Raw genomic sequence first — 81,113 nt, forward strand, 5'->3', positions numbered from 1 at the left:
TCGGCCAGCAGCACCCGCACGCTCATGCCGGGAGCCTCGCAGCCACCCGGAACCCGCCCTCCGGACGCCGGCCCGCGCTGAACTGGCCGGACAGCGACGTCACCCGCTCGCGCATGCCGAGCAGACGGCGCACCAGCAGAACCGGCAGGGCGAGCACGACGCAGAGACCGAGCACCTGGAAGCCCCCGAGGTCGGGGAGCCGGAACAGGCCTCCGTAGTGCGCCCAATTGGGCAGCATCGTCAAGGCGAGAACCAGCGCGTACGAGCCGGCGGTGGCCAGCACCACGGCCTGTGACATCAGCCAGGTCACGTGCTTCGATGTCGAGAGACGCTGGAGAAGCTGTTCCATGCAGAGATCGTATTCAGCGGCGTCAGCTCTGTGCGTCGCCCCGGGGATGTACGCCGGATACGCCCCCGGGCCGATGGCCTGGGAAGAGGTGACATCCGCCGGCCGACGCGGTGGGCCGTGGTCCGTTCCTAGGTTCACGGTCATGACGAATGCACCGATGGTCGATCTTCGCGACACGACAAAGAAGTACGACGACGGCCCGCCCGCACTGGCCGGCGTCACCTTGTCCGTGGCGGCTGGTGAGTGCGTGGCGATCCTCGGCCATTCCGGCAGTGGCAAGTCCACGCTGCTGAACCTGATCGCGGGTCTGGACAAGCCTTCCAGCGGCACCGTGACCGTCGACGGCACCCGCGTCGACCAGCTCGGCGAGGCCGGTTCGGCGAAGTACCGCCGGGCCTCCATCGGCATGATTTTCCAGTTCTTCAACCTGCTGGACGACCTGACCGTGTTGGACAACGTCCTGGTTCCGGCGCAGCTGGCCGGGATGGGCAAGGGCGAAGCGAAGCGGCGGGCCGTCGAGCTGCTCGGCTCGCTGGGCATCGACCGGCATGTCAAGGCCTATCCGCAGCGGCTGTCCGGCGGGGAACGGCAGCGGGTGGCGGTGGCCAGGGCCCTGATGAACAAGCCGGCGCTGCTGCTGGCCGATGAGCCGACCGGCGCTCTGGACTCGAGCTCGGCCGAGGACGTGCGCGAGCTGCTGCTGGACCTGAACAGCGAGGGCCAGACCATCCTGCTGGTCACCCACGACGTGAAGCTGGCCGCGAGCACCGCGCGCCGCACGATCGAGTTGGTGGACGGCGCGGTCGAGCGGGACGTCGTCAACGACGGCAGCGGTGCCGGCCTGGCCGCCCGCACACCGCTGACCCGTCCGGCGGGAGAGGTCCGATGACACTGCGCAAGCCGCCGATGCCCTGGCGCGTCTTCGAGGTCGGTTTCCGGGCCGTGGCCCGCCCGCTGCCGGCGGTGAGCCGGTGAGCGCCCTGGGCAAGGTCGTACGTTCCGGCGTGGGCCGCCGTCGGGTCCAGTCCCTCGTCATGGCCCTGACGACGTTCGCCGCGGTGACGTCCTCAGTACTCTCCCTCGGTCTGCTGACTGTCGTGCAGGCCCCGTTCGAGCACGCTTTCAGTGCTCGGAACGGGGCGCACCTGGTGGTCCAGTTCGATGGTTCGAGGGTCACGGCCGCGCAGGCCGCCGCCACCGCTCACGCCGCCGGCGTCACCGAGGCGGCCGGGCCCTTCCCGGTTGCCGCCGCCCTGGACACGACGATCGGCACGGACTGCTCCAAGAAGGATTGGGCCGGTCACGACAACGGTCCGATCACCGTCACCACCCGGCCCGACCTGGGCAGCACCTCCGGGATGGACCAGCTGGCGCTGACCCGGGGGCGTTGGCCGACGAGCCCGGGCGAGATCGCCCTGCCGTGGCAGCACTATGCCGCCGACTGCTTCGGCGATTCGGTGGTGTTCTCCTCCCTGCCGGGCAAGCCGTCGTTCAAGGTCGTCGGTTTGGGCGGCTCGGTGACCAACAGCGCGACCGCCTTCGCCACCGCCGACGGTTTCGCGCGGCTCACCGCCGCCGGTGCCGATTCCGACGAGCAGATGCTCTACCGGTTCGCCAAGGCCGGGACCGACGCCGACATCGCCACCGACAAGCAGGCGGTGGCCGCCGCTGCGCCGGCCGGCTCGGTCGAGGCCGGACAGTCGTATCTGACCGCGGAGCAGCAGGCGACCGGCAACGCCAAGGCCTACGTGCCGTTCCTGATCGCCTTCGGGATCCTCGGGCTGTTCATGTCGGTGCTGATCATCTCGATCGTGGTCAGCGGGGCTGTGGCCTCGGGAATCCGGCGCATCGGGATTCTGAAGTCGTTGGGCTTCACCCCTTCTCAGGTGGCCCGCGGCTACACCGCGCAGGCCATGATCCCGGCGACATCCGGCCTGGTGCTCGGCACGGTTTTCGGCAACCTCCTGGCCGTGCCGATCCTGGACGGGGCCACCAAGCAGCTCGGCGCGGCCAGTGCCACGATTCCGTTGTGGGTCAGCGCCGTGGTGCCGCTGGGCACCCTGCTGATCGTCGGCGTCACGGCTTTGATCCCGGCACTGCGGGCCGGCCGGATGCCGACGGTGCAGGCTCTGGTGGTCGGCCGCGCCCCCAAGGCCGGGGGCGGTCAGGCGGCGCAGCGTCTGGCCTCGCGGCTGCCGCTGCCCCGGGCCGTGTCGTTGGGGCTGGCCCAGCCGTTCGCCCGGCCGGCCCGGGCCGTACTGGTCGGTGCTGCGGTGCTGTTCGGCGTGGTGAGCGTCACGTTCGCGGTGGGGCTGGAGACCGGGTTCAACGAGTACCTGGACGTCAGCACCTCAGGCTTCAACGTCGCGTCGGAGTTCGTGGAACCCACAGCCGACGTGGGCGTGCCCTGGGGTCTCTACGGCCCCAACGACCCGCGCAACCCGCACCTGGACGCCGCCAAGGTGGCCGCCGCGCTCGCCGAGATCCCGGGCACGAAGACCGCGTTCGGCTGGGGCGACAGCGGTGCGACCATGGTCGGCGCCCCGCCCGGCGGCGAACCGGCGAAGGTGTTCACGGTCACCGGCGACTTCTCCTGGACGCACATGGAGCTGCTGTCCGGCCGCTGGTACTCGGCGCCCGGCGAGGCCGTGGTCGGCGACAAGCTGGCCGCGACGGCGGGGATCCACGTCGGTGACGACGTCACCGTGGTGCAGCAGAGCAAGCAACTGTCGCTGAAGATCGTCGGCATCAACTTCGACACCAACCAGGGCGACTACACCGTCATGACGGATGCGGCCACCTTCACCGCCGCCGGTCTGACCCCGCACATCGACCTGTTCAACGTCGAGCTGGCCTCGAACGTCAGCGGACAGGACTGGTCCACCTCGGCCGCCGCCGCGCTGACCCCGCTGAACGCCTCGGTCCAGCCGAACACCGGTGGGGGCAAGAACATCGTGGTGATCACCATGGGCACCCTGGTGGCCACGCTCACGCTGATGATGATCGCGGTCGCCGCGCTCGGGGTGCTGAGCATGGTGATGCAGGACACCCGGGAGCGGGTCCATGATCTGGGAATCCTCAAGGCCCTCGGTATGACACCCAAACAGACCATCGCGATGGTCCTGACCTCGGTGACACTCACCGGCCTGATCGCCGGGCTGATCGGGGTCCCGCTCGGGGTCGCGGTGGAGAAGGCGACGCTGACCCCGATGGGGAACGCGATCGGCCGGCACCTGCCGCCGAGCGTGTCCCACGTCTACACCGCCGGGCTGCTCATCCCCCTGCTGGCCGGCGGGATCGTGATCGCCCTGCTCGGGGCACTGCTGCCGGCCAGCTGGGCGGCCCGGTCGCGGACCGCCACCGCGCTGCGGACCGAGTAGGACCGAGCAGAGCCGCTGGTCGCCGCGGCAAGAGCGGTGCTGGGCACTGCACGGCGCGGCAAGAACGCCAATGCCGAGGATCTTCGAGGAGAACCTCTTGCGTTCGCCGGTGGCCTCGTCGATGCGACGGTCGTTCACCCGCGGCGCGGTGACCTCGACCGGCCCGGCCGCGGTGACCACGGTCCGGGGCCGATGGTGGCCGTTGCGGACCACCGGTCGGCGGCCGCCCCGTCGGTCTCGGCGGACAACTCGGCTGTGCACCGGTTGACTCCCGCCTCCAGTGCGGCGGGGCCGCGCCGGCCGGACAACCCTGGCCTCGTCCCTGAAAGCCGCGGCTGCCATCTTGGCCGACCGAGGGGTGGCGGTGTGGGCGAGGTGCCGTCGGGTCGCTGCTACTCGCACCACAGAGAGGCGGCATGCGCTCCTGGAGTTCAGGGGCGCCGATGGGGCCGCCCCGCGGGAAGCCGCCCGGCTTCCCGCGGGCGTCAGGCGCGGACGTCGGCGTGCCAGCGCCAGGTCGTGCGTTGGGGGTGACCGGGGAGCGGGGCCCGGCCGGTGGCCCAGAGGAGGGTGGGCCAGGGGGCGGCGTCCAGCGCGGGGACGTCGGGGAAGAGGCGGGTGAGGGTGCGGTGGCAGATGTCGGCCGGGGGGTTCCAGGGGAGGTCCAGGCCCTGGGTGACGTCGTGCAGGTGGACCAGGAGCTCCACCAGGCTCATCGCCACGAAGCCGGTCGGGTCGGCGAGGCCCCAGGGGTGGTAGGCGCGGGCGTCGGGTGAGGCGGTGCGGGCGACGGCGACCATCAGCCCGCCGCTCGCCTCCAGCACCTCGACGAGCCCGGCCGCGCCGGCCCCGCGCTCGGCGCGGACGAAGTTGTTGGGCGCCCCCGGGGCCTCGCGCGTCGAGACGAACGGGACGTAGCGGTCCTGCGGCGGCCGGGCGGGGCCGAGCTGGGCGGCGTAGGCGAGGAGGTCGTCCGCGAGGTGTTCGACGGTCTCCCAGCAGGACCAGCCGAGCGTGCCGGCGGGGCGGGACCAGTCGGTGTCCGCCGGGGCGCCGCGCAGGGTCTCGGCGGCGAGGCGGAGGGCGGTGGCGAGGTCGTCCGGGGTGGGGGTCTCGGTCATGATCGCGATGCTAACGGCCCCGGCCCGCCGCCCGCCTTCGATACCCCTGGAGGTACGCCTGTCGGGATCCGCCACGATATCCCCAGGGGTACATCCGTGAGGAGGGTGCGTGTGTTTCGTCGACATCCTTGAGAGCGAGGCGCCGGGCAGCCACGGCCGCCGCCCCGCCGGTGCGTCCCGATCGACTGCGCCGCCGGGAGCCACGTGCGCGACGACCACGCCACCGGCGGCCCCGGACTCGCCCTGCTCACCGGCGCGCACGACCTCGTGCCCGCCGACGCGGCCGTCTCCTACCGGCGCGTCCTGGTGTACGACGGCGACGAGGTCGACCTCGACCCCGACCACGGTCTGGCCCTGCGCGCCGGGGCCCCGCCCGGCCACACGCCGCACCACACCTCGTACGTCCTCACCCGGCACAGCCGCCCCCTCGCCGCCTTCGCGGGCGGCCCGCTCCTGGACGCGGTGGGGGTGGCCGGCCTGCCGGGTCGGAACACCTAGTGCAGGACGTCGAGGACGTTGTCGGCGTCGTTGACGAAGTAGACCGCGTCGCGGTCCAGATCCAGGGCGAGGCCGAAGAGGGCACCCGCGCCGGGCGGGGTGCCCTCGGCGTTGATCTGCTTGGTCGCCACCTGCCGTCCGGTCCGGGTGGTCTCGACGATGTTGCCGTCCCCTCCGTTGACCGTGAGGATGTCGCCCCTGGGCGTGATGGCCATGCCCAGCGGGGCGTTGAGGTTGCCGTCCGAGGTGACGACCCGTCCGGTGCCGGCGCTGCCCTTGCGGGTGAGCGCGTCGGGGATGGCGGTGATCCGGCTGAGTACGGTGTCCGCGACGTAGAGCGTGCCGTCGTGCAGGCCGACCCCGGTCGGGCCCACCACGAGGGCGGCCGGGTCCGTCCGCTCGGCGAAGCCGGAGCCGATCACGGTGGTGGCCGTGCGGGCCGGCGGCTGGTCGCCCTCGGCGCACAGGGTGATCCGCAGGACCGTGCCCTCGTCGACCTCCGCGCCGCCGCCGGCGACGGTGCCGTTGAGCACGTTGGTGACGAACAGTTCGCTCCGCTTGCCGAAACTGACGGCGGTCATGTCCCAGGGGCCGTTGATGCCGTCCCCGGCGATCGTCTCGCGGACCGTCCCGTGTTTGTCGAGCACCAGCAGGCACCCGGCCTGGGCGGTGGCGGACGTGCCGTCCGAGGTGGGGAGGCTGCCGACCACCACCCAGCCGCCGGGCAGGACGGTCAGCGCCGTGGTGAGGCCGACCCCGCCGGGGCACGGACCCGGCAGGTTGTTCGGGTCGATCGTGGCGAACGTGGTCAGGGTGCCGTCCGGGGCGACCTGGACCAGCGTGGTGCCGGTGCCCTGCTCGCCGGCCGGCGGGTTCGCCGAGTTGTTGAAGTTGCTGATCAGGACGTTGCCCCGGCGCAGGTCGCCGACGCTCTCCCGGATCGTGAACGTGCCGTACGGGTTCACGTCGCCGTTGGCGGGCACGGTGGACCCGACGAGGGACACGGTGTTCAGCCGGTCGAGGAACGGCTGCGGCTTGGTGGCCCCGGCCCCGGCCCCGGCCCCGGCCGGGGCCGCGGCGGCGGCGGTCAGGCCGAGGGTCAGCGCGGCGGTCACCAGCGCGCTCGAACAAGCCCGAAGTCTCATGTGCAGTGCCTCCTGGAGGGCGGGCCCGGGACGGTTCGTCCCGACCCGCGGAAGTGCTCGGATCGCCCCCAGGACGTCACGCTAGGCACGCACCCCACGACCCGCCCGCCGGTGTCCGCCGAATGCCGGGCGCCCGGGTGACGCCTCCGTCAGGCGCGGGCCTCCCGGTGGAGGCGGGTGCGGAACACCCGGTAACGGCTTGTGGGCCCACACCACGCGTGCCGATGCGCGGGTCGGCGTCGCCCCGTTCATGCGTTCCCCCGGTGCGTCATCGAGCCAGCGGGTCGTCGAGCAGCGCGTCGTCGAGCATGCCGTCGAGTGCGCGGACGCCGTACCGGCCGTGCCCGCTGTCGGTGGTGGCGGGTAGCCTCACTGGTTCCGACCGAGGCCGGTTCCGGCCGGCACTCGTTCCGGCCGAGAGGAGCCCCGTGACGATCGCACCGCAGCACCCCGACCGGCCTGCCGGCTGGATCTCCACCGGCCTGAGCTGGTACGAGGGCCGGCCACGGCTCGGTGCCGTGTGCGGTCCACGGGTGCACGAGCGCGTCGTCGGGGCCGGGACGGAGGTCGGCTGGTTGCTCGGTGGCCCGCGCCGGTGCACCGGGGCCTGGCTGGCCGGTGCCACCGAGCGCACGCCGTGTCCGCACCACGCGGAGATCGATCCGGCCGGCGGCGCCGTCCAGTGCCCGGCGTGCCAGAGCGTCGACCGCGGCCTCGCCCTCGCCCGTGACCAGATCCTCGACGACGGCCGCACGTACCTGCTCTACCTGGCCTGGTTCGGCGACGGCCTGCTCAAGGTGGGCCTGACCGCCGAGCAGCGCGGCGACAGCCGGCTCCTCGAACAGGGCGCGCTCGCCTACGCGTTCACCGCGCGCGGCGGCCTCCCGGCGATCCGTCGCGCCGAACTCACCGTCGCCGCCTCGGGCCTGGCGCGCGAGCGCTTCAAGAGCCGCGCCAAGACGGACCGCTGGTGGTCGCACGGCGACGTGCCGCACCGCCGGGCCGTCCTCTCCGACGCCCGAGCGCGGGCGCACGGGCTCCTGCGCGGCCACGCCCTGGAACTGCTCGCCGACCGCCCGGTGACCGACCACGTCGAGCGGTTCGGCCTGGCCGGCGGCGCCCCGGAGAGCTACCGGCACGTCGACGGGCTCGCGCACGGCGCCGTCCTCGCGGGCACGTTGCGGGCACCGGTCGGGCGGCACCTCTTCCTCGACCAGGCCGACGGCACCGGTCCCCTGCTGCTCGACACCCGGCTGCTCACCGGCTGGACGCTCACCGCCGTAACGGACCGCGCGACGGCCGGCGTCGCGCTCGCGGAGCGCGTCCGCCCGCCGGAGCCGGACACCCAGGAAGCGCTGTTCTGAGCCAGCCCACCAGCATGGTTGCTTAAAGAAACCGCGAGGTCTAGCCTCACCCTCAGTGGTTTCAACCTGCTATCAGCATGGAGTGAGCACCCCGCGATGATCGCCGCCCACGAGACCTTCGACGGCACCTTCCCGTACCGGCCGCACTTCAGCACCGCCCCGGGCTTCCGGATGCACCACGTCGACGAGGGCGACGGCCCGGTCCTGCTCTGCCTGCACGGCGAACCCACCTGGGGCTACCTCTTCCGCGACCTGGTCCGCCGCTTCGCCCCCACCCACCGGATGGTCGTCCCCGACCACATGGGCTTCGGCAAGAGCGAGACGCCGGCCGACCGGACCTACCGCCTGCAGGACCACGTCGACAACCTGGTGGCCCTCGTCGACGACCTCGGCCTGCGCGAAATCACCCTCGTGCTGCACGACTTCGGCGGGCCGGTCGGCATGGGCCTGGCCGCCCGGCGCCCGGGGCTCGTCACCGGGGTGGTCAGCCTCAACGGGCCGACGCCGTTCGGCCAGCCCCGGCTGCCGGACGCGCTGATGGCCAACGCGGCCGAGTCCCCGTGGTTCCGCTGGATCGCCCGCGCGCACGCCGACGGCAGCCTGGACGCCGTCCTCGGCGAACTCGGTCACACGATCCTCGGCACCCTGAAGCTCAACGGCTTCGAGAACAACGCGCTGATCACCGACACCTGGCTGCGCGCGTACGCCTCCCCGTTCCCCACCCGCGCGGAGGCGGCCGGCGCGCTCGGCTGGGCGAAGGGCTTCGCGACCGGGGCCCACGTGTTCGAGGTGCCGAGCGACGAGGCCCGCGCCGCGCTCGCGGCCGTGCCCGCGCTCGCCGTCTGGGGCGGCGCGGACCGGACGCTGGGGGCGCGGCACTTCCTGCCGCTGTTCGCGGAGGCGTTCCCGCGCGGGCGGATCGTCGAGCTGCCGGGCGTGGGCCACTACAGCCCCGAGGACGCCCCGGACGCCATCGCGGAGCTGCTCCGGGAGTTCCTCTCGACGGCCTGAAGCCCGGTGGCGTTCAGCCCAGCCGCCCGCGCACCCCGCCCGGCCCCGAGCGGGACCGGCGCGAGAGCGGTGGCCGCGACGGGCGGACGTCGGGGCGTGCGGGCGGCTCGGTGTCCGCCGCACGCCGGGCCGCCGCGGCACGGGCGGCGGCCAGTGCCATCCGCGCGAGCAGCGGGTCCTCGCGGACCCCGGCCGCCCGCTTGGCCGTCTGGCAGCGCGAGCACCAGATCGGGGATGCGGGCCCGTCTGGGTACGCCAGGCTCTCGGGCGGCAGGTAGTGCCCACCGCACTCGACGCATTCGAAGACCAACCTCATCCGACGATCACCGTCCCGGATCCGTGGCACCGACCGCATGGCGACCAGAAGGAGTGGATCCTCGGCACCATGCTTCCTTCCTCGTCCAGTTCGACCGTGGCCTCGGTCTTCTGGGTCCCCCCGGACCCGCCGCAACCGGAACAGGACTGAACCTCGGGCATATGCCGTCCTTCCGTAGCGGAGGACCACGGTAGCGCGAAAATCCGCGCAGGAGCACCGGTCCTGACGATCCACCACTCCATCGGGGAGCGCGCGGACGCCCCGCGCGCCCCACTGGAGTCCGTGGACGCCGCAAGCCCCTCGCGCACGCACGAGGGGCTTGCGGCCGGAAGGGGAATTCAGCCACCGGAAGGGGGTTCAGCCACCGGGCGGGGAGTTCAGCCGCGCGCAGCCTTCAGGAACTCGCGGTTCATCGCGGCGATGCTGGGGAGCGGGATGCCCTTGGGACAGGCGGTCGCGCACTCGCCCGTGTTGGTGCACCCGCCGAAGCCCTCGGCGTCCATGGCGGCGACCATGTTCCGCACGCGGGAGGCGCGCTCCGGCGCGCCCTGGGGAAGCACGTTGAGATGGACGACCTTGGCCGACGTGAAGAGCATCGCCGAGCCGTTCGGACAGGCGGCCACGCAGGCGCCGCAGCCGATGCACTCGGCGTGCTCGAAGGCGGTGTCGGCGGCCTCCTTGGGGACGGGCGTGGCGTGGGCGTCGGGGGCGCTGCCGGTGGGGGCGGTGACGTAGCCGCCGGAGCCGATGATCCGGTCGAAGGCCGAGCGGTCCACCACGAGGTCCTTGACCACCGGGAAGGCGGAGGCCCGCCAGGGTTCGACGTCGATGGTGTCGCCGTCGGTGAAGTGCCGCATGTGCAGCTGGCAGGTGGTGGTCCGTTCCGGGCCGTGGGCCTGCCCGTTGATGACCATGCCGCAGGCGCCGCAGATGCCCTCGCGGCAGTCGTGGTCGAAGGCGACGGGCTGGTCGCCGCGGGTGATGAGCTCCTCGTTGAGGGTGTCGAGCATCTCCAGGAAGGACATGTCCGGGCTGATCCCGCTGACCTCGTAGGTCGTCATCGCGCCGGGGGTGTCCGGGCCCGCCTGGCGCCAGATGCGCAGGGTGAGGTTCATGCGTAGCTCCGCTGGGTGGGGTGGACGTACTCGAAGTCGAGCGCCTCGCGGTGGAGGACGGGCGCGGTGCCGGTGCCGGTGAACTCCCAGGCGGCGGCGTAGGTGAAGTCCTCGTCGCGGCGGGCGGCCTCGCCGTCCGGGGTCTGGCTCTCGGTGCGGAAGTGGCCGCCGCAGGACTCGGCCCGGTGCAGGGCGTCCAGGCACATGAGTTCGGCGAGCTCGAAGTAGTCGACGAGCCGGTTGGCCTTCTCCAGCGACTGGTTGAGCTCCTGGCCGGTGCCGGGCACCTTGATGCGGCGCCAGAACTCGTCGCGCAGCCGCGGGATCCGCTCCAGGGCCCGGCGCAGCCCGGCCTCGTCGCGGGCCATGCCGCACTCGTCCCACAGGAGTTCGCCGAGTTCGCGGTGGAAGGAGTCGGGGGTGCGGTCGCCGTCGACGGCGAGGATGAGGTTGAGCCGGTCCCCGACCTCGGCCTCCGCCTCGGTGACGGCCGGGTGGTCGGCGGGGACGGCGGGCAGCTTCTCCCGTGCCAGGTAGTCGTTGAGGGTGGGCGGCAGGACGAAGTAGCCGTCGGCGAGTCCCTGCATGAGGGCGCTGGCGCCGAGGCGGTTGGCGCCGTGGTCGGAGAAGTTGGCCTCGCCGATCGCGAACAGGCCCGGCACGGTGGTCTGGAGGTCGTAGTCGACCCAGAGCCCGCCCATCGTGTAGTGGATCGCGGGGTAGATCCGCATCGGCACCCGGTACGGGTCCTCCGCGGTGATCCGCTCGTACATGTCGAAGAGGTTGCCGTACTTCGCCTCGACGGCGTCCCGGCCCATGCGGCGGATGGCGTCGGCGAAGTCGAGGTAGACGCCCTGGCCGCCGGGGCCGACGCCGCGGCCCTCGTCGCAGACGTTCTTGGCGGCCCGGGAGGCGATGTCGCGCGGCACGAGGTTGCCGAAGGAGGGGTAGATGCGCTCCAGGTAGTAGTCGCGTTCGTCCTCGGGTATCTCGGCCGGCGGCCGCTGGTCGCCGCGCGCCTTGGGCACCCAGATCCGGCCGTCGTTGCGCAGCGACTCGCTCATCAGGGTCAGCTTGGACTGGTGGTCGCCCGAGCGCGGGATGCAGGTGGGGTGGATCTGGGTGAAGCACGGGTTGGCGAAGAGGGCGCCGCGCCGGTGCGCCCGCCAGATCGCGGTGGCGTTGGAGTTCTTGGCGTTGGTGGAGAGGTAGAAGACGTTGCCGTAGCCGCCGCTGGCGAGCACGACGGCGTCGGCGGTGTGGCTGCGGATCTCGCCCGTGACGAGGTCGCGGGCGACGATGCCGCGGGCGCGTCCGTCGACGACGATGAGGTCGAGCATCTCGGTGCGCGCGTGCATCTCCACGTTGCCGGCCGCGATCTGCCGGGAGAGCGCCTGGTAGGCGCCGAGCAGGAGTTGCTGGCCGGTCTGGCCGCGGGCGTAGAAGGTGCGGGAGACCTGGACGCCGCCGAAGGAGCGGGTGTCGAGCAGGCCGCCGTACTCGCGGGCGAACGGGACGCCCTGGGCGACGCACTGGTCGATGATCTCCACCGAGACCTGGGCGAGCCGGTGCACGTTGGACTCGCGGGCGCGGAAGTCGCCGCCCTTGACGGTGTCGTAGAACAGCCGGCGGACGGAGTCGCCGTCGTTGCGGTAGTTCTTGGCCGCGTTGATGCCGCCCTGGGCGGCGATCGAGTGAGCGCGCCGTGGTGAGTCCTGGAAGCAGAACTGGACGACGCGGTAGCCCTGTTCGGCGAGGGTGGCGCCGGCCGCGCCGCCGGCCAGGCCGGTGCCGACGACGATCACGGTGTGCTTGCGCCGGTTGGCCGGGTTGACCAGCTTGGCGTCGAACCGCCGCTGGTCCCAGCGCCGTTCGATCGGCCCGGCGGGCGCCTTGGTGTCGGCGATCGGCTCGCCGACGGTGTAGGACGCGTAGCTCATTTCACGACTCCGGTCATCACGGCCACGGGGACGGACAGGAAGCCCGCGGTGAGGATCAGCGCGAGGCCGTTGGCGGCCAGCTTCAGCGCCCGGTCCCGGCGGGCGTTGTTGGCGCCGAGGGTCTGCGCGGCGCTCCAGAAGCCGTGCCGGACGTGCAGGCCGACGGCGAGCATCGCGACGATGTAGATCACGTCGCTGTACCAGCGGCCGAAGGTGCCGACGATGTTCTGGTACGGGTGCCCGTGCTCGGCGACGGGGTTCACGGTGAGCGTCGTCAGGTCGAGGACGTGCCACACGATGAACAGCGCCAGGATCACCCCGCCCCAGCGCATCGTGCGGGTCGCGTAGCTCGCGCGGCGGCGCTGGTGCACGTACTTGCTCGGCCGGGCGGCGAGGTCGCGCCGGCTCAGCTGGTAGGCGGCGACACCGTGCAGCACGACGGCGGCCAGCAGGCCGAAGCGGGCGATCCAGAGGAACCACTCGTAGCGCAGGAACGGTTCGCCGATGGTGCGCAGCCAGTGCGCGTACCCGTTGAGGTCGTCGGGGCCGAAGAACACCTTGAGGTTCCCCAGCATGTGCGCGACCAGGTAGAGCAGCATGGCCAGTCCGCTGACGGCCATGACCGCCTTCTTGCCGACGGTCGACCGCCAGAGGGTCGCCAGGGTGGACGGGTGCCGGGCCGTCCGAGTCGCGGTTGTCATGGCAGCAACGGTAGGGAGGGCCGCAAGGGTGCGTCCAAGACATGATGCGGCTCATGACGATAGGCAGCCGCTATCAAGGACGTCTATCCTGGCCGTGTGCAGCTCCAGCAACTCCGCTATTTCCTGGCCGTCGCCGAGACCCGCCACTTCACCCGAGCGGCCGAGGCGGCACACGTGGCACAGCCGTCCCTCTCACAGCAGATCCGGTCACTGGAGCGGGAGTTGGGTGCCGAGCTGTTCCACCGCACGCGCGGGCGGATCGCCCTCACCGACGCGGGGGACGCGCTGCTGCCGCTGGCCCGGCGCATCCTCGCGGACACCGAGAGCGCACGGCTCGCCGTGCAGGAGACGGTCCAGCTGCGCCGCGGCCGGGTGCGGCTGGGGGCGCCGCCGAGCCTGTGCACGAGCCTGGTGCCGGACGTCCTGCGGGTGTTCCGGGACCGCTACCCGGGGGTGGCGCTGGCGGTGCGCGAGGGCGGCTCGCGCGATCTCGTCGGCTGGCTGGCGGCGGGGGAGCTGGACCTCGCGCTGGTGATCACCCCGGCGAGCGGGGAGGTGGCGCCGGCCCTGGACGTCACCGAACTGCTGCACGAGGAGCTGGTGCTGGTGTCCGCCCTCACGAAGCGGGCCCGGCGCACGGTGCGGGTGACGGAGCTGCGCGGGCGGCCGCTGGTGATGTTCCGCGAGGGTTACGACGTGCGCGAGGCTACCCTGGCGGCCTGCCGGGCGGCGGGGTTCGAGCCGGAGTTCGCGGTGGAGGGCGGGGAGATGGACGCGGTGCTCGGCTTCGTCCGGGCCGGGCTCGGGCCCGCGGTGGTGCCCGGCATGGTGGCGGCCCGATCGGGGCTCGGGGTGACCCCGTTCGCGGGGCCGGGCCTGGGGCGCACGATCGCCGTCGCGCACGGCCACGAGGTGCCGCTCACGCGCGCCGCCGCCGCGCTGCGCGAGACCCTGCTGGCGCACCTGCGCGACGCCGCCCGGGACGGCGAACTTCCGCCGGGCACAAGGCTGTTGCTGTGAGAAGGGCCCGGGGCGCGCGCCCCGGGCCCTTCTCACAGCGCGCCGATCAGGCCGGCAGCACGGCCTCGATCGCGGCGACGACCTCCTGCGACTCCGGGTCGACGGCCGGGCGGATCCGGGCGGCGACCGTGCCGTCCGGGGTGATCAGGAACTTCTCGAAGTTCCACTTGATGTCGCCGGCCTCGCCCTCGGCGTCCGCCGTCCTGACCAGCTCGGCGTACAGCGGGTGCCGGTCGTCACCGTTCACGTCGATCTTCTCGAACAGCGGGAAGGTGATGCCGTACGTCGTCGAGCAGAACGTCCGGATCTCCTCGGCGCTGCCCGGCTCCTGCCCGGCGAACTGGTTGCACGGGAAGCCCAGCACGCTGAACCCGCGCGCGGAGTAGCGCTCCTGGAGCCGCTCCAGGCCCGCGTACTGCGGCGTCAGGCCGCACTTGGACGCCACGTTGACGATCAGCAGCGCCTTGCCCTTGTAGTCGGCGAGCGAGGCGGCCTCGCCGGACAGCGTGCGCAGCGGAATGTCGTACAGGCTCACAGTGGTCCCTTTCGGCAGGTCGGTGGGTCGGACTCCCGGGTTACGGTAGCGCTCCCGGAAGGCTCAACCGCGACGGCGCCGCCGGTGTTCCGCGAGCGTGGGGGCGCACTGAGCGGCGCGTCCGCCCCCACGCTGCGGGTCCCTGCGCCGCCTCAGACCGCCAGCGGCTTGATGGCGGTCGGCGCGTGCTCGGGCAGGGTCGCGAGCTCCTCGAACTCGTTGACCTTGTCGATGTCGTTGCCGCTCATCGAGATGTTGGTGACCCGCTCCAGGATCGCCTCGACGACGACCGGGACGCGGAACTCGGCGGCCAGCTTCTTGGCCTCCTCGAAGGCCGGCAGCAGGCCCTCCGGCTCGGTGACCCGGATCGCCTTGCAGCCCAGGCCCTCGGCGACCTTGACGTGGTCGACGCCGTAGGCGCCCAGCTCCGGCGCGTTGATGTTCTCGAACTCCAGCTTGACCTGGAAGTCGATGTCGAAGTTCCGCTGCGCCTGGCGGATCAGGCCCAGGTAGGAGTTGTTCACCAGGACGTGGACGTAGGGGATGCGGTGCTGCGCGCCGACCGCCAGCTCCTCGATCATGAACTGGAAGTCGTAGTCGCCGGAGAGCGCGACGATCTGGCCCTCGGGGTCGGCGGTCGCGACGCCGAGCGCGGCGGGGATGGTCCAGCCGAGCGGGCCGGCCTGGCCGCAGTTGATCCAGTGGCGCGGCTTGTAGACGTGCAGCATCTGCGCGCCGGCGATCTGGGACAGGCCGATGGTGGTGACGTAGCGGGTCTCCGGGCCGAAGGCCTTGTTCATCTCCTCGTAGACGCGCTGCGGCTTGAGCGGCACGTTGTCGAAGTGGGTGCGGCGCTGCAGCTGCGCCTTGCGGGCCTGCGTGGCGGCGGCCCACTCGCCGCGGTCCTTCAGCCGTCCCGCGGCCTTGAGCTCCCCGGCCACCTCGACGAACAGCTCCAGCGCGGCCTTGGCGTCGGAGGCGATGCCGAGGTCGGGGGCGAAGATCTTGCCGATCTGGGTGGGCTCGACGTCGACGTGGACGAACTTGCGGCCCGCGGTGTAGACGTCCAGGCCGCCGGTGTGGCGGTTGGCCCAGCGGTTGCCGATGCCGAGGACGAAGTCGGAGGCCAGGAAGTTCTCGTTGCCGTAGCGGTGCGAGGTCTGCAGGCCGACCATGCCGGCGTTGAGCTCGTGGTCGTCCGGGACGATGCCCCAGCCCATCAGGGTCGGGACCACCGGGACGCCGGTCAGCTCGGCGAACTCCAGCAGCAGTGCGGAGGCGTCGGCGTTGATGACGCCGCCGCCGGCGACGATCAGCGGGCGCTCGGACTCCTGGAGCAGCGCGATGGCCTTCTCGATCTGGATCCGGTTGGCGGTCGGCTTGTAGACCGGCAGCGGCTGGTAGGCCTCCGGGTCGAAGTCGATCTCGGTGAGCTGGACGTCGATCGGCAGGTCGATCAGGACCGGGCCCGGACGGCCGGAGCGCATCAGGTGGAAGGCCTGCTGGAAGACGCCGGGGACCTGGGCGGCCTCCAGGACCGTGGTCGCGGCCTTGGTGACCGGCTTGGCGATCGAGGCGATGTCGACGGCCTGGAAGTCCTCCTTGTGCAGGCGGGCGACCGGGGCCTGGCCGGTGATGCACAGGATCGGGATCGAGTCCGCGATCGCCGAGTAGAGACCGGTGATCATGTCGGTGCCGGCCGGGCCCGAGGTGCCGATGCACACGCCGATGTTGCCGGCCTTGGCGCGGGTGTAGCCCTCGGCCATGTGGGAGGCGCCCTCGACGTGACGGGCGAGCGTGTGCCTGATCCCGCCGGAGGCCTTGAGGGCGGCGTAGAACGGGTTGATGGCTGCGCCCGGCACGCCGAACGCGACCTCAACGCCTTCGAGCTTGAGGATCTCCACGGCCGCGCGGGCGGCTGTCATACGAGGCATCGGGTTTCTCCTGCGTCGGCCCGCAGTGGCTCGGAGGGCTCATCTCCAGAATTCCACCATACGGAAGAACGGTTTCTGTATGTGGAAGAAAAGGTAGGGCGGGGCCTGTCGGGGCGTCAAGGGGAGATTCAACAGATTGTGGACGTTCACCCGGGGTGGTGCCTGTGGGATCCGTGGTGAGCGGGCCTCGTTCGTACACGCGGACGGCTGTCGTGCGGCTGTGTGCGGGGAATCGCGCGTTCCGGCCCGGAAAGCGGACCCGGTGTGCGGCCCGGGTGAAGGGACGGTGTGCGAGGTTGGCCCGCCCCGCACCCCTGGGTACCGTCGGAGCCACGCCGGGCCACCCACTGTCGCCCCCGTCGTGCGGCCCTTCTTCCCGCCCGCACCCGCAAGCACCGCGCGCATCCGCAAGCGCCGGCCGTACCGCAGGCCCTGCCCTTCGTACCGTGCCCCTCGCGCCCGCATGTCCCGTCGCACGCTTCCTCGCACGCTTCCTCGTACGCCTCCCCGCCTGCCTCCCCGCCTGCCTCCCCGCACGCGGCCGCGCATGTCGACCCGCTCGCTTCCCGCATGCCTCCGCGCATGCCGACCCGCACGCTTCCCCGCCCGCCCCGGAGCAGCGTGCCCGCCGTCGGCGGGCACGCGGAAGGAACGTACCCATGCGTCGAAACCCCGTCCGTCACCCGGCGGTGACCGGGTGAGCCGTCCGCCCCACCGCCGCAAGAGCCCGCCGGGCCGCCCCCGCCGCACCGCGCCCCCGGGCCGGCCCCGGGGGTCGCTCGCGGGGCTCCTGCGCACCGTCCCCTGGCGCCACGACCTGCCCGCCTCGATCGTCGTCTTCCTCGTCGCCCTGCCGCTGTGCGTCGGGGTGGCCGTCGCCTCCGGCGTCCCGGCCGAGCTCGGCCTGGTGACCGGCATCGTCGGCGGGCTGGTGGTCGGGCTGCTGCCCGGCAGCAGCCTCCAGGTCAGCGGGCCGGCCGCCGGGCTCACCGTCCTCGTCTACGACGCCGTCCACCGCTTCGGCCCGCACGCGCTCGGCCTGCTCGTCCTCGGGGCCGGACTGCTCCAGCTGGCCATGGGCGCCCTGCGGCTCGGCCGCTGGTTCCGCGCCATGTCCGCGTCCGTCGTGCACGGCATGCTCGCCGGCATCGGGCTCACCCTGCTCTCCGGCCAGCTGTACGCGCTCGCCGACCGCCGGGCCCCGGCCAGTGGGCCGGAGAAGATCGCCGGGCTGCCCGCCCTGCTGCGCGACGCCCTCACCGGTGCCGCGAACCCGAGCGCCGTCGCGCTCGGCGCGGCCACCCTGCTGGTGCTCGTCCTCTGGAAGCACCTGCCGGAGCGCGTCGCCCGCGGCGTGCCCGCCCCGCTGGCCGCCGTCGGGCTCGCCGCCGCCGTGACCGCGGCCGCCGACCTGCCGGTGGCCAGGGTCCGCGTCTCCGGGCTGCTCGGCGTCGTGCACCTGCCCGACCGCGTCACCCTCGGCGAACTGGCCGGCGGCGCGGGCCTCGGCACCGTCGTCGCCTTCACCCTCATCGCCTCCGCCGAGACGCTGTTCAGCGCCGCCGCCGTCGACCGGATGCACCACGGCCCGCGCACCGACTACGACCGCGAACTCACCGCGCAGGGCATCGGCAACGCGGTGTGCGGACTGCTCGGCGCGCTTCCGATGACCGCCGTCATCGTGCGCAGCGCCACCAACGTCCAGGCCGGCGCCCGCAGCAAGGCCTCGCGCACCCTGCACGGCGTCTGGCTGCTGCTGTTCACCGCACTGCTCCCCGGCGTGCTCGGGCTCGTCCCGCTCACCGCGCTGGCCGCCGTCCTCGTGCACGCGGGCGCGAAGCTCGTCCCGGTGCGACGGATCGCGGCGCTGTGCCGGGGGCACCGGGGCGAGGCGGCGGTGCTCGCGGTGACGGCGGGCTCGATCATCGTCACCGACCTGTTCGAGGGGGTGCTGATCGGCGTCGGGCTGGCGGTGGTGAAGTCCGCGTGGCAGACCTCGCACCTGCAGATCCGGGTGGAGGAGGAGCGGCTGCCCTCCGGCGAGGCGCTGCAGCGGGTGCGACTGAGCGGCAACGCGACGTTCCTGCGGCTGCCACGGCTGCTCGACGCGCTGGAGCGGCTGCCGGCCGACCGCCCGGTGGAGCTGGACTGGTCCGGCCTGCGGCACCTGGACCACGCCTGCACGGTGGCGCTCGCGTCCTGGGCCGCGCAGCACCGGGCGCGGAGCTCGGCGCCGCTGGCCGTCGAACCGCCGCTGCCGATGGTGGTGTGACGGCCGCCGCCTGACGCCTGGTTAGCCTGGTCGCGGTCCCGGGGTGCCCGGGGCCGCGACCAGTGCCGTTCGAGAGGAGTGCAGCCGTGATCGCTGCGTTTTCGGTGACCCCGCTGGGCATCGGCGAGGACGTCGGGGAGGCGGTCGCCGCCGCCGTCCGCGTGGTGCGGGCGAGTGGGTTGCCCAACCGCACCGACGCGATGTTCACCAGCGTCGAGGGGGAGTGGGACGAGGTGATGCCGGTGATCAGGGCGGCGATCGAGGCGGTGAAGGCGTACAGCGGCCGGGTGAGCACGGTCATCAAGATCGACGACCGGGCCGGCGTCACCGACGGCCTCACCGCCAAGGTCGCGTCCGTCGAACGGCACCTCGCGGAGAAGGGCCGGGACTAGCTCAGCCGGGCGGGCTCCGCCGCCGGCTCCGTGGCGGGGTCGGCGGCCCGGGCCCGGCCCGGCAGCAGCCGGTCCAGGGCGTACGGGCCGGAGCCGATGGCGGCGATGGCGAGGAACGCCCAGCAGAACATGACGGACGGCTCCCCGCCGTTCTGCAGCGGGAGCAGCGCGTGCTGCTGGTGGACGGTGAAGTAGGCGTAGGCCATCGAGCCGGAGCAGAGCAGCGCGGCCCAGCGGGTGCCGAGGCCGACCGCGACCAGGAGGCCGCCGGCCAGCTGGATCAGGGCGGCCCACCAGCCTGGCCACTGGCCGAACGGGACGGTGCCGCCGCCCTTGGCGCCGCCGAGGACGCCGAACAGGGAGGAGGCGCCGTGGCAGGCGAAGAGCAGGCCGACGACGACCCGGAAGGCCGCCAGGGCGAGCGGGCGGGCGGTGTCGGCCACTGCGCGCGGAGTGGTGGGGAGGTGCACGGACATGGGGCAACGCCTCCTGGTGTGGGGGAGGAGGGGTGGTCGGCAAGGGTAGCTGTGGTCTAGTCCAGTTGACAACGGTCCGTCAGATTCCCCTCGGCTCTGGCGAATTCCGTCAAGTCGGCCGGCTCGCGGGTCGGCCGTCGATCGACAGGAGAAGACTCGGGCGGGCCCCTTGCAAAGTTCTATATTGACCGAGCGGTCCAGAAAGGCTTAGCGTTCCACCATGGCGCGAACGAAGGAATTCGACCCGGACGCGGCGCTGCAGGCGGCCCTGGAGCTGTTCTGGCGGCGCGGCTACGAGGCCACGTCCATGGCCGACCTGGTCGAGGGGCTCGGGATCGGCCGCGCGAGCCTGTACGCCACGTTCGGCAGCAAGCACCAGCTGTACCTGCGCGCACTGGAACGCTACGGCGAGCAGACCGATCCGGTGCTGCTCGCCGAGCTCTCCCAGCCGGGGCCGGTGCTGCCGGCCGTCCGCGCGGTGGTCCGCCGGTACGCGGCGGAATCCACCGGGAGCGGGCGGGAGCGCGGCTGTTTCGTCGTCAACACGGCGGTCGAGCTGGTCCCGCACGACTCGTCGGCCGCGCGCCGGGTGGAGGCGAGCCTCGGTCACCTGGAGGCGCTGCTGACCGCCGCGCTCGTGCGCGCCGCGGCGCAGGGGGAGCTGCCCGAGGGGCGCGACCCCCGGGCGTTGGCGCGGACGCTCATGGTGCTGATGCAGGGCATGCGCGTGATGGGCAAGGTCGCGGACGGGCCGGCGCGCGTGCGGGACGCCGCCGAGCAGGCGCTGGTGCTGCTGGGTTGACGTCGCGGGGCGGTCACCCGGTCCGACGACCGCGCGCCTCTTTTGCGTCCGCATTCTGAACCGAACGGTCTATATAGGGGGAGTGGCGATGAGGGGGTGTCCATGCCAGGGTCTCGGGCGCCGGCGGCGGCAACGGCGGCGGAGCGGTCCGGATTCGCGCTGCTCGGCGCCGTCCAGGTCGCGCTCATCTTCACGCTCACGCTCCTCACCGTCCCGCTGCCCCTGGTCGCGCGGCAGTTCGGGCTCGGCCCGTCCGGCGTGCTGTTGCTGAGCGCGGCCTACGGGCTCTCGTTCAGCTCCCTGCTCCTGCTCGGCGGCCGGCTCGCCGACCGGTACGGCGGGCGCCGCGCGCTACGGGCGGGGCTCGCGCTCTTCGGTGCGGCCTCCGCCGCCTGCGCCGTCGCACCCGGCTCCGCCGCTCTGCTGGCGGGCCGGTTCGGTCAGGGCGCCGGCGCGGCGCTGGTCGCCCCGGCGGCGGTCGCGGTGGTCCGGGCGCTGCACCCCGGGGCCGCCGACTACCGCCGGGCGATGGCGACGTGGGGTGGGCTCTCGGTGCTCGGGGCGACCGCGGGGAGTCTCGTGTCGGGCGTGGTCACGGCCTGGGCGTCCTGGCGCTGGCCGTTCGCCGTGCCCGTGCTGGTGGCTGTCCTGGCCCTGGTGCGCTCCGGCGCGCTCCCGTCCGCCGAGCCCGGTCGTGGGCCCAGGCCGGGCCTGGACCTGCGCGGCGCCCTCCTCGCCACTTCCGGTGTCTGCGCCGCCAGTTACGGTCTGGTCGCATCCACCGACCACGGCTGGGGCACTCCCGTCGTGCTCGCCCCGCTGGCCGCCGGGCTCGTCCTGCTCCTCGCCTTCGCCGCCGCCGAACGTCGCGCCGCCGACCCGCTGGTGCCGCCCGGTTTCCTGGCCGACCGCCGCCGCACCACCGCGCTCGCCGCCGTCACGGTGACCGCCACCGGCACCGCGCTGACCTTCCTGCTGCTCGCCCTCTACCTCCAACAGGTCCGCAACTGGGACGTGCTGGCCACCTCGGCCGCCTTCCTCCCGTACGCGGCGGTGCTGGTGCTCGCCGGCCGCCTCGCCGCGCCGCTGACGGCCCGGCACGGCGCCGTCACCGTCACCGCCGGTGGCCTGGCCGTGGCCGCGACGGGCCTCGCCCTGCTGGCCGGCCTCGCCCCCGACAGCGGGTACGCCGTCGGGTTGCTGCCCGGCCTGCTCCTCCTGCCCGCCGGGGCCGGCCCGGCCTTCGCCGGCGCGGCCGTCCTCGCCACCGGCGGGGTGCCGCCCGAGCGGACCGGCCTCGCCGCCGGCCTGTTCAACACGGCGATGGAACTCGGCCCCACCGCCGGCGTCGCCGCCCTGATGGCGCTCGCCGCCACCCGGCCGACCGTCGTCGGCGGCTACGCGGCGGCCTTCGCGGCCGGCGCCGCCGCCCTGGCGCTCACCGGCGCCGCGGTCGCGACGCTTCCACGGGCCACCCGTACCACCCGTACCACCCGTACGTCGGAACACACCATCCGCAGCAAGGAGTTCACGTCATGAGCAAGCGCTTCGCCGACCGCGCCGTCCTCGTCACCGGTGGCGGCACCGGCATCGGGCGCGCGGTCGCGCTCGCCTTCGCCCGGGAGGGGGCCCGGGTCGCCGTCGCGGGCCGCACCGGGGGCCCGCTCGCCGAGACCGTCGAGCTGATCGAGCGCGAGGGCGGCAAGGCCGTCGCGCTCACCGGCGACGTGACGGACGGCGCGGACGCGGCCCGGCTGGTCCGCGAGACCGTCGAACACCTCGGCGCACTGGACGTCGCCGTCAACAACGCCGGCGTGTTCGGCGGCGCCGGCCCGGTCGCCGACATCGACGAGGCGGAGTGGGACCGTGTCATCGGCATCAACCTGACCGGCACCTTCCTCGCGATGAAGCACCAGATCGCCCACCTGCGCGCCAACGGCGGCGGCGCGATCGTCAACATCTCCTCCAACATCGGCGTGCACCAGCGTGTCGCGGGCCTCGGCGCCTACGCCGCCAGCAAGGCCGCCGTCACCGCGATCACCCGCGCCGCCGCCCGCGACCACATCGCGGACGGCGTGCGGATCAACCTCGTGAGCCCCGGCCCGGTGGAGACGACGATGTCCACCCGGCCCGGGGAGAGCGCCGCCGACAAGGCCGAGCGGATGAGGGACGCCGTCCCGCTGGGCCGGACGGGTTCGGTCGAGGAGGCCGCCGCCGCGGTCCTCTATCTCGCCTCGGCCGAGGCCGGGTACACCGTCGGCGCCGACCTCGTCCTCGACGGCGGCGTGACGGCGTGACCCCGCGCGCGCACCGGCTCGACGGCGCGGCGCAGCTCAGCCCTTGAGCCAGTCCGCGGACACCGCCTCGTACAGGGCCCGCAGCGCCTCGGTGCTGCGGGCCCTGGCCGTCATGGAGAAGTCCTCGATCACGCCGACCAACACGCCCGGCCCCTCGAACCACCGGCATCCGTGCCCGAGCGCGGGCAGTTCCCGGAAGGCGTCCGGCAGGTCGTCCTCCGGCTCGGCGAAGTCCGTCAGCTCGTGGTCCTCCAGCAGCTTCTCCGTCATCGCCATCGCGACGGCCGCGACCGAGAACCGGGGCTCCCACGGCTCCCACCGCTCCTCGGACTTGTCGGCGAGGTCCGGCCGGGCCACCGTCGCCGGGTCGTCCCCGGCGAGCCCGGCCAGCGGGATGCCCCAGTGCGCGCAGCCCTGGTTCTCGGCCTGGTAGACCAGGGCGCCGTCGAGGACGTACAGCTCGTCCGGCGTCAGCAGCGTGTTGTGGCTGCTCGTCAGGTCCGCCCGCCGCCCGAACAGCCGGTACGCCTCGCGCAGCGCGGCCGGCAGCCGCAGGCCGAGGCGCCGCTCGGCCGCGTCGAGCTCCGCGTCCGTGAACCCGTCGCCGGGCCCCAGCGGCTCGCCCCAGTACGCGGCGAAGCCGCTGACGAACGCCCAGGCGCCCTCCCGCCCCCGCAAGGTTTCGGCCATTCCGGCCCGCACGTCGAAGATCTCGTCGTTCACGTGGGAACCGTACGCCCCAGCACCGACAGCCCGAACGCTGCTCCGCGCACGACCGTCCGGATTTGACGCGAACGCGTAATCCGGTGGTCACCGGTTGATCACCACAGGGTTCCCGGCGCGTCGCACGGGCAGGACACGGTTTCGGCCGGAACCGACATCACGAAAGGCGGACGCGCTCACCCATGCCGACCGCACCGCACCCCGCGCCCCACCCACGGCGCAGCCACCGCTGGGGCGAACACGGCCTCGCCTGGGCCTTCCTGCTGCCCTCGCTGGCCGTCTTCCTCCTGTTCATCGGCTACCCGCTGGGGCGGACCCTCTACCTGAGCGCCCACGCCAACGACCTGTTCGGCGCGCCCTCCCGCTACGTCGGGTTTCAGCACTACACCGACCTGCTGAGCTCCGCCGACTTCGGCCGCACGCTGGTCACCACCGCCCTGTTCACGCTGCTCACGGTCGTGCCCGGGGTCCTCGGCGCGCTCGTGCTGGTGCTGCTCCTGGAGAACCGGATCCGTGGCGTGCGGCTGCTGCGCTCCGCGTTCGCGCTGCCGTTCGCCTTCTCGGTGGCCAGCGCGTCCGTGGTCTTCGCGGTGTTCTTCAATCCCGCGAGCGGGGTGATCAACGGTCTGCTCTCGCACGTCGGCCTCGGTCCGGTGGGCTGGCTCACCGACGACCGGTACGCGCTGGTGTCCGTGGCCGCCACGACCGTGTGGATGAACCTCGGCTACAACGTCCTGGTGCTCTCGGCCGGCGTGGGCTCGATCCCCGGCGAGATCACGGAGGCGGCGCGGCTGGACGGCGCCACCGGCCTGCGGCTGGCCCGTTCGATCACCGTGCCGATGCTCGGCCCGCACCTCTTCTTCCTGACCGTGGTCTCCACCGTCCACTCGCTGCAGAGCTTCGGCCAGATCCACATCCTCACCAAGGGCGGTCCGGACGGCGCCACGCGCACCCTCGTCTATTCCGTGTACGAGAAGGCGTTCGCGTACGGCTCCAGCGACTTCGGCACCGCGAGCGCGCAGGCCGTCGTGCTGCTCCTGGTCGTCCTCGCCTGCACGGCCGTCCAGTTCGGCGTCCTGGAACGGAAGGTGCACTACGCATGAGCGAGCGGAAAGAGCGGATCATCACGAGGAGCGCATGGGCGAACGCCCCTGCCGAGCGGAGCGAGGCGGACGCATGAGCGCGATCGTCACGGAGGCGGCCGAGCCCCGTCGCCGCACGGGCGGCGTCCTGGCCGGCCGGTCCCCGCGCGAGCTGCTCGCCCGCGCCGCCGTCTACCTGGTGCTCGCCGTCGCCGTGGGCACCGTGGCCTTCCCGGTGTACTACGCGATAGCCGGCGCCTTCATGGGCCCGTCCGAACTCTCCTCGTACCCGCCGGCGCTGGTGCCCCACTCGGTCACCGGGCGGAACTTCTCCGGCGCCGTCGAGACCGTCCCGCTGGCCCGCCAGTACGCCAACTCGGCGATCACGGCGACGGCCATCACCCTGGCCCAGCTGTTCACCTCGATCCTGGCCGCCTACGCCTTCGTCTTCCTGCCGATCCGGGCGCGGGCCGTGGTGTTCGGGGTGTTCCTGGCGACGCTGATGGTCCCCTGGGAGGCCATCATCATCCCCAACTACCTGACGCTGTCGGACTGGGGCCTCGGCAACACCTACTTCGGGCTGGTGCTGCCCTTCCTCGCCTCCGGCTTCGGCACGTTCATGCTGCGGCAGTCCTTCCGCCAGCTGCCCGCCGAGCTGCGCGACGCGGCCCGGATCGACGGCGCGGGTCACTGGCGCTTCCTGTGGAAGATCGTCGTCCCGCTCAACAAGCCGGCCCTGGCGGCGCTGTCGATCTACGTGTTCCTGTCCGCCTGGAACCAGTACTTCTGGCCGCTCATCATCACCCGCACGGCGAACATGCAGACCCTGCAGATCGGTCTGACCTCGCTGCGCGACTCCGAGATGTCCGACCCCGGCCTGATCCTCGCCGGCGTCGCGCTCTCGCTGCTGCCGACCCTCGCCCTGGTGGTCTTCGGGCAGCGCTTCATCGTCCGCGGCCTGACCGCGGGCGCCGTGCGCTGAGCGGCCCGTCCCGCCGAGCAGTCCGTCCCTCCCGCACCCCACAGAGAGAGAATCCCCGTGAAGAAGAGTGCACGCGCGCTCGCGGCCCTGCTGGTGGCCGGCCTGTCCCTGACCGCCTGCAGCTCCAGCGGCTCCACGTCGGGCTCCGGCGGTGGCTCCGGCGACGCGGCGGCGCCCGGCGCCCAGGCCCTCGACCAGGCCCCCGGCGTCACCACCGTCGAGTTCTGGCACTCGATGACCGGCAAGAACGCCGACGTGCTGAACGGCCTGGTGAGCCAGTTCAACGCGGCCCACCAGGGCAAGATCGAGGTCAGGGCGGAGTTCCAGGGCAAGTACGACGACCTGGTCGCCAAGTACAAGGCCGCGGTGCAGCAGAAGGGCACCCCCGCGGTCGTGCAGGTCTACGACATCGGCACCCGCTTCATGATCGACTCCAGGCAGACGGTCCCCGCCCAGGCCTTCGCGGACAAGGACGGCTACTCGCTCGCCGACCTCGACCCGAACATCCGCAACTACTACTCGGCCGGCGGCAAGCTCCGGAGCATGCCGTTCAACTCCTCGATGCCGCTGCTCTACCTGAACACCGACGCCTTCAAGGAAGCCGGCCTCGACCCGGCCAAGCCGCCGACGAACCTCGCCGAACTCGGCGACCTCGCGCAGAAGCTGACCAAGAAGGACGCGAGCGGCCAGACCGTCCGCTACGGCTTCGGCGCCGCCATCTACGGCTGGTTCGTCGAGCAGCTGCTGGCCGAGTCCGGCACGATGTACTGCGACCAGGACAACGGGCGCAGCAACAAGGCCGGCAAGGTCGTCTTCGACTCCGCCCAGGGCGCGCAGATCGTCCAGTGGTGGGCCGACCTGGTCAAGAACGGCTACGCGGCCAACACCGGGCGCAACACCGACGACGCCCAGGCCGCGTTCAAGGCCGGCACCGTCGCGATGCACCTGGAGTCGACCGGCGTCCTGAGCGGCTACACCCAGGCGGCCAAGTTCACCGTCGGCACCGCCGCCTTCCCGAAGGTCGCCGCGGGCGACCAGGGCGGCCCGGTCATCGGCGGCGCCTCGCTGTGGATCAGCGGCCCCGGTCACTCGGACGCCGAGAAGCGCGCCTCCTGGGAGTTCGAGAAGTTCCTGACCTCGCCGGAGCAGCAGGCCGCCTGGCACAGCGGTACCGGCTACTTCCCGGTGAACACCAAGTCCCTGGACGACCCCAAGGACAAGGAGTGGGTGGCCAAGTACCCGCAGTTCCAGACCGCCATCGACCAGCTGAAGGCCACCAAGCCGACGCCGGCCACGGCCGGCTGCCTGCTCGGCGTGATGCCGCAGGCGCGCAAGGGCGTGGAGACGGCCATCGAGCAGACGATCAAGGGCCCGAAGACGGCGCAGCAGGCGCTCGCCGACGCGGCCAAGGAGTTGCAGCCCGCGATCGACAGCTACAACAGCTCGGTCGGCTGACGCCTTCCGTCGGGGCGACGACGACGCCCGCCCGGTGCACCTGCGCCCGGGCGGGCGTCCGCGTTCACGCCGACAGCGCCTCGCCGTCCTGCGGCAGCGCGCAGGCGGCGGCGATCTCGTCGAGCGAGAGGTCGAGCGCGTAGGCGAGCGCGGCGATCGTGAAGAACGACGGCGTCGGCGCCCGGCCGGTCTCGATCTTGCGCAGCGTCTCCGCCGAGATCCCCGCCGACGCGGCCACCTCGACCATGCTGCGCGTGCCGCGCGCCTCGCGCAGCAACGCCCCGAAGCGCTCGCCGCGCTCGCGCTCCCACGGGGTCAGCGGAGTCCTCACCATGCTGTCGATCCTAGGCCCTCCCGGGCGGAACGGTGTCCCTTTCCGACTCTCGACCGTGATACAAATACCGGTATAAGAATTGGACCCGGAAGGACGCCCCATGGTCGAGATCAAGTCCGATGCCGCCCTCGCCGCGATGCGCGAGGCCGGCCGCGTCGTCGCCAACGCCCTCGCCGCCGTCCGAGCCGAGGCGGCGCTCGGGGTGAGCCTGCTGGAGCTGGACGAGGTCGCGCGGGGCGTGCTGCGGGCGGCCGGTGCCACCTCGCCGTTCCTCGGGTACCGGCCCTCCTTCGCGCCCGTCCCCTTCCCGGCCGTCATCTGCGCCTCCGTGAACGACGCCGTCGTCCACGGGATCCCCGACGGCTACCGGCTGCGCGACGGCGACCTCGTGAGCATCGACTGCGGAGCCCTCCTCGACGACTGGGCGGGCGACGCGGCCGTCAGCTTCACCGTCGGCACCGCCCGCCCCGAGGACACCGCGCTGATCGACACCACCCGCCGCGCCCTGGAGGCGGGGATCGCCGCCGCCGTCGTCGGCAACCGCACCGGCGACATCGGGCACGCCGTCGGCACCGTCGCCCGCCGCGGCCGCTACGGCCTGCTGGACGGCTACGGCGGCCACGGCATCGGGCGGCGCATGCACGAGGACCCGCACGTGCCCAACGAGGGCCGCCCCGGCCGGGGCTACCCGCTGCGGCCGGGCCTGGTGCTGGCCATCGAGCCCATGCTCATCGTCGGCGGCCGGGACGACTACGCCACCGACCCGGACGGCTGGACGCTCCGCACCACCGACGGCGCCCGCGCCGCCCACGTCGAGCACACCGTCGCCATCACCGAGGACGGCCCCCGGATCCTCACCCTCCCGTAGGGCGAGATGTCCGCCCGCTGAACGTCCGCCGTCGAACCGCCGGACGCCGTCGAACCCGCCCCCGGCGCCCGGTAGTCTCGGCGGCGTGACCAAAGGCGTGATGTTCGACTTCTCCGGGACGCTCTTCCGCGTCGTCTCAACCGCCCGCTGGCTCGACGCCCACACGGCCACCACCGGCCTGGCCCTGACCGACCGGGACCGGGCCGAACTGGTCGCCCGCCTGGAGGAGTTCGGCGCCCTGCCGGGCGGCGTGGCGCCGAGGCGGATCCCGGCGGACGTCCAGGGTTCCTGGGACGTCCGGGACTTGAGCGCCGAGCTGCACCGGGCCGCGTACACCGCGCTGGCCCGGGCCGCCGAGCCGCCCGCCGGGCTCGACGTCGACGCCCTGTACGACACGCACATGGCCCCGGCCAGCTGGCAGCCCTACCCGGACGCCGAACCGACGCTGCGCGAGCTGCGCCGCCGCGGCGTCCCGGTGGCCGTGGTCAGCAACATCGGCTGGGACCTGCGCCCGGTCTTCCGCGCCCATGGCCTGGACGAGCTGGTCGACGTCTACGTCCTGTCCGTCGAGGTCGGCGCGCAGAAGCCGGACCCGGTCATCTTCGAAGCGGCCTGCGCGCGGCTCGGCCTCGCGCCGGCCGACGTCCTGATGGTCGGCGACGACCGCACCTGCGACGGCGGCGCGACGGCCCTCGGCTGCGCGTTCCACCTCGTCGACCACCTGCCGGTCGACCGCCGCCCGGCCGCCCTCACCCCGCTCCTCGACCTCCTGCCGTGAGGACCGCCCGTGCCGTGAGGACCTCCTGCCCCGAGTCGTCCTGACTGCCTCCTGCTCCGAGGCGTGACGCACGCCATGAGGCAGCCCCGCCGACCCCCGGAGTAGCGTGCCGACCATGACCGATCACGACTTCACGACGCGGGTGACGGTCCGCGGGTACGAGACCGACACCCAGGGCCACCTCAACCAGTCCGTCTACCTCCAGTACGCCGAACACGCCCGCTGGGAGTACCTCCTGGCCGCCGGCATCCGTCAGGCCGAGCTGGTCGCCAAGGGCGTCGGCCCGGTGGTGCTGGAGACGACCGTCAAGTACCTGCGCGAGCTGCGAGCCGGCGACACCGTCGACGTGAGCTGCGCGTTCGTCTGGCGCGACGGCAAGACCTTCCAGGTGGTGCAGCGCATCACCCGCACCGACGGCGTGCTCGCTGCCGAGGTCACCGGCGTCGGAGGCATCCTCAACCTGGCGGAGCGCCGACTGGTCGCCGACCCCCGGGAGGCGCTGCGCGCCGCCGCCTCCGACCCGGCGCTGCTGGGCCTCTAGAGTATCCGCGCGTGCCGGTGCCGACCGCCGCGCGCCACCGCCCCGGGTGGTCGGCCGCGGCGATCAGCGCGGCCAGCGCGGTGGTCACCGGCACGGAGGCCACGAGCCCGATGCTGCCGACGAGGGTCCGCGCGATCTCCTCGGAGACCAGTTCGCTCGTCGCCACGTCGATCACGTTGCGGTGCGCGATCGAGAACAGCAGGAGCAGCGGCAGCGCCGCGCCCGCGTAGGCGAGCACCAGGGTGTTGACGGTGGACGCGATGTGGTCGCGGCCGATCCGCATGCCCGTCCGGTAGAGCTTGCGCACGCCCATGCCGGGGTCGGCCGCGTGCAGCTCCCAGATCGCCGAGGTCTGGGTGACCGTCACGTCGAAGAGCACCCCGAGCGAACCGATGACGAACCCGGCCAGCAGCAGGCCGCGGATCTGGATGCCCGGGTACAGGTCGTGGACCAGCCCGGTCTCCTCGGACGTGTTGCCGGTCAGGTGCGCCCAGGAGGCGAACACCAGGCTCAGCACGCCGATCAGGACGAGCGAGACGAGCGTGCCGAGCACCGCGACCGACGTCCGGGCGGAGAGCCCGTGGCACAGGTAGAGCGCGATCAGCATGATCGCGCTCGCCCCGACGACGGCCACCAGCAGCGGGTCCGAGCCGCGCAGGACGGCCGGCAGGATGAACAGCGACAGCACCGCGAAGCTGATCGCGAGCGCGACCAGCGCGGCCAGCCCGCGCCACCGCCCGACGGCGACCACGGCCACCGCGAAGACGCCCGCGAGCACCCCCATCGGCAGGTTCCGGTCGACGTCGACCACGCTGTAATGGAGGTCCGGCGGCGCGTCCGGCGCGTACGTGAGGACGACCTCCTCGCCCACGTCGTACTGCCGCGGCTCGCCCGGGTGCACGACGACGGTGAAGGTGCGGCCCCTGTCCGGCCCGGTGGTCACCTCGACGGTGTCCTGCCGGCAGGTGCCCTGGTCGGCCGGGTTGACGGCGCTGCACGGCAGTTCCCGCAGCGTGGTGACCCGGCCGTGCCGGACCTGCTGGTCGAACCCGACCCCGGTGCGCGGGTGCGACGGCGTGCCGCCGGGCCACAGCACCACGAGACCGGTCAGGACGGCCAGCGCGAACGGGACGAGTACGGCGGCGATGATCCGGCGCAGGCGGGCGGAGACGGGCGCCGCCGGCCCGTGGGCGTGCCCGTGCCCGTGCGCGGCGGGTCCGGCTCCGCCGTGCCCGTGCGCCTCGCCGTGCCCGTCCTCGTGCTCGTGCGTCCCCTCGTCCACCTCACGCCTCCTCAGCGGTCACGCGGCTGCCAAGGTCCGCCGCTGCCCCCGAAATCATCGGCGCCGGACCGGCCGGACCACCGCAGTGACCAACCCGTGGGCGTGCCGCAGCGGCCGGGCGGGGGGATTACCCTACCGGTGACCGGCCTGTTGGCCGGATGGGGTCAAGTGGCTTTCCGGCGAAGAATCCTGACCATGCCGAACACGAAGACGAACCTCGATCGGGCCGCCACCGCCGTCGCCGCGGCCGCACTCTCCCTGACCGCCCTCACCGCCCTGCCCGCCGCGGCCGCGGACCGTCCGAGCCCGGGCCCGGCCTGGACGTCCTGCCAGGGCGGCGTCGACCCCCGCCAGCAGTGCGCCACCGTCACCGTCCCGCTGGACTACGCCGATCCGCACGGCGAGCAGATCACGATCGCCGTCTCCCGGATCCGCGCGGCGAAGCCGGACGAACGCCACGGCGTGCTGCTCACCATCCCCGGCGGGCCCGGCGGCTCCGGACTGAACCTCCCGACGAGCGCGGCCCGGAAGCTGCCGCAGTCCGTCCTCGACCGCTTCGACCTGGTCGGCTTCGACCCGCGCGGCGTCGGCCGCTCGACGCCCGTCAGCTGCGGCCTGGACACGTCCGACCTCGCGATGGTCAAGCTCAGGCCCTGGCCCGCCGCCGACGGTTCGATCGACGCGAACCTCGCCACCGCCCGCCGCGTCGCCGAGACCTGCGCCCGCAACGGCGGCCCGGTGCTGCGCAGCATCTCCACCCGCAACGAGGCCCGCGACATCGACCGCATCCGCCAGGCCCTCGGCGAGCGCCGGCTCTCGGCGTGGGGCACGTCGTACGGCACGTACGCGGGCGCCGTCTACGCCACGATGTTCCCCGGGCGCACCGACCGGGTCGTCCTCGACAGCAACGACGACCCGGACCCGTCCCGCGTCGAGCGCGGCTGGCTCGCCAACTTCGGCCCCGGCGCGGAGGACCGCTTCCCCGACTTCGCCAAGTGGGCCGCGGCGCCAGCCAATCCGGACCGCGTCGCGGACACCCCCGAGGAGGTCCGCCCGCTCTTCCTCGACCTCGCCGCCCGCCTGGACCGCGCGCCACTGCCCTGGCCCGGCGCCGACCCGGCCGAGCTGAACGGCAACGTGCTGCGCGAGACGATGCTGCAGAGCCTCTACGCGGACGCCAGGTTCCCCGACCTCGCCCGCCTGATGCTGGCCGGTCTCGGCCGCCGCCCGCTGCCGGCCCCGGTCACACCGCCCGAGCAGGCCGTCCAGAACACCGTCGCCGTCTCGGTCGGCACCCTGTGCAACGACGTCGAGTGGCCCACCGACCCGGCCGCGTACGCCCGGGACACCGCCGCCGAGCGCGCCGCCCGCCCGCTCACGGCCGGCATGCCCGTCAACGTCATGCCGTGCGCGTTCTGGCCGTTCGAGCCCGCCGAGCCGCCGACCCGCGTCACCTCCCGCGGCCCTGCGAACGTGCTCCTGGCCCAGAACCTCCGCGACCCCGCCACCCCCTACCGGGGCGCCCTGAAGCTCCGCGAGGCGTTCGGCCCGCGGGCCCGCATGGTGTCGATCGACTCGGGCGGCCACGACGCGTACGTCGCCAACGGCAACGCCTGCGGCGACGGGGCCGTCACCGCGTTCCTGCTCACCGGCCGGCTCCCCGCGGAGGACGTGAGCTGCCCGGCCGGGTGACGCGCACATGATCCACACGTGCCAAACCGGGCGGGGGCCGACAAACCGTGAGCGATCGCCCCGGCCTCCGCCCGGACGTGTGACCGATCGTCTCGAATGAGTCGAACCTGTCGCGGTTTTGTGACAAAGCTTGGCCAACACCCGCTCCTCAGCGGCTTTTCGTGGCCGTAGTGTTCCAGCTATGTCACGGAAGAGCCGCATACCTGCCCCGGACCCTGGCGACACCTGGGTGCCCCGACCCCGGCGCCGGGAGACCCCGCTCGGGCTGGTCGGGCACACGGCCAAGTTCCTCGGCAGCAGTGTGCTCGGTGGCGTCCTGCTCGCGGGGATCGTGCTCCCCGGGGCCGGCGCGATCGGGCTGGGTGCGAAGAACGGTGCGGAAAGCTTCGAGAGCATCCCCGACGACTTCAAGACGCCTCCGCTGACGCAGGCGACCCAGATCTTCGACGCCAAGGGCGGCCTGATCGCCAAGGTCTACGAGCGGGACCGCACGGTCATCCCGGCCGAGCAGATGTCGCCGCTGATCAGACAGGCCCAGGTGGACATCGAGGACGCCCGCTTCTACGAGCACGGCGCGGTCGACCTCAAGGGCGTCCTGCGGGCCATCACCAAGAACGCGGAGAGCGGCGCCACCGTCCAGGGCGCGTCCACGCTCACCCAGCAGTACGTGAAGAACGTCAACGTCGAGAAGGCCGGCGACGACCCGGTCGCGGTCGCCGAGGCGCAGCGCAAGACGCTCGGCCGGAAGATCCAGGAACTCAAGTACGCCATCAAGCTGGAGGAGGACCTGACCAAGGACCAGATCCTCACCAACTACCTGAACATCACCTTCTACGGGCACCAGGCGTACGGCATCGAGGCGGCCTCCCAGCGCTACTTCGCCAAGGACGCCAAGGACCTGACCCTCCCCGAGGCGGCCATGCTCGCCGGGCTGGTGCAGAACCCGTCCCAGTACGACCCGAAGCTCCACCCGGTGGCCGCGCAGAAGCGCCGGGACACCGTCATCGACAAGATGGTGGAGAACAAGCACATCAGCGCCGAGCAGGCCCGGGAGGCCAAGGCCGCGCCGCTCGGCCTCAACTACCGCGACCCGCAGAACGGCTGCATCACCGCCAGGGCGGGCATGGGCTTCTTCTGCGACTACGTGCGCCACGTCGTCAAGCAGGACCCGGTGTTCGGCAAGAGCGCCGCCGACCGCAAGAAGCTGTGGGACCAGGGCGGCCTGAACATCTACACCACCATGGACCCGGAGAAGCAGGCTGCCGCCCAGAAGGCCGTCTCGGACCTGGTGTACGTGACCGACCCGGTCTCGGCGGCGATGACGATGGTCGAGCCCGGCACCGGCGACATCCTCGCGATGGCCCAGACCCGCCCGTACGGCCTCGCGAAGGAGAAGAACGAGACCGTCGTCAACTACAACGTCGACGCGGTGATGGGCGGCGGGATCGGCTTCCAGCCCGGCTCCAACTTCAAGCCCATCGTGGCCGCCGCCGCCCTGGAGGCGGGGCTGCCGCCCACCCAGTCCTACTCCGCGCCGAACCGGATGGACTGGCCGACGATGTCGACCTGCAACGGCACGTGGAAGAACCTGGCCAAGGGCAAGAAGGAAGGCACCATCCCGAACGAGAGCGCGAGCGAGGTCGGCCCCTACGAGCTCAAGGAGGCCATGGCCAAGTCGGTCAACACCTACTTCGTGCAGATGGAGCAGGAGATCGGCCTCTGCGCCGTCAAGCAGATGGCCAACAAGCTGGGCGTGACGGCCAAGGCGAGCGGCGAGGCGCTCCAGGAGGTGCCCGCGATGGGCCTCGGCACGCAGGAGGTCAGCCCGCTGACCATGGCCAACGTGTACGCGACCTTCGCCGCCCGCGGGAAGTACTGCGCGCCTGCCGCGATCACCCGGATCTCGACGGTCGACGGCAAGGACGTCCCCGTGCCCCCCGCCAAGTGCGACCAGGTGATGTCCCAGAACACCGCGGACGTCGTCAACACCGTGCTCCTCGGCGTGACCGAGAAGGGCACCGGCAAGGACCTCGGCCTCGACGACGGGCGCCAGATCGCCGGCAAGACCGGCACCACCGACGAGAAGAAGTCGGCCTGGTTCACCGGCTACACCGGCAACCTGGCCGGCTCGGTGTGGCTGGGCAGCCCGGGCACCAAGGTGCCCATGAAGAACATCCGGATCGGCGGCCACTACCAGGAGGAGGTCTTCGGCGCGACGGGTCCCGGGCCGATCTGGCGGCAGGCGATGAGCGACGCGGTGAAGTCCATGCCGGAGGACGACTTCACGACCGTCTACATCCCGGACCCGCCGCCCAAGCGCGACCCGGCCAACCCGAGCGGCAGCCCGTCCGCCTCCGGCAGCCCCGGCGGCACGACCCAGGGCCCCGGACGCCCGCACGGCACGCCCACACCCGACCACTCCGACGACGGCTGAGCGGGCCGGACGGCAGACGGAGGGCCCCGCGGGAACGTTCCTGCGGGGCCCTCCGTCCGTTCTCCTACCGTGCCTCCACCGGCTCGCCGGTGTCCGGGTCGAGGGTGAACACCCGCTGATGGGCGTCCGTCACGATGGTGATCCGGTCCCGCCCCGTCCAACTCGCCTGCACCAGCCGACCGTCGTCCGGCGTGCCGCCGATGTCGGCGAGCGTCCAGCGGCGGGCGTCCCAGCCGCTGCCGGACTCCAGCAGCACCTGCCAGTGCTCGCCCGGGTCCGGCCCCGTCCCGTACGAGCGGTGCACCACGACGAGCGCCTGCTCGGCCCCCGCCGGGGCGCTCTCGCGGCTGCGCGTCTCCGCCGCCGACACCTTGTGCACGGCGAGCGCGCCGAGCAGGAACACCACCCCGGCGGTGACCGTGACCGCCCGGGTGGCCGACCGCACGGCACTGTGCCGGTCGGCCAGCCACGCGGCGCCGATCATCGCGGCCAGCGCCGCACCGAGCAGCGCCTCGGGCCGGTTCAGCAGGTCGGCGACCTGCATCCGGCCGCCTGAGCGGCTCTCCCACTGCCCCACGGTGTAGAGCAGGACGGCCGCCAGCCCGGCGCCCGCGAGCGCCCGCACCAGCGTGCGCCGCATCCGCGGCGTGACTCCTGCGCGCATCCCCCGTCGTCCCCCCCCGGTCGTCGGTGCGAGAGCTCCCCGGCGGGGGAGCCTCGGTGTCGGTGTCGTTTCCTTCAGCCGCCCGTCGTCGTCAGAGCTCGGCGAGCAGCTCCCGGCCCGCCGGCCAGTCTCCCAGGCCGGACGCCGAGTTGAGGTGCCCGTGGGCCCCGGCCTCGACGAACCGGGCACCCCAGGCCCCGGCGAACTCCCGCGCCCGATCGGTCGTCACCCACGGGTCGTCGGTGCTGGCGACCACCACCGCCGGGAACGGGAACGGCGCCAGCGCGACTGGGCGGAAGCCCGCCAGCACCGGGACGTCGGCGTTGTCGATGTCGGCGGGCGCGACCAGCAGCGCACCCCGCACGGCGGCCGTCCGCTCCGCGGAGGCACCGGCCACCCAGCGGGCCGCCGTGATGCAGCCGAGGCTGTGCGCGACGAGCACCACGGGCCCCTGCGCCGCGGCCTCCGCGACCGCGGCGTCCACCCGGGCCACCCAGTCCCCGGCCTCCGGCCGGTCCCAGTCGGCCTGCTGGACCCGCCGGAACGCCTCCGGCTCGGCCTCCTCCCACCGGGTCTGCCAGTGCTCGGGCCCCGAGTTCTCGTAGCCCGCCAGGACGAGGTAGGTGGTGCGGTCCGACATGTGACTCCTTGGAACGTGGTTCGTGCGGTGAGGAGTCTAGGACGGCCAGGGCCCGGCGCGCACGGCCCTTTCAGGGCGCGCGAGGACCATCACGCGCCGCAGTTCACCCGGTGCGCCCTGTTGCGAATGGCGCGGCGGGTGCGGGAGGTTGTACCGGGCCCGCGGCCCGTGTCGTGTCTGACGATCGATCACGTGGAGGGATGTCGGCGATGACATCGAAGATCCTGCTCGTCACCGGGGACGCCGCCGAGTCGCTGGAGGTGTTCTACCCCTACCAGCGGCTGCGTGAGGAGGGCTACCAGGTCGACATCGCGGCGCCGACGAAGAAGCGCCTCCAGTTCGTCGTGCACGACTTCGTCGACGGCTTCGACACCTACACGGAGAAGCCCGGCTACACCTGGCCGGCTGACGTCGCCTTCGCCGACGTCGACCCGGCCGACTACGTGGCCCTCGTGATCCCCGGCGGCCGCGCCCCCGAGTACCTGCGCAACGACCCCGAGGTGCAGCGCATCGTCCGCCACTTCTTCGCGGGCGACAAGCCGGTCGCGCAGATCTGCCACGGGCCCCTGATCAGCGCCGCCACCGGCGACCTCGCCGGCCGCCGCAGCTCCGCCTACCCCGCGCTCGCCCCGGACGTGAGGGCCGCCGGCGCCGAGTTCGTCGACGCCGAGGCCGTCGTGGACGGCGTGGTCGTCTCCGCCCGCGCCTGGCCCGACCACCCCGCCTGGCTCCGGGCCTTCATCGAGGTCCTCCGGACGAAGGCCCCCGCTTCCTGACCCGCGGCCCCCGCCGCGCCCCCGACCCACCTCGGGGGCGCGGCTCCGGCATCCCCGGCTCCACCACGATGATGCTCGGATCGGCCGAGGGCGGGCGCCAGTTCGCCATCTCGCCGACGCCGTACGAGCGGACGGGCCAGGCGGGCGCCACCGCGTCGCTGATCGCGCTGATCGCCACCGGAACGTGTGGCGGCTGACGTGCGGCGGCTAAGGTCCCTCCTCGAAAACCCTTACGAGGAGGACGAGACATGGCAGAGCCGCTGATCGCCGCCGTCGGGGGCAGGGTGCCCGCCGTCGATCCCGGGGCGTTCGTCGCGCCCAACGCCGTCGTGGTCGGGGACGTGACCGTCGCCGCCGGGGCGAGCGTCTGGTACGGCGCGGTGCTGCGCGGCGATGCCGAGGCCATCGCGGTCGGCGCGGGCAGCAACATCCAGGACAACTGCACCCTGCACGCCGACCCGGGCTTCCCGCTGGCGGTCGGTGAGCGGATCTCCGTCGGGCACAACGCGGTGCTGCACGGCTGCACCGTCGAGGACGACGTCCTGGTCGGGATGAACGCCACCGTCCTCAACGGCGCCCGGATCGGCGCCGGTTCGCTGGTCGCGGCCGGTGCCGTGGTGCCGCAGGGCATGCAGGTGCCGCCGGGTTCGCTGGTCGCGGGGGTGCCCGCGAAGGTCCGGCGCGAGCTGACCGAGGACGAGCGGGCCGGGATCAAGGCCAACGGCGCCGGCTACCAGCTCCTGGCCGACGCCCACCGGGACATCGAGCCCGTCGGCTAGACGGCCGCGGCCTCCCGGGCCTCGCCGGCCGGCACCGGCACCGCGGGCGAACCGTCCGCGGGCCGGCGCCGGTCGGCGGCCCACGCGAGCAGCGCGACCACCGCGCCCGACGCCGCGAGCCCCGCGCCGACGAGGGTCGGCGAGGTCCAGCCGAGGCCGGCGTCCAGCGCGAGGCCGCCGAAGTACGCGCCCTGGGCGTTGGCCAGGTTGAACGCGCCCTGCACGGTCGCCGAGGCCAGCGTCGGCGCACTGCGCGCCTTCTGCATGACGAGGGTCTGCACGGCCGGCACGATCGCGAAGCCGAACAGTCCGATCAGCACGACCGTCACGGCCGCCGACCACTGCGCGTGCGCGGTCACGGCGAAGAGGGCGAGCGCGGCGGCCAGCAGCAGGAACGCCGCGCAGACGGTCGGCCGCAGCGCCCGGTCGGCGGCGAAGCCGCCCAGCACGTTGCCGATCGTCATCCCGACGCCGAACAGCGCGAGCACCAGCGTCACGGACCCGGTGGCGTAGCCGGAGACCTCGGTGAGCAGCGGCGCGATGTAGCTGTAGCACGCGAAGAACCCGCCGCAGCCGATGACGACGGTGGCCAGCGCCAGCCACAGCTGCGCGCTGCGGAAGGCGCGCAGCTCGTGCCGGAGTCCGGACTGGGCCGGGGAGGGCAGGTGCGGTACGAGGCGGGCGATGGCGAGCGTGCCTGCGGCGGCGATGAGGACCACCACGAGCATCGTCGCCCGCCAGCCGAGGTGCTGCCCGAGCAGGGTCGCGGCGGGCACGCCGACGATGTTGGCGACGGTCAGGCCGGAGAACATGACGGCGACCGCGCGGGCCTTCCTGTCCGGGGCGACCAGTTCGGCGGCGGCCACCGCCCCGGCTCCGAAGAAGGCGCCGTGCGGCAGCCCGGTGACGAGCCGGGCGGCGGCGAGCGTCCAGAAGTCGGGGGCGAGCGCGCACAGCAGGTTGCCGGTGGCGAAGACCCCGGCGAGAGCGACCAGCACCGCCTTGCGCGGGCGTCCGGCGGCGAGCGCGGTGAGCAGCGGCGCGCCGATCACGACGCCGAGGGCGTACGCGGAGATCAGCCAGCCGGCCCGGGGGATCGAGACGTGCAGGCTGTCCGCCACCTGGGGGAGGAGCCCCATGGCGGCGAACTCGGTGGTGCCGATGGCGAACGCGGTGACGGCCAGGGCGACCAGCGCGAGAGGCAAGGGGGTGGCTCCGGGGGGAGAGAAGTGCGGACGGAACGGGAGGTATTCGTTCGCCCGGCATCCTAATCCGCCCGCGTGACGGTCCCGTAAGCCGATCATGACGGGCCGGTGACGTGGGGTCGGTGACGCGGGGCGGTGACGGGGCGGTCCGGCGGCCGGTGGGCACGGCGGCCACGCCGGGTGACGTCGAGGGCGGGCTCGTCGGAACGGCTCGCCAGCGCGCCGCCCGCGCGGGAGACTGGGGGCATGTGCCGCAACATCAAGACGCTGCGACCCCCGGTGACGCCCGACGCCGACGAGGACGACTTCCGTGCTGCCGCGCTGCAGTACGTCCGGAAGGTGTCCGGGTTCCGCGCCCCGGCCGCGCACAACCGCGAGGCCTTCGACCGTGCGGTCGAGGCGGTCACCGAGGCGACCGCCCGGCTGCTCGCCGAACTGGAGGTCCGCGGCGGGCCCGCCCGGGCCACGGCCGAGGCCACCGCGTAGACCGCCGCGTAGACCGCCGCCCACCGGGCCGGGAGGCGGCCCCGGGACGCGGGCAGGGCGTACAGGTACCAGGAGGAGGTCGGTGATGAACCCGCCCACACGTTACGTACTCACCTTCCCCGGCACCCCCGGCACCCAGGCACCGCAGGACGTGGTCGTGGTCGCGCGCACGAGCGCGACGGGGCCGGGCGGCCATCCGGTGTACGAGGACGCGAGCGGCATCGTCCGGGCCGAGATCAGCGACGCCGGCGAGGTCCGCATGCTCGCCAGCGGCGGCCACCAGTCCCCGCACCTCCCGGTGCACGCGCAGCCGCTGCCATAAGGGCCTGAGAGCGCCACGAACCGACTAGCCTCCGCCCGGACCGGGTAGCCGATGTGCATGGCAATCTTCCGCAAACCCGGGCGTTCGGACCGCTCCGAGCCCGATGCCGCCGTTCCCGAGCAGCTCGCGGACGCGCTGGCCGACTTGGTCGAGGAGGCCGAGCGGCCCGTCGGAGAGTGGCAGGTCGCCGAGTACCGGGCCGAGGGCGGCCGTGGCCGGGCCCTGGTGCGCGGCGTCGCCCGGCGGCTCGGCACGGGGGGCCGCGCCGCCGCCAGGGGCGCCGCGATCGGCGGCCGGGTGCTCACCGAGCAGCTCGTGCGGGCCGCGCCGCGCATCCCGGTCCGCAGCCTGGCCACGCTCCGGGCCCAGCACCCCGGTGCCACCGACCCCGAGCAGCTCGCCGACCTGCTGGTGCTCGGCGCGACCAGGGCGTCGGGCGCGCTCGGAGCGAGTGTCGGCGCGGCTGCGATGCTGCCGGTGCCGCCCGCGATGCCGGTGGAGATCGCGGCCGAGACGTTCGCCGTGGCGGCCGTGGAGGTCAAGCTGATCGCCGAACTGCACGAGGTCTACGGCGTCCCGGCGACCGGGAGCGTGACCCAGCGGGCCACCGCCTACCTCTCCGCGTGGGCCAACCGCCGCGGCGTCGACGCCACCCTGCTGGCCCGCCCGGCGGGCTTCGCCGCGCTGGCACTCGGCGCGGAGGTGCGCCCGCAGGTCCGGCGCCGGCTGACCCGCAGCTCGCTGCGCCGGCTGCCCTCGGTGACGCCGCTGCTGGCCGGTGCGGGCATCGGTGCCACCGTGAACCGGCGCGACACCCGACGGCTGGCCGGCGAGGTCCGCGAGGACCTGCGCCGGCGCCGTCCGGTGGATGTCTCCTACTGGGACACCGCCGCGGGGTAGCCGACTGCCCGGCTACCCCGCGACGGGCGGCGCCGCGGCGCCGCGGCCGGCCTTGACGCCGTTGACCATCGCCTGGTGGATCGCCCGCGCGGTCGCCTCGTCCGCCGCCGGGACGGGGCTGCCGGACACCGTGTACCAGTCCAGCGCGCCGGTGTACTGGACGGTCAACCGGGCCTCGCCGTCCACCCACGTGGTGTGCACGGTGAGGTCGCCGGAGATCGGCCCGACCTCGGCGGTGGTGACCCCGCCGGGCCCGCTGATGATCGACTGCGTGGTCCAGGTCGCCCACGAGGCGCGCGGGTCCGCGGGCGGCTGGACCTGCCCGCCGCCCTGAGTGTGCTCGGTCATGCGCCTATCCTCCCCCGCCGGTCGGCCGCTCGTCCGGGAGCGACACCAGCGGTAGCCGGAGGCCGCCCGGGACGTCCGGGCGGCCTCGCTCGTCCGGTGGTCAGCTGCTGCTCGTGCCGTTCTCGTCCAGCATGGGGTCGCCTTCCGCCCGGGACTCGTCCTGCGCGTGAAGGTTCTGCATCGAGGTGACGCCCTCCTCGGGGTCCGCGGCGCGGACGTTCTCGTCGGTCTCGGTGCTCACCTGGGCCCGGTCGCTCATGTCGGTCATCTGCGGGCTCCGTCTCCTCGGCCGGTCCGGGCACGCCTTGCGGGGGCGCGGCAGGCCGGGTCTGTCGTTCGCCCTTCCAGCCTGCCCCCGCCCCGGCCCGGGGGCCAGCCGGGTCGGCGGCGCAACCGCCGTCCGTCACCAGGTGACGGGCAGCGCCTTCAGCCCGTAGATCACGTTGTCGGACCGGAACCGCAGCTCGCTCTCGGGCACCGCGAGCCGCAGGCCGGGCAGTCGGCGGAACAGGGTGGCGAGCGCGATCTGCAGTTCGGCCCGGGCCAGCGGCTGGCCGAGGCACTGGTGCACGCCGAAGCCGAAGGCCAGGTGGCGCCGGGCGTCGCGGTCGAGGTCGACCTCGTCGGGGGAGGTGCGGTCGGGGCCGCCGAACATGCCCTCGTCCCGGTTGGCGGTGGACAGCATCGCGAAGACGCCGTCCCCGGCCCGGATGAGTGTGCCGTCCAGCTCGATGTCCTCGACCGCCACGCGCGGCAGGCCGGTGTGGACGATCGTGGTGTGGCGCAGCAGCTCCTCGACCGCGCCGGGCACGGCGGCCGGGTCGGCGAGCTTCGCGATCTGCTCGGGCTGCCGGAGCAGCAGCACGGTGGACAGCCCGATCATGTTGGCGGTGGTCTCGTGGCCGGCGATCAGGAGCAGCACGCCGGTGGAGGCGATCTCGCGCAGGGTGAGGTCGTCCCGGGCCGCGAGTCGGCTGAGGATGTCCTCGGCGGGGTGCTCCTTCTTGTGGGCCGCGAGTCCGCCGAGGTAGTCGAGGATCTCGTCGTTGGCCCGGGCGACCTCCTCCTTGGGGGCGAAGGTGTTGAGCAGCGTCGCGCTGAGGGCCTGGAACATCTCCCGGTCCTCGTAGGGGACCCCGAGCAGGAGGCAGATCACCAGCGACGGCACGGGCAGGGCGAACGCGCTGACCAGGTCGGCCCCGGTCGCGCCGTCGGTCATCCGGTCGAGGGCGTCGTCGACGATCTGCTGGATCTCGGGCCGCATCGCCTCGACCCGCTTGACCAGGAAGTCCCCGGTGACCATGCGGCGCAGCCGGGCGTGTTCGGGGTCGTCGAGCCGGATGAACGCCGGATTCTCGGCGATGAGTTCGCGCCGGTCGGGGGTGAACAGCGGGAAGGCGGGGTGGCGGGCGTCGGCGCTGAAGCGCTGGTCGGACAGGACGGTGCGCACCTCGGCGTAGCCGGTCACGAGCCAGATGGGGGTGCCGTCGGGCAGGGCGGCGCGGCTGACGGAGCCGGTGCGGGCGGCGTCGGTGTAGGCGGGCGGCGGGCTGAACGGGCAGCGCATGTCGTGCGGGGCGGGCAGGACCGGGGTGGTGGGCGCGGGCGTGGTCGTCAAGGTGGTACTCCTCGGCGTCGCGGTGAGGATCTCCTGGGTGGGGTCGGGTGGGGCGCAGGCGCTGGGCTAACTGCCGGTCGCGGCGGGTCCGTCGGCCGGTGCGGTGTCCTCGGTGACGGTGATCGCGCCGCACGGGCAGAGTTCGGCGGCGAGTCTGAGGTCGGGGTACTCGCTCGGCTGGAAGGTCGTCCGGCGCAGTCTCACCAGACCGTCGTGGTCGTCCTGGTCGAAGATCTCCGGGGCGTTCGAGACACACAGGCCGGAGCTGCAGCAGCGGTCCCGGTCGAGGCTCACCTTCATGGGCGTTCCCTCCTGCACTCGTTGCTCGTTGTCATTGCCAACCTAACCCGGTGGTGCGGCGCGCACGGAGGGTGTCGTGGCGGGTTTGCGCAGATTGGCCGATTCGGTCCGGGACGGAACGACCTTTGGCAGCACGAGGTTTGATTTGACGTCAGTTTGTCAAGGACGGTTCGGCGCGATCCCGCTCACAGCCCTTCGGCGGCCGCGATCTCCCGGACGGCGGCGACCGTGTCGGCCTCGGCCGGGTCCTTGTCAGGCCGGTAGCGCACCACTCTGGCGAAGCGCAGGGCCAGCCCGGCGGGGTAGCGGGGGCTGCGCTGGACGCCGTCGAAGGCGATCTCCACGACGAGTTCCGGCCGGACCCGCACCGTCCAGTCGTCCCGGCCGGTCTCCCGGGCGAGGAGTGCGGTGGTCTGCCAGGCCAGCGTCTCGTCGGTCAGGCCCTTGAACGTCTTGCCGAGCATCACCCACGGGCCGAGCCCGGGCTCGCCCGCGGCCCGGGCGCCCAGGTGCAGGTTGCTGAGCCGGCCGCGGCGCCGGCCGCTGCCCCACTCGGCGGCCAGCACCACGAGGTCCAGGGTGTGCCGGGGCTTCACCTTGATCCAGCCCGCGCCGCGCCGGCCGGCCGCGTACCCGGCCGCGGGGTCCTTGACCAGCACGCCCTCGTGGCCGAGGGCCAGCGTGTCGCGGAAGAACGCCAGCGCCTCGGCGCGGTCCCCGGTCTCCGTGCGTGCCACCCGCAGGCCGGGTGGCACCGCTTCGGCCAGCGCCGCCCAGCGCTCGCCGCCGGGGCGGTCGACGAGGTCCTCGCCGTCGTGGTGCAGGAGGTCGAAGAAGTAGGCGCTGAGCGGCACTTCGGCCCGCAGCCGGTCCGGGGCCCGGCGGGTGGCGGTCCGCGCCGCGGTCTCCTGGAACGGGCGCGGGCGGCCGTCCGGTCCGAGTGCGATCGCCTCGCCGTCCAGCACGGCCGAGCGCAGCGGCAGCGCGAGCGCCGCCTCGGCCACCTCGGGCACGCGCGCGGTGATGTCGTCCAGGCTGCGGGTGAACACGGCGACGTCCCCGCCGTCCCGGTGCACCTGGACCCGGATGCCGTCCAGCTTCCACTCCAGCGCCGCCCGACCGGTGCGCTCCAGCGCCGAGGCCACGTCGGGCGCGGACGCGGCCAGCATCGGCCGCACGGCCCGGCCCACCTCCAGCCGGAACGCGGCCAGCGCGGGCACCCCGCCGGTCAGCGCCGCAGCGGCCACCGCCCGGGCCGAGCCGCGGAACATCAGCGCCCGCCGCACCGCCGCCACCGGCACCCCGGCCGCCTGCGCGACGGCGTCCCCGACCACCGCGTCCAGCGCGCCCTGGCGCAACTCGCCCACCAGCACCGCCCGCAGGAACCCCTGCTCGACCTCGGTCGCCCGGCCGAACAGCTCCGCCAGCAGCCGCCGCCGCTCGCCCTGCGCCCCGGCTCCGTGCACTCCGGCGATCCGCTCCAGCTCCCGCTCGACCTCCCGCACCCCGAGCTCGCCGGCCCCGTCGGCGGGCGGCGGGAGGTCGCGCAGGCCCGCGTACCCGACGCCGGTGCGCAGGCGCTGCGACTCGCCCGACAGCAGCGCCACGGCCGCAGGTGCCTCCTCCGGCCCCAACTCCCGCAGGCACGCGGCGAGCAGCGCGGTCTTCGCCTTGCGGCCGGACTCGGCGGCGACGGCGCGGGAGGTGAGGGCGAGCTCGCGCAGGGCCATGGCACCACCTCCGGCGGACGGCTTCGGACACCTCCAGAATCCCCGCCCGGCCTCCGCCCCGCCCGCCGGGAGACGCGGTACGGGGGCGCCGTCCGGACGGTGCCCGGTTCCCGCGGCGGGGTCCGTGACCGGTCCGCCGGACATCCGTTCGGAATTTTTCGTTATCGGCGGTGCGCCGGAGGGTCTCCCAGGTGTCGGCACCCGACCGCCGACCCGGACAGAAAGCGTGGCCAGGTGAACAGCGAAGACAGGACGACCATCCTCCCGGCGACCGGATCGGCCGACGGCGCGGGCGGCCGTTCCGGGGGGCGTGCCGCGCGCCGGGCAGCCGAGCGGCACGCCGACCAGCACGGAGGGCGCGGCAGGCGGGGCCGCAGGCGCGGCGCGTTCGTCCCGGTGTCGACGGTCGTCGTCGCCGTGGCCGGGACGGGCCTGCTCGCGGCGCTGGCCGGCGCCGGGTACGCGGCGTACGCGGGCAAGCAGTCGGACCGAGACCCGGGGCAGGCGGTGGCCCTGGACGCGCTGATGGCCGCCGAGGCCGGCACCCACGAAGGCATCCAGGTGCCCGGTGCCGGCGGGGGTCCGGCCCTCGTGCCCGGCGCGCCGCAGTCGCCCGTCAACCTGTCCGCGACCGACCCGGGCACCCCGTCGCCCACCGCTTCCACCACCGCTTCCGCCACCGCCACCGCGACCGCCACGGCTTCCGCTTCCGCGACACCCACGCCGACCGCCACCGCCAAGCCGACCCCGACCGCCAAGCCCACCACCGCTCAGCGCTCCGCCACGGGGAGCGCCCCCGCGGCGACGTCCGCGCCCCCCCCGGTCGGCGGCGGCGCGTCCCCCTCGTACGCCCAGCAGGTCGTCGACCTCGTCAACGCCGAGCGGGCCAAGGCCGGCTGCGACCCGGTCGCGGCCGAGCCCCGCCTGGCCACCGCCGCCCAGTCGCACAGCGACGACATGGCCGACCGCAACTACTTCGACCACGCCAGCCCCGAGGGCTACCACGCCGACCACCGCATCGAGGCGACCGGTTACCGCTGGAGCACCTGGGGCGAGAACATCGCCCGCGGCCAGAAGGACCCGGCCGCCGTCATGGACGCCTGGATGAACAGCCCCGGCCACCGCGCCAACATCCTCAACTGCGCCTTCAAGCAGCTCGGCGTGGGCGTCCGGACCGGCTCCGGCGGCCCGTGGTGGACCCAGGTGTTCGCCGCCCCGGCGTGACCCCGCTGCGGGCCCGTCACCGGCCCGTTTTCCGATTCCGCGCAAATTGTTGTTATCTGATCACTCCCCAGAGGTCTCCGAGGAGGCATCGGCGGGCGGAAGACGGCAAGACGGAGTGCGGACGATGAACGCTGACGTGCAGAACGCTGACGTGCGCAACACTGACGTGCGCGGCACCGGGACGACCCTGGTGCGCGCCGCCCAGGCGGGCGACCGGCAGGCCCAGGAGGCGCTGGTCGCCGCCTGGCTGCCGCTCGTCTACAACGTGGCCGGGCGCGCGCTCGGCGGGCACGCCGACGTCGACGACGTCGCGCAGGAGACGATGATCCGCGCCCTGGACGGCCTGGAGGGGCTGCGCGACCCGTCGTCGTTCCGCTCCTGGCTGGTCGCGATCACGATGAACCAGATCCGCCGCCGCCACACCGCCGGCCAGCAGCAGCCGACCGTCGGTGGCCTCGACGAGACCTGGGAGGTCGCCGACCCCCGCGCCGACTTCACCGACCTCACGATCCTGCGGCTCGGCCTCTCCGGCCAGCGCCGCGAGGTCGCCGAGGCCACCCGCTGGCTCGACCCGGACGACCGCGAACTGCTCTCCCTGTGGTGGCTGGAGGCGAGCGGCGAGCTGACCCGCGCCGAACTCGCCGAGTCGCTCGACCTCAGCCCGCAGCACACCGCCGTCCGGGTGCAGCGGATGAAGAAGCAGCTGGAGTCCGGCCGCGTGGTCGTCCGAGCGCTCGGCGCCTACCCGCGTTGTCCGGAGCTCGCCGAGGTCACCGCCGGCTTCGACGGGACGCCGAACTCGGTGTGGCGCAAGCGCATAGCCCGGCACATCCGCGGCTGCGCCACCTGCGACCGGCTGGGCCGCGACCTCTTCCCGGCGGAGGGGCTGCTCGCGGGGCTGGCGCTGGTGCCGATCCCGATGGGTTCGCCGGTGCTGCTGCACTTCAAGGTCACCGCGGCCGCGATCGCCTCCGCGGCGGGTGCGGGAGCCACCGGCGCGGGCGGTGCCGGCGGCGCGGCCGGCACCGCGGGCGCCGCCGGGGCGGGCTCGCACGGCGGTTGGGCCGCGTTCGCCGCGAAGAAGGCCGTCCTGGTGAGCGGTGCGGCTGCCGCCGTGGCGGTCACGACGCTCGCCCTGGTCTGGCCGGCCCCCGTCGAGAAGCCGCTGGAGGCGGCGCCCGAGCCGACCACGCCGGCCGCCGCGCCCGACACCCCGACGGGGACGCCGCTCGCCCTGCCGGTACCGGCCCCGGCGGCCGTGACCGACACCCCCACGCCGACCCCGACCCCGAGTCCGACCGACACTCCCACGGCCACGCCGACGCCGACCCCGTCGCCCACCGCGTCCAGGCCGACCGCCCCGCCCAGCCTGGAGCGCCAGCTCGTCGACCTCGTGAACGCCGAACGGGCGAAGGCCGGTTGCGCCCCACTGCGGATCGACCCCCGGCTGCACGGCGCCGCCCAGAAGCACGCCGACGACATGGTCGCGCGCAACTTCTTCGACCACGTCAACCCCGACGGCGTCCACCCCGACGCCCGGATCACCGCGGCCGGTTACCGCTGGTCCCAGTGGGGCGAGAACCTCGACCGCGGCACGACCAACCCCTCCGCCGTGGTCTCGCACTGGATGGACGGCGGGATCCACCAGTCCAACCTGCTGGACTGCGGCTTCAAGGACGTCGGCGTCGGCGTCGCGACCGGGCCGACCGGTACCTACTGGGCGCAGGACCTCGGCGCCCCGCTCTCCTGAACCGGGCCGCCGCCCCGGCTACGCGGGAGTGACCGGGACGAGCCCGTCCGCCTGCCCGGTCACGTAGCCGGTGGCGTGCCCGACCACGCCGCCCGCGTCGCCGACCTGGCCCGGCGCCAGGTCGGCCGTCGAGCCGAGCGGTCCGGGCAGCCCCTCCTGCCCGCCCACGGCGCTGGCGTGTGCGCTCGGCGCGGTCAGGGAGGCGACGACACCCACGGCGAGCGAGGCCACGGCAAGCATGCTGCGCTTCTTCATGCCCGTGCTAACGAGCCCGCACCGCACGGGTCACGGGGCAGGGGCGCGGTCCGGGCGCGCGGGTCGGGGGCCCGGCGCGCGGGCTGCGGGCCCGGCGTGCGGGCGTTCCGGTGGCGGGGGGCTTAGGAGCGGGGTGGGATGGGGAGGGGTTCCGGAACGAATCCGGCAAATCGATCTTCCCGCCCCTCCCTTCCGGCCGGGTTCGCCGACCGTCACAGGCCCCCGCCACCCCCGCGACACGAAGGGCACCCGATGCACGCAGCCGAGCTCACCTCCGCCGTCCTCGCCGAGCTGCGCCGCCCCCGGCGCTACCCGGCCGTCTCCGTCCTGCTGCCGACCCACCGCAGCGAGCCCGACAACACCCAGGACCCGGTGCGCCTGCGCAACCTCGTCGCCGAGGCGAAGGCCAGGCTGCAGGCCGACGAGGCGGTGAGCCGGGCGGACCGGCTGGACGTCGTCGAGCAGCTGGACCGCGCGCTCGCGGAGGTCGACCTCGTGCACGCCGAGGACGGCCTGGTGATCTTCGCGGCGCCCGGCGAGCACCAGGTGTGGTCGCTCCCGCGCTCGGTGCCGGCCCGGGTCGTCGTCTCGGACACCTTCCTGACCCGCAACCTGGTCGCCGCGTACGTCTCGGCCGCGCCCTACTGGGTGCTCACCGTCTCCGCCGACCGGGCCGCCCTGTTCAGCGGCTCCGGGTCGAAACTGGTGGCGCACGACGGCGGTTTCCCGGTCGACCAGGTCGGACCGGACTGGGACGTCGAGCGCACGGAGCGGATCGGCAACGTGCCGAGCACCTTCACCGACGAGGAGACCCGCCGGTTCCTGCGCTCGGCCGACACCGCCCTGGCCGCCGTCCTGGAGGCCGACGCCCGCCCGCTCTACGTCCTCGGCGAGGCGGCGGCGATCTCCCTGCTCGACGACGTCGGCACGGCGGCCAAGCGCGCCGCCGCCCAGGTCGCGCGCGGCGGCCTCGGCCACGCCTCCCCGGCCGTGGTGGCCGAGGCGGTCCGGGCGACGGTGGCCGACCAGGGCCGCAAGGCCGTCGCCGAGATCCAGGAGCGCCTCAGCCAGGCCCAGGGCGTCAAGGGCCTGGCCGCCGGCATCGACGAGGTCTGGCAGAACGTCGCGCAGGGCCGGGCCGCCGTGCTCGCGGTGGAGGAGGACTACTGGCAGCCCGTCCGGGTGACGGACAACCACCTGGTGCCCACCGAGGACGGCGGGCCGGACGTGCGCGTGGACATGGTCGACGAGATCGTCGAGCGCGCCCTCGACACCGGCGCCCGCGTGCAGTTCGTCCCGTCCGGCGAGCTCGCCTCGCGCGACCACATCGCGGCCGTCCTGCGGTACTGACGCCCGCTACGCCCCGGGGGCCAGACCGAAGCGGGTGGCCACCCGGCCGGCGAGGTCGGCGGGCGGCGCGGCGCCGTCGACGGTCAGGACGTCGAGCCGGTGGCCGACGGCCTGGACGCGGACCTCCGCGTCCCAGAGCGCGTCGCGTGCAAGCCGCTTGGCGAGTACCGCCGAGGGATCGCGGCCGCCCCACGTGGCCCGCGCGCGCTGCGGATCCGCGTAGCGCGCGCGGAGCACGTCCCGCCGGAACTCCGCGGTCGGCAGGAGGAAGACCGCCTGGCCGGGCCGGCTCAACAGCGGTGCGAGGTCGGCGGGAAGGATCCCGATCCTTCCCCGGCCGATCGCCGAATCTGGAAGGGAGGGGGACGGACAGCTCACCGCGCCGGCGACGCCGCGTCGCCCATGACGACCACCGGGTTCAGCGCCGGGTCGAGTGCGCGGAGCAGCTCCCGCATGGCGTCGACGCGCAGGCAGCCCGCGAGCGGTTCGCCCTCGAAGCCCGTGCCCGCGACGGTGAATCCCCCGTCGTGGTCGTACGGCAGGCGGGATCCCGGATCGGGCAGCCTGCCGCCGGCGGCGGTGAGGGTGAACACGCCTACGGGGGAGCGCAGATCGCCCAGGTGGTGGTCGGCGCTCCAGCCGCGGTTGCCGTTGCGGGCGGGCCAGGTCGGTCCGGCGAGCCAGCCGGAGCCGTCGTCGCGGTAGAGCGTGGCGCGCCCGGTCGAGAGGTCGGCGCCGTCGCCGGTGACGACCAGGGCCTGCCTGGTTCCGGTTGGGACATCGGCGAGCAACTGCGCTCCCACTCCAGGCAGTTGGCCGGGAAGTTCGGGTGGCGCGGGGCGGCCCGCGGCGACCGGAGCCGCAGCCGGCGTGGCGGCCGGAGAGGTGACCGGCGCAGGCGGCGAGATGGTGACGGACGCGGCGGACGGGGTGGCGCGGCCGGGCGCGCGGCTCGCCAGGAGCAGCGCGCCCGGCCCGACGAGGGCACGATGGGGTAGGGACATCGTGGTTCGGCTTTCGGACGTGCGGGGATGGGAGGAGGGGCGGCCTGGTTCAGCCGGTCGGGCCCTCGGGAGTGGGGCTCTGCCGCTCGAACGAGCGGATCGACTCCAGCACCTGTTGCACCTGCTGGGTGACGACCGTCGTCGGCTCCCGCAGGCACGCGTCCAGCTCGATCACCGACAGGGACGTGGTGCTCGTGACGGTCCGGTGGCCGATCAGCTCCGCATCGCCGCCGACGGCGGCGCACTCCTTCGTGAGCGTGGTGACCTCGGCCGGGGTGGACGTCTCCACGTACTCGGCCACCCGCGTCGGATCCTTCACGAGCCGGAACGTCAGGACGGCGCCGCCGCTGCGCAGGCGCCCGACCGGCAGGCAGAACGTCTCCTTGTCGGCGCAGGCGGTCGGGTCGGCGATCGGCTGGTTGGCCAGTGTGCCGATGCTCACCTCGGGGTTGGCCCAGTCGTTCTCCTGCGTGAGCCAGCCCTTGGGCACGTTGACGACCATCTCGGACACCGTCCTGAACGAGATGGCCACCCCCAGCGGCCCCACGGCGTCCGGGCCTTCGGGCGCGGAGGAGGGCGAGGGCGCGGCCGTGCTCGGTGCGGGCGCCGGAGCCGCTGCGACCCCCAGCGGGCCCGCGTGGGGGGACGAAGGCGCGATCGCCGGGGCGGCGGCCAGTACGGCGGCGAGCAGGCCGCCGGTGAGCCCTGCGCCCAGCCCGGCGGCCCGCCGGCGGCGGCGCGTGCGGGCGGCGCGGGCGAGGATCCGCTGGATGCGGTCCTCGGGCGCCGGGAGGTGCGGGGCGGCTTGCTGGAGGAGGATCCGCAGCTCCTGCTCCTCCCCGGTGTCGGCGCCGCCGGGTCCGTCCGGCCGGTCCGGTTCGAGGAAGTCAGTTCCCGTCACGGCGTCCCCCGTCCAGCATCAGTTCCCTGACCGGCAGTTTGCCGCGCAGCGCGGCGAGCGCCCGGTGCGTCTGGCTCTTGACGGTGCCGGTCGTGCACCGCAGCACCTCGGCCGTCTCCTCGACGCTCAGGTCCTCGAAGAAGCGCAGCACCACCACGGCCCGTTGTCGCGGCGGCAATGCCCGGACGGCCGTGGCCACCACCTGGCTCAGTACGACGTCCTCGAAGGGGTCGGCCCGCTGCACCGGTGGCTCGGGCAGTTCCCCGTGCGGGAGCTCGCCGGTCCAGCGGCGGCGCCACCAGGAGACGTGCGAGTTCACCAGGACCTTCCGCACGTACGCCTCGGGGCGCTCGATCGAGATCCAGTCCCACTTGGGCCAGACCTTGGCGAGCGCGGTCTGCAGCAGGTCCTCGGCCTGGTGCGGGTCGCCGGTCAGGAGCCAGGCCGTGCGCAGCAGCTTCGGGCCGCAGGCGGCGACGAACTCCTCGAAGTCCGGTGTCGCGTCCCTCATCCCGCTGCCCCCGCCATGGTGTTCCCGTCGTTCCCGTCTGCCGTGGCGGCCTGGTCGGCCGCGTGCGTGGTGTGGTCCTCACGGCAGGTGGAACGCGGTGGCCCGCGGTTCGGGTTGTCTCCGTTCCGGGGGTATTTTCCCAGGCCCCGGCGGACGGCCGCGGCCCGGTCCGGGCGGAACGCTGGACGGCCCGCGAGCCGGCCGGGACTGAGCCGGGCGGCGGGCGGGCCGTGGCACCACGATGCGCGGCCAGCCACGTGCGGCACAGGGGCGCGCACAGGGCGCCCGGACGCACGGGCCGGGCGCGATCGGGGCGTACGGGATCGACCCCGCCGTCAGAGCGTCCCGGAGCCGTGCTCCACCGGCCCGGCCGCCCCGTGGGCCGCCACCGGTTGCGCGCCGACCCTCCAGTCGGGGTGGCCCGGCATGGGCGGGGTGCGGTGGCCGTAGAGCCAGTCGGTGAGGAAGTCGCCGAGGTCCTGCCCGGAGACCTCGGAGGCGGTGCGGATGTAGTCGGCGGTGGTCGCGTTGCCGTACCGGTGTCGGGCGAGGAAGGTGCGCTCGATCGCGTCGAACGTCTCCTCGCCGACGCGCTCGCGCAGCGCGAAGAGCACGAGTGCGCCACCGGTGTAGCGCTGGCTGTCGAACAGGTCGGCCGCGGTGGGCGAGGCGACCGGCCCGGCGTCCCGGCGCCACTGGTCGCCGAGGCCGTACAGGTAGCGCATGCGGTCGACGAGGGTGGTGTAGCCCCACGCGTCCGGCCAGCCGCGCTCGTAGCGGTACAGCAGGCCGTAGTAGTCGGCGTGGCCCTCGTTGAGCCAGAGGTCCGCCCAGGTGGCGGGCGAGACGCTGTCGCCGAACCAGGAGTGCACCAGCTCGTGCATCATGTGCGAGCCGATCGCCGCTTCGGGCTGGCGCAGGAAGTTCGGCTTGTACAGCGTCAGGGTCTGGGTCTCCAGGCCGGTGAAGCCGAACGCGTCCGGGGCGTCGGTGTCGGCCGGCAGGATCCCGTACGCCTCGAAGGGGAAGGGCCCCAGGTGCCGTTCGGCCCAGGCGAACTGGTCGGCGGTGAGCGCGAGGGCCGGTTCGAGGTCGGCGGCGCGCGCGGTGGGCACGACGTCGCGCAGCGGCAGGCCGTGCGGGCCGGTGCGCTCGCGGACGGTGTAGTCGCCGACCGAGACCTGCACGAGCTCGGTGGCCATCGGCTCGCGGGAGACGTAGCGCCGGGTGGTGCGGCCGTCGCCGAGCGGCGTGGTCCGGGTGAGCTCGCCGCTCGCGACGCCGAGCAGGCCGTCCGGGGCGGTGACGTCGATCGTGAAGCGGGCCTTGTCGCTGGGGTGGTCGTTGGACGGGAAGACGGTGTGCGCGCTGGCGGGCTGCCCGGCGACGGCGAAGCCGTTCGCGGTCGGCACCCAGCCGGTGTGGGGGAGCCCGGCGTGCGGGTCCGCCGTGTACGTGACCCGCACCCGCGCGGTGGCGCCGCGGTGCACGGCCCGGACCGGGGTGACGGTGAGCTTCTCGTCGTGCGTGCGGAACGCGGCGGGCCGGCCGTCCACGCGGACGTCGTGCACGTCGAGGCCGAGCGCGTCGAGGTCCAGGCTCGCCAGGTCGCGGGAGGGCCGGGCGGTGATCACCGCGGTGGCGTCGACGGTGCGGGTGTCCGGCCGGTAGGCGAAGGAGAGGTGGTAGGCGAGCGCGTCGTAGCCGCGGTTGCCGAGCGACGGGAAGACCGGGTCGCCGAGCCCGTCCGCCGCGGTGGCCGCGGGCCCGCCGGTGGTCAGCAGCGCCGCGCTGAGCGCGAGCACCAGGGCGAGTCCGGCACGGCCGCGGGCTCGGGTCCGACGCAGGGGGATCAGGGCGACCACCGCTCTCCGGGGTGACGGCACGGGAGATGTTCCGGGCACGGATCGTAGTGGACGGACCCGGCCTCCGGGGCGGGATCGCCGCGACACGGGCGCGTCCCCCGGACGGAGCACTGCGGTAGCGGCGCGGTCGCCCTCCGTCATACGGTCGAAGAGTTCCGCCCCCTGACGGGCGGGGCCACGGCCGTCGGAGAACCTGGCCAGGTCCGGCGGCCGTACTTTCATGCCCGGGTGCAGCCCGTAGGCTGGCGGTCCGCCCTTCCGCGCCGGACCGCCAGGAGCCGCTGTGACCACGTCCCCGAACTTCCTGGTGATCGGCGAGAGCGTCGCCGACGTCGTACGCGCCGACGGCGCACCGGACCGGGTGCACCCCGGCGGGAGCCCGGCGAACGTCGCGTACGGCCTGGCGCGTCTCGGGAGGTCGGTGACGCTCCTCACCCAGCTCGCGGACGACGCCCACGGGCGGCTGATCCGGGCGCACCTGGAGGGGGCCGGGGTGGCGGTGCTCGCGGAGGCGGTGGCACGGACGCCTTCGGCCGTCGTCGAGCTGGACGGTGACGGGCGCGCGCAGTACGCACTCGACATCGGCTGGACGCTCGGCACTCCCCAACTCCCGGACGCACCGGGGTACCTGCACATCGGCTCGATCGCGGCCGTGACCGAGCCGGGCGCGGCGGCCGTGCTGGGGATCGTCGAGCGCTTGCGCGGCCGGGCGAGCGTCAGCTACGACCCGAACGTGCGGCCCGCGCTGATGGGCGAGCGGGCCGGGGCCGTCCGCCGGGTCGAGCGCTGCGTGGCGCTCAGCCACGTGGTCAAGGCCAGCGACGAGGACCTGGCCTGGCTCTACCCGGGCGAGGATCCGGAGTCCGTCGCCCGGCACTGGCTCGGGCTCGGTCCGGCCGTCGTCGCCGTGACGCTGGGCGCGGCCGGCGCCGTCGCGCTCACCGCGGACGGCGCCCGGGAGGAGGCCGCCGCCCGGCCGGTGAGGGTCGCGGACACCGTCGGCGCCGGGGACTCCTTCATGGCCGCCTTCCTGCACGCCCGCGCGGCCGGCACCCCGCTGGCGGCCTGCCTGGGGCGCGCGGTGACGGCCGCGGCCGTCACCGTCTCGCGCCCCGGCGCGAACCCGCCCTCGTCCGCCGAGCTGGCCGAGGCGCTGGCCCGGTAGGCCGCAAGTGCCTTACCGCGCGGTCTCGGTGAGGTCCTTGCCGTACCAGACCTCGGCGTACGGGCCCGTGCTGTAGGCGGGGATCTCGCGGTAGCCGTGGCGGGTGTAGAGGGCACGGGCCTCGACCAGGTCGAGGCGGGTGTCGAGGACGACGCGCTCGGCGCCGAGGGCGCGGGCGGCGGAGTCGACGGCCGCGAGCAGGCGGGCGCCGCCGCCGGTGCCGCGCAGGCCGGGGCGGACGTAGACGCGGGTGAGCTCGACGGTGGTGGCGTCGAGGCGGCGCAGCCCGGCGCAGGACTGGGCGCGGCCGTCGTAGCGGCCGATCAGGAACAGGCCGGTGGGCTCGGCGAGGTCGTCGCTGGGGGTGTCGGCCAGGCCGGCCTCCAGGACCTCGGTGTCGAAGTCCTCGCCGTGGTGCAGCCGGCCGTAGCGGTTGGCGACGTCGTAGTAGTACTCGCGCAGGAGGGCCAGTGCCTCGGCGGTGGTCACGTCGGCGGGGGCGACGGTCCAGGCCGGGCCGGGTGCGGTGGTGCCGGTGGTCATACCGCGCATGGTCGCCGTGCCGGCGGCCCGGCGGCAACGGGTTTTCGCGGTGCGTGCGGGGCCGTCCGGCCGTCCTGCGCAGGGCAAAGCTTGGGCAAGGTCCCGGGCGGGTCGCTCTGCCGTGCGGGTGATGGGGGGATTGACGGGGGTGCACTCCGGGGGAGCAGTGGCGTTATGAACGCACCATCAGATCGTCACATTAATGGGGGTTTGAGGGGGAGTCACCCGGCTCGGAGGGGTCTGCGGACCGGTCTGCTGGCCACCGTCTGCCTCTCCGCCGTCGTCACCGGCTGCGCCGGGCCGTCCGGACCCGCCGGGCCGAAGGCCGCACCCGCCGACGCCGCGAGCGCCGCACCGGCCGCCCGGGCGGAGGCTGCGGCCACCGGGGAGCCCGCCGTCGACGGGGCCCGCCCGCCCGCCGCGCCGCCCATGCTGCCGGGCCTCGCCCGCAAGGAGGAGGAGAGCAGCAGCGAGGCCGTCGCCCGCCAGGAGACCGCCGTCCGCACGGCGCTCGAGACCGCCCAGCGCTGGGGCCTGGCCGAGCCGCCGTTGAAGGCGCCGCCGCCCCCGGCCGCCAAACCCCGGCTGCGCGCGATGCAGGGCGTGAAGATCAAGGACGGCCTCCCGCCGGTGGTCTTCCGTGTCCCCACCGACGACAAGGTCGTGTTCCTGACCGTCGACGACGGCGCCGAGAAGGACCCGCAGTTCAACAAGATGGCCGCCGAGCTCGGGATCCCGCTCAGCGCCTTCGTCTCCGACTACCTCGCCCGCGACAACTACGGCTACTTCCGCGACCTCCACTCCCAGGGCGTGGAGATCAACAACCACACCATCAACCACCGCAACCTGAAGATCCACGACTACGAGACCCAGCGCTACGAGATCTGCACCCAGCAGGACCAGCTGGAGCAGCAGATCGGCGTCCGCCCCCGGCTGTTCCGCCCGCCGTACGGCGAGTACAACGACGACACGCTGCGCGCGGCCGGGTCCTGCGGGGTCCAGGCGGTGCCGCTGTGGAACGAGGAGGCCTTTCCGGACCACATGGAGTGGCGCTACGACGACCAGAGGCTCCACCCGGGCGACATCATCCTCACCCACTTCCGGGGCACCGAGGACTGGAAGGCCACGATGCCGGACCTGCTCCGCAGGGTCCTGAACGAGGTCACGGCACAGGGCTACGCCCTCGGGCGCCTGGACGACTACCTGTAGCCGTGCGCTCGGAAGCGGGCAGCCGGTTCAGCCGAGCGAGAGGGCGTCGAGGTACACCCAGGCGCCCTCGTGCCGGACGAACCGGCTGTTCTCACTGAGCACCCCCTCCTCGTGGCCCTCCGTCCAGTACGCGCGGAACGCGACGGTGCCCTCGGAGTGGAACGCGCCGCCATCGGTGGTGGCGCCGACCTCCAGCCGGGTCCAGCGCAGCGCCGGATCGAAGTCCACCGAGTCCGGCCGGGTGTCCGGGTGCCAGCTGCGCAGCAGGTACGCCTCGTCCTGCACGACGAAGGCGCTGAAGCGGGAGCGCATCAGCGCCTCGGCCGTACGGGCCTCCGCCACGCCGCGGTGCATCCGGCCGCAGCAGTCGCCGTAGGAGGCGGACAGGCCGCACGGGCAGGGGGAGGAGGGCAGCAGCCGGGGCGCGGGGGCGGCGGCTCGGGGAGCGGGGCGGCGTCGGGACATGCGGTCCATTGTCCCCCGTCCGTGCCGCTCCCCGCGCGCCGCCCCCGCGCCCCGCGGGCGGCCGTTACGCGTTGCGCTTGAACGAGTAGTTGAACTCGCCGGTGCCGAAGTGGCGGTAGAGCCGCAGCCAGAACGGCATCATCATCTCGGTCGCGCGGGCACCGGTGATGTCCCCGAGATCGATGATCCACTCCGCCGGCCAGCCGAACTCGCCGAGCAGCGCGACCGCCTCGGCCTTGGCCGCGTCGTCGTTCCCGGCGACGAACAGGTTGTGCTCGCCCGGCAGCACGGCCGGGTCGACCATCACGGCGACGTTCATCGTGTTGAGCGCCTTGACCACCCGGGCCGTCGGGAACTCCCGCTGGATCCGCTCGCCGACGCTGTCCGTGTTCACCGGGTCGAGGGTGAGCTCGCCCTCGGGGGAGAACACCAGCGGGTTCGACACGTCGATCAGCAGCTTGCCCGCCAGCCGCTCGGCCCCCGCCGCCCGCAGGGCCGCCAGCGCGACCGTGCCGCCGGTGGCGTTGATCACCACCTCGCCGAAGTCCGCCGCGTCGGCGAAGGTGCCGCAGTGGCCGTGCGGGCCCGCCGCAGCGGCCCAGGCCGACCCCTTCTCGTTGTCCTTGGTCCGCGAACCCAGCGTGACCTCGTGACCGAGGGACACCAGCTTGCTCGCCAGCGTCTGCCCGACCGTGCCCGTGCCGATGATTCCGATGCGCACAGCTACTCCGCATCTCCCGTGAAACGCGCCCTCGTGGAGCGTTGCCGGCGACGACGATAGTTGACCCGGGCTCAGTCCAGAAGGACCGTCAGGACGTGCGGGTCACGGTCGCAGCGTGTCACCGAGCGCGGTGAGCAGCCGGGCTGTCGCGACCTCGTCGCGCCGGTAGCAGGTCCACGTGCCGATGCGCGTGGCGCGGACGGGGCCCGGCCCGCCGGAGGTCGGCCGGGTAGGCGGGACGGTGGACCGGGCGGGGCCGGCCTTCGTCTGGATGCGGCTGACGCACACGCCGACCTCGCGCGGGCCGGCCCCCGTTCGACCGGTTCGGCGCCGCCCGCGAGCTGGGGTGGCGTCACCCCCCGGGCCGCTCCTCGGGCACCCCGGTGGCGGTCCGCTGCGGTCCGGAGGCGGTGCCCAGGCCCTGGTCGGCGAGGGCCGGCGCGAGGCGACTGAGGTTGAGCAGCAGGTCGACGATGTCGTGGGCGCTTTCGGCGATCTTGCGCGTGTGCTCGGCGGCGTCGCCGGCCGTGGTGCCCAGAACCCGGGCACTGACGGCGTCGATCAGTTCGTGGGTGTTGTCCGACACCCGGCGCACCAGCCGCCCGAACTCCTCCTGGTCGACGCGGTGCCCGTCGACGAGCCGCTCGCCCGCCGCCTCGGCGTGCGCCGGAGCGGCCGCCGAGTCGCGCTCCGGGACGGCGGCGGCCTCCGAGACCGCCCGCTCGCGCTGCTCGCCCGCCCCGCTGAACCGACCGGCATCGGGCATGGCCGACCTCCTGGCTCGTCCCCCGGCCAGCCGGGGTGCACCGTCGCAATGCTTGCCGATGGTACACGCCCGTACGCGGAGCGTGTCCGGCGTTCGCGGGCCCCATTCGGCGCCCGGGGCTCGGCGAGTCGCCCCGTGCCCCCTGCTCGTCACTGATAGTAGTTGCGTGGTTTCGCTGCGAAGGAGCTGGCGACGGCACGAAGGAGCGGTCAATGGGTGGCAGACAGCGTTCGCCGAGGGCACGGACCCCGCGGCAGAAGGTGGACACCCGCGTGGAGATCGCCCGGCTGGAGGGCTTCCTGGCCTGGGAGGCGGAGGTCGCCGCGGCCGAACGGGACGCCCGGGCCTTCGCCGGCCAGTTCGCCTGGCTGCCGGCCGCCGAGCGCGAGAGCCTGGAGCGGGCCTACGCCGCCGACCGGCTGCGCTACGCCGAGGAAGTCGTGGACCGCGCCGTCGACCGCTGCCGCCGCCTCGCCGCCCGCTACCGCAGCGAGTGCCGGCGGATCTGCGCCCGCTGGGCCGCCCTCTGCCTGTCCGTGACGCTGGCGGCCGCGCTGTTCGCCGCCGTGCCCGCGATCCTTCGGGGCTGACGCCGCGACAGGGCGCCGCAACGCCGAGGGCCCGCCGCGCAGACACTGCGGCGGGCCCTCGGCGCGTGCCCGGGGACTCAGTGGTGGCCGTGGCCGCTGCTGATCTCCTGGTGCTCCTCGACGGTCGGCTTGGCGATCTGGCTGCCCTCGCCGTAGAAGCCGCGCGACAGCTTCGCCCGCGCGCGGGTGAACAGCCCGGCCCTGCGGGCCACGCCGTTCTCGTCCACCTCGGGCTCCAGCTCGACCGGCTCCGGCTGGTCGTGCGCGGTGAGGGTGTACATCCGGCCCTGCGGCAGCGGCGCGTGCACCTCGATGAACTCGCCGTGCTGGAGCCGCTGGATGACGCCGGTCTCGCGGCCGTGCAGCACCTTCTCCTTGTCGCGGCGCTGGAGGCCCATGCACCACCGCTTGGTGATCACGAAGACGGCCACCGGCAGCGCGAAGAAGCAGATCCGCACCAGGTACGTGATCGCGTTGATCGACAGGTGGAAGTGCGTCGCGAGCAGGTCGTTGCCGCCACCGGCCAGCAGGATCAGGTAGAGGCTGATCCACGCCGCACCGAAGGCCGTGCGCACCGGCGCGTTGCGCGGCCGGTCGGCGATGTGGTGCTCGCCGCGGTCCCCGGTGACCCAGGCCTCCACGAAGGGGTAGAACCAGATGGACGCGAGCACGAGGGGGAAGACCATCAGCGGGATGAACACCCCGAGGTTCAGGGTGTGGCCGCCCCAGACGCTGATCTCCCAGCCCGGCATGACGCGGATCAGGCCCTCGGAGAAGCCCATGTACCAGTCCGGCTGGGCGTCCGTGGACACCTGGTCGGGCCGGTACGGGCCGTACGCCCAGATCGGGTTGACCGTCGCGATCGCCGACATGAACGCGACCACGCCGAACACGAGGAAGAAGAAGCCGCCGGCCTTGGCGGTGTAGACCGGCAGCAGCGGCATGCCGACCACGTTGTTGTTGGTCCGGCCGGGCCCGGCGAACTGGGTGTGCTTGTGGTAGAAGACGAGGATCAGGTGCGCCGCGAGCAGGCCGACCATGATCCCCGGGATCAGCAGGATGTGCACGGTGAACAGGCGCGGGACGATGAGCACGCCGGGGAACTGTCCGCCGAAGGTGAAGAACTGGATGTACGTGCCGATGATCGGCACGGCCAGGATCGCGCCCTCCATGAAGCGGATGCCGGTGCCCGAGAGCAGGTCGTCCGGCAGCGAGTAGCCCATGAAGCCGTCGAACATGCCGAGGAAGAGAAGCAGGGCGCCGAAGAGCCAGTTGATCTCGCGCGGCTTGCGGAACGCCCCGGTGAAGAAGACGCGCATCATGTGCGTCAGCATCGCGGCGATGAACACGATCGCCGACCAGTGGTGGATCTGGCGGATCAGCAGTCCGCCCCGGATGTCGAAGCTGATGTTGAGCGTGGAGCGGTAGGCCTCCGACATCTCGATGCCCCTGAGCGGGACGTACGAGCCCTCGTAGATGACCTCGCCCATGCTCGGGTTGAAGAAGAGGGTCAGCCAGACGCCGGTCAGGATGATGATGACGAAGGTGTAGAGCGCGATCTCGCCCAGCATGAAGGACCAGTGGTCCGGGAAGATCTTGCGCAGGTTGGACTTGGCCAGGGCGTAGATGCCGAGGCGGCCGTCGGCCCAGTCGGCGAGGGCCTCGGCCTTGTTCGCGGGCTGGGCTCGCGTGCTGGTGCTCACCGGTCCCGGCTGCGACTGCTGGTCGGTTCTCACGACGGGCTCCCCGGCGTCCTCGGCGTGCCGTGCTGGAGGCCCGTCGGCGAGAACGCCGGCCGGCGGAGTGATGTGATCATGGGACCTCTCGATACGGGACCGCCGGGGAGATCCGGCCCGCGGTGCGGGTGACCGCTGGTCCCGTTGCTCAGGGTGATGGATCGCTTACTCTGTCATGCTGTCGGCAGGGGGCCGACTGTGCACGTCCATCGGCCCGTCCGGCCGCTCGTGTCGGGCCGGACGGGGGTCCCGGGGCCTCCGATCGGCCGTCCGGGAGGGCGCCCGGTGCTGCGCTCGGGTGCCGCCGAACCGTTTCGGCGCGCGCCGCGGCCCGGGGTCGCGTGACCCCCGGCCTACGCTGCGCCAATGGTGGATCACCGTGAACTCCTCGCTGACGTGACCGCGACCCTCTCCCGCGCCGGACTCGACGCCGCCGGCCCGTCCCCGCTGCGGATCGGCCCCGGCCCGGAGGGGGTGGTGGTCGGCTGGCCGCCGGGCGGCGATTCGTCCGAAGGGGTGCGTGCCGCCGTCCTCGGGGCGGCGGCTGTCGTCCTGCGGGAGGCCGGCCACGAGGTCGCGGAAGCGGACGGCGGCGACCTGCACGTGGCGCCCGTCCCGGATCCCGTCGGCGTCCCCGCCGAGCCGGAGGCCGTTCCCGAGCAGTGGTGGGGCTAGGGCGCGCCCACTGGCCCGGCTCCCGGTCGGCCGGAAGGCGGCGCGCCGAGGGCCGGGTCGAATGCTGAGACGGAAGGACGGTTTCATACCGAACCCTTACCTTGCCGGCGGGTTCAGTGGCTCCCTGCACCTCTAAGGTTTGCCTAAGCTAAGCCGAGGCGCCCTGGACCAGACCAGTCCGGGGCGTTCGGCTGTGCCGTCCCCCGTCACCGCGGTGGGACTCCGAGGACAGGTATGACCCGGGGCGACCGGGGGAGGAGCCCGCCGCATGTGGGATGAAGCGTTTCCCAGCTTTCTGATCGGGCTGCGGGAGGGCCTGGAGGCCGGCCTGATCGTGTCGATCCTGGTCGCCACCCTCGTCCGGTTCGACCGCAGGGGGCGCCTGCCCCAGGTGTGGACCGGCGTCGCGGCGGCCGTCGTCGTCAGCCTCAGCTTCGGCGCGGTGCTCACCTTCACCGCCGCGAACCTGTCCGGCCACGCGCAGGAGGCGTTCGGCGGGGTCCTGAGCCTGATCGCCGTCGGTTTCGTCACCGCCATGGTCTTCTGGATGCGCCGCTCCGCGCGCAGCCTGTCGGCCGAGATCCGCTCGAAGGTCGAGGCCTCGCTGGCGATGGGCGCCGGCGCGCTCGTGCTCACCAGCTTCCTCGCCGTCGCCCGCGAGGGCCTGGAGACCTCCCTCTTCCTGTGGACCAACGTCCGTACCGCCGGTGAGTCCACCGGCCCGCTGATCGGCGCCGCCGTCGGCCTGGTGCTCGCCGCGGGCCTGTGCTGGGGCCTGTACCGTCGCGCGCTCAGGATGAACCTCACCCGGTTCTTCACCATCACCGGCGCCGGCCTGATCGTCATCGCGGCGGGCGTGCTCGGCTACGGCCTGCGCGACCTCCAGGAGTCCGGGCTGGTCGGCGGCTCCACCTCGTACGCGTTCGACCTCAGCGGGCACCTGGACGCGCAGTCCTGGTACGCCACGCTCGTGCAGGGCACGCTCAACCTCACCGTCACCATGACGGTCCTCCAGGTCGTCGCCTACGTCGCCTACCTGTGCATCGTCATGACGCTGTTCCTGCAGGGCGTGCGCGCCGGCCAGGCCGCGCCCACCACCGAGAGGACGGCGGAGAAGACGGAGGCGACGGCCACCGAGAAGGCTGCCGAGACCCCCGCGCCCGCCGCCTCCGGCCGGCCGCGGTGGGTGCTCCCGGCGGCGCTGGTCGCCGTGCCGGCCGTCGTCGCCGGAGCCGTCATCGCCGTCAGCGACGGGAAGAAGGACAGCGCCGCCACCGTCGCGGTCTCCGAGCAGGAGTGCGGCAAGGGCTTCACCGCCCCGCTGCCCGGCCAGCAGGTCTTCCAGATGCACAACACCGGGGACAAGGTCTCCGAGGTGTACCTGGTCAACCCGGCCAGCGGCGCCGTCTACGGCGAGGTCGAGGGACTCGCGCCCGGCACCACCCGCGCCCTGACCGCCACCATCGGCACCGGCGACTACGCCTGGCGCTGCGTGCCCACCGGCGGCAGGTCCGTCACCTCCGCCTCCGTGCACGTCACCGGCGGCACCGAGGTCAAGGCCGTCAAGCCGGTCGGCGACGACGACCTCGGCGGCCCGCTCGACGCCTACAAGGACTACGTCACCAAGGGCCTCGCGACCCTCATGACGCAGTCCCAGAAGCTCCAGGCCGACATCCACGGCGGCGACCTCGCGACCGCCCGGGCGGACTGGCTCACCGCGCACCTCCAGTACGCCTCGCTCGGCGCCGCCTACGGCACCTTCGCCGACCTCGACGGCAAGATCGACGGCCGCGCCGACGGGCTCCCCGACAAGACCGCGGACCCGGGCTTCACCGGCTTCCTGCGCCTGGAGTACGGCCTGTGGCACGGCCAGTCCGCCGCGGAGCTCACGCCCGTCGCCGACGGCCTCGCCCGCGACGTCGCCACCCTCGTGCACGACTTCCCCACCCAGGACTTCGACCCGGCCGACCTGCCGCTGCGCGCCCACGAGATCCTGGAGAACACCCTCCAGTTCGAGCTCACCGGCGACACCGACATGGGCAGCGGCACCAGCCTCGCCACCACCCAGGCCAACCTGGCCGGCACCCAGGAACTGCTGACGCTCCTCCAGCCGCTGCTCGACGACCGCGACCCGCAGGTCCTCGTCCGGGTCAACGCCGGGATGAAGCGCGTCGGCGACCTCGTCGCGGCCGCCCGCACCGCCGACGGCTGGACCCCGGTGGACAAGCTGTCCGCCGACGCCCGCCGGCAGCTCAACGGCGCCACCGGCCAACTGCTCGAAGACCTGTCCCCCATCCCCGCCCTGCTCGAGATCCGGAAGGCCGCCTGATGACCGACCACACCGCAGCCACCGGCTCGTGCCCGCTGGACGTCGCATCCATGGCGCACGCCGCTGCCGCCGCGCAGCAGGCCGCCGCCGAAGCCGCCGGCCAGGGCGGCTGCCCGGCCGGCCCGGCCCGCCGCAGTTTCGTGCGGGCGGCCCTCGGCACGGGGGCGGGGGCGGCCGTCCTGGCCGGCGCCGGTGCGGCGTTCACGCTCTCCGCCGAGCCGGCCGCCGCGGGCGACGGCCACCAGGCCTCCAACGGCGTCGTGCCCTTCCACGGCGCGCACCAGGCCGGCGTCACCACCCCGGCGCCCGGCTACGCGGCCTTCGTCTCCTGCCAGGTGATCGCCCAGGACCGCAAGGCCCTGGAGGACCTGTTCAGGACCCTGACCGACCGGATCCGCTTCCTCACCGCCGGCGGCACCCCGCCGGACCTCGGCGTCGGCGCGCCGCCCTCCGACAGCGGCATCCTCGGGCCGGTCGTGACCACCGACAACCTCACCGTGACGGTCGGCGTCGGCGCCTCGCTCTTCGACGACCGCTACGGCCTCGCCAAGGCCAAGCCCGTCAAGCTCGCGCCGATGAAGACCTTCCCCAACGACAACCTGCAGGCCGCCGAGCTCCACGGCGACCTCTCGCTGCAGATCTGCGCCGACCGTCAGGACACCGTCCTGCACGCCCTGCGCGACATCACCCGGCACACCCGCGGCGCGATGCAGATCCTCTGGCGGATCGACGGCTTCCAGAACCAGTCCCGCCCCGACGGCGCCCAGCGCAACCTGCTCGGCTTCAAGGACGGCATCGTCAACCCGGACACCGCGTCCGCCCGCGAGATGGACCGGCTGGTGTGGGTCACCGACGGCACGGGCGAGCCCGCGTGGGCGACCGGCGGCAGCTACCAGGTCATACGGATCATCCGGATGCTGATCGAGTTCTGGGACCGCGTCACCCTCACCGAGCAGGAGAAGATGTTCGGCCGCCGCCGCGACACCGGCGCCCCGCTCGACGGCCACCAGGAGAACGACGCCCCGGACTACGCCAAGGACCCGGACGGCAAGGCGATCCCGCTCAACGCGCACATCCGCCTCGCCAATCCGCGCACCCCGGACACCGACACCTCCCGCATCCTGCGCCGCGGCTTCAACTACGACCGCGGCATCGACAAGGCCGGCAACCTCGACATGGGCCTCGTCTTCTGCTGCTATCAGCAGGACGTGGTGCGGCAGTTCGAGGCCACCCAGACCCGCCTCGTCGGCGAGCCGCTGGTGGACTACATCTCGCCGACCGGCGGCGGGTACTTCTTCGTCCTGCCGGGCGTGCAGGACAACGCCGACTGGCTCGGCCGGGGGCTGTTCGCCGCCGCCTGACGCCCTGCGTGCCACGGCCCCCGCAGCGAGGGGCGGATTCCACGGGCCGTGGCACGCTCGCGGCTCGTCAGCCGCCGAGGGTGAAGCCGATGACGGCGCCACCGCCGTCGCGGTTGACGGCGAACGCGCTGCCGCCGTGCGAGGTGGCCACCTCGTGGACGATGGCCAGGCCGAGTCCCGAACCGGGCAGGCTGCGCGCGGCGGTGGCCCGGTAGAAGCGGTCGAAGACGCGCTCCAGGTCGGCCGGGTCGATGCCGGTACCGCGGTCGCGCACCTCGACCCGGGGGCCGCGCACGACGACGTCGATCGGGGCGGCCCCGGCCGGGTCGAACTTGGCCGCGTTGTCGAGCAGGTTGCCCACCGCGCGGGCCAGCGCGTCCGGGCGGGCGGTGACCACGGTGGCGTCGGCGTCCACCGCGATCTCGCGGCCGGTGCGCCGACGGGCCTGGGCGGCGGCCTCGCGGACCACGTCGGCCAGCACGACGTCGACCGGGTCCTCGTCCGCCTTCTGCTCGGCGGCCAGCGCCACCAGCTCGTTCACCAGCAGGGTCAGCTCCTTGGCCTCCTCGGCCAGGTCGTCCAGCAGCGCGGTGCGTTCGGCGGGCGGCAGGCGGTCCAGGCTGGGGAGCACCGAGAGGTTGGTGCGCAGGCTGGTGAGCGGCGTGCGCAGCTCGTGCCCCGCGTCCTGGACCAGCCGGCGCTGGTTCTCCTTGGCGGTGGCGAGCCGGCCGAGCATCCGGTCGAAGGCCCGGCCGAGCCGGCCGACCTCGTCGCTCCCGGCGGCCGGCACCGGGACGTCCAGCCGGCCGCTGTCGGCGACCAGTTCGGCGACGTCGGTCAGCCGCACCAGGCGCCCGGTGATCCGGCGGGCGAGCAGCCACCCGGCCGCGCCCGCGAGCAGGGCGACGGCGGCCACCACGGCTGCCATCTGACCCCGCAGGGCGTACAGCAGGTCCTCGACGTCGCCGGTCTCCTGCACGACCTGGACGGCACCCCGGCCGCCGCCGAGCGAGACGACGCCGACCCGGTAGGTCGCGTAGCCGACGTGCCGCACGCCGGTCACCGTCCGGGCGGGGGCGGCGGTGCGGGCGAGTTCGCCGTCGTCCGGCACGGACGGGAGGACGACGTGGGAGGTGCCCGGGAGGGCGGCGCCCTTGGCGTCGAGTGCCTGCGCGGTGACCCGGATCGGGCGCAGCAGCTGCTCGCCCAGACCGGTCGGCCCGTTGAAGTCGCCGGGGTACAGCGTCTGCCGCGTGACCTGGTTCCCCACCGACTGGAGCGCGGTGGTGAAGTCGGCCCTCTCGTCGTCGCGGATCAGCGCGGCGGCGGCGTGGTAGCCGAGGGCGCCGATCAGCACCGCCACCAGGACGGCCAGCGCGGCGAACGCCAGCGACATGGTGGTGCGCAGCCCCGGGCGCGGCCGGAGCCGGCGCGGGTGGAAGCCGCGCGGGCGGGTCACGAGGCGCGCAGCGTGTAGCCGACGCCGCGGACGGTGTGGATCAGCGGTGCCAGGCCGGGGCGGTCGAGCTTGCGGCGCAGGTAGCCGATGAACACCGCGAGGTTCTTGGAGCCGGGGCCGAAGTCGTAGCCCCAGATCCGCTCGTAGACGGTGGCCTGGTCGAGCACCGATCCGGCGTGCCGGGTCAGCAGCTCCAGCAGGTCGAACTCGGTCCTGGACAGCTCCAGCTCCTCGCCCGCGCGCCAGGCCCGCCGGGCGCCCGGCTCGACCCGCAGGTCGGCGACGGCCAGGACGTCCTCGACGGGCTGCTCCGGGGGGTTGCGGCGCAGCAGGGCGCGCAGGCGGGCGAACAGCTCGCCGACGTCGAAGGGCTTGACCAGGTAGTCGTCCGCGCCGGCGTCGAGCCCGGCGATCCGGTCCTGGACCTCGACCCGGGCGGTGAGCATCAGGACGGGCGTGCGGTCGCCCGCGGCGCGCAGCCGGCGGCAGACCTCCAGGCCGTCCGGGGCGGGCATCATCACGTCGAGGACCAGGACGTCCGGGCGCTGCTCGTCGAGGGCGGCCAGCGTCCGGGCGCCGTCCGCGGCGGTGCGCACGCGGTAGCCCTCCAGCTGCAGGGCGCGGGTGAGGGAATCGCGGATGGCGCGGTCGTCCTCGGCGATCAGCACGGTGTGGGTCATGCGTGGGATTCTCCCTGGCGTGTGCACGGCGGTTCCAGGCGGGGGGCGGGGCCGGTCGACGGGCTCACCCGTCGGCGTAGCGGTCGGCGAGGGCGCGGGCGGTGGCGGCGAGGCGCGCGCGGAGTGCGGGCGGGGCGAGGACCTCGACGTCGGTGCCGAGCGCGAGGAAGGCCGCGTGGGCGTGGTCGAGCGACTCGATCGGCAGCACGGCCCGCGTCCGGCCGTCCGGCTCGGGGGTGCCGGTGGCCTCGGCGGCGCGCGCCGCGGCGGAGCCCAGGCGGGCGGCGGCGCCGCGGGCGAGTAGGACGAGGGCCTCGCCGCGGTGCAGGCGGGCGTGGAAGTCGGCCTCGTGGCCGCGCCAGTGGGATGCCAGGGAGAAGTCGTCGGGGATGGTGAACTCCTCGTCCGTCTCGGTGAGTTCGAGGATCTGGTCGACCCGGTAGGTGCGCGGTCCGGGTCCGGCGACGACGTACCAGCGGCCGGCCTTGAGGACGAGGCCGTACGGCTCCAGCCGGCGGTCGACGTCCGTCGGCGCCTTCCAGCGGCGGTAGCGCACCCGCAGCGCCCGGCCGCGCCACACGGCGTCGGCCACCTGCGGCAGGAACGGCACCTCGTCGTCCTCCGCGTACCAGCCGGGCGCCTCCAGGTGGAAGCGCGTGCGCAGCCGGTCGGCGTCCGCGCGCAGCCCGGGCGGCAGCGCGGCGCGCAGCTTGAGCTGGGCGGCGGCGAGGGCGGGGCCCAGTCCAAGGGCGGCGGCCGGGCCGGGCAGCCCGGCGAGGAACAGCGCCTCGGCCTCGCCCGCGTTGAGCCCGGTGAGGCGGGTGCGGTAGCCGGCCAGCACCTCGTACCCGCCGCCGTGCCCGGCGTCCGCGTACAGCGGTACGCCGGCGGCCTGGAGCGCCTCGACGTCCCGGTAGACGGTGCGCACCGAGACCTCCAGCTCCTCGGCGAGCCGCTGGGCGGTCATCCGGCCGTTGGTCTGGAGCAGGAGCAGGATCGACAGCAGGCGGGCGGACTTCACGGGGACCCCTCGGACTTCACTGACACACGATGTCAGGGAACCGGCCTTAGCGTCCAGGCATGGGACTTGAGAACACCACCGGACGAGCCGACTTCGACTTCCTCGTGGGCGAATGGGACGTGGCCAACCGCTGCCGCGCCGACTTCCTCGACCCGCGCAGCCCGTGGGAGGACTTCCCGGGCGTGACGCGGGGCTCGCGGCACTTCGGGGGCAACGCGAACTTCGACGAGATCGACTTCCCGACCAAGGGCTTCTCCGGGCTCACCCTGCGGCTGTACGACCCGGCGCGCGAGGAGTGGTCGCTGTACTGGTCCAGCACCCGCACGGGCACGCTGTTCCCGCCGGTCGTGGGGCGGTGGGCGGACGGGCGCGGCGAGTTCTTCGGGGACGACGAGTACGACGGCACGCCGGTGCGGGCGCGGTTCGTGTGGTCGGGCGTGACGGCGGACTCGGCGCGCTGGGAGCAGGCCTTCTCGGCGGACGGCGGCGCGACCTGGGTGACGAACTGGACCATGGAGTTCACCCGGCGCGCATAGGCCCTCGCGCCGCCACCCTTCGTGGGCGTACCGTGGCCACACGGTGGCGCGTCGGGCGCGCCCCGGACGTTCCCTGCACGGCACGTCCTGCCGGAGGCCGCTATGGCAGACCGGATGGCCTTCTTCACCACCCCGCGCGCGGAGCGGGCGCGGCGGGACGCGCACGAGCGGGTGGGGGACTGGCGCGAGGTGTACCGTCCGGGGGCGCTGCTCCCGGTGGTCGGCGGCCAGGCGGGCCGGTGCATGGACTGCGGCCTCCCGTTCTGCCACGACGCGTGCCCGCTCGGGAACATCGTGCCCGAGTGGAACCGGCTGGTGGCCGAGGGCGACTGGCGGGCGGCCGCCTCCCGGCTGCTCGCCACCAACAACTTCCCCGAGTTCACCGGCCGGCTCTGCCCGGCACCCTGCGAGAGCGCGTGCGTGCTCGCGATCGACGGCGCCGCCGTGACCATCAAGAACGTCGAGCTGGCGATCGCCGACCGCGCGTGGGAGCGCGGCTGGGACCGGCCCCGCCCGCCGGACCGGCCGAGCGGGCGGCGGGTGGCCGTGGTCGGCTCGGGCCCGGCCGGGCTGGCGGCCGCCCAGCAGCTCACCCGCGCCGGGCACGCCACGACGGTGTACGAGCGGGCCGACCGCCCCGGCGGGCTGCTGCGCTACGGCATCCCGCCGTTCCGGTTGGAGAAGCACCGGCTCGACCGGCGGCTCGACCAGATGCGGGAGGAGGGCACCGGCTTCCGCTGCGGCGTGTGCGTCGGCCGGGACGTCGCGGCGGGGGAACTGCGGGCCGGGTGCGACGCGCTGGTGGTCGCGGTGGGCGCCACGGCCTGCCGCGACCTGCCGCTGCCGGGCCGCGACCTGCCCGGTGTGCACCAGGCGATCGATTACCTGACCTGGGCGAACCGCGTCGACGAGGGCGACCGCCCCGAGTCGCCGCTGTCCGCCGAGGGCCGGCACGTCGTGATCGTCGGCGGCGGGGACACCGCCGCGGACTGCCTCGGCACGGCGCTGCGCCAGGGCGCCGCGTCCGTGACCCAGCTCGACATCAACCCGCGCCCGCCGGAGCGCCGGGCGGCGGGGCAGCCGTGGCCGGTGCACCCGAAGGTCTACCGGGAGACGACCTCGCACGAGGAGGCGGGCGCGGCGGCGGCCGGGCCGAGGGTGTTCGCGGCGGTGGCCGTCGGCTTCGAGGCGGGCCCGGACGGGCGGCTCGCGGCGGTGCGCCTCGCCGAGGCGCAGCCGCCGGACCGCGGGCCGCGGCCGGGCACCGAGCGGAGCCTGCCGGCGGGTCTGGCGCTGCTCGCGCTGGGCTTCGCCGGGCCCGAGCCGGACCAGGGGCTGATCCCCCAACTCGGCCTCGCCACCGGCCCGGGCGGCGCGCTGACCCGGGACGACGGCTTCGCGACGGGCGCGGACGGCGTGTTCGTCGCGGGCGACGCGGGCCGCGGGCAGTCGCTGATCGTGTGGGCGGTCGCGGAGGGGCGGGCGGCGGCCGCGGCGGTGGACCGCTACCTGCGGGGCGTCACCGAGCTCCCGGCCCCGATCCGGGCGTCGGCGCGGGCGTTGACGCTGTGAGGGGGCAGCGGTCGTGCCCCCTCACCCGGGTCGTCAGCTCAGGCCGAGGACCGACAGGGCGGTGGTCCAGTCGGTGACGATCGCCTGCTGGGCGGGGACGAGGTCCACCTGGTGGTTGCAGACGGCCTTGTAGAGCTTGTACTCGACGGTGTCCTTGTCGCGCGAGCTCTGGCCGTTGGGGCCCGTCGCGTACTGCGGCTGCGGCCACAGGTTGTTCGGGTCGGTCGGGTGGCCGCCGAGGGAGAGGGGGATGAAGTGGTCCTCCTCGTAGTCGGACGTGTCGGTGTCGCTGTAGCCGTACGCCGCGATCTGCTGGATCTTCAGTTTGGTGGTGTAGCTGGACGGCGGGCGGATGGAGGTGCTGTAGCCCGGAACGCAGATGGTGTCGTCGATGGTGGCCTGGGTGACGTCCGGGTTGGTGGCACCGGGGGTGCAGGCGGGGTCGGGCAGCGGGAGGTAGGCCTGCGAACAGGTCTGGCCGAGCGGGGCGGCGGCGCGGTGCTGGGCGGGGGCGGCGGCGTGCGCGGTGCCGCCGGCGGCGAGCGCGCCGACGGTGAGGACGACGGCGGCCACGGTGGGGGCGAGGCGCTGGGAACGAAGCATGTGGGGAGCTTCCTGTGGGGCCCGGCTTCCTTCGCCGGGCGGTGTGTCCATGCCATCACCATGCGATCTATGCGGGTAGACCGTGAACGGTGAACTGTTGACAAAGTGTCAGTCAACAGAGTTGCCGGAACTATTCGCTTGACGTGAACAGATCGGGCCTGCTGCGCGGTCGATCGCGCGGCAGGCCCGCTGGGGCGGACGGGGCGGTCCGTCAGAACCCGTACCTGCGGACGAACACGTCGGAGAGCGTGTTGGAGTCGTCGGGCACGAGCGTGCCGTCCTCCGACGTGAACAGCACCGTGGTGCCGAACGCGTCGACGAACGGGGCGCTCGACCCGCCGGTGCTCTGCGAGTTGTCGGTGGCCACGCTGACCCGCTCGGTGCGGTTGCTCCGCAGGTCGAACCGGAAGACGTCGGACGCCTTGTTGGTGTCCCCGGGCACGAGGTCGTCGGCCGTCGAGCTGAAGTAGACCCAGCGGTCGTCCGCCGTCATCCGGCCCTCCCACGCGTCGGAGCGGACCGTGGTGCCCGGAAGGGCGACGGTGACCGAGCGCTCGGTGCCCTCCTCCAGGTCGCGGACGAACACCTCGAAGTGACGGTCCCACGGGCCGGTGCCGTGGAAGACGGGGGCGGAGAAGACCGCGAACCGGCCGTCGGGGCTGAGGCTCGGGTTCTCCACGCCGCGCCACCCGCCGTTGCCGTCCGGGCTGGCGAGGCGGGTCTGCCCGTCGTCGAGGTCGCGGACGTAGAACGGGTAGCTGCGGGGCTTGAGGATCCTGGGGCTGGTGCCGGTGCCGGGCGCGAGGTCGTCGGCGGTGCTCCGGTCGGCGAAGGCGTCCTCGGGGAGGGCGCCGGGCCTGTCCTGGGCGATGAGGTTGGTCGCCTTGGAGATGAAGCCGACGGTGCGGCCGTCCGCGCTGATCACCGGAGAGGCGGAGGAGCCGTCGGCCGCGGTGCCGTCCGCGCCGATGCTGACCAGACGGGTCTTCCCGGTCCGACGGTCGGTGACGTAGATGGTGCCGCCGTGCGGGGTGATGCCGGAGGGGGCGAGGTCGGTGCGGTCGGACTGGAAGGCGACGTAGCGCCCGTCCCAGCTGATCGACGGGGTGCCGGCGGAGTGGCCGGTCTGGGGCTTCGCCGGGTCGGCGGCGGCGACCGGCTCGGTCCTCCCGGTCAGGCGGTCGTGGACGTAGACGTCCGTGACGGCGCGGCCGGCGCCGGAGCCCAGGTTCGTCGCGGAGGAGGTGAATGCCACGAAGCGGCCGTCGCCGCTGATGGTGGCCTCGTAGGAGTCGAGGTCGGCGTCGGCCCCGGCGGTGCTGACGTCCTCCCGTTCGACCTTGCCGGTCCACAGGTCTCGGACGAAGACCTTGGTCCGGCCGTTGCCGCTGCCGGGCAGGAGGTTGGAGGCGCTGGAGGTGAAGACGGCGAAGCGGCCGTCGGCGCTCAGGCCCTGCGCGTTCGAGGCGCCATTGGGCTGCGAGCCCGGGGCGCTGACCGTCACCCGCTCGGTGGTGCCGGTGGGCGCCTCGGCGTGCGCGGGCGCGGCCGCCGCGCAGGCCAGTGCCGCCGCGGCCAGTGTGCAGGCGGCGCGCAGGACGTGGCGCGTCGGGCGTGCTCGGTTCATCGTGGTCCCTCCCCTGGGATCGGCGGGCCGCGCTCGACTCCCCGGAGGCCGGCCCGGAGTGAGCCAAGCGCCGGGTGGGGAAGGGGTCAACGGTTGTACCGCCGGGGCGGCGTATTCACGTCAATCGTTCTCGTACTGGCGACCGGGCGCGGAACTTCCGACCCGGCGGGGCCCGGCGGTGTCACCGTGCGGCGTCCTCGGCCTGCGCGGCGGCGCGGACGGCCCGGACGCGCGGGTCGGTGCGCCGGTCGTAGCGCCACAGGGCGGGCAGGGCGGCGGAGAGGGCGGCGGCGCTGGTCAGGCAGAGGAGCCCGCCGGTGCGCAGTGCCGCGCGGATGCCCTGCCGGGCGGCGAGTCCGCCGGCGCGCAGGTCGCCGAGGGCCGGTCCTGCGGAGCCGATGAGCATCTCCAGCCCGGCCGCTCGGCCCCGGAGTTCGTCCGGAATGGACTGGTTCCAGATGGCACTGCGGAAGGTGTCGCCGGTCCAGTTCGCGGCACCTGCGACGACGAGGCACCCGAGGACGGCCCACAGGTTCGGCGCGGCTGCGGCGCCGACCATCGCGAGGCCCACCGCCGCGGCGGAGAGCAGCACGAAGCGGCCGTGCCGGTGCACGCGGTCCGTCCAGCCGCTGGTGGTGGTGGCGATCAGGCTGCCCGCCGCCGAGGCGGAGTAGAGCAGGCCGAGCGCCCAGACGGCGTCCAACTCCCCTGCCAGGAAGGGGAAGAGTGCGGCGGGAAGGGCGAAGACGGTGGCCGCGAGGTCGGCCAGGTAGGTGCCCAGCAGGTCTGGCCTGCCGACCGCGTACCGGGCGCCCTCGGTGAACTCGCGCCATCGCGGTGCTTCGGCGTCGCGTTCGGACGGCACCGGGCGGACCGCGGCGAGCAGCGCGATCGAGACCAGGAACGTCGCGAGGTCGATCAGGAACGCCACCGGGACGCCCGCCGTCGCGATCGCCAGTCCGGCGGCGGCCGGGCCGGCCAGTCCGGCGACGCTCCAGCGCAACGAGAGCAGCGCACCGGCCGCGACCAGCTGATCGTGCGGGACGAGGCGCGGGATCATCGCCTCCAGCGAGGGCTGTTGGAGTCCCTGGAGCGCCGCCGCCAGCCCGGCCGCCGCGTACAGCGGCCACAGCGCGGGCGTGCCGAGCAGCGCGTTGGCGAGGAGGAGCGCACTGAGGACGGCGAGCGCGATCTCGGTGACGAGGGCGACGGTGCGGCGGTCGGCGCGGTCCGCGAGCACGCCGCCGTACAGGCCGAACACGATCGTCGGCACGAGTTCGACCGCGCCGACCGCGCCGACGGCGAGCGGCGAGCCGGTGAGGTCGGCGATCTGGAGCGGGATCGCCGTCATCGTGAAGACCGAGCCGAGCAGGGTGACGGTGCCGGAGGTCCAGGTCAGGCGGAAGTCCCGGGAGGAGCGCCAGGGCGCGGTGTCGAGCCAGGGCGGGGTGGGCATGGATGGGGTCCTCGATGCTGTCCTTATCACTGATAAATTCCGCCGCCGACCTTATCGGCGATAAAGTTGGTGGGCAAGCGAATAAGGCGGGCGAACGACGCGGACGGGTTCGGAAGGCGGTCGGCATGGCGCTGCAACGCGACGAGGTGGTGCGCACCGCGCTGCGACTGCTCGACGAGGTCGGCATCGACGGTCTCACCACCCGCCGCCTGGCGCGCGAACTCGGCGTCCAGTCACCGGCGTTGTACTGGCACTTCAAGAACAAGCGGGAACTGCTCGATCTCATGGCCGAGGCCATGCTCGCCGAGGCCCTGCCGCCCGACCGCACGCCCGACCCGGAGCGCTGGCCGGACTGGATCGCCGCCGACGCCCGTGCCAAGCGCCGTGCGCTGCTCGCCTACCGCGACGGTGCGCGCGTGCACGCGGGCACCCTGCCCAGCGAGGATGAACTCCCGGCGATCGAGGCTCAGTTGAGCGCCCTGTGCCGGGCCGGGCTGCGGCCGCGCACGGCCCTGCGGCTGCTGCTCGCCGTCGACCGGTACGTCATGGGCTGGGTCACCGAGGAGCAGGCCTGGCGGCAGGACGCCGAGGAGCGCGACACGCCGCTCTACGCCGACGACGCCCTGCGCGGCCTGCCGCTGCTGCGCGAGGCCGCCGACGTCCTGCGGATGGCCGACCACGACGCCGACTTCGAGTACGGGCTGCGGGTCATGATCGAGGGGTTCCGTGCGGAGATCGCGCGGGAGTCCGGTTGGGTCCGGTGACTCCGGGGGCGCAGACCGGGCCCGGACCCGGGTGTCGGGAGATCCGTTAGCGTGAGCGCCATGCGAACCCTCGATGCCCGCAGCACCGCGCTCGTCCTCGTCGACCTGATGGACCGGATCGTCGCCAACCCGCTCGCGCCGCGCCCCGGCACGGAGGTCCTCGCGGCCTCGCTGGAACTGGCCGAGGCCTTCCGCGAGGCCGGTGCCCCCGTCGTCGCCGTGCGCGTCGAGCGGCCGGACGTCACCGAGCAGCCGCCGGGCAGCGACCTGGTCGCGGACGTCGCGGCCGCGGCCGACGAGGTCGTGGTCAAGCGCACGATCGGCGCGTTCCACGCGACCGGGCTGGACGAGCTGCTGCGGACGCGGGGCGTCAAGACCGTCGTGCTGACCGGCATCGCGACCAACCTCGGCGTCGAGTCGACGGCCCGCGCGGCCGTCGACCTCGGCTACGAGGTCGTGTTCGTCGAGGACGCGATGACCGCGCTCACGGAGGAGGAGCACCGCGCGCCGGTGGCGCACTCCTTCCCGCGGCTCGGGGCGGTCGCCGGAAAGGCCGAGCTGACGTTCGACTGAGGCTCCCAGGGGCGCCTGAGGATCCCTCAGGCGCGTTTGAGGGCCTCGCGGAGCCGGCCGTCGCAGTCCGCGAGCAGACGGGCGGCGGTCGGCGCGTCGACGTCCGCGAGCAGGACGAGGACCGCGTCCTTGGCCCGGCCGTCGGTCGCCGCCAGGGCGCGGCGCACGTCCCCGTCGGCGGCGCCGGTGGCCTCGGTGACGATCCGGCGGGCGCGGTCGCGCAGCTTGGCGTTGGTGGCGCGGACGTCGACCATCAGATTCCCGTACGTACGGCCGAGGCGGACCATGACGGCGGTCGAGACGAGATTGAGCACGAGCTTCTGTGCCGTGCCCGCCTTGAGCCTGGTCGAGCCGGCCAGGACCTCCGGGCCGGTCACCACCTCGATCGGCAGCTCGGCGGCCGCGACGAGCGCCGAGCCGCGGTTGCCCGCCAGCCCGGCGGTGAGCGCACCGGCGGCGCGGGCGCAGCGGACGGCGGCCACCGCGTAGGGCGTCCGGCCGGAGGCGGAGACGCCGATCACGGTGTCGTCCGGGGTGAGCGCGAGGGCGGCCAGGTCCGCCTCGGCGAGGTCGGCGCGGTCCTCGGCGCCCTCGGCCGCCGACGTGACGGCCGCCGGACCGCCGGCGATCAGCCCGACGACCCGGCCGGGGTCGGTGCCGAAGGTCGGCGGGCACTCGGCGGCGTCCAGCACCCCCAGCCGCCCGGCCGTCCCGGCGCCCGCGTAGACGAGGCGTCCGCCCTGCCGCATCCGCTCGGCCGCCCCGTCCACGACGGCGGCGATGCGCTCCAGCTGGCCGGCGACGGCCACGGGGACGGTCCGGTCCTCGGCGTTCATGAGGCGCAGGAGGTCGAGCGTCGGGAGCCCGTCGATCCCCGCCCAGTCGGGGCGGACGGTCTCGGTGGTCGCTTCGGTGGTCGTGGGGGTCGCTTCGGTGGTCGGGAGCGTGGGCTGGTTCATGCCGGTCAGCGTCCCCGGGTGTGACGGCCGCCAACCCGGGCACGCGCGGGGGTAGGAGGTGGACGATGGGGTGGGAGGTGGACGATGGGGTGGGAGGTGGACGATGAACGAACGGGAGACCGTCGCGGCGCTCCTCGCCCGCCACGGCACCACCTACGCGGAGGAAGCGGGCATCACGCTGCGCGACACGCCCGTGCCGCTGTACCGGCTCCTCGTGCTGACCGTGCTCTGCTCGGTGCGGATCAGCGCCGGGATCGCCGTGGCGGCGGCCCGTGAGCTCCACGCCGACGGGCTGGACACACCGCGCCGGATTGCCGGGGCCGGCCGGGTGACTCTGATCTCGGCCTTCGGCCGGGCGCACTACGTGCGGTACGACGAGAGCACCGCGACCGCGCTGGCCGGCGGCGCCGAGCTGCTCCTCCGACGCTGGCACGGCGACCTGCGCCGCCTCCGCGACGAGGCGGACGGCGATTCCGAGCGCATCGGCGAGCTGTTGCAGGAGTTCCCGCGGATCGGGCCGGTCGGCTCCGCCGTCTTCCGCCGCGAGGTCCAGGCGGTCTGGCCGTCGCTGCGCCCGTTCTTCGACGAGCGCGCCCGGGCGGAGGCCCGGGTTCTCGGCCTACCGGACCACCCGTCAGCCCTCGCCGCGCTGGCGGACCCCGCTCGCCTCGCGGCGGCGCTGACGAGGGCGAGCCTCGCGCACGTGGGGGTGGGCGGGCTGGAACCGGGAGCGGGGTGACGCCGGTCGGTCGGTTGTCGGGGATGGTTCGTAGGCCGGCGCCAGAGCGTCGCCCGTCTGCCCGTCTGCCCGTCTGCCCGTCTGCCCGGCAGACCGGTACGAGAATGCCGAGTTGTCATGCCGCTGCCCCCGCCGGACGTCGACCGCCTCTGCACCGTCGGCAGTGCGTACGCCTGCGCGAACGACGAGGTCGCGACCGTGGTCGCGCTTCCGGCCGCCGAACTGTCCCTACCGAGCGGGGCGATGTCCGCGCGCGATCCGGTCGTCGGGCTGGAGGACGCGGACGAGCCGTTCACCGCTACGGCGCCGCCGGGGCGCGGTGCGGTGACGCCCTCGGTCGTGGAGGCTGCTTCGTGGACGCGGCCGGTGTTGCTGCCCTGGGCGTGAACCAGGAGGGCCGCACCTCCTGAGGGCCGAGCGGGGGTGTACGGGCGTGCGGCGGCGGCGCCGCTCACGGGGGTGGGCGCGACCGTCGGGGTGTCGGGGCAGGTCGGCTCGCCGGGGCGTTCCGGCTGAGCCCGGGGGTGGCCGCGGAGCCTCGCCGTCGCGGTGATCGACGGTCCCGGTCCGGGGTGGTCGCCGGGTGTCCGGTCACTGCGGGGCACTCCGCAGGGCGCCGTGGAGGAAGAGGTCGACGAGTTCGGCGGTGGTGAGCGGGTCGGGGGCGCCGGGGCGGCCGGAGGACATGATCATCAGCTGGAACGCGTCGGCCAGGCGGTCCGGGCTGAGGCGCAGCGCGTCGCGGTCGGGCTCGAACAGGGCGGCGAGGGCGGCGCGCGGCCGGGCCAGTCCGGCTTCGCGGTCGGGCAGCCTGCCGTCCGGGCCGGGCCCGGGCCGCTCCAGCCGGCCGCCCGCCACGAGGGCTCCGGCCACGGCTCCGATGCGGGTGAGGTGTCCGCGCACGACGTCGGCGGCCTCGGCGAGCCGGTCGGCGAGGGGCTGCTCCAGGGGGATCGCGGCGAGGTGGGCGATCGTGTCGTCGGGGTCGAGGACCTCGGCCATGCAGGCGGCGAGGAGGGCGTCCTTGTCGTCGAAGACGCGGAAGATCGTGCCCTCGCCGATGCCGGCGGCCCGGGCGATCTTGGCCGTCGTCACGGACGCGCCGTACTCGACGACGAGGGGGAGTGCGGCGGCGACGATCATCGCGCGCCGCTGCTCCGGGTCCATCGCGGGTGCCCGGCGTCGGGCGGGCTGGGTGCCAGGGGACTCGGTCATGGCTCCATGATGCGGAGTGAGTACTCACTCCGTCAATGGGTCATCGGTCGTCGGCTTCGGAACTCGCCGCCGGCCGACAGGAATTCGGCGATGCGGGCGATCGTCCGGTGGTTGTCGTCGAACAGGTGCGCCTGCATGCCCAGGGTCAGGGCGGTTTCGACGTTCGGCGCGTGGTCGTCGACGAAGAGGCAGTCGGCGGCGCGGACGCCGAGGATCGTGCAGGTCCTCTCGAAGGCCTGCGGGTCGGGCTTCTCCACGCCGATCTCGTGCGAGTAGACGATGTGCCCGGCGTCCTCGACGAGCTCGTCGAAGCGGTAGCGGCTCACCTCGCGTTCGCGGGCGCCGACGAAACTGTTGCTCAGGATCCCGAGCCGGGCCCGGCGTCGCAGGCCGCGTACGTGGGAGATGAGTTCGACGTTCGGCGTCCCGAGGTACTCCGTCCAGAAGTCGGCCATGAACGCCTCCGTCCGGGGCGGGGCGAGGCGCAGTCGGGCGGCCACCTGGCGACGCACCTCGGCTTCGTCGACGGCGCCGATCGAGCCGGCGTGCCAGACGTCCTCCAGACGCTGGTCGACGGTGCCGGGCGGTAGGCCCAACTCCCTTTCCCAGTAGGGAATCCAGCCGGTTCGCGGCGTGTGTTCCAGTACGCCGCCGATGTCGAGGATGATGCAGCGTTCGTCCATGACCCACTGTCGGCGGGCGGGGACCGGCCGGGTCAAGCGGTTCGCGCGCTCTGTGACAGGGGCGTGACAGGGGGCTGCCGGCGGGGCGCGGGCCGGGCGCTGCTACTGGGCGGGGGAGACGACCGGGATGCCCTCGGGGCGGCCGGCGAGGAGTGCGGCGACGTGGTCGGCGCAGCGAAGGGCGGCCTCGGCCATGGCCGTTCGGGTCATGCCCGCGATGTGCGGGGTGAGCAGGGCGTTGGGCAGGCCGAACAGGGGTGAGGCGAAGGCGGCGTGCTCGTGGGCGAAGGTGTCGACGGCGGCGGCCGCGAGGGGGTGGGCGGGGTCGCGCAGGGCGTCGGCGAGCGCCTCTTCGTCGACGATGCCGCCGCGCGCGGTGTTGAGGAGAACCGATCCCGTTCGGAGCAGGGCGAGTTCGCGTCGGCCGATCAGGTGGCGCGTCCGCGGGGTGAGCGGGAGGTGCAGGGACACGACGTCGCTGGTGGCGAGGAGGACGTCGAGGGACGGGACGTGCCGGATCGGCGGCGCGGCCGGGCGGCGCGCGTGCGCCTGGACGGTCATGCCGAGGGCGGACGCGCGTGTCGCGAGTGCCGTGCCGATCAGGCCCGGTCCCACGATGCCGAGGGTGAGGTCGGAGAGCTCGCGCGGAGGGGTCGCGGGTGCGCCCCAGGCGCCTCGGTGGGACCTCTCGTTGTGGGCGGACAGATCCCTTGTGAGGGTGAGCAGTTGGGCGAGGGCGAACTCGGCGACGGCGTTCGCGTTGGAGCCCGGGGTGTGGGTGACGGTGACGCCGTGCCGGGCCGCGGCGGCCACGTCCACGTGGTCGGTGCCGGCGCCGGCGCGGCCGATCACCCGCAGCGGGCGGGGCCGTCCGGGGGTCGTCACCGCGGAGAGGAAGGTGGCGCGCAGGGGCACGCCCGCGCGGGACTTGAGCGCGTCGAAGCCCGGGCCGCGGTGGAACTCGGCGGTCAGGGCCGCCTCGTCGAACGGGTCGAGGTCGGTGAACTCGACCCGCTCCGACCAGGCGGCCCGGGCGGCCTCCCGGTCCTCGACGCGTCGGAGGTTGAGCGTGACGGCCAGGCGGTGGCCGGTCAGGCGTTCCAGTTCGCGGTCGAGGAGCGGTCCGGGGGCGGCGTCGAGCAGGAGGACTCGCGGCTGATCCATGGTGGGGTTGTGTGCCGTTCGGTCGGGTGGTCCATCCATGCCGTCCATGGCGCCGTCCATCGCGCCGTCCGTCGGGACGGGCGGCCGGCGGCGCGTCAGGCCATCCAGAAGAAGACAGCCGTCATCCGGCGGTCCGCCAGGTCGGTGCCGTAGTAGGTGGTGGCGCTGTGGATGAGGTTGGCGTGGTAGAGGAGCAGCTGGTTGTAGCGGTTCGGGACGCGGACGTCCTCGGTGAAGTGGTCGGCGGGCACGTGACGGGTGCCGAGTGCCTCCACCAGGTTGTTGTGCGGCGCGTTGACGAGGTTTCCGCCGAGCCGGCCGCCGGGGAACTGCTGCCGGTAGAAGCTGGTGCCCGCGTCCTTGGGGGCGCCGGGGCTCAGGTAGAGCACGGCGGCGTAGCGGCAGAGCGCGCGGGAGTCGGTGTGCGGACGGGACTCCGACTCGCCGGCGCCGACGACCTGGACGCAGTTGTGGTTGAGCGTGCCGCCGCCCGGGGTGCTCTGGACCCAGAGCCGGGAGGCACCGGTGGCCTTGCGGACCTGGGACTCGACGCGGGCGAGCTCGCCGGGCTCCAGGCCGGGCATGGTGCGCAGGCCGGGCCAGGTCTCCGGACGGTGCGGGTAGCCCTCGGTCCAGTCGCCGCGGGCCAGGACGCGCTCGCGGACGGCGTCCGGATCGGGCAGGACGTTGTCCAGGACCCAGAAGTCCCGGCCGCGGGTGGGCTTGCGGTAGGGGAGGACCGGCAGGGCCGTCGGCCTGATGGGCTGTGCGGGCATGGGCATGGGCATGGGCCGACGATAGGGGCGGCGGGCGTCAACCTTCTGCCGTGAACAGGTCAACCTTTCGTCAAGCGGGGATCTGGGTGCGGGCGTTCGGGTCGGTGCCGGGCGCGCGTCCCTTCGTGGTCGGGCGGCGCTCCGGTGGGTGGTCGAGTCCGGCCCGGATGCTCTTATGGATGTCAAGCAGCGATGGTGAGCTGCTCGGTGGTGGTGCTCGGTGTGCTGGGCGTGGTCAGGACTCGGTAGATCTCTCGGG

Annotated in this window: 84 protein-coding genes and 1 pseudogene; 40 read left to right on the forward strand and 45 right to left on the reverse strand. The window is 73.8% G+C overall.

The window, feature by feature from the left end:
* Positions 1-22: 22 nt before the first annotated feature.
* Complete coding sequence (locus AB0C76_RS28605) at positions 23-349, reverse strand: hypothetical protein (protein WP_359971251.1); 327 nt, start codon at positions 347-349, stop codon at positions 23-25.
* 142 nt (positions 350-491) lie between these two features.
* Between AB0C76_RS28605 and AB0C76_RS28610 the strand changes: the two genes are divergently transcribed.
* The gene (locus AB0C76_RS28610) at positions 492-1,238 is read left to right on the forward strand and encodes an ABC transporter ATP-binding protein (protein ID WP_359971241.1); all 747 of its coding nucleotides are present in this window, start codon (positions 492-494) and stop codon (positions 1,236-1,238) included.
* 145 nt (positions 1,239-1,383) lie between these two features.
* Positions 1,384-3,729 (forward strand): FtsX-like permease family protein, encoded by a 2,346-nt coding sequence (locus AB0C76_RS28615; protein WP_359971095.1) that lies wholly within the window; start codon positions 1,384-1,386, stop codon positions 3,727-3,729.
* Between the two features lie 75 nt (positions 3,730-3,804).
* Here AB0C76_RS28615 and AB0C76_RS28620 read toward each other — a convergent pair.
* Positions 3,805-3,954: pseudogene (locus AB0C76_RS28620) on the reverse strand (IS256 family transposase); the annotation flags it as partial.
* 260 nt (positions 3,955-4,214) lie between these two features.
* The gene (locus AB0C76_RS28625) at positions 4,215-4,850 is read right to left on the reverse strand and encodes a maleylpyruvate isomerase N-terminal domain-containing protein (RefSeq protein ID WP_359971097.1); all 636 of its coding nucleotides are present in this window, start codon (positions 4,848-4,850) and stop codon (positions 4,215-4,217) included.
* 204 nt (positions 4,851-5,054) lie between these two features.
* Between AB0C76_RS28625 and AB0C76_RS28630 the strand changes: the two genes are divergently transcribed.
* Complete coding sequence (locus AB0C76_RS28630; RefSeq protein WP_359971099.1) at positions 5,055-5,348, forward strand: hypothetical protein; 294 nt, start codon at positions 5,055-5,057, stop codon at positions 5,346-5,348.
* Here AB0C76_RS28630 and AB0C76_RS28635 read toward each other — a convergent pair.
* On the reverse strand, positions 5,345-6,493 hold the full coding sequence (locus AB0C76_RS28635) for a hypothetical protein (protein WP_359971101.1): 1,149 nt from the start codon (positions 6,491-6,493) through the stop codon (positions 5,345-5,347). The genes AB0C76_RS28630 and AB0C76_RS28635 overlap by 4 nt on opposite strands.
* A gap of 428 nt (positions 6,494-6,921) precedes the next feature.
* Here AB0C76_RS28635 and AB0C76_RS28640 point away from each other — a divergent pair, with 428 nt between their 5' ends.
* Both AB0C76_RS28640 and AB0C76_RS28645 read left to right on the forward strand, forming a co-directional pair.
* Positions 6,922-7,857 carry a DUF2797 domain-containing protein gene (locus AB0C76_RS28640; RefSeq protein ID WP_359971103.1) on the forward strand — a complete coding sequence of 312 codons (936 nt, stop codon included), beginning with the start codon at positions 6,922-6,924 and terminating at the stop codon, positions 7,855-7,857.
* Between the two features lie 96 nt (positions 7,858-7,953).
* Complete coding sequence (locus AB0C76_RS28645) at positions 7,954-8,868, forward strand: alpha/beta fold hydrolase (protein ID WP_359971105.1); 915 nt, start codon at positions 7,954-7,956, stop codon at positions 8,866-8,868.
* Between the two features lie 13 nt (positions 8,869-8,881).
* On the opposite strand, the gene AB0C76_RS28650 is transcribed toward AB0C76_RS28645, so the two are convergent.
* From AB0C76_RS28650 to AB0C76_RS28665, 4 genes are all read right to left on the reverse strand, one after another.
* A complete protein-coding gene (locus AB0C76_RS28650) occupies positions 8,882-9,184 on the reverse strand; it encodes a hypothetical protein (protein WP_359971107.1) in 303 nt (100 codons plus the stop codon).
* 377 nt (positions 9,185-9,561) lie between these two features.
* The gene (locus AB0C76_RS28655) at positions 9,562-10,299 is read right to left on the reverse strand and encodes a succinate dehydrogenase/fumarate reductase iron-sulfur subunit (RefSeq protein ID WP_359971109.1); all 738 of its coding nucleotides are present in this window, start codon (positions 10,297-10,299) and stop codon (positions 9,562-9,564) included.
* A complete protein-coding gene (locus AB0C76_RS28660) occupies positions 10,296-12,239 on the reverse strand; it encodes a fumarate reductase/succinate dehydrogenase flavoprotein subunit (protein WP_359971111.1) in 1,944 nt (647 codons plus the stop codon). Before AB0C76_RS28660 ends, AB0C76_RS28655 begins: the two co-directional genes overlap by 4 nt.
* Entirely contained in the window at positions 12,236-12,940 is a 705-nt protein-coding gene (locus tag AB0C76_RS28665; RefSeq protein ID WP_359971113.1) for a succinate dehydrogenase cytochrome b subunit, read from the reverse strand. The genes AB0C76_RS28660 and AB0C76_RS28665 overlap by 4 nt, the downstream gene beginning before the upstream one ends.
* Positions 12,941-13,036: 96 nt before the next feature.
* On the opposite strand from AB0C76_RS28665, the gene AB0C76_RS28670 reads away from it, so the two are divergent.
* On the forward strand, positions 13,037-13,960 hold the full coding sequence (locus AB0C76_RS28670; RefSeq protein ID WP_359971115.1) for a LysR substrate-binding domain-containing protein: 924 nt from the start codon (positions 13,037-13,039) through the stop codon (positions 13,958-13,960).
* A 46-nt stretch (positions 13,961-14,006) separates the two neighbouring features.
* On the opposite strand, the gene AB0C76_RS28675 is transcribed toward AB0C76_RS28670, so the two are convergent.
* Both AB0C76_RS28675 and gcl read right to left on the reverse strand, forming a co-directional pair.
* Positions 14,007-14,495: a glutathione peroxidase gene (locus AB0C76_RS28675; protein WP_359971117.1), complete on the reverse strand. Its 489-nt coding sequence runs from the start codon at positions 14,493-14,495 to the stop codon at positions 14,007-14,009.
* A gap of 152 nt (positions 14,496-14,647) precedes the next feature.
* Entirely contained in the window at positions 14,648-16,429 is a 1,782-nt protein-coding gene (gcl, locus tag AB0C76_RS28680; RefSeq protein WP_359971118.1) for a glyoxylate carboligase, read from the reverse strand.
* A gap of 790 nt (positions 16,430-17,219) precedes the next feature.
* On the opposite strand from gcl, the gene AB0C76_RS28685 reads away from it, so the two are divergent.
* Positions 17,220-18,701, forward strand: coding sequence for a SulP family inorganic anion transporter (locus AB0C76_RS28685; RefSeq protein ID WP_359971243.1), 1,482 nt, complete (start codon positions 17,220-17,222; stop codon positions 18,699-18,701).
* Between the two features lie 86 nt (positions 18,702-18,787).
* The gene (locus tag AB0C76_RS28690; protein WP_359971120.1) at positions 18,788-19,093 is read left to right on the forward strand and encodes an MTH1187 family thiamine-binding protein; all 306 of its coding nucleotides are present in this window, start codon (positions 18,788-18,790) and stop codon (positions 19,091-19,093) included.
* On the opposite strand, the gene AB0C76_RS28695 is transcribed toward AB0C76_RS28690, so the two are convergent.
* Positions 19,090-19,569 carry a DoxX family protein gene (locus tag AB0C76_RS28695; protein ID WP_359971122.1) on the reverse strand — a complete coding sequence of 160 codons (480 nt, stop codon included), beginning with the start codon at positions 19,567-19,569 and terminating at the stop codon, positions 19,090-19,092. The genes AB0C76_RS28690 and AB0C76_RS28695 overlap by 4 nt on opposite strands.
* Before the next feature lie 220 nt (positions 19,570-19,789).
* On the opposite strand from AB0C76_RS28695, the gene AB0C76_RS28700 reads away from it, so the two are divergent.
* The 3 genes from AB0C76_RS28700 (at position 19,790) to AB0C76_RS28710 (ending at position 22,668) form a co-directional block, all read left to right on the forward strand.
* Positions 19,790-20,371, forward strand: coding sequence for a TetR/AcrR family transcriptional regulator (locus AB0C76_RS28700; RefSeq protein ID WP_359971124.1), 582 nt, complete (start codon positions 19,790-19,792; stop codon positions 20,369-20,371).
* A 102-nt stretch (positions 20,372-20,473) separates the two neighbouring features.
* Positions 20,474-21,910 carry an MFS transporter gene (locus AB0C76_RS28705; RefSeq protein WP_359971126.1) on the forward strand — a complete coding sequence of 479 codons (1,437 nt, stop codon included), beginning with the start codon at positions 20,474-20,476 and terminating at the stop codon, positions 21,908-21,910.
* Entirely contained in the window at positions 21,907-22,668 is a 762-nt protein-coding gene (locus tag AB0C76_RS28710; RefSeq protein ID WP_359971128.1) for an SDR family oxidoreductase, read from the forward strand. Before AB0C76_RS28705 ends, AB0C76_RS28710 begins: the two co-directional genes overlap by 4 nt.
* Positions 22,669-22,704: 36 nt before the next feature.
* On the opposite strand, the gene AB0C76_RS28715 is transcribed toward AB0C76_RS28710, so the two are convergent.
* A complete protein-coding gene (locus AB0C76_RS28715; protein WP_359971129.1) occupies positions 22,705-23,391 on the reverse strand; it encodes an SMI1/KNR4 family protein in 687 nt (228 codons plus the stop codon).
* 182 nt (positions 23,392-23,573) lie between these two features.
* Here AB0C76_RS28715 and AB0C76_RS28720 point away from each other — a divergent pair, with 182 nt between their 5' ends.
* The 3 genes from AB0C76_RS28720 to AB0C76_RS28730 all read left to right on the forward strand — a co-directional run bounded on the left by AB0C76_RS28720 (position 23,574) and on the right by AB0C76_RS28730 (position 26,910).
* On the forward strand, positions 23,574-24,494 hold the full coding sequence (locus AB0C76_RS28720) for a sugar ABC transporter permease (protein ID WP_359971131.1): 921 nt from the start codon (positions 23,574-23,576) through the stop codon (positions 24,492-24,494).
* A gap of 73 nt (positions 24,495-24,567) precedes the next feature.
* Complete coding sequence (locus AB0C76_RS28725; RefSeq protein WP_359971133.1) at positions 24,568-25,455, forward strand: carbohydrate ABC transporter permease; 888 nt, start codon at positions 24,568-24,570, stop codon at positions 25,453-25,455.
* Positions 25,456-25,512: 57 nt separating this feature from the next.
* Positions 25,513-26,910: an ABC transporter substrate-binding protein gene (locus tag AB0C76_RS28730; protein WP_359971135.1), complete on the forward strand. Its 1,398-nt coding sequence runs from the start codon at positions 25,513-25,515 to the stop codon at positions 26,908-26,910.
* Between the two features lie 64 nt (positions 26,911-26,974).
* Here the strand turns inward: AB0C76_RS28730 and AB0C76_RS28735 are convergent, their stop codons facing one another.
* A complete protein-coding gene (locus tag AB0C76_RS28735; protein WP_359971137.1) occupies positions 26,975-27,244 on the reverse strand; it encodes a helix-turn-helix transcriptional regulator in 270 nt (89 codons plus the stop codon).
* 100 nt (positions 27,245-27,344) lie between these two features.
* On the opposite strand from AB0C76_RS28735, the gene map reads away from it, so the two are divergent.
* From map to AB0C76_RS28750, 3 genes are all read left to right on the forward strand, one after another.
* On the forward strand, positions 27,345-28,112 hold the full coding sequence (gene map, locus AB0C76_RS28740; RefSeq protein WP_359971139.1) for a type I methionyl aminopeptidase: 768 nt from the start codon (positions 27,345-27,347) through the stop codon (positions 28,110-28,112).
* 85 nt (positions 28,113-28,197) lie between these two features.
* Positions 28,198-28,890: an HAD-IA family hydrolase gene (locus tag AB0C76_RS28745; protein ID WP_359971141.1), complete on the forward strand. Its 693-nt coding sequence runs from the start codon at positions 28,198-28,200 to the stop codon at positions 28,888-28,890.
* Positions 28,891-29,005: 115 nt separating this feature from the next.
* Positions 29,006-29,431 (forward strand): acyl-CoA thioesterase, encoded by a 426-nt coding sequence (locus AB0C76_RS28750; RefSeq protein WP_359971143.1) that lies wholly within the window; start codon positions 29,006-29,008, stop codon positions 29,429-29,431.
* Here AB0C76_RS28750 and AB0C76_RS28755 read toward each other — a convergent pair.
* Positions 29,346-30,713 carry a YibE/F family protein gene (locus AB0C76_RS28755; protein WP_359971145.1) on the reverse strand — a complete coding sequence of 456 codons (1,368 nt, stop codon included), beginning with the start codon at positions 30,711-30,713 and terminating at the stop codon, positions 29,346-29,348. The two genes, AB0C76_RS28750 and AB0C76_RS28755, sit on opposite strands and share 86 nt — an antisense overlap.
* 195 nt (positions 30,714-30,908) lie before the next feature.
* Between AB0C76_RS28755 and AB0C76_RS28760 the strand changes: the two genes are divergently transcribed.
* Positions 30,909-32,405: an alpha/beta hydrolase gene (locus AB0C76_RS28760; protein ID WP_359971147.1), complete on the forward strand. Its 1,497-nt coding sequence runs from the start codon at positions 30,909-30,911 to the stop codon at positions 32,403-32,405.
* A 181-nt stretch (positions 32,406-32,586) separates the two neighbouring features.
* Complete coding sequence (locus AB0C76_RS28765) at positions 32,587-34,839, forward strand: transglycosylase domain-containing protein (protein WP_359971149.1); 2,253 nt, start codon at positions 32,587-32,589, stop codon at positions 34,837-34,839.
* 64 nt (positions 34,840-34,903) lie between these two features.
* On the opposite strand, the gene AB0C76_RS28770 is transcribed toward AB0C76_RS28765, so the two are convergent.
* Together AB0C76_RS28770 and AB0C76_RS28775 are read right to left on the reverse strand one after the other, a co-directional pair.
* Positions 34,904-35,479 (reverse strand): hypothetical protein, encoded by a 576-nt coding sequence (locus AB0C76_RS28770; protein WP_359971151.1) that lies wholly within the window; start codon positions 35,477-35,479, stop codon positions 34,904-34,906.
* A 115-nt stretch (positions 35,480-35,594) separates the two neighbouring features.
* Positions 35,595-36,143 carry an alpha/beta hydrolase gene (locus tag AB0C76_RS28775; protein ID WP_359971153.1) on the reverse strand — a complete coding sequence of 183 codons (549 nt, stop codon included), beginning with the start codon at positions 36,141-36,143 and terminating at the stop codon, positions 35,595-35,597.
* 209 nt (positions 36,144-36,352) lie between these two features.
* On the opposite strand from AB0C76_RS28775, the gene AB0C76_RS28780 reads away from it, so the two are divergent.
* The 3 genes from AB0C76_RS28780 (at position 36,353) to AB0C76_RS28790 (ending at position 37,698) form a co-directional block, all read left to right on the forward strand.
* Positions 36,353-36,919, forward strand: coding sequence for a DJ-1/PfpI family protein (locus AB0C76_RS28780; protein ID WP_359971155.1), 567 nt, complete (start codon positions 36,353-36,355; stop codon positions 36,917-36,919).
* Between the two features lie 68 nt (positions 36,920-36,987).
* Positions 36,988-37,116, forward strand: a complete 129-nt coding sequence (locus tag AB0C76_RS28785) for a hypothetical protein (protein ID WP_359971157.1) — start codon at positions 36,988-36,990, stop codon at positions 37,114-37,116.
* A 51-nt stretch (positions 37,117-37,167) separates the two neighbouring features.
* Positions 37,168-37,698: a gamma carbonic anhydrase family protein gene (locus tag AB0C76_RS28790; RefSeq protein ID WP_359971159.1), complete on the forward strand. Its 531-nt coding sequence runs from the start codon at positions 37,168-37,170 to the stop codon at positions 37,696-37,698.
* On the opposite strand, the gene AB0C76_RS28795 is transcribed toward AB0C76_RS28790, so the two are convergent.
* Positions 37,695-38,903 carry an MFS transporter gene (locus AB0C76_RS28795; protein ID WP_359971161.1) on the reverse strand — a complete coding sequence of 403 codons (1,209 nt, stop codon included), beginning with the start codon at positions 38,901-38,903 and terminating at the stop codon, positions 37,695-37,697. The genes AB0C76_RS28790 and AB0C76_RS28795 overlap by 4 nt on opposite strands.
* A 246-nt stretch (positions 38,904-39,149) precedes the next feature.
* Between AB0C76_RS28795 and AB0C76_RS28800 the strand changes: the two genes are divergently transcribed.
* The 3 genes from AB0C76_RS28800 to AB0C76_RS28810 all read left to right on the forward strand — a co-directional run bounded on the left by AB0C76_RS28800 (position 39,150) and on the right by AB0C76_RS28810 (position 40,611).
* A complete protein-coding gene (locus AB0C76_RS28800; protein WP_359971163.1) occupies positions 39,150-39,389 on the forward strand; it encodes a DUF2277 domain-containing protein in 240 nt (79 codons plus the stop codon).
* 85 nt (positions 39,390-39,474) lie between these two features.
* Positions 39,475-39,711, forward strand: coding sequence for a DUF6296 family protein (locus AB0C76_RS28805; RefSeq protein WP_359971165.1), 237 nt, complete (start codon positions 39,475-39,477; stop codon positions 39,709-39,711).
* A 57-nt stretch (positions 39,712-39,768) separates the two neighbouring features.
* Positions 39,769-40,611: a hypothetical protein gene (locus tag AB0C76_RS28810; RefSeq protein WP_359971166.1), complete on the forward strand. Its 843-nt coding sequence runs from the start codon at positions 39,769-39,771 to the stop codon at positions 40,609-40,611.
* A 12-nt stretch (positions 40,612-40,623) separates the two neighbouring features.
* Here AB0C76_RS28810 and AB0C76_RS28815 read toward each other — a convergent pair whose 3' ends face one another.
* The 5 genes from AB0C76_RS28815 to AB0C76_RS28835 form a co-directional block, all read right to left on the reverse strand.
* Positions 40,624-40,959, reverse strand: a complete 336-nt coding sequence (locus tag AB0C76_RS28815; protein ID WP_359971168.1) for a hypothetical protein — start codon at positions 40,957-40,959, stop codon at positions 40,624-40,626.
* 100 nt (positions 40,960-41,059) lie between these two features.
* Entirely contained in the window at positions 41,060-41,227 is a 168-nt protein-coding gene (locus AB0C76_RS28820; protein ID WP_359971170.1) for a hypothetical protein, read from the reverse strand.
* Positions 41,228-41,362: 135 nt separating this feature from the next.
* A complete protein-coding gene (locus AB0C76_RS28825) occupies positions 41,363-42,577 on the reverse strand; it encodes a cytochrome P450 (protein WP_359971172.1) in 1,215 nt (404 codons plus the stop codon).
* A gap of 66 nt (positions 42,578-42,643) precedes the next feature.
* Positions 42,644-42,877 (reverse strand): ferredoxin, encoded by a 234-nt coding sequence (locus AB0C76_RS28830; RefSeq protein WP_359971174.1) that lies wholly within the window; start codon positions 42,875-42,877, stop codon positions 42,644-42,646.
* Between the two features lie 185 nt (positions 42,878-43,062).
* A complete protein-coding gene (locus AB0C76_RS28835; protein WP_359971176.1) occupies positions 43,063-44,607 on the reverse strand; it encodes an ATP-dependent DNA ligase in 1,545 nt (514 codons plus the stop codon).
* A 234-nt stretch (positions 44,608-44,841) separates the two neighbouring features.
* On the opposite strand from AB0C76_RS28835, the gene AB0C76_RS28840 reads away from it, so the two are divergent.
* Positions 44,842-45,831 (forward strand): CAP domain-containing protein, encoded by a 990-nt coding sequence (locus AB0C76_RS28840; RefSeq protein WP_359971178.1) that lies wholly within the window; start codon positions 44,842-44,844, stop codon positions 45,829-45,831.
* A 124-nt stretch (positions 45,832-45,955) separates the two neighbouring features.
* Complete coding sequence (locus AB0C76_RS28845; protein WP_359971180.1) at positions 45,956-47,581, forward strand: sigma-70 family RNA polymerase sigma factor; 1,626 nt, start codon at positions 45,956-45,958, stop codon at positions 47,579-47,581.
* Positions 47,582-47,599: 18 nt separating this feature from the next.
* Here AB0C76_RS28845 and AB0C76_RS28850 read toward each other — a convergent pair whose 3' ends face one another.
* Positions 47,600-47,821 carry a hypothetical protein gene (locus AB0C76_RS28850; RefSeq protein ID WP_359971181.1) on the reverse strand — a complete coding sequence of 74 codons (222 nt, stop codon included), beginning with the start codon at positions 47,819-47,821 and terminating at the stop codon, positions 47,600-47,602.
* Between the two features lie 267 nt (positions 47,822-48,088).
* Between AB0C76_RS28850 and AB0C76_RS28855 the strand changes: the two genes are divergently transcribed.
* Complete coding sequence (locus AB0C76_RS28855) at positions 48,089-49,186, forward strand: chemotaxis protein (protein ID WP_359971183.1); 1,098 nt, start codon at positions 48,089-48,091, stop codon at positions 49,184-49,186.
* A gap of 6 nt (positions 49,187-49,192) precedes the next feature.
* Here AB0C76_RS28855 and AB0C76_RS28860 read toward each other — a convergent pair whose 3' ends face one another.
* The 5 genes from AB0C76_RS28860 to AB0C76_RS28880 form a co-directional block, all read right to left on the reverse strand.
* A complete protein-coding gene (locus tag AB0C76_RS28860) occupies positions 49,193-49,480 on the reverse strand; it encodes a hypothetical protein (RefSeq protein ID WP_359971185.1) in 288 nt (95 codons plus the stop codon).
* An 80-nt stretch (positions 49,481-49,560) separates the two neighbouring features.
* Positions 49,561-50,190 (reverse strand): hypothetical protein, encoded by a 630-nt coding sequence (locus AB0C76_RS28865; RefSeq protein ID WP_359971187.1) that lies wholly within the window; start codon positions 50,188-50,190, stop codon positions 49,561-49,563.
* 49 nt (positions 50,191-50,239) lie between these two features.
* A complete protein-coding gene (locus AB0C76_RS28870; protein WP_359971189.1) occupies positions 50,240-51,091 on the reverse strand; it encodes a hypothetical protein in 852 nt (283 codons plus the stop codon).
* Complete coding sequence (locus tag AB0C76_RS28875) at positions 51,078-51,602, reverse strand: SigE family RNA polymerase sigma factor (RefSeq protein ID WP_359971190.1); 525 nt, start codon at positions 51,600-51,602, stop codon at positions 51,078-51,080. Before AB0C76_RS28875 ends, AB0C76_RS28870 begins: the two co-directional genes overlap by 14 nt.
* A 335-nt stretch (positions 51,603-51,937) precedes the next feature.
* Positions 51,938-53,467, reverse strand: a complete 1,530-nt coding sequence (locus tag AB0C76_RS28880; RefSeq protein ID WP_359971192.1) for a M1 family metallopeptidase — start codon at positions 53,465-53,467, stop codon at positions 51,938-51,940.
* 283 nt (positions 53,468-53,750) lie between these two features.
* Between AB0C76_RS28880 and AB0C76_RS28885 the strand changes: the two genes are divergently transcribed.
* Positions 53,751-54,632, forward strand: coding sequence for a carbohydrate kinase (locus AB0C76_RS28885; RefSeq protein ID WP_359971194.1), 882 nt, complete (start codon positions 53,751-53,753; stop codon positions 54,630-54,632).
* A gap of 12 nt (positions 54,633-54,644) precedes the next feature.
* Here AB0C76_RS28885 and AB0C76_RS28890 read toward each other — a convergent pair whose 3' ends face one another.
* On the reverse strand, positions 54,645-55,175 hold the full coding sequence (locus AB0C76_RS28890; RefSeq protein WP_359971196.1) for a GNAT family N-acetyltransferase: 531 nt from the start codon (positions 55,173-55,175) through the stop codon (positions 54,645-54,647).
* Between the two features lie 210 nt (positions 55,176-55,385).
* On the opposite strand from AB0C76_RS28890, the gene AB0C76_RS28895 reads away from it, so the two are divergent.
* Positions 55,386-56,384 (forward strand): polysaccharide deacetylase family protein, encoded by a 999-nt coding sequence (locus tag AB0C76_RS28895; protein WP_359971197.1) that lies wholly within the window; start codon positions 55,386-55,388, stop codon positions 56,382-56,384.
* A gap of 27 nt (positions 56,385-56,411) precedes the next feature.
* On the opposite strand, the gene AB0C76_RS28900 is transcribed toward AB0C76_RS28895, so the two are convergent.
* The 4 genes from AB0C76_RS28900 to AB0C76_RS28915 form a co-directional block, all read right to left on the reverse strand.
* Positions 56,412-56,849, reverse strand: coding sequence for a YchJ family metal-binding protein (locus tag AB0C76_RS28900; protein ID WP_359971199.1), 438 nt, complete (start codon positions 56,847-56,849; stop codon positions 56,412-56,414).
* 64 nt (positions 56,850-56,913) lie between these two features.
* On the reverse strand, positions 56,914-57,570 hold the full coding sequence (locus AB0C76_RS28905) for an NAD(P)-binding domain-containing protein (RefSeq protein WP_359971201.1): 657 nt from the start codon (positions 57,568-57,570) through the stop codon (positions 56,914-56,916).
* 102 nt (positions 57,571-57,672) lie between these two features.
* Positions 57,673-57,858, reverse strand: coding sequence for a hypothetical protein (locus tag AB0C76_RS28910; RefSeq protein WP_359971203.1), 186 nt, complete (start codon positions 57,856-57,858; stop codon positions 57,673-57,675).
* A gap of 64 nt (positions 57,859-57,922) precedes the next feature.
* Entirely contained in the window at positions 57,923-58,336 is a 414-nt protein-coding gene (locus tag AB0C76_RS28915; RefSeq protein WP_359971205.1) for a hypothetical protein, read from the reverse strand.
* Between the two features lie 212 nt (positions 58,337-58,548).
* Between AB0C76_RS28915 and AB0C76_RS28920 the strand changes: the two genes are divergently transcribed.
* Complete coding sequence (locus AB0C76_RS28920) at positions 58,549-58,926, forward strand: hypothetical protein (protein WP_359971207.1); 378 nt, start codon at positions 58,549-58,551, stop codon at positions 58,924-58,926.
* 77 nt (positions 58,927-59,003) lie between these two features.
* Here the strand turns inward: AB0C76_RS28920 and AB0C76_RS28925 are convergent, their stop codons facing one another.
* Entirely contained in the window at positions 59,004-60,629 is a 1,626-nt protein-coding gene (locus AB0C76_RS28925; protein ID WP_359971245.1) for a cytochrome bc complex cytochrome b subunit, read from the reverse strand.
* Between the two features lie 399 nt (positions 60,630-61,028).
* Between AB0C76_RS28925 and AB0C76_RS28930 the strand changes: the two genes are divergently transcribed.
* The 3 genes from AB0C76_RS28930 (at position 61,029) to efeB (ending at position 65,027) form a co-directional block, all read left to right on the forward strand.
* A complete protein-coding gene (locus AB0C76_RS28930; RefSeq protein WP_359971209.1) occupies positions 61,029-61,337 on the forward strand; it encodes a hypothetical protein in 309 nt (102 codons plus the stop codon).
* Positions 61,338-61,605: 268 nt separating this feature from the next.
* Positions 61,606-63,666 (forward strand): iron uptake transporter permease EfeU, encoded by a 2,061-nt coding sequence (gene efeU, locus AB0C76_RS28935; protein WP_359971211.1) that lies wholly within the window; start codon positions 61,606-61,608, stop codon positions 63,664-63,666.
* 50 nt (positions 63,667-63,716) lie between these two features.
* Entirely contained in the window at positions 63,717-65,027 is a 1,311-nt protein-coding gene (gene efeB / locus AB0C76_RS28940; protein WP_359971247.1) for an iron uptake transporter deferrochelatase/peroxidase subunit, read from the forward strand.
* A 67-nt stretch (positions 65,028-65,094) separates the two neighbouring features.
* Here the strand turns inward: efeB and AB0C76_RS28945 are convergent, their stop codons facing one another.
* The 3 genes from AB0C76_RS28945 to AB0C76_RS28955 all read right to left on the reverse strand — a co-directional run bounded on the left by AB0C76_RS28945 (position 65,095) and on the right by AB0C76_RS28955 (position 68,187).
* Positions 65,095-66,486: a HAMP domain-containing sensor histidine kinase gene (locus AB0C76_RS28945; protein WP_359971213.1), complete on the reverse strand. Its 1,392-nt coding sequence runs from the start codon at positions 66,484-66,486 to the stop codon at positions 65,095-65,097.
* The gene (locus AB0C76_RS28950) at positions 66,483-67,166 is read right to left on the reverse strand and encodes a response regulator transcription factor (RefSeq protein ID WP_359971215.1); all 684 of its coding nucleotides are present in this window, start codon (positions 67,164-67,166) and stop codon (positions 66,483-66,485) included. The genes AB0C76_RS28945 and AB0C76_RS28950 overlap by 4 nt, the downstream gene beginning before the upstream one ends.
* 64 nt (positions 67,167-67,230) lie before the next feature.
* Entirely contained in the window at positions 67,231-68,187 is a 957-nt protein-coding gene (locus AB0C76_RS28955; protein WP_359971217.1) for a WYL domain-containing protein, read from the reverse strand.
* A gap of 59 nt (positions 68,188-68,246) precedes the next feature.
* Between AB0C76_RS28955 and AB0C76_RS28960 the strand changes: the two genes are divergently transcribed.
* Both AB0C76_RS28960 and AB0C76_RS28965 read left to right on the forward strand, forming a co-directional pair.
* Entirely contained in the window at positions 68,247-68,723 is a 477-nt protein-coding gene (locus AB0C76_RS28960; RefSeq protein ID WP_359971218.1) for a hypothetical protein, read from the forward strand.
* Positions 68,724-68,825: 102 nt separating this feature from the next.
* Positions 68,826-70,295, forward strand: coding sequence for a glutamate synthase subunit beta (locus AB0C76_RS28965; RefSeq protein ID WP_359971220.1), 1,470 nt, complete (start codon positions 68,826-68,828; stop codon positions 70,293-70,295).
* A 33-nt stretch (positions 70,296-70,328) separates the two neighbouring features.
* Here AB0C76_RS28965 and AB0C76_RS28970 read toward each other — a convergent pair whose 3' ends face one another.
* From AB0C76_RS28970 to AB0C76_RS28980, 3 genes are all read right to left on the reverse strand, one after another.
* The gene (locus AB0C76_RS28970) at positions 70,329-70,898 is read right to left on the reverse strand and encodes a hypothetical protein (protein ID WP_359971222.1); all 570 of its coding nucleotides are present in this window, start codon (positions 70,896-70,898) and stop codon (positions 70,329-70,331) included.
* 211 nt (positions 70,899-71,109) lie between these two features.
* A complete protein-coding gene (locus AB0C76_RS28975) occupies positions 71,110-72,525 on the reverse strand; it encodes a hypothetical protein (RefSeq protein WP_359971223.1) in 1,416 nt (471 codons plus the stop codon).
* A 181-nt stretch (positions 72,526-72,706) separates the two neighbouring features.
* Positions 72,707-73,981 (reverse strand): MFS transporter, encoded by a 1,275-nt coding sequence (locus AB0C76_RS28980; RefSeq protein ID WP_359971225.1) that lies wholly within the window; start codon positions 73,979-73,981, stop codon positions 72,707-72,709.
* 125 nt (positions 73,982-74,106) lie between these two features.
* Here AB0C76_RS28980 and AB0C76_RS28985 point away from each other — a divergent pair, with 125 nt between their 5' ends.
* Complete coding sequence (locus AB0C76_RS28985) at positions 74,107-74,745, forward strand: TetR/AcrR family transcriptional regulator C-terminal domain-containing protein (protein WP_359971227.1); 639 nt, start codon at positions 74,107-74,109, stop codon at positions 74,743-74,745.
* A gap of 60 nt (positions 74,746-74,805) precedes the next feature.
* Positions 74,806-75,318, forward strand: coding sequence for an isochorismatase family protein (locus tag AB0C76_RS28990; protein WP_359971228.1), 513 nt, complete (start codon positions 74,806-74,808; stop codon positions 75,316-75,318).
* A gap of 26 nt (positions 75,319-75,344) precedes the next feature.
* Here AB0C76_RS28990 and murQ read toward each other — a convergent pair whose 3' ends face one another.
* The gene (gene murQ, locus AB0C76_RS28995; RefSeq protein WP_359971230.1) at positions 75,345-76,277 is read right to left on the reverse strand and encodes an N-acetylmuramic acid 6-phosphate etherase; all 933 of its coding nucleotides are present in this window, start codon (positions 76,275-76,277) and stop codon (positions 75,345-75,347) included.
* A 103-nt stretch (positions 76,278-76,380) separates the two neighbouring features.
* Here murQ and AB0C76_RS29000 point away from each other — a divergent pair, with 103 nt between their 5' ends.
* Both AB0C76_RS29000 and AB0C76_RS29005 read left to right on the forward strand, forming a co-directional pair.
* On the forward strand, positions 76,381-77,016 hold the full coding sequence (locus AB0C76_RS29000) for an endonuclease (RefSeq protein ID WP_359971232.1): 636 nt from the start codon (positions 76,381-76,383) through the stop codon (positions 77,014-77,016).
* A 117-nt stretch (positions 77,017-77,133) separates the two neighbouring features.
* Positions 77,134-77,403 carry a hypothetical protein gene (locus tag AB0C76_RS29005; RefSeq protein ID WP_359971234.1) on the forward strand — a complete coding sequence of 90 codons (270 nt, stop codon included), beginning with the start codon at positions 77,134-77,136 and terminating at the stop codon, positions 77,401-77,403.
* Between the two features lie 204 nt (positions 77,404-77,607).
* On the opposite strand, the gene AB0C76_RS29010 is transcribed toward AB0C76_RS29005, so the two are convergent.
* The 4 genes from AB0C76_RS29010 to AB0C76_RS29025 all read right to left on the reverse strand — a co-directional run bounded on the left by AB0C76_RS29010 (position 77,608) and on the right by AB0C76_RS29025 (position 80,854).
* Complete coding sequence (locus AB0C76_RS29010; RefSeq protein ID WP_359971236.1) at positions 77,608-78,231, reverse strand: TetR/AcrR family transcriptional regulator; 624 nt, start codon at positions 78,229-78,231, stop codon at positions 77,608-77,610.
* Between the two features lie 32 nt (positions 78,232-78,263).
* Positions 78,264-78,914 (reverse strand): HAD-IA family hydrolase, encoded by a 651-nt coding sequence (locus tag AB0C76_RS29015; protein ID WP_359971238.1) that lies wholly within the window; start codon positions 78,912-78,914, stop codon positions 78,264-78,266.
* Positions 78,915-79,016: 102 nt separating this feature from the next.
* A complete protein-coding gene (locus AB0C76_RS29020; RefSeq protein ID WP_359971239.1) occupies positions 79,017-80,078 on the reverse strand; it encodes an NAD(P)-dependent oxidoreductase in 1,062 nt (353 codons plus the stop codon).
* Positions 80,079-80,173: 95 nt separating this feature from the next.
* The gene (locus AB0C76_RS29025) at positions 80,174-80,854 is read right to left on the reverse strand and encodes a DUF6445 family protein (RefSeq protein ID WP_359971249.1); all 681 of its coding nucleotides are present in this window, start codon (positions 80,852-80,854) and stop codon (positions 80,174-80,176) included.
* Positions 80,855-81,113 lie beyond the last annotated feature (259 nt).

The organism is Kitasatospora sp. NPDC048722 (assembly GCF_040650235.1).
Taxonomy (GTDB): domain Bacteria; phylum Actinomycetota; class Actinomycetes; order Streptomycetales; family Streptomycetaceae; genus Kitasatospora.

Bases quoted from the DNA above. Each gene is read 5' to 3' on its own strand.
- AB0C76_RS28785 (WP_359971157.1), top strand. From the start codon at position 36,988: ATGATGCTCGGATCGGCCGAGGGCGGGCGCCAGTTCGCCATCTCGCCG.
- AB0C76_RS28985 (WP_359971227.1), top strand. From the start codon at position 74,107: ATGGCGCTGCAACGCGACGAGGTGGTGCGCACCGCGCTGCGACTGCTC.
- AB0C76_RS28960 (WP_359971218.1), top strand. From the start codon at position 68,247: ATGGGACTTGAGAACACCACCGGACGAGCCGACTTCGACTTCCTCGTG.
- AB0C76_RS28665 (WP_359971113.1), bottom strand. From the start codon at position 12,940: ATGACAACCGCGACTCGGACGGCCCGGCACCCGTCCACCCTGGCGACC.
- AB0C76_RS28635 (WP_359971101.1), bottom strand. From the start codon at position 6,493: ATGAGACTTCGGGCTTGTTCGAGCGCGCTGGTGACCGCCGCGCTGACC.
- AB0C76_RS29020 (WP_359971239.1), bottom strand. From the start codon at position 80,078: ATGGATCAGCCGCGAGTCCTCCTGCTCGACGCCGCCCCCGGACCGCTC.
- murQ (WP_359971230.1), bottom strand. From the start codon at position 76,277: ATGAACCAGCCCACGCTCCCGACCACCGAAGCGACCCCCACGACCACC.
- AB0C76_RS28775 (WP_359971153.1), bottom strand. From the start codon at position 36,143: ATGTCGGACCGCACCACCTACCTCGTCCTGGCGGGCTACGAGAACTCG.
- efeU (WP_359971211.1), top strand. From the start codon at position 61,606: ATGTGGGATGAAGCGTTTCCCAGCTTTCTGATCGGGCTGCGGGAGGGC.
- AB0C76_RS28965 (WP_359971220.1), top strand. From the start codon at position 68,826: ATGGCAGACCGGATGGCCTTCTTCACCACCCCGCGCGCGGAGCGGGCG.
- map (WP_359971139.1), top strand. From the start codon at position 27,345: ATGGTCGAGATCAAGTCCGATGCCGCCCTCGCCGCGATGCGCGAGGCC.
- AB0C76_RS28835 (WP_359971176.1), bottom strand. From the start codon at position 44,607: ATGGCCCTGCGCGAGCTCGCCCTCACCTCCCGCGCCGTCGCCGCCGAG.
- AB0C76_RS28750 (WP_359971143.1), top strand. From the start codon at position 29,006: ATGACCGATCACGACTTCACGACGCGGGTGACGGTCCGCGGGTACGAG.
- AB0C76_RS28705 (WP_359971126.1), top strand. From the start codon at position 20,474: ATGCCAGGGTCTCGGGCGCCGGCGGCGGCAACGGCGGCGGAGCGGTCC.
- AB0C76_RS29000 (WP_359971232.1), top strand. From the start codon at position 76,381: ATGAACGAACGGGAGACCGTCGCGGCGCTCCTCGCCCGCCACGGCACC.
- AB0C76_RS28975 (WP_359971223.1), bottom strand. From the start codon at position 72,525: ATGAACCGAGCACGCCCGACGCGCCACGTCCTGCGCGCCGCCTGCACA.
- AB0C76_RS28800 (WP_359971163.1), top strand. From the start codon at position 39,150: ATGTGCCGCAACATCAAGACGCTGCGACCCCCGGTGACGCCCGACGCC.
- AB0C76_RS28725 (WP_359971133.1), top strand. From the start codon at position 24,568: ATGAGCGCGATCGTCACGGAGGCGGCCGAGCCCCGTCGCCGCACGGGC.
- AB0C76_RS28950 (WP_359971215.1), bottom strand. From the start codon at position 67,166: ATGACCCACACCGTGCTGATCGCCGAGGACGACCGCGCCATCCGCGAT.
- AB0C76_RS28760 (WP_359971147.1), top strand. From the start codon at position 30,909: ATGCCGAACACGAAGACGAACCTCGATCGGGCCGCCACCGCCGTCGCC.
- AB0C76_RS28865 (WP_359971187.1), bottom strand. From the start codon at position 50,190: ATGTCCCTACCCCATCGTGCCCTCGTCGGGCCGGGCGCGCTGCTCCTG.
- AB0C76_RS28810 (WP_359971166.1), top strand. From the start codon at position 39,769: ATGGCAATCTTCCGCAAACCCGGGCGTTCGGACCGCTCCGAGCCCGAT.
- AB0C76_RS28645 (WP_359971105.1), top strand. From the start codon at position 7,954: ATGATCGCCGCCCACGAGACCTTCGACGGCACCTTCCCGTACCGGCCG.
- AB0C76_RS28830 (WP_359971174.1), bottom strand. From the start codon at position 42,877: ATGAAGGTGAGCCTCGACCGGGACCGCTGCTGCAGCTCCGGCCTGTGT.
- AB0C76_RS29015 (WP_359971238.1), bottom strand. From the start codon at position 78,914: ATGGACGAACGCTGCATCATCCTCGACATCGGCGGCGTACTGGAACAC.
- AB0C76_RS28815 (WP_359971168.1), bottom strand. From the start codon at position 40,959: ATGACCGAGCACACTCAGGGCGGCGGGCAGGTCCAGCCGCCCGCGGAC.
- AB0C76_RS29025 (WP_359971249.1), bottom strand. From the start codon at position 80,854: ATGCCCGCACAGCCCATCAGGCCGACGGCCCTGCCGGTCCTCCCCTAC.
- AB0C76_RS28770 (WP_359971151.1), bottom strand. From the start codon at position 35,479: ATGCGGCGCACGCTGGTGCGGGCGCTCGCGGGCGCCGGGCTGGCGGCC.
- AB0C76_RS28695 (WP_359971122.1), bottom strand. From the start codon at position 19,569: ATGTCCGTGCACCTCCCCACCACTCCGCGCGCAGTGGCCGACACCGCC.
- AB0C76_RS28710 (WP_359971128.1), top strand. From the start codon at position 21,907: ATGAGCAAGCGCTTCGCCGACCGCGCCGTCCTCGTCACCGGTGGCGGC.
- efeB (WP_359971247.1), top strand. From the start codon at position 63,717: ATGGCGCACGCCGCTGCCGCCGCGCAGCAGGCCGCCGCCGAAGCCGCC.
- AB0C76_RS28805 (WP_359971165.1), top strand. From the start codon at position 39,475: ATGAACCCGCCCACACGTTACGTACTCACCTTCCCCGGCACCCCCGGC.
- AB0C76_RS28780 (WP_359971155.1), top strand. From the start codon at position 36,353: ATGACATCGAAGATCCTGCTCGTCACCGGGGACGCCGCCGAGTCGCTG.
- gcl (WP_359971118.1), bottom strand. From the start codon at position 16,429: ATGCCTCGTATGACAGCCGCCCGCGCGGCCGTGGAGATCCTCAAGCTC.
- AB0C76_RS28930 (WP_359971209.1), top strand. From the start codon at position 61,029: ATGGTGGATCACCGTGAACTCCTCGCTGACGTGACCGCGACCCTCTCC.
- AB0C76_RS28980 (WP_359971225.1), bottom strand. From the start codon at position 73,981: ATGCCCACCCCGCCCTGGCTCGACACCGCGCCCTGGCGCTCCTCCCGG.
- AB0C76_RS28900 (WP_359971199.1), bottom strand. From the start codon at position 56,849: ATGTCCCGACGCCGCCCCGCTCCCCGAGCCGCCGCCCCCGCGCCCCGG.
- AB0C76_RS28790 (WP_359971159.1), top strand. From the start codon at position 37,168: ATGGCAGAGCCGCTGATCGCCGCCGTCGGGGGCAGGGTGCCCGCCGTC.
- AB0C76_RS29010 (WP_359971236.1), bottom strand. From the start codon at position 78,231: ATGACCGAGTCCCCTGGCACCCAGCCCGCCCGACGCCGGGCACCCGCG.
- AB0C76_RS28920 (WP_359971207.1), top strand. From the start codon at position 58,549: ATGGGTGGCAGACAGCGTTCGCCGAGGGCACGGACCCCGCGGCAGAAG.
- AB0C76_RS28735 (WP_359971137.1), bottom strand. From the start codon at position 27,244: ATGGTGAGGACTCCGCTGACCCCGTGGGAGCGCGAGCGCGGCGAGCGC.
- AB0C76_RS28610 (WP_359971241.1), top strand. From the start codon at position 492: ATGACGAATGCACCGATGGTCGATCTTCGCGACACGACAAAGAAGTAC.
- AB0C76_RS28700 (WP_359971124.1), top strand. From the start codon at position 19,790: ATGGCGCGAACGAAGGAATTCGACCCGGACGCGGCGCTGCAGGCGGCC.
- AB0C76_RS28990 (WP_359971228.1), top strand. From the start codon at position 74,806: ATGCGAACCCTCGATGCCCGCAGCACCGCGCTCGTCCTCGTCGACCTG.
- AB0C76_RS28890 (WP_359971196.1), bottom strand. From the start codon at position 55,175: ATGACCACCGGCACCACCGCACCCGGCCCGGCCTGGACCGTCGCCCCC.
- AB0C76_RS28765 (WP_359971149.1), top strand. From the start codon at position 32,587: ATGTCACGGAAGAGCCGCATACCTGCCCCGGACCCTGGCGACACCTGG.
- AB0C76_RS28820 (WP_359971170.1), bottom strand. From the start codon at position 41,227: ATGACCGACATGAGCGACCGGGCCCAGGTGAGCACCGAGACCGACGAG.
- AB0C76_RS28915 (WP_359971205.1), bottom strand. From the start codon at position 58,336: ATGCCCGATGCCGGTCGGTTCAGCGGGGCGGGCGAGCAGCGCGAGCGG.
- AB0C76_RS28850 (WP_359971181.1), bottom strand. From the start codon at position 47,821: ATGCTTGCCGTGGCCTCGCTCGCCGTGGGTGTCGTCGCCTCCCTGACC.
- AB0C76_RS28660 (WP_359971111.1), bottom strand. From the start codon at position 12,239: ATGAGCTACGCGTCCTACACCGTCGGCGAGCCGATCGCCGACACCAAG.
- AB0C76_RS28625 (WP_359971097.1), bottom strand. From the start codon at position 4,850: ATGACCGAGACCCCCACCCCGGACGACCTCGCCACCGCCCTCCGCCTC.
- AB0C76_RS28875 (WP_359971190.1), bottom strand. From the start codon at position 51,602: ATGAGGGACGCGACACCGGACTTCGAGGAGTTCGTCGCCGCCTGCGGC.
- AB0C76_RS28970 (WP_359971222.1), bottom strand. From the start codon at position 70,898: ATGCTTCGTTCCCAGCGCCTCGCCCCCACCGTGGCCGCCGTCGTCCTC.
- AB0C76_RS28845 (WP_359971180.1), top strand. From the start codon at position 45,956: ATGAACGCTGACGTGCAGAACGCTGACGTGCGCAACACTGACGTGCGC.
- AB0C76_RS28605 (WP_359971251.1), bottom strand. From the start codon at position 349: ATGGAACAGCTTCTCCAGCGTCTCTCGACATCGAAGCACGTGACCTGG.
- AB0C76_RS28650 (WP_359971107.1), bottom strand. From the start codon at position 9,184: ATGAGGTTGGTCTTCGAATGCGTCGAGTGCGGTGGGCACTACCTGCCG.
- AB0C76_RS28655 (WP_359971109.1), bottom strand. From the start codon at position 10,299: ATGAACCTCACCCTGCGCATCTGGCGCCAGGCGGGCCCGGACACCCCC.
- AB0C76_RS29005 (WP_359971234.1), top strand. From the start codon at position 77,134: ATGCCGCTGCCCCCGCCGGACGTCGACCGCCTCTGCACCGTCGGCAGT.
- AB0C76_RS28615 (WP_359971095.1), top strand. From the start codon at position 1,384: ATGGCCCTGACGACGTTCGCCGCGGTGACGTCCTCAGTACTCTCCCTC.
- AB0C76_RS28855 (WP_359971183.1), top strand. From the start codon at position 48,089: ATGCACGCAGCCGAGCTCACCTCCGCCGTCCTCGCCGAGCTGCGCCGC.
- AB0C76_RS28720 (WP_359971131.1), top strand. From the start codon at position 23,574: ATGCCGACCGCACCGCACCCCGCGCCCCACCCACGGCGCAGCCACCGC.